The sequence below is a fragment of the Pseudomonas sp. PDM28 genome, assembly GCF_019219115.1.
In the GTDB taxonomy this organism is placed as follows: domain Bacteria; phylum Pseudomonadota; class Gammaproteobacteria; order Pseudomonadales; family Pseudomonadaceae; genus Aquipseudomonas; species Aquipseudomonas laurylsulfatiphila.
Window position 1 is genome coordinate 225,680 of record NZ_JAHUWG010000003.1, and the last position, 115,343, is coordinate 341,022.

A 115,343-nucleotide genomic window follows, 5' to 3' on the forward strand; every position below is an offset into this window, starting at 1 on the left:
GCCATGTCGACATTAGATGAAGAAGATCGCCGCGAATACTACCGTATCGAGGATACGATCGCACTGGAAATTCGGCCCCTGTCCGCTTCTGAAGCCGCAGGCCAGGAAGTGTTGCAGGATGCTTCCCCACTCTTCAACTTGCTCAGCGAACTGCACCTCAGTGAATTCGAGTCGCAGCACCTGTTGCGCCAGATCAATGAGCGCGACCGCAACATTGCGGCATTCTTGAAATCACAGAACAAACGCATCGATCTGCTGAGCCAGGTGATCGCCATCACCGTGCTCGGGCAGATTGGCGAACCACAGCCGGTGATCATCTCCGAAGGCGGCATCGACTTTCAGCACCCATCGCCCATCGCCGCCGGCGCACACCTGTCGGTCAAGCTGGTGCTGATGCCGCAAGCCCTGGGCCTGCTGCTGCGCGCCCGCGTCACCCATTGCGACCGCAAGGGCGATGGCTATGACGTCGGCACCGAGTTCGAACACCTGACCGACGCCCAGCGCCAACTGTTGGCCCGCCACATCTTGCAGAAGCAGGCCCAGGAACGACGCCTGGCCCGCGAACAACTCGAATCAGGCAATTAATTTAAGGAAGAACCGTGACCCTCATCTACGGCCATCGCGGCGCCAAGGGCGAAGCACCGGAAAACACCCTGACCAGCTTTCAGGAATGTCTCAAGCACGGCGTGCGTCGCTGCGAACTGGACCTGCACCTGTCCAGGGACGGCGAGTTGATGGTCATCCACGACCCGACCCTCAAGCGCACCACGGACCGTCGCGGCAAGGTCGTCGAACACACGGCGGCCGAGCTTGTGACCTATGACGCGCGCAAGGGTGGCCCGGGCTGGATCAAGCCGTGCCCGATTCCGACGCTGGAAGAGCTGTTCGAGAAGTGCGACTTCGATCACTGGCAGCTGGAAGTCAAGAGCGCATCACGGATGCGTGCCGCGACCACCGTGCTGGCGATTCGCGAAATGGCCCAGCGTCATGGCCTGATGGACAAGGTGACCATCACCTCGAGCTCCCGTGAAGTGCTCAAGGCTGCGCTGGAACTGGTGCCGGACGTGTCCCGCGGACTGGTGGCGGAGTACGCCTGGCTCGACCCGCTGAAGGTCGCGGCCAGTTATGGCTGTGAGATTCTGGCGCTGAACTGGACCCTGTGTACGCCGGAACGCCTGCAAAAGGCGCAGCGTCAGGGGTTGCATGTGTCGGTGTGGACCGTCAACGAGCCTGCGCTGATGCGCAGACTCGCCGACTTCGGCGTTGACAGCCTGATTACAGACTTTCCCGGTTTGGCCAGCGCCACGCTCGAGAATTGCTGAAATCGGTCTCCCCGGCCGGCTCAGGCCACCGGCCGGAGCCGCTCAAAAAAGCCGGTTGAGGCCGTCGTACGCCGCGACCCGATAGGCTTCGGCCATGGTCGGGTAGTTGAACGTGGTGTTGACGAAATACTTCAGCGTGTTCTGTTCGCCCGGCTGGTTCATGATCGCCTGACCGATGTGCACGATCTCCGACGCCTGATAACCGAAGCAGTGAACGCCCAGCACTTCCAGGGTTTCACGGTGGAACAGGATCTTCAGCATGCCTTGCGGCTCACCGGCAATCTGCGCCCGCGCCATGCTCTTGAAGAACGCCTTGCCGACTTCGTACGGCACCTTGGCCTGGGTCAGCTCCTGCTCGTTCTTGCCGATCGAGCTGATCTCCGGAATGGTGTAGATGCCGGTCGGCACGTCATTCACGAAACGCCAGCTGCCGTTGTCGACAATGCTGCCAGCGGCCGAACGGCCCTGGTCGTGGGCGGCACTGGCCAGGCTCGGCCAACCGATCACGTCACCGGCGCCATAGATGTTCGGCACGCAGGTGCGATACGCCTCGTCGACTTCGATCTGGCCACGGCTGTTGACCTTCACGCCGATGTTTTCCAGACCCAACTGATCGGTGTTGCCGGTACGGCCGTTGCACCAGAGCAAGGCGTCGGCCTTGATCTTCTTGCCGGACTTGAGGTGCAGGATCACGCCGTTGTCCACGCCTTCGACGCGGTCATACTCTTCGTTGTGGCGAACCGTGATGTTGTTGTTGCTGAAGTGATAGCTCAGGGCCTGGGAGATTTCCGAGTCCAGGAAGCTCAGCAACTGGCCACGGTTGTCCACCAGCTCGACCAGCACACCCAGGCCGCTGAAGATCGAGGCGTATTCGCACCCGATCACGCCTGCGCCGTAAACGATGAGCTTGCGCGGGGTGTGGCCGAGGCTGAGGATGGTGTCGCTATCGTAGATACGCGGGTGGTGGAAATCGATGTCCGCCGGGCGATACGGACGCGAACCGGTGGCGATGATGATGTGCTTGGCCACCAGTTTCTCGACCACGCCGTTGGCGCAGACCACTTCGATGGTTTGCTCGTCGGCGAAGCTGCCGGTGCCGAAGAACACGTCGACGCGGTTGCGGGCATAGTAGCCGGTACGCGAAGCGACTTGCTTGGAGATGACTTTCTCGGCGCTTTTCAGTACGTCCGGGAACGAGAACCAGCGCGGTTCACCAATGGCCCGGAACATCGGGTTGGTGTTGAACTGCATGATCTGCCGCACCGAGTGACGCAGTGCCTTGGAGGGGATGGTGCCCAAGTGAGTGCAGTTGCCGCCGACCTGGCGACGGCTATCGACCATCGCCACCTTGCGCCCTGCCTTGGCGGCGTTCATTGCCGCGCCTTCCCCCGCCGGGCCGGAACCCAACACCACCACGTCGTAGTTGTAGACAGCCATGCGTACTCCTCAGAACAGGCCGCGGCACCCTCGGCACCTGCGGCTAAATCACGCCAATCTGTGGCATGAAGGAACAATTTGGGGCCAGTACAGAACCCGGACACAGTCTATAGAAGCGTCAACGCCGGGCACATTAACCCTTGGTCGCGTCGTAGGCTACTTTTGCCTGCGCTACAACGCCAGTTTTCAATGCTCAAATCGCCGAAATCATTCGGTTTTTTTGCCACTGAGGCGCTCAAAAGCGTGACTACTGCGTGTGACGAAACCTGTATCGGCGCGAATCACAAAAAATGCGCCGATATCGTGTTTTTCCGCGTAGTCCCAACCGCGTTCCGGCCCAAGAATCAGCAACAGCGTCGACAAGCCATCGGCCATCAACGCTGAAGGATGAATCACCGTGACGGACGCCAGGGCGTGTGAGACGGGCGCACCGATGCGGGCATCGAAGGTGTGGGAAAAACGCTGCCCGCCTTGCTCGAAATAATTCCGGTAGTCGCCGGAAGTTGAAAGGCCATAACCGTCGACCGCAACGATGCGCTCGGCCACCTGTTGGTCATCGCGCGGCTCTTCCAGGGCAATGCGCCATGGCGAACCATCGGCTTTCTTACCGGCTGCCTTGAGCTCGCCCGTCGCCTCCACGAGGTAGTCGTGGATGCCCATCGCCTCGAGTTTTTCGGCAATCGTGTCCACCGCATAACCGGCGGCGATGCTGTTGAAATCGACCTCGACGGCGGCGTCCTTGCACAAATTGTCGCCATCGATGCGCAAGTGCTGATGGCCGACACGCCGGCGGGCTTCAGCGAGCGCTTCGGCGGCCGGGACCTTCTCCTCCCGGGCCTGCGGACCAAATCCCCAGAGGTTCAGCAACGGCTCCACCGTCAGATCGTAGGAACCCTCGCTTTGCACGGACAGTTGCTCGCCCACGCGGACCAACTCGAGGATCGACGCCGGCATTGCCTGACAGTCGTTGGCCGGCAATGCATTGAAGCGTTCGATGTCCGAGTCGCTGCGGTAAGTTGACATTTGCCGGTCCACGTCAGCGAGGATTTGCTCGACCTGGACACGGACTTCGCCAGGTGCCGGAAGGCCGGCATGGCGTACGTACTTGATCGAATAAGTGCTGCCCATGGTCGGGCCGCCGAAGCTTTCGAGGGCGTCGCTGTTGCCACAGCCTGATAGTGCGCCGAGCAGCAAAAATGCCACCCCCTGCCACCTGATCAACAATTCCCGAGCTCCCCAATACATACCCTGACACGCCGCCAGGGCCAGCCATTATGCGATAGAACTGTGGGAGCGGGCTTGCTCGCGAAGAGGCCGGCACATTCAACAGAGATGTCGACTGGTCCACCGCTTTCGCGAGCAAGCCCGCTCCCACAATTTTGATCTTCAGTGACCGCCAATCCCACGGTCGGCCACAATCCCTGTGGGAGCGGGCTTGGTCCGGGCGGCGATCCGACGAAGAGGCCGGCCGAACAACACCCCCCCTCAACGAACAAAAGCAGCCCAAACAAAAACGCCCCGACCAAAGTCGGGGCGTTTTCATGTGCAGCTAAGGCTTAACGCGGGAATGCTGGCGGGTTTACACCGGCCATGTCTTCCATCACGCGAACCACCTGGCAGCTGTAACCGAACTCGTTGTCGTACCAGACGTACAGAACAACGCGGTTATCCTGGGTGATGGTCGCTTCAGCGTCCACTACGCCTGCGTGGCGCGAGCCAACGAAGTCGGTGGAAACCACTTCCTGAGAGCTCACGTAGTCGATCTGCTTGTGCAGATCCGAGTGCATGGCCATCTGGCGCAGGTACTCGTTGATCTCTTCGCGAGTGGTGGCCTTTTCCAGGTTCAGGTTCAGGATGGCCATCGACACGTTCGGCGTAGGAACGCGAATCGCGTTGCCGGTCAGCTTGCCCTTGAGCACTGGCAGCGCCTTGGCGGCTGCGGTGGCGGCACCGGTCTCGGTGATCACCATGTTCAGCGGCGCGGCGCGGCCACGACGGCTGCCCTTGTGGAAGTTGTCGATCAGGTTCTGGTCGTTGGTGAACGAGTGAACGGTTTCGACGTGGCCGTTGACGATGCCGTACTTGTCGTTGACTGCCTTGAGCACCGGCACGATGGCGTTGGTGGTGCAGGACGCCGCCGAGATGATCTTGTCGTCAGGGGTGATGTCGCCGTGGTTGATGCCGTGCACGATGTTCTTCAGCGCGCCCTTGCCAGGTGCGGTGAGGATCACGCGGGCAGCGCCCGGGCAGGCCAGGTGCTGGCCCAGGCCGTCGGCGTCACGCCATACACCGGTGTTGTCGACGATCAGAGCGTTTTCGATGCCGTACTGGGTGTAGTCGACTTCGGCCGGGCTCTTGGCGTAGATAACTTGGATCAGGTTGCCGTTGGCGGTGATGGTGTTGTTGGCTTCATCGATGGTGATGGTGCCATCGAACGGACCATGCACCGAGTCACGACGCAGCAGGCTGGCGCGCTTGACCAGGTCGTTCTCGGCGCCCTTGCGGACAACGATGGCACGCAGGCGCAGGCCGTCGCCGCCACCGGTTTTCTCGATCAGGATGCGCGCCAGCAGACGGCCGATACGACCGAAGCCGTAGAGGACTACGTCGGTGCCTTTGCGGGCCGATGCGTTTTGCTGGCCAACCACGTCAGCCAGTTCTTCACGGACGAACTGCTCGGCAGTACGACCATTGCCTTCGGCCTTGAATTTGGCCGCCAGCTTGCCCAGGTCCACCGAAGCGGCGCCAAGCTTGAGTTCGCTCATCGCCTTGATCAGCGGGAATGTTTCGTGGACGGACAGCTCGCACTCGTCGGACTGACGGTGACGAGCAAAGCGGTGAGCTTTGAGAATCGCAATGACTGAACGATTGATCAGGCTGCGGCCATAGATCGAGCTCACCACGTTGTTATTGCGGTAGAGCTGACCGATAAGCGGAATCATCGCTTCTGCGAGTGCTTCACGGTCGATCCATTCACCAAGACACTGGTCGGGCTTCTGAGTCACGGGAACCTTCCACATGTAGGGGCAGAAAAAAGGGGCTACATTATGCCGCCGAGTGACAGCGGTAGCAATGCGCGCCCGTCGTGCTTTACGTAACAATTCGTCGTTCAAAAAAATTGCGCCTCGCGCAAACCCAATAAAACCGGGGCTTTCAGCGTAGTCAATTTTTTGGAGGTCACGCCTCGTTATCCGTAACCCTCCGTAACACTCGTTGCTTTTGCCACTACATATTCAATAATTTTTGGCAAAAAACCGTAGAATTTTGTCTTTACCACTACATTTCACCAAACCCGTGCTTTAGACGCAGTCAGCAACTGACAGGCGGCATCGTAGACCGCTACAATTACCGACTTTGTCGCAACGCTTGGAGCTCAACCTTCCGTGCCCGTTCTGCGTCTACCGCTTCTCCCTGCCGCGGCAGGTAAACAGCACTGGGGCAACCTGCCCGGTGCAGCCCTGAGCCTGGCCATCGCCGAGGCCGCCAGCGCTGCCAAGCGCTTTACCCTGCTGCTGACCGCCGACAGCCAAAGTGCCGAACGGCTGGAACAGGAGCTGGGTTTCTTCGCCCCGGATTTGCCCGTACTGCACTTTCCCGACTGGGAAACCCTGCCCTACGACCTGTTCTCGCCGCACCAGGACATCATTTCCCAGCGCATCGCCAGCCTGTACCGGTTGCCGGAACTGAGCCATGGCGTACTGGTGGTGCCGATCACCACCGCCCTGCATCGCCTGGCACCGACCAGATTCCTGCTCGGCAGCAGCCTGGTGCTGGACATCGGCCAGAAACTCGACGTCGAGCAGATGCGCACCCGGCTTGAAGCCACGGGTTATCGCTACGTCGATACGGTGTATGAACACGGCGAGTTCACGGTTCGCGGCTCGTTGATCGATCTGTTCCCGATGGGCAGCAAGCTGCCGTATCGCATCGACCTGTTCGACGACGAAATCGAAACCCTGCGCACCTTCGACCCGGAGAACCAGCGTTCCATCGACAAAGTCGACTCGGTCAAGCTGTTGCCGGCCAAGGAGTTCCCGCTACAGAAAGAAGCGGTCACCCGTTTCAAGGCGCGCTTCCGTGAGCGTTTTGACGTCGACTTCCGCCGCTGCCCGATCTTCCAGGACCTGAGCAGCGGGATTACCCCGGCCGGCATCGAGTACTACCTGCCGCTGTTCTTCGAAGAAACCTCGACGCTGTTCGATTACCTGCCCCAGGACACGCAAGTGTTTTCCCTGCCGGGCATCGAGCAAGCCGCGGAAAACTTCTGGAACGACGTGCGCAATCGCTATGAAGAACGCCGTGTCGACCCGTCCCGTCCTTTATTGCCGCCCGCCGAACTGTTCCTGCCGGTGGAAGATTGCTTCGCACGCCTGAAGAACTGGCCGCGCGTGGTGGCCAGTCAACAGGATGTGGAAAGCGGTGTCGGTCGCGAGCGCTTCCCGGCTCGCGAGTTGCCGAACCTGGCCATCGAAGCCAAGGCTACCCAGCCGTTGGCGGCATTGGCGGACTTCCTCGACCAGTTCCCCGGTCGCGTGCTGTTCACCGCCGAATCCGCAGGCCGTCGCGAAGTGCTGCTGGAGCTGCTGGAACGCCTGAAGCTGCGACCGAAAACCGTCGACAGCTGGCCGGATTTCGTCGCCGGCAAAGACCGCCTGGCGATCACCATCGCGCCGCTGGATGAAGGCCTGGTGCTGGACGATCCAGCCCTGGCCCTGGTTGCCGAAAGCCCGTTGTTCGGTCAGCGCGTGATGCAGCGCCGGCGCCGGGAAAAACGCGCCGATGCCAACAACGATGCCGTCATCAAGAACCTCACCGAGTTGCGCGAAGGTGCGCCGGTGGTGCACATCGACCACGGTGTCGGCCGTTACCTGGGCCTGGCAACCCTGGAAATCGACAACCAGACCGCCGAATTCCTTGCCCTGGAATATGCCGAAGGCGCCAAGCTCTACGTGCCGGTGGCCAACCTGCACCTGATCGCCCGCTACACCGGCAGCGATGACGCGCTGGCCCCGCTGCACCGCCTCGGTTCCGAGACCTGGCAGAAAGCCAAGCGCAAAGCCGCCGAACAGGTGCGCGACGTGGCCGCCGAGTTGCTCGACATCTATGCACGCCGCGCCGCCCGCGAAGGCTACGCTTTCGCCGATCCGAAAGCCGATTACGCCACCTTCAGCGCCGGTTTCCCGTTCGAAGAAACCCCGGACCAGCAGACCACCATTGAGGCGGTGCGCGAAGACATGCTCGCGCCCAAGCCGATGGATCGCCTGGTGTGCGGCGACGTCGGCTTCGGCAAGACCGAAGTGGCGATGCGCGCCGCGTTCATCGCCGTGCACGGTGGTCGCCAGGTGGCGATCCTGGTGCCGACCACCCTGCTCGCCCAGCAGCATTACAACAGCTTCCGCGACCGCTTCGCCGACTGGCCGGTGACCGTGGAAGTGATGAGCCGCTTCAAGTCGGCCAAGGAAGTGAATGCCGCCGTCGCCGATCTGGCCGAAGGCAAGATCGACATCGTCATCGGCACGCACAAGCTGCTGCAGGATGATGTGAAGATCAAAAACCTCGGCCTGGTGATCATCGACGAGGAACACCGTTTCGGCGTGCGCCAGAAAGAACAGCTCAAGGCCCTGCGCAGCGAAGTCGACATCCTGACACTGACCGCCACGCCGATTCCGCGCACGCTGAACATGGCGGTGTCGGGCATGCGCGACCTGTCGATCATCGCCACCCCGCCAGCCCGCCGCCTGTCGGTACGCACCTTCGTCATGGAGCAGAACAAGAGCACGGTCAAAGAGGCCTTGCTGCGTGAGTTGCTGCGTGGCGGCCAGGTCTATTACCTGCATAACGACGTGAAGACCATCGAGAAATGCGCCGCCGACCTCGCCGAGCTGGTACCGGAAGCACGGATCGCTATCGGTCACGGGCAGATGCGCGAGCGCGAACTCGAACAGGTGATGAGCGACTTCTACCACAAGCGCTTCAACGTGCTGATCGCCTCGACCATCATCGAGACCGGCATCGACGTACCGAGCGCCAACACCATCATCATCGAGCGTGCGGACAAGTTCGGCCTGGCCCAGTTGCACCAGCTGCGCGGCCGGGTCGGACGCAGTCACCACCAGGCCTATGCCTACCTGCTGACGCCACCGCGCCAGCAAATCACGCCGGACGCGGAAAAGCGCCTGGAAGCGATCGCCAACACCCAGGACCTCGGCGCGGGCTTCGTGCTCGCCACCAACGACCTGGAAATCCGTGGTGCCGGCGAACTGCTCGGTGACGGTCAGAGCGGGCAGATCCAGGCGGTCGGCTTTACGCTGTACATGGAAATGCTCGAGCGCGCGGTGAAGTCGATCCGCAAGGGCGAGCAGCCGAACCTCGATCAACCGCTCGGCGGTGGTCCTGAAGTCAACTTGCGGGTACCGGCGCTGATTCCGGAAGACTACCTGCCGGATGTCCACGCCCGCCTGATTCTCTACAAGCGCATTGCCTCGGCCACCGATGAGGACGGTCTCAAGGATTTGCAGGTGGAGATGATCGATCGTTTCGGCCTGTTGCCGGAACCGACCAAGAACCTGATCCGCATCACTGCATTGAAGTTGCAGGCCGAGCAACTGGGCATCAAGAAAGTCGACGGCGGCCCGCAAGGCGGTCGCGTCGAGTTCGCTACGCAGACGCCGGTCGACCCGCTGACCCTGATCAAGCTGATCCAGAGCCAGCCAAAACGCTACAAATTCGAAGGGGCCACGATGTTCAAGTTCATGGTTCCGATGGAGCGCCCGGAAGAGCGCTTTAATACTGTAGAGGCGCTGTTCGAGCGCCTCGTTCCGAAAACTGCTTGAAGGACGCCGCATGCGCCTGTTCCGCTCACTGACCCTGCTGACCCTTTTGATGCCAGCGCTGGCCGCCCCCACGGCATTTGCCGATGACCTGTATCAGGTCGAAATGATTCTGGTCCGGCAAAACGCCGTGCCGGCGATTGTCAGCCGCGCCGCACCGGAAGACTGGGCCGCTGGCGCCCAACCCGTCAGCCCCGACAGCCTGCGTACGCCAAGCCTGAATGGCGAGGTGGAAAAACTCACCAGCAGCGCCGACTACACGGTGTTGCTGCACAAGGCCTGGCAACAGACGCTCGGCGAAAACGCCAGCAAAGTGGCGATCAGCGACGGCAAGGAACAATATGGTCAGTTCCCGATCGAGGGCACGCTGAGCATGAAACTGGGACGCTTTACCGACGTCGACGCCGACTTCTGGGTCAATCAGATCGATGCCAATGGCATGGTGACTGCCAGCGAGCGCTTGAAACAGGAAAGCCACACCAAGAACGGCCAGCTGAACTTCCTCGACAACGGCCACCTCGGCCTGCTGATCAAGATCACTTCGCTGACCGCCCCCGCCCCCCGAGCAGCTCCCGAAGAAATTCCGGACTGATTCCCTATGTCCGCGACCCTGAGCAAACCCCTGGCACCATCCTGGGTCAGCCGATTCAAGGAACAGAGCCTGGAGCGTGGTCGCCGTTACGCGCTGGAGAATCGAGTCAGGATCGTCGAGGCCGGCGACGCAACCATCGTCGCCGCGTGCGAAGGCTCGGGCGGTAACGTTTACCGTCAGACCATTCGCCTGCGCGAGTCAGCCAAAGGCACGCTGCTGATGGTCGATGCCACCTGCTCCTGCCCGGTCCACAGCAACTGCAAACATTGCGCAGCGGTGCTCCTGCAAGTGCAGGAAACCCTCGACTACCCCGCTGCCGCCAAAGACGCCGAACTCCTGGAAAAACTCCAGGCTGTCCTGGAAAACCGCAGCCCGAAAGCCCCGCCGCAAGTGCTGGTGGACAATGTGCAACCGGTACCGCGCCTGTGGCTGGCCAGCATCGAGTTCAGCGCCTTCGAACCGCGCAACGGCCGAATGCAGCGTTACATCCAGCATCGGGCGGCGCTGTCTTTCAGCTATCTGGACGAATACGTTAGCGGACAGAAAAACACCGACATCCTGATTCGCCAGGAAACCCAGACACTGCGGATAAAACGCCACCCGGACGTGGAACAGTCCTACCGGGAACAGCTGCGAATCCTCGGTTTCAAAGTCGCCACCCGGCAAAGCAAGGCTTTGCCGGAAAGTGCTGGCGAGCTGTTCGAAATGGTCAATGACAGCGCCTGGCTGACCTTTACCCTCAATGAACTGCCGAAGTTGCGCACCCAGGGCTGGGAATTGCAGATCGACGAGGACTTCGGTTTCGACCTGACAGCGGTAGACGACTGGTACGCCACCGTCGAACAGGCACCGGAGCGCGACTGGTTCGACCTCGAACTGGGGATCATCGTCAACGGCGAGCGCCTGAGCCTGTTGCCGATCCTGCTCAACCTGATGCGCTCCCACACCGAAATCCTCAACCCGGAGCGCCTTGCCCGACGCCGCGACGACGAGTTGATCCTGGTCAACATCCCTCATCGCCCGAACTCCGAGCACGGCCCGCTGCAAGTCGCCCTGCCCTTCGGCCGCCTGAAACCGGTGCTGGCCACCCTCGGCGAGTTCTACCTGCAGGAGCCCGGCGACACCACGCTGCGCCTGAGCAAGGCCGATGCCACGCGCCTGAACCCGCTGGAAGACATGCCACTGCTCTGGGAGGGCGGCGAACAGATCCGCACCTTTGCCCAGCGCCTGCGCGACATCAAGGACCACACGGCTGCCGCCCCGGAAGGTTTGAATGCGACGCTGCGCCCGTATCAGCTTGAGGGCTTGAGCTGGATGCAATCACTGCGACAGCTGGAAGTGGGTGGCATTCTCGCGGACGACATGGGCCTGGGCAAAACCCTGCAGACACTGGCGCACGTGCTGAGCGAGAAAAACGCCGGCCGTCTCGATCGGCCGTGCATGGTCGTGATGCCGACCAGCCTGATCCCCAACTGGCTCGACGAAGCGGCGCACTTTACGCCACAGCTCAAGGTACTGGCGCTGTACGGCGCCAGCCGCAAAAAACACTTCGACAAGCTGGCCGACTACGACCTGATCCTGACCACCTACGCGCTGCTGCCCAAAGACGTCGAGCGCCTGGCGGCGCAGCCCTTGCACATTCTGGTGCTGGATGAAGCGCAGTACATCAAGAACCCGACCAGCAAGGCCGCCCAGGCTGCCCGCGAGCTCAATGCCCGGCAGCGCCTGTGCCTGAGCGGCACACCGCTGGAAAACCATCTTGGCGAACTCTGGTCACTGTTTCACTTCCTCTTGCCCGGCTGGCTCGGCGACGTCAAAAGCTTCAACCGCGATTACCGCGTACCGATTGAAAAACGCACCAGCGAGGTCAGGCTTCAGCACCTCAACGGCCGGATCAAGCCCTTCCTGCTGCGCCGCACCAAGGAACAGGTGGCCACCGAGTTGCCGCCGAAAACCGAGATCATCCACTGGGTCGAACTCAACGAGGCCCAGCGTGACGTTTACGAAACCATGCGCCTGGCCATGGACAAGAAAGTCCGCGACGAAATCACCCGCAAAGGCGTGGCCCGCAGCCAGATCATCATTCTCGAAGCGCTGCTGAAACTGCGCCAGGTGTGCTGCGATTTGCGCCTGGTCAATGAGGCGACCCTGCCAAGCCGTGGCAGCACCTCGGGCAAACTCGACAGCCTGATGGAAATGCTCGAGGAATTGTTCGAGGAGGGTCGGCGGATCCTGCTGTTCTCGCAGTTCACTTCAATGTTGTCGCTGATTGAGGATGAGCTGAACAAGCGTGGAATCGCCTACGCCCTGCTAACCGGCCAGACCCGCGACCGCCGCACACCGGTGAAGGAATTCCAGAGCGGCAAGCGTCAGATATTTCTGATCAGCCTGAAGGCCGGCGGCGTTGGCCTGAACCTGACCGAAGCGGACACGGTGATTCACTACGACCCGTGGTGGAACCCGGCGACGGAAAACCAGGCGACCGACCGGGCGTATCGCATCGGCCAGGAGAAGCCCGTGTTCGTTTACAAACTGATTGCGCGCGGCACGGTGGAAGAGAAGATCCAGCACCTGCAGAAGGAAAAGTCCGACCTCGCGGCCGGCGTGCTGGATGGGCGCAAGGCCGGGGACTGGAAACTGCAGAACGATGATATCGAGGCGTTGTTTGCGCCGTTGCCGGAAAATCTCGGAAAGCGCTGAGATTTGCGGTGCTTGAACCGGCCCCTTCGCTGGCAAGCCAGCTCCCACAGTGACCGCGCCGAACACAAATTCTGCGAACACCACTAAACCTGTGGGAGCGGGCTTGCCCGCGAAGGGAGCAACTCGGCACCAAGGCTGACTCAGCCCTTGAGCACCCGCGCCAACGTCGATTTCACCTTGCCCATGCCGTCATGCAACGCCTGCTCGATCTCGGCCATGGTAATCACCGCCGTCGACTTGCCCGCCGCCGGGTTCACCACCAGCGCCAGACAGGCGTAATCCAGTTCCAGCTCGCGGGCCAGGGCCGCTTCCGGCATACCGGTCATGCCGACGATGTCGCAACCATCACGCTCCAGCCGGGCGATTTCAGCCACCGTCTCCAGGCGCGGCCCTTGAGTGCAGGCATACACGCCATGACTGCTGTAGCCCACACCTTCCGCCGCCAGCGCCGCGATCAATTGCTGGCGCAACGGCTCGCTGTAGGGGTAGCTGAAGTCGATATGGGTAACGTGTTCCAGATCATCGGCAAAGTAGGTGTGCTCGCGACCGCTGGTGTAGTCGATCAACTGATGCGGCACGCAAAAGTGCCCGGTGCCCATGGCGGCGTGAATTCCGCCCACGGCATTGACCGCCAGAATGGCTTCGGCACCGGCCTGCTTAAGCGCCCAGAGGTTGGCGCGATAGTTGACCTGATGCGGCGGAAAACGATGGGGATGGCCATGACGTGCAAGGAACAGCACTTCCTTGCCGGCATACTCGCCGATCTGAACATCGGCCGAAGGTGCGCCATAAGGCGTATCCACTGCCAGTGACTGGCGAATGCTCAGGCCTTCGAGTTGAGTCAGGCCGGTGCCACCGATAATCGCGTAAACCGTCATAACGAACAGTCCTTAATCAATCAATTGAGCTTCTTTGAGCGCGTTGACAGCGGCCAGCCAGCGCGGATCTTGACGGTATTCGGTGCTGGCAAACGACTGGCCGCGCATCCGCGCAATGCGCCCGGAAGGCTTGACCTTCAGGCGTTGCGCAGCGCTCAGGGCCAGTTCGGCGGCAGCGCGATCGTTGCACACCAGGCCCATGTCGCAACCGGCCGTCAGCGCCGCTTCGATACGGCTGGCGGCATCGCCGACCACGTGGGCGCCTGCCATGGACAGGTCGTCACTGAAGATCACGCCATCGAACTGCAACTCGCCGCGCAGGATGTCCTGCAACCAGCGGCGGGAGAAGCCTGCGGGCTGGGAATCGACCTGTGGATAAATAACGTGGGCCGGCATGATCGCGGCCAGTTGCTTGCTCAACTTGGAAAACGGCACCAGGTCGTTGGCGCGGATCTCATCGAGACTGCGCTCATCATTCGGGATCGCGACGTGGGAATCGGCTTCGGCCCAGCCATGGCCAGGGAAATGCTTGCCGGTAGCGGCCATCCCGGCGCTGTTCATGCCGCGGATGAATGCACCCGCGAGCAAGGCAGCGCGCTCGGGATCACCTTCGAACGAACGGGTGCCGACAACGGCGCTGCGCTGGTAATCAAGGTCGAGCACCGGGGCGAAACTCAGGTCCAGGCCAACGGCCAGCACTTCGGTCGCCATGATCCAGCCGCACTGCTCGGCCAGGTATTCGGCGTTCGGGTTGTCGGCAATGGCGCGCATGGCGGGCAGGCGCACGAAACCCTGGCGCAGGCGCTGCACGCGGCCGCCCTCTTGGTCCACCGCCAACAGCAGATCGGGGCGAATGGCGCGAATCGCTGCACTCAGCTCACGCACCTGGCGTGGATGCTCAATGTTACGGGCAAAGATGATCAGGCCACCCACCTCGGGCTGGCGCAACAATTGGCGATCTTCAGCCGTCAGCCAGGTACCGGCGACGTCCACCATCAACGAGCCTTGCAAGCCAGCAGTCATAAAAATTCCTTGATAACAGAAAACCCGGCCCAAGCGAATTCGCCGCCAGGGGCAAGGCCTGGCAGATTGGCGAGTTCGATGGGAAGCGGGTTCAGAACGAGAGTCGGCATGGGCGGCTAGCTTAGCGGATGTCAGCTGCCGCGCCCACCCGTGTGCGGTTAAACCTTGGCGGCAACCGGTGTCGATTTGCTGCGCGGACGCAACTGGGCAGTGGCCATGGCGGTATCGGTCACACCGGATTCGGCACGCATGCCGGCGGCCAGGAACGGCACCATCAGGCGCATGACCTGCTCGATCGAGGTGTTCACGCCGAAGTCGGTTTCGGCAATCGCGCGCAAGGCCTTGATACCGGACATGCTGAACGCCGCGGCACCGAGCATGAAGTGCACGCGCCAGAACAGTTCGATAGGGGGAATACGCGGCGCCGCTTCGTTGACCAGCATCATGTAGCGGCGGAACACCTTGCCGTACATGTCCTCCAGATAACGACGCAAGTGCCCCTGGCTCTGACTGAACGCCAGCCCCAGCAAACGCATGAAGATGGACAGGTCGTTGCCGCTGCGCGGCTGCACCACAAGGGCCTGCTCGACGAGGATTTCCAGCAACTCTTCGAGGGTCGGCTTGATTTCAGGCTTGGCCTGACGCCGCTCCAGTTCTTTATCGAGGCTGATGCAGAACGGCCCGAGGAACCGCGAGAAAACCGCCTGGATCAACGCCTTCTTCGAACCGAAGTGATAGTTCACCGCCGCCAGGTTGACACCGGCCTTGCTGGTGATCAGGCGCAACGAGGTTTCGGCGAAACCTTTTTCCGCGAACAACTGCTCGGCTGCATCAAGAATGCGTTCAACGGTTTCCGACTGGGCCATGGCTACTCCGCCTGACAAACACTTGTTTGAAACATACGTTTCAGCCTGTGCCTTGTCAAGTCTGGCAGTTCGTTTCGGGAATGGTCGGTCAGATATTTAACCACACAACGGCGAAGCTTGAATCCACTGACTGATTGACCGTCTGGCGGCGACTGAAAAATGGAGCATTGCCAAGACCGACTTACTGTATATAATCCCAGTCACTGTATAAAAAAACAGAGCGATCAATATGCTAAAGCTGACGCCACGACAAGCAGAGATTCTGGCTTTCATCAAACGCTGCCTGGAAGACAACGGATACCCCCCCACCCGTGCGGAAATCGCTCAGGAACTGGGTTTCAAGTCACCCAATGCGGCGGAAGAGCACCTCAAGGCGCTGGCCCGCAAAGGTGCCATCGAGATGACGCCTGGCGCCTCCCGTGGCATTCGCATCCCCGGCTTCGAAGCCAAGGCCGACGATTCCACCCTGCCAATCATTGGCCGGGTCGCAGCCGGCGCCCCGATTCTAGCGCAGCAACACATCGAAGAGTCCTGCAACATCAATCCTGCCTTCTTCCATCCGCGCGCCGACTACCTGCTGCGCGTCCACGGGATGAGCATGAAGGATGTCGGCATTTTCGACGGCGACCTGCTGGCCGTCCACACTACCCGCGAAGCCCGTAACGGCCAGATCGTGGTTGCACGAATCGGCGACGAAGTGACCGTCAAGCGCTTCAAGCGTGACGGCAGCAAAGTCTGGCTGATCGCCGAGAACCCCGAGTTCGCCCCTATCGAAGTGAACCTTCAAGATCAGGAACTGGTGATCGAAGGCTTGAGTGTCGGCGTGATTCGCCGCTAAAGGAGGCTCCATGCAGTTCCCACAGCCATCACCACAGCAAACCCAACTGCCGTTGTTCGAAGCGTTCATGGCACAGCCATTGGCGCCGATCCTGAAAGACGTAGTCGAGTCCCCCTGGAGCGCCGAACCTGACGTTTTCAGCGAGCTGTCACTGCGTGGTGCAGCCGGGAACTGCCTGAACCTTCTGGCACCGATCCTCAGGGAATTGAGCCAGGAGCAGGACGCACGCTGGCTGACACTGATCGCGCCGCCCGCCAGCCTGACTCAAGCCTGGCTGCGAGATGCCGGCCTCAACCGCGAGCGCATTCTGTTGCTGCACCCCCGAGGCACCCAAAGTGCTCAGCAACTGACCTGCGAAGCCCTGCGTCTTGGGCGCAGCCATACGGTTGTCAGCTGGCTCAATCCGCTGAGCAGCCAATCCCGGCAACAGCTGATCAGCGCCGCCCGGACCGGGGACGCTCAGAGCCTGAACATTCGTTTGGGATAACTGACAGCCGGGGCGCGAGCTTAACCGCGCGAGGCTTCTCCAGGGAGAGAGAAGCCGATGTGTAGCAACATCAGGAAAACCGACGGACGGGGATCAATGAAGAACCCGTGGCCCCTCGTCCTTGTCGAATTCGCCTTCAACCAGGCGACCTGCCATCTGGACTCCCACGCTCAACATCGCCTTGGCGACTTCCACGTGTTGCCCTTGCAGGAACGCTTTGGCGTCCTCGGAGAAATCCAAAGTAACCAGAGAACCCTCGTCCTCGGCCCTGCGCAGCTCGATACGGCCGTCTGGTAACTCGACAATTTCTAGAAAGGACGTTGGCATAAAGGACTGTTCTCCACGAAAGGCGGGGATTATATAGGCATCGGCCAGGCTTCGCTCGGGATCTTGATCAGATGCCACCCCAAAACTGTTTCTGTCAGCACTCGTTCAGGCCTTCGCGAAAGCGGATCGCCAATCCTTTCAGATTCTGGCGCCAGCTCTCCAGCTCTTCCCGACTCAGTTCCTCTGGCTCATCCACTTCATCCAGATTGACAGCCTGAATCAGTGGCTGGGTCACGTCCCCTTTTGACTTGTGGGGCGCGCGCGGCGGCTGAAACAACGCAGCATGGGCAGCCAACAACTTGGCCAGCCAGGTCTCCGGGTTATTGGCCAGTTCGACCAGCTCAGCCATTTCCGGAATGGCGATGGTTTCCAGCACTTCGCGAGTCAGCAGCAGCTCCGCACGGGGTGCATTGGCCTGAGGCAGGCGATAGAAGCCGGCGATTTCATGACACAGGCCCAACAGCGCGCCGTACAGGTGAAACAGCGCTGATTCGCGTCCGGCCTGGATCAGCGCCAGCGAATTCATCGCCCGACCCTCTTCAGTGCGCGCCAGTGCTTCCAGCGACAAGCCGGCGAAGTAAATCTTCTGATTGGTGCGGGTATAAAGTTCGTGGGCCATGACGGCAGCCTCCACAACGAATTAATTGCTTCACGCAGGTCCTGTGTAGGAGCGAGCCTGCTCGCGATGGACGTCAACGATGACGCGGGAAGCCTGGCACCCCGCGGTGGTCTCCGGTTCATCGCGAGCAAGCTCGCTCCTACAAGGGTCTTGCGATTCTACGCCTTCGCAGTTCCCATGCGGCCTTTTGTAGGAGCAAGCTCGCTCCTACAGTTTCAAGCCTTCGCAGCCGGACGCTTGTCTTCAACCGTCCACTTGCCACCGTCGTAGAACGCTTTCCAGCCAGTCGGCTTACCGTCAACTTCGGTCTGCACGTACTGTTCCTTGGTCTTGCGGCTGTAACGAATCACAGCCGGGAGGCCGTCCGGATCTTTCTTTGGCGCTTCGCAGAGGAAGTGATACTTCGGATCGATCTCATCCTTGTGCGGCACGATCTCGATAACCAGCGGAGCACGCGTCTCACGGTTTTTCGGGAACTGGCTGGCCGCCAGGAACAGGCCGGATGCACCGTCGCGCAGGATATAGGTGTCGTTGACCTTTTCGCATTTCAGCTCAGGCATCTTCACCGGGTCCATCTTCGGCGGCGCCGCATCACCGCTCTTCAGCAGTTTGCGGGTATTCTTGCAGGTCGCGTTGGTGCAACCGAAGAACTTGCCGAAACGGCCGGTCTTGAGCTGCATCTCGCTGCCGCACTTGTCGCATTCCAGGCTCGGACCTTCATAGCCCTTGATGCGATAGGTGCCCTCTTCGATTTCGTAGCCGTCGCAATCCGGGTTGTTACCGCAAATGTGCAGCTTGCGCTTCTCGTCCAGCAGGTAGGCATCCATCGCCGTGCTGCAGATCGGGCAGCGATGCTTGCCACGCAATACCAGCGACTCCGACTCACCTTCGTCGTCCGCGGCGATTTCGTCGCCCGGCACCAGGTTGACGGTGGCCTTGCAGCGCTCTTTCGGCGGCAGGCTGTAACCTGAGCAACCGAGGAACACGCCGGTCGACGCGGTACGAATCTGCATCGGACGACCGCAGGTCGTGCACGGAATGTCGGTCATCACCGGCTGGTTGGCACGCATGCCGTTTTCCGGGCTTTCGGCTACTTCGAGCTTCTTCTTGAAGTCGCCGTAGAACTCGTCGAGCACGTTTTTCCAGTCGCGTTCGCCCTGGGCCACATCATCGAGATGCTCTTCCATGCCGGCGGTGAAACCGTAGTCCATCAGGTTCGAGAAGCTCTCGGCCAGGCGCTCGGTGACGATGTCGCCCATCTTTTCCGAGTAGAAGCGACGGTTGTGCAACGCCACGTAACCACGGTCCTGAATGGTCGAAATGATCGCTGCGTAGGTCGAAGGACGACCGATGCCGCGTTTTTCCATTTCCTTGACCAGGCTGGCTTCCGAGTAACGCGCCGGTGGCTTGGTGAAGTGCTGGGTCGGATCAAGCTTGATCAGCTTCATCGCATCGCCCTGGGCCATGTCCGGCAGCACATCGTCGTCGCCTGGCTTGGCGATTTGCGGCATGACACGGGTGTAACCGTCGAACTTCAGGATGCGGCCCTTGGCACGCAGCTCGAAGTCGCCAGCGCCCACAGTCACGGTCGTCGACAGGTATTGCGCCGGCAGCATCTGGCAAGCCAGGAACTGGCGCCAGATCAGCTCGTAGAGGCGCTCAGCGTCACGCTCCATGCCCGACAGCTTGCTTGGCTCAGTGTTGGCGTCGGACGGACGAATCGCTTCGTGAGCCTCTTGTGCGCCTTCCTTGCTGCTGTAGACGTTCGGGGTTTCCGGCAGGTACTTCTTGCCGAACTCGCCTTCAATATAAGTACGCGCCATCGCCACGGCATCAACCGAGAGGTTGGTCGAGTCGGTACGCATGTAAGTGATGTAGCCGGCTTCGTACAGACGCTGGGCCATCATCATGGTTTTCTTCACCCCGAAGCCCAGGCGGTTGCTCGCGGCCTGCTGCAGTGTGGAGGTGATGAACGGCGCCGACGGCTTGCTGCTGGTCGGTTTGTCTTCGCGCTTGACGATGCTGTAGCTGGAAGCCTTGAGCTTCTCCAGCGCGGCCATGGCCTGGGCTTCGTTGAGCGGCTTGAAGGCTTCGCCTTTCTCGCGGGCCACGTCGAAACGCACGGTCGCGCCTTTTGCGGTGCCGAGGTCGGCGTGGACTTCCCAGTACTCTTCCGGGATGAACGCACGGATTTCACGTTCGCGCTCAACCACCAGCTTCACGGCAACCGATTGCACGCGACCGGCGGACAGACCGCGCGCGATCTTGGCCCACAGCAGTGGCGACACCATGTAGCCCACGACGCGGTCGAGGAAGCGACGGGCCTGCTGGGCGTTGACGCGGTCGATATCCAGCTCGCCCGGCTGGGAGAAGGCTTCCTGGATCGCCTTCTTGGTGATTTCGTTGAACACCACGCGCTTGTAGCGGCTGTCGTCACCACCGATGGCTTCGCGCAGGTGCCAGGCAATGGCTTCCCCCTCGCGGTCCAAGTCGGTTGCGAGATAGATGGTGTCAGCATCCTTGGCGAGCCGGCGCAGCTCTTCGATGACTTTTTCCTTGCCCGGGAGGATCTCGTACTTGGCTTTCCAGCCATGATCCGGATCGACCCCCATGCGTGCGACCAGCTGCTTGCGCGCTTTTTCTTTAGGCGACAGTGCCGGCGCTTCACCCGCAGCAGCCTTGCCGCGCTTGGCGGCTGGCTCTTTGCTGGCGCTAGCCGAACCGCTGGTGGGCAGGTCTCGGATATGGCCGATACTCGACTTCACCACGTATTCGTTGCCCAAATACTTGTTGATGGTCTTGGCCTTAGCCGGGGATTCCACAATGACCAGCGATTTGCCCATGGATCAGAAAATTCCTGAATTCGAGAAGTGAAAGGCGATTGGCGCCTGACGCGGCACCGCTATATATAGTGGCTACAAGGTGAGGTCAAGCGCAGGGTATTGCGCGCACTCAGCTTATGGCTTGGTAAAAGGGCACTCTTCGGCCTGCACCAAAGCAAAGCGTGGCACCTGTTCGCCGTCAACCTCGACGGACTCCAGGAACATGCTCAAGGGACGCACCCAAAAGCCGTAATCGCCATACAGGGCTTGATAGAAGACCACTTCTTCTTCGGTTTCCGAATGCCGCGCAACACTGAACACGCGGTACTGCGGACCTTTGTAATGTTGGTAGAGCCCAGGTTGTATCGGCATGCTTTGGCCCTCACTCAAATTTTTTAAAAATAAAAACAAAATAAATCCGGAAAAACAAAAACCGGGGCACTTGGCCCCGGCTTCCATCAACGAAACGCTTAAACGCGTTCGAAGACGGTGGAGATGCCTTGGCCGAGACCAATGCACATGGTGGCTACCCCGAAGGTGCCGCCATTCTGCTTCATCACATTGAGCAAAGTGCCGGAGATACGCGCACCGGAGCAACCGAACGGGTGGCCCAGGGCGATCGCGCCGCCGTGCAGGTTAACCTTCTCGTTCATCTTGTCGAGCACTTTCAGATCTTTCAGCACTGGCAGGGCCTGTGCGGCGAAAGCTTCGTTGAGCTCGAAGAAGTCGATGTCGGAGATGCCCAGACCCGCGCGCTTCAGTGCTTTTTGTGTGGCCGGTACTGGACCATAGCCCATGATTGCCGGGTCCACACCTGCCACTGCCATCGAACGAATCACCGCCATAGGCTGGATGCCCAGGTCCTGTGCGCGCTGCGCCGACATCACGATCATGCACGAAGCACCATCGGTGATCTGCGACGAAGTACCCGCTGTCACGGTGCCGCCCTTCGGATTGAACGCCGGCTTGAGAGCCGCCAGGCTTTCCAGGGTGGTTTCCGGACGAATGGTTTCGTCGTAGTCGAAGGTTTTCAGGAAACCGTTCTCGTCGTAGCCCTGCATCGGGATGATTTCGTCTTTGAACTTGCCTTCCACGGTCGCCTTGTGGGCGAGTTGGTGGGAGCGCACGCCGAAAGCATCTTGCTGCTCGCGGGTAATGCCGTGCATTTTGCCCAGCATTTCCGCGGTCAGGCCCATCATGCCCGAGGCTTTTGCCGCGTACAGCGACATGTGCGGGTTCGGATCGACACCGTGCATCATGCTCACGTGGCCCATATGCTCGACGCCACCAACGACGAACACGTCACCGTTACCGGTCATGATCGCTTGCGCAGCAGTGTGCAAAGCGCTCATGGACGAGCCGCACAGACGGCTGACGGTCTGGCCGGCCGAGGTGTGCGGGATCTGGGTCATCAGCGACGCCATGCGCGCGATGTTCCAGCCCTGCTCCAGGGTCTGGTTCACACAGCCCCAGATCACGTCCTCGACTTCGCTCGGGTCGACCTTGACGTTGCGTTCCAGCAGTTTGCTGATCAGGTGCGCCGACATGTCTTCGGCGCGGGTGTTGCGGTGCATGCCGCCCTTGGAGCGGCCCATCGGAGTACGACCGAAGTCGACAATCACGACGTCTCTAGGATTCAAGCTCATAAGTTCACTCTCACTCTAGTTGGGGGCGCTTAACCGAAGAAGCTCTGGCCGTTCTTGGCCATTTCGCGCAGCTTCGCGGTCGGGTGGTACAGCGCGCCCAAATCAGCGTACTGGTCAGCCAGGGCAACGAACTCAGCCACACCGATCGAATCGATGTAACGCAGCGCACCGCCACGGAATGGAGGGAAACCAATGCCGTAGACCAGACCCATGTCGGCTTCGGCAGCGGTTTCGACGATGCCGTCTTCCAGGCAACGCACGGTTTCCAGGCACAGCGGGATCATCATCCAGTTGATGATGTCTTCGTCAGTGACTTCGCGCTGCTCGTAAACGATCGGCTTGAGCACTTCCAGTACCGACGGGTCGGCGACTTTCTTCTGCTTGCCCTTCTTGTCGGTCTCGTAGGCGTAGAAGCCCTTGCCGTTCTTCTGGCCCAGGCGCTTGGCTTCGTAGAGCACGTCGACGGCCGAGCGACGGTCGTCCTTCATGCGGTCCGGGAAGCCGTCAGCCATCACGTCACGGCCGTGGTGGCCGGTGTCGATGCCGACCACGTCCATCAGGTAGGCCGGGCCCATTGGCCAGCCGAATTTTTCCATGATCTTGTCGATACGGACGAAGTCCACACCGGCGCTGACCAGCTTGGCGAAACCGCCGAAGTACGGGAACAGTACGCGGTTGACCAGGAAGCCCGGGCAGTCGTTGACGACGATCGGGTTCTTGCCCATTTTCTTGGCGTAGGCAACGGTGGTGGCAACAGCCAGCTCGCTGGACTTCTCGCCACGGATCACTTCCACCAGCGGCATCATGTGCACCGGGTTAAAGAAGTGCATGCCGACGAAGTTTTCCGGACGCTTGAGGGCCTTGGCCAGCAAGGTGATGGAAATGGTCGAGGTGTTGGACGCGAGGATGGTGTCCTCTTTGACCTGACCTTCAACTTCAGCCAGTACGGCTTGCTTGACCTTCGGGTTCTCGACGACCGCTTCCACCACCAGGTCCACGTGACCGAAATCACCGTAGGACAAGGTCGGACGGATGCCGTTGAGCACTTCAGCCATTTTCGCGGCGGTCATGCGACCTTTTTCAACGCGGCCAACCAGCAGCTTGGCGGCTTCGGCCAGACCCTGCTCGATGCCGTGCTCGTTGATGTCCTTCATCAGGATCGGCGTGCCTTTGGAAGCCGACTGATAGGCGATACCGCCACCCATGATGCCGGCGCCCAGTACGGCGGCCTGCTTCACGTCCTTGGCGATTTCGTCATAGGCCTTGGCCTTTTTCTTCAGTTCCTGGTCATTCAGGAACAGACCGATCAGGCTCTGCGCGGCAGAGGTCTTGGCCAGTTTGACGAAACCTGCGGCTTCAATTTCCAGGGCCTTGTCGCGACCGAAGTTCGCGGCTTTCTGGATGGTCTTGATCGCTTCAACCGGCGCCGGATAGTTCGGGCCAGCCTGACCGGCCACGAAACCCTTGGCGGTTTCGAAAGCCATCATTTGCTCGATGGCGTTCAGCTTCAGCTTTTCCAGCTTCGGCTGGCGCTTGGCCTTGTAGTCGAACTCGCCGGAGATGGCGCGCTTGATCAGTTCCAGCGCGGCCTCTTGCAGCTTCTCTGGAGCAACCACGGCATCGACAGCGCCAACTTTCAGCGCGTCTTCAGGACGGTTTTCCTTGCCGGCGGCAATCCACTCGATGGCGTTGTCGGCACCGATCAGACGCGGCAGACGAACGGTACCGCCGAAGCCCGGGTAGATGCCCAGCTTGACTTCCGGCAGGCCGATCTTGGCCTTGGTGGACATGACGCGGTAGTCCGCCGCCAGGCACATTTCCAGACCGCCACCCAGCGCGATGCCATTGATCGCGGCAACGGTCGGAACGTTGAGGTCTTCGAAATCGCTGAAAATCTTGTTGGCTTCGAGGTTGCCAGCAACAAGCTCTGCATCCGGCAGCTTGAAGTTGTCGACAAATTCGGTGATGTCGGCGCCGACGATGAACACGTCCTTGCCACTGCTGACGATCACGCCCTTGATCGAAGCATCTGCCTTGATGGTGTCTACGGCCTGACGCAGTTCGTTCAGGGTTAGACGGTTGAACTTGTTGACGGACTCACCCTTGAGGTCGAACTTCAGTTCGACGATGCCACTTTCAAGAGCCTTAACCGTGATGGCTTTACCTTCGTAAATCATCAACTGATCTCCACGATATGGAAGCTGAACAGTACACGTCGGACGCAGGCGAATGGCTTGGCAGGGACGTTGATCGTCAATGCTACGCCCATTCCCCCGGCACACCCGCCAACGCGATAGTCGGGATTCTGTAGGAGCGGTCTGAAATACAAACGCTCAATTCATACGCCCGTTTGATTTGGGTACGTCACCTTCACGGAATTTCCGACAATTGTCAATCGCCCGAAACACGGGTTGAAACGCGACTTTCCGGTCATATCCGTACTGCGAAGACCTTAAACACGCCGCAGCATGCAGGGTCATTCATAGAATCAATTGTTAGAAAATGCGCCCTAATTCGCCGCAGCCCGTGTTTAACAAGCTACGCTGGCGGAACCAAGGGGAAAATTGTGAACGCTTTTGGCGAATGCCCAGCGTAAGATCAGCCAACACCGATTTACCGGCCTGCCTGGCCAACCCGCCCGATGATTTTGTCGGGCTTTTTATTGCCTGCGAAAAACATCTGCAGGAGCGAGCCTGCTCGCGATGGACGTCAACGATGGCGCTGGAAGCCTGGCACCCCACGGCGCTATCAGGTTCATCGCGAGCAGGCTCGCTCCTACAAAGGGACGGGGTTCAGGCGAGTGCTTTCAGGGTCGCATTGATGTGCTGCAACACCTCAGCCTCGCCCTTCTCGCCCCAATACAAGGCGATGATTTGCTTGTCGGCCTCAACCTTGTAGACATTACCCGGCAATTTTTCGAAATGATTGAGCAGCGCCTGATCTTCGCAGGCTTCCTGCCACTGATTGACCCAGACACCCGGTGATTTTTGCCAGTAACTCCAGCATGCTGGCTGACTGCCACGCCGTGGACGATGGTACTGGGCGCACGGGCTCGGCGGCTCCTGGCTGAGCCAGTGTGGCCACTCCTGGGGCGCCAGTTGCATGGCCAGCCCGATGCGCCGGGCCTCCATGCGCAGGGCGATGCGCCCGCTCTGGGCACGCGATGGGCGCAACCATGCCAGCGGGCTGAGTACCACCAGCAGGATTGACACCACTATCCACACCGTCATATCTGTACTCCCGATTCTTGATGAGCCCATTGTGTCACTTTGGAACCAATGCGCTTGAAACCAGCCATACTTACCAATATTGCAATCCTCAGGAGGAGCACCTCATGCCCTACAACCATATTCTGGTCGCTGTAGATCTGACCGAAGAGTGCGACCCTGTGATCCACCGCGCTCGCGAGCTGTCGGTGAGCAACGGCGCGAAATTGTCACTGGTGCACATTGTCGAACCGATGGCGATGGCCTTCGGCGGCGACGTGCCGATGGACCTGTCACAACTGCAACAGCAGCAGTTCGATCAGGCCAAGGAGCGCCTTGACCGGTTGATCCTCAAATACCCGGAGCTCTCCAGGGAATACAGCCACCTGACCTATGGCCAGCCACGCCAGGAAATCCACCACCTGGCCAAGGAGCAAACCTGCGACCTGATCGTGGTGGGCAGCCACGGCCGGCACGGCCTGGCACTGCTGCTCGGCTCCACCGCCAATGACGTGTTGCATGGCGCGCCTTGCGATGTGCTTGCGGTGCGCCTGCAAACCAAAAGCTGACAACACCTGCCCCTGTAGGAGCGAGCCTGCTCGCGATGAACCTGAGAGCGCCACGGGGTGTCAGGCTCCCCGTGTCATCGTTGACGACCATCGCGAGCGAGCTCCTACAGGGGATTGCATTGCATATGAAAAGCCCGGCGTTCACGTGTGTGAAGCCGGGCTTTTTTATTGCAGGATCAATCAGGCATCCAGTTCGGCCCAGCGCTCGACCATGACGTCGAGTTCAGCCTGCAACTGCGCCAGCTGAGCGATCACTGCAGCCGTCTCGGCAGCCGGGCGCAGGTAGAAACCCGCGTCGGCCATCTGCGCTTCAACGGCAACGATCTGCTGCTCCATGGCTTCGATCTCGCCGGGCAACGCTTCCAGCTCACGCTGCAGCTTGTAGCTGAGTTTCTTCTTCGCCACTGGCGCTTCGACTGCCGCCGCAACCGGTGCAGGCTCGGCCTTCACCACTGCAGAGTTCAGGTCGGCCTTGCCGGACTTGCTCTCGGTCACGCCCAGCAGACGCGGCGAGCCGCCCTGACGCAGCCAGTCCTGATAACCGCCGACGTATTCACGCACCTTGCCTTCACCTTCGAAGACCAGGGTGCTGGTCACCACGTTGTCGAGGAATGCCCGGTCGTGACTGACCATCAGTACGGTGCCGTTGAAGGTCAGCAGGACCTCTTCGAGCAATTCGAGGGTTTCGACGTCGAGGTCGTTGGTCGGTTCGTCGAGTACCAGCAGGTTCGCCGGCTTGCTGAACAGCTTGGCCAGCAACAGACGGGCACGTTCACCACCGGACAGCGCCTTGACCGGCGTGCGCGCACGCTGCGGGCTGAACAGGAAGTCGCCCAGGTAGCTCAGTACGTGGCGGCTCTGGCCGTCGATATCGATGAAGTCGCGACCTTCGGCGACGTTGTCGATCACGGTCTTTTCCAGATCCAGCTGATGGCGCAACTGGTCGAAGTAGGCCACATCGATCCTGGTGCCCTCTTCCACCTTGCCGCTGGTTGGCTGCAAGCCGCTGAGCATCAGCTTCAGCAGCGTGGTCTTGCCGGTACCGTTGGCGCCAAGCAGACCGATACGGTCGCCGCGCTGCAGCACCATGGAGAAGTCCTTGATCAGGAACGGACCGTCCGGGTGAGCAAAGCTCACGTTATCGAGGACCATGACCTGTTTGCCGGACTTGTCGGCGGTTTCCAGCTGGATGTTGGCCTTGCCGGTCCGCTCGCGACGTTCGCTGCGCTCGACGCGCAAGGCTTTGAGCGCGCGTACGCGGCCCTCGTTACGGGTGCGACGGGCCTTGATGCCCTGGCGAATCCACACTTCTTCCTGGGCCAGGCGCTTGTCGAACAGCGCGTTGGCGGTTTCTTCGGCCGCCAGCGCGGCTTCCTTGTGCACGAGGAAACTGGCGTAGTCGCCGTTCCAGTCGATCAGGCCACCACGATCCAGTTCGAGGATGCGGGTTGCCAGGTTCTGCAGGAAAGAACGGTCGTGCGTGATGAACAGCACGGCGCCCTGGAAATCCTTCAGCGCCTCTTCAAGCCAGGCGATGGCACCGATGTCCAGGTGGTTGGTCGGTTCGTCGAGCAGCAGCAGGTCCGGCTCGGACACCAGGGCCTGGGCCAGCAGGACGCGACGACGCCAGCCGCCGGACAATTCGGCGAGGGTCTTGTCGGCCGGCAGTTGCAGGCGACTCAGGGTGCTGTCGACCAGCGTCTGCAAGCGCCAGCCATCGCGGGCTTCGAGGTCGTGCTGGACGTGCATCAGCTTGTCCAGATCGGCATCGGTAACGATGTTCTGGCTCAGGTGGTGATACTCGGCGAGCAACGCACCGACGCCGTCCAGGCCTTCGGCCACCACGTCGAACACTGTCCGCTCGTCGGCCACCGGCAATTCTTGCGGCAATTCGCCGATCTTGAGGCCGGGTGCGCGCCAAACGGAACCGTCATCGGGCTTCTGGTCGCCCTTGACGAGCTTCATCATGCTGGACTTGCCAGTGCCGTTGCGGCCGATGATGCACACCCGCTCACCACGGGCGATCTGCCAGGACACCTTGTCCAACAACGGCATAGCGCCGAAAGCAAGGGACACATCGCTGAATTTGAGCAGGGTCATGAGCTTCTCCAAAAACCGGGCGCGCATTCTACCTGACTTGAGGCTTCAGAAGGCCGGCAATTTCACTCTCGTAGCACTCTGAACGACAAATGTTGCGAACTGATGCGGGAAGACCCGCAAAGCTTTCGCCGGCTGCTGGCAAAAGGCTAAGCTACAGACAATTCAGTGCGGGCCTGACCCGCACTTGTCATGTTTTCTCTGCCTGGACGTCTCATGCGCAGTCGCCTTTTCAATCTTTTGTCGTGCTTTTTACTTTCAGCCGCAGCGTTTCAATCCGCCCAGGCGGTGGACCTGTCCACCCAGCGCCAATATTACGATGAAGCCAAGCGCGCCCTGGCCAAGGGTGATACCGGTCCGTATTTCCGTTACAGCCAGGCCCTCGCCGATTATCCGCTGGAACCGTACCTGGCCTACGACGAACTGACCGCGCGCCTGAAAACCGCGAGCAACGCCGAAATCGAGAAATTCCTCGCCGAACACGGCGACCTGCCCCAGGCCAACTGGATGAAACTGCGCTGGTTGCGCTGGCTGGCGGACCGGGGCGACTGGGCGACCTTCGTCAAGTATTACGACCCGAAAATGAACTTCACCGAACTGGACTGCCTGAATGCGCAGTACCAGATCAGTCACAACCTCAAGGCCGAAGGTTACGCCAACACCGAAAAGCTCTGGCTGACCGGCAAATCCCAGCCCGAAGCCTGCGATGCCCTGTTCGGCATGTGGGCCGCCGATGGCCAGCTGACCGAGCAAAAACGCTGGGAACGCGCGAAACTCGCCGCCCAGGCGCGCAACTACCCGCTGGCCAACAGCCTGGTCAACGGCTTGACCACCCTCGCCCCGCGCGGTCGCTTGCTGGTGGACGTCGCGCAGAAACCGGAACTGCTCAACCAGCCGTCACGCTTCACCCCGGCCGATGAAGCCATGTCCGACGTGGTCAGCCTCGGCCTGCGCCGCCTGGCTCGCCAGGACCCGGACAGGGCCATGAACCTGCTCGATGGCTACGCCAGCAGCATGCACTTCTCCCGGGACGAAAAAGTCGCAATCGCCCGGGAAATCGGGTTGACCCTCGCCAAACGTTTCGACGGCCGAGCCCTGGACGTCATGACCAAATACGATCCGGAACTGCGCGACAACACGGTTTCCGAATGGCGCCTGCGCCTGCTCCTGCGCCTGGCGCGCTGGGACGATGCCTACCAGTTGACCCGCCGCCTGCCCCAGGACCTGGCCACCACCAACCGCTGGCGCTACTGGCAGGCCCGCAGTCTGGAACTGGCGCAACCGCAGAATCCGGAAGCGCAGACGCTCTATAAAAACCTGGCCCGCGAACGCGACTTCTATGGTTTCCTCGCCGCCGATCGCTCGCAGTCACCCTACTCGCTGAACAACAAGCCGCTGGTGATGAGCCAGGCGCTGATCAACAAAGTGCGCAATACCCCCGGCATACGTCGCGCCCTGGAGTTCCACGCTCGCGGGCAAATCGTCGACGGTCGCCGCGAGTGGTACCACGTCAGCCGTCACTTCAGCCGTGACGAGATGGTTGCCCAGGCCAAACTGGCCTACGACCTGAAATGGTACTTCCCGGCCATTCGTACCATCAGCCAGGCTCAGTATTGGGACGATCTGGATATCCGTTTCCCGATGGCCCACCGCAACACGCTGGTGCGTGAAGCGAAGAATCGCGGCCTGCATCCGAGCTGGGCGTTCGCCATCACTCGCCAGGAAAGCGCCTTCATGGAAGATGCCCGCTCCGGGGTCGGCGCCTCGGGCCTGATGCAACTGATGCCCGCCACTGCAAAGGAAACCGCACGCAAGTTCAGCATTCCCTATAGCTCGCCACAGCAACTGTTCGATCCGGACAAGAACATCCAGCTCGGCGCCGCTTACCTGAGCCAGGTGCACAGCCAGTTCAACGGCAACCGCGTCCTCGCCTCCGCCGCCTACAACGCCGGCCCGGGTCGCGTGCGCCAATGGTTGCGCGGTGCCGACCACCTGAGTTTCGATGTGTGGGTGGAAAGCATCCCGTTCGACGAAACCCGCCAGTACGTGCAAAACGTGCTGTCGTACTCAGTGATCTACGGCCAGAAGCTCAACTCGCCACAGCCGATCGTGGATTGGCATGAGCGGTATTTCGATGATCAATGACCGGTGATGCCGGTCATGTAGGAGCTGCCGCAGGCTGCGATCTTTTGATCCTGCTCTAAAAAATGCCCGCATCAAACGATGCGGGCATTTTTTTGTCAGGGGTCTTCAAGATCAAAAGATCGCAACCTGCGGCAGCTCCTACAGTTCGGCGGTAGCCTTGCCGTCACTGAACTGCAACGCCGCCAGGCGTGCATACAAGGCATTGCTGGCGATCAGTTCCTGGTGCGTCCCTACCGCCACCAGTTTCCCCTGATCCATCACCGCGATCCGGTCGGCGTTTTTAACCGTGGCCAGGCGATGGGCGATCACCAGAGTGGTTCGATTCTTCATCAAGCTCGGCAGCGCCTGCTGGATCAGGTGCTCACTCTGGGCATCGAGGGCGCTGGTGGCTTCGTCGAGGAGCAGGATCGGGGCGTCCACCAGCAACGCGCGGGCGATGGCCAGGCGTTGGCGCTGGCCGCCGGACAGGCCGAGACCGCCATCCCCCAGATGAGTCTGGTAACCGTTGGGCATGGCTTCGATAAAGTCATGGGCGTAAGCGATCTTTGCCGCTTCCTGTACCTCGGCCAGCGTCGCCTGCGGATTGCCGTAGCGAATGTTGTCTTCAATGCTGCCGAAAAACAGCGCCGGGGTCTGTGACACCAGGGCGAAGCAGCGGCGCAGATCCAGCGGATCGAGTTGAGTCAACGGCACGCCATCGAGCAGGATGCGCCCCTCGGCCGGGTCGTAGAAACGCAGAAGCAAGTCATACACCGTCGACTTGCCGGCCCCGGATGGCCCGACCAGCGCCAGCGTTTCACCGGCATTGACCGTCAGGCTCAAGTCGTCGACGGCATAGCTTTCCGGCCGCGACGGGTAGGAAAAACGCACATTTTGCAGTTGCAGGCGGCCGTCGACCCGTTCCGGCAGCGTCACCGCGCCTGCGACCGGTGGCAGGATGATGTTTTCCGAACGCAGCAACTCGGCAATCCGCTCCGCCGCGCCGGCTGCCCGCTGCAGCTCCCCGATCACCTCGCTCAAGGTGCCGAATGCACTGCCGACGATCAGACTGTAGAACACGAACGCCGCCAGCTCGCCGGCGGAAATTCGCCCGGCGATGACGTCCATCCCGCCGACCCAGAGCATCACCCCGACCGCACCCAGCACCAGCACGATCACCAGGGTAATCAGCCACGCCCGCTGGAAGATGCGCTTGCGTGCGGTGTTGAACGCCTCCTCCACGGTCACGGCAAACCGTTGCTCGTCCTGGACCTGATGGTTGTAGGCCTGCACGGTCTTGATCTGCCCCAGGGTTTCGGAAACATAGCTGCCGATGTCGGCAATCCGGTCCTGGCTCAGGCGCGAGAGGTTACGCACCCGGCGACCGAAGATCAGGATCGGCGCGATCACCAGGGGCAAGGCCACCACTACGATACTAGTGAGCTTGGGGTTGGTGATAAACAACAGGACGATCCCGCCGATCACCATCAACAGGTTGCGCAGGAACAACGACAGCGAAGACCCGATGACCGATTGCAGCAGCGTGGTGTCGGCGGTCAGGCGGGACTGGATTTCGGAGCTGCGATTGTCTTCGTAGAAACCCGGGTGCAGGTAAATCAAGTGATTGAACACATCACGCCGGATATCGGCGACGCAGCGCTCGCCGATCCACGACACCAGGTAAAACCGTGCAAAGGTTCCGATCGCCAGCCCCACGACCAGCAACATGAACAGGCCGATGGACTGATTGAGCAGGTGTGGCGACTGGGTCATGAACCCCTTGTCCACCAGCAGGCGGATACCCTGCCCCATGGACAAGGTGATGCCGGCGGTGGCGATCAACGCCAGCAAGGCGCCGAAGGCCTGCCAGCGATACGGCGCAATGAAACGACTGGCCAGGCGAACAGCACGGCGGTGACGGGCAGAGAGCATCGCAAACATCCGGGACAAGACAATCATTAGGGTCAGCCTACACCGCTCAATGGGGTGGCTCGCTGCAAATCACAATGAGTCAGGTTAATTATGTCCACCAACACTAGAGGCTAGACGCTATTGGTCTAAAGTTCGGCTAGCCACGCGAAGGCATTTCTGCTGCACTGGTTCTGCCCCCCCGGAAAGATCGCAGGGAGTTGTCATAGCCCGGTCACCTGGCGGTTCTAGAGTAAGCACACAACCTGAAGAGGAGACAGGCCATGTCCTTGCAACACAGCAGCGATGACAAGATTCAAGTGATCCGCACGCAACCAGACCAGTCTCTGGGCTGCTCGATTATCGACGAGCAGGGCCGCGAAGTACCGATCACTGAAGAAATGATCCAGAAAGCTTGCAGCGAACTGGAAAAGCGATTGGTCAAGCCTGCCGAACAAGAGTGATATAGCCACCGTCTTCTTGACCCGGCCCATTGTTGGCCGGGTTTTTTATGCCTGCTGATCCAATCCAGAACTGTGGCGCGCCCTTCGCGAGCAGGCTCGCTCCTACAGGGGATTTGCGGTGCATGAAGATCCAGTGTGGGAGCGGGCTTGCTCGCGAAGGGGCCGCTGCGGTCTATCAGATTGCCGCCGCCCCCAACGCCGCCACAATCCTCTGCAACTCAGGTGCATCCCCCTCGATCCGCACCTGCAACCCGTCGATCTCACGGCGCGAAGGATAATTCTTGCGCAGCACATCGAATGCCGCGCGCTGCTCGCTGACACTGCCGACAAGGCTGCGACGGAAATCCGCATCGTCACGACGCGGGTCATACACCCCGCGGCACAGCATCGCCAAGGCCCAGGCCGGATCGCTTTGCGCATTCAGGGTCACGTACGACAGCCAGGGTGCCGGCAGCAAATCGCTCAGGCTGACGCGGGCCGGTTGCCCGAGGAAATCGCAATAGGCCTGATAAACCTGCGCGGTGCCCCGCTGCTTGCCGTCGAGGCTGTAACCGGCAATGTGCGGCGTGGCCAGCACGCATAGTTCGGCCAGCGCCACGTCGACCTCAGGCTCGCCTTCCCAGACATCGAGCACTGCTTGCAGGTCTTCGCGCTCCAGCAGTACATCGCGCAGTGCCGCGTTGTTGACCACCGGTCCGCGGCTGGCATTGATCAGCCAGGTACCGGACCTGAGCTGGTTAAGGCGTTTTTCATCGAACAGATGCCAGGTCGATTGAGGCCCCTGCTTGGTCAGCGGCGTGTGCAGGCTGATGACGTCGCACTCGTCGATGATCCGCTCAAGGCTGACGTAGTCACCGCCTTCAGTCGCCTGCCGTGGTGGATCGCACACCAGCACCTTCCAGCCCAGGCCCTGCAGGACCTTGACCAGTCGGCCACCCACCTCGCCGGCGCCGACCACGCCGTAGGTACGCCGGGTCAGGTCGGCCCCTTCGATTTCGGCCAGGGTCAGCAAGCTGCCGAGCACATAGTCGACCACGCCGCGGGCATTGCAGCCCGGTGCGCTGGACCAGGTGATACCGGCCTGCTGAAAGTAATCCAGGTCCAGATGATCGGTGCCGATGGTGCACGTACCGACAAAGCGCACCTTGCTGCCTTCGAGCAGCGCGCGGTTGACGTTGGTCACCGAGCGCACCAGCAGCACATCGGCCTGCTCGACCGCGGCACGGTCGATGGCGCGACCCGGCACCCGGCGGATTTCACCGAAGCCTCCAAAGAAGGCATCGAGCAGGGGGATATTTTCGTCGGCAACAATCAGCATGGCAGGCTCCTTTGGCGGATCGGCAGTGTAGGCGTAGATGACGCATCGCGCCTAGACGCATCTCTCTGTAGGAGCGAGCTTGCTCGCGATGGACGCAAGGATGCCACGTTCATTCAGGCACCCCGCGTCATCGTTGACGCTCATCGCGAGCAAGCTCGCTCCTACAGAGGGGTGATTACAAATCGGTAACACGAGCCTTTTCCTGACTACCGCGTCAACGCGTAGAATGCGCGGCTGTGCATCAAAACCTCTTGGACGTTTCGCTATTGAATCCTGTTATTGAAAGTACCGTCGCCACTGCGCCCGCGCGGACGACACCCGTTCGCCTGGAACTCAAGGGCCTGCTCGGCCTGGCCCTGCCCATCATGATCGCGCAACTGGCCACCACGGCCATGGGCTTCGTCGATGCGGTGATGGCCGGCCGCGTCAGCCCACGGGACCTGGCCTCGGTGGCCCTGGGCAACTCGATCTGGATTCCGGTCTACCTGTTGATGTCCGGCGTTCTGCTGGCAACCACACCCAAGGTCGCGCAACGCTTTGGCGCCGCGCAGTTCGACGAGATCGGCCCGCTGGTGCGCCAGGCACTGTGGCTGGCCTTGTGTGTCGGCTTGATCGGTAGCGGCCTGCTGCTCGGCGCCGAGCCGATCCTGCACTGGATGAAAGTCGATCCGCAATTGATCGAGCCGAGCATGGGGTACCTGCACGGGATCGCTTTCGGGTTCCCCGGCATGGCGTTCTATTACGTATTGCGCTGCTACAGCGATGGCATGGGGCGTACCCGCCCGAGCATGGTCATCGGCTTGTGCGGCCTGCTGCTGAACATCCCGCTGAACTATGCGTTGATCTACGGCCATTTCGGCGCACCGGCCCTGGGCGGCGTCGGTTGCGGCTGGGCCAGCGGCATCGTGATGTGGTTCATGGCGTTGAGCATGGCCGGCTGGACTTTCTGGGCCCCCTTCTATGCCCGCACCCGGGTGCTGGTGCGCTTCGACCGCCCACAATGGGCCGTGATCAAGCGCCTGGTCGGCATTGGCCTGCCGATTGGTATCGCCGTCTTCGCCGAGTCCAGCATCTTCGCGGTCATCGCGCTGTTGATCGGCAGTCTCGGCTCGACCGTGGTGGCCGGGCATCAGATCGCCCTCAATATCAGCTCGTTGCTGTTCATGATTCCTTATTCGCTGGGCATGGCGGTGACCGTGCGCGTCGGTCAGGCACTGGGGGCCGGCAATCCCTGGCAGGCGCGCTTCGCGGCGAAAGTCGGGCTCGGCGCGGCACTGGTGTTCGCGGCGTTTTCGGCGGCCCTGATCCTGCTCCTGCGCGAACCGATTGCCTCGATCTACACGCCTGACAAGGCCGTGATCCAGATTGCGTCGATGTTGATTGTCTATGCTGCCCTGTACCAGTTTTCCGATGCCATCCAGGTGATTTGCGCGGGCGCGTTGCGTGGATACCAGGATACCCGGGTGACCATGATCCTGACCTTGTTCGCCTATTGGGGCATCGGCCTGCCGGTCGGCTACGTGTTGGGACTGACTGACTGGTTCGGTCCGGCCAGTGGCCCGAGCGGGCTGTGGGAAGGGCTGATTGCCGGCTTGAGCTGTGCGGCGCTGATGTTGTCGATCCGCCTGACGCTCAGTGCGCGCCGGCGAATTCGTAACAGCCGCTCGGCGGGCTGACTGCACAAACAAAAAGACCTGCGTTTGCAGGTCTTTTTTTGGGGAGTGCCGTCAGCCGGACTTCTTGCGAATCCAGTAGAGGTAGGTGCCCTCCTCCTCGTGCTGCGCCACCAGTTCGTGGTCGAGAAACACACAGAACTTGGGAATGTCACGACGGGTCGACGGGTCTGTGGCGATGACCTTGAGCAGGCCGCCGGGCACCAGGTCACGGATGTGCTGGTGCAGCATCATCACCGGCTCGGGGCAGTTGAGACCGGTGGCATCGAGGGTGCCGTCTACCGGCGTATCAAGCATTTCACTCATGATTCACTCCTGAAACTGACCGGCATTGTCGCGCATTGCCGGGTGTTCGGTCACCTGTGGCATTACGCCGCCCTTGTGGGATGACCACTGACCTGTGGGAGCGGGCTTGCTCGCGAAGGCGGTGTGTCAGCAGCGTTGACGTCGACTGACACGACGCCTTCGCGAGCAAGCCCGCTCCCACATTGGTCCCCGTATGTCAGCGGGACTTGGGCTTCTTCACATCAATCCGGCGCAAATGGCAGGTCACTTCCTCGCGGTCGTGGTACAGCTGCTTGCAGCCGATCTCGACCTTGATGCCCCGCGCCTTGAAACCATCGGCAATGCGCTCGAGCAGACGCTTCACTTCGGCATAGCGCTGTTTCATCGGCAGCTTGAGGTTGACCACTGCCTCGCGGCAATGGCCGTCACCGATCCACTCTTCCAGCATCGCCGCATTGCGCGCCGGCTTCTCGACGATGTCGCAGACCATCCAGTCCACCGGCTGCTTGGGCTTGAAGGTGAAACCGTCGGCCATCAGGTGTTGCACCAGACCGGTGTCCATCAGGCTTTCGGCCATCGGGCCGTTGTCGATGGCCGTCACCAGCATGCCGCGGTTGACCAGTTGCCAGGTCCAGCCACCCGGAGCGGCCCCGAGGTCGACGCCGGTCATGTCGCTGTGCAGGCGCTCGTCCCACTGGTCGCGCGGGATGAAGTGGTGCCAGGCCTCTTCCAGCTTCAGGGTCGAGCGGCTCGGCGCCTCCCGAGGAAACTTCAAACGGGGAATGCCCATTGGCCACATCGCCGAGTTGTTCGACTCGGCCAGCCCCATGAACACCTCACGACCACTTTTGAAGGTCAGCAACAGCCGCGGTTTGTGCGCGTCTTCCACCAGTTTGCCGGCGGCCATCAGCGCCTTGCGCAGGTGCACTTCGAACTTTTTGCAGAAGTTCGACAGTTCCTTGCCATCATTGGTGTCGACCATTTCCAGCCACAGGCTGCCGCACAGCGGAAAGTCCGCCATATGGGCGAGGATCACGCTGATGCGGTCGGTTTCCGGCAGATCGATGAAAATCCCCCGGGCCCACTGGCGCGGGAAGATCAGCTCGGCGAAACGCTGCCCGCGCATCAGGCGCTCGGCGCCGTCTTCTTCGGTGCAGACGAATTCGGCGCAAGCGGTGGCGGCTTTGGCCTTGGCGTAGCCGGCCACGTTCAAGCGCGCGGCGAGGTCGGAAATCTCGGAACAGACTTCGCCTTCGAAGCCCGGCCGGCAATGCATGAATAGGGTGTTCATTCTTACTCCTGGGCAATGGCGATGAATTTCGGCCACTGCACGATGCCCAGGCTTGCCCTGAAGCAAAGCCTGTCACGAAAACCGGCGCATGATAGCCGAGATCGGAACCCAGGGTCTGTTAACGCTTGCTGTCGACCGCGACGCCGCCCCATTTTCCGCTGGGCAAGGCGCGAGGAACGCAGTTTGGTTGCTCCAAATAAGTTCCGAGCAACGCCGCCCAGCGGTAAATGGGGCGCGTCCCTTCGGGTTGCGCGCCAAAGTGTGCGAGGCTGCGTTGCGGGATTTGCCAAGGGAACAACCATTGGCGGCATCCCGCGCCTTGCCTCGCACACTTTGGCATCGCAACGCGGTTCGACAGCAAGCGTTAACAGACCCTGGGTCTGTCCATAGAGTCCAGTTATTAGCCAGCTACCGAAAACAGGGCTAGGTTTAAGGCTCTGTCCGTCCCCTCAGTCCGTAGCCGTGCGGACTTCAAGGAGTGATCGCAATGCCGTCCCTCGATAGCCTGAAGACGTTGAAAACCCTGCAAGTCGGCAACAAGACCTACCACTACTTCAGCCTGCCCGACGCAGCCAGGAGCCTGGGCGAGCTGGACAGGTTGCCGATGTCGCTGAAAGTCCTGCTGGAAAACCTGCTGCGCTGGGAGGACGAAAAAACCGTCACCGGCGCCGACCTCAAGGCACTGGCCGCGTGGCTCAAGGAGCGCCGCTCCGACCGCGAAATCCAGTACCGCCCGGCGCGTGTGCTGATGCAGGACTTCACCGGCGTGCCCGCCGTGGTCGACCTGGCCGCCATGCGCGCGGCGATGGCCAAGGCCGGCGGCGATCCACAGCGCATCAACCCGCTGTCGCCGGTGGACCTGGTGATCGACCACTCGGTGATGGTCGACAAGTTCGCCAGCAGCAGCGCCTTCGAGCAGAACGTCGACATTGAAATGCAGCGCAATGGCGAGCGATATGCGTTCCTGCGCTGGGGCCAGAGTGCCTTCGACAACTTCAGTGTGGTGCCGCCGGGCACCGGGATCTGCCACCAGGTGAATCTTGAATACCTCGGTCGTACGGTCTGGACCAAGGACGAGGACGGCCGCACCTATGCCTTCCCCGACACCCTGGTGGGCACCGACTCCCACACCACCATGATCAACGGCCTCGGCGTGCTCGGCTGGGGCGTCGGTGGCATCGAGGCGGAAGCGGCGATGCTCGGGCAACCGGTGTCGATGCTGATTCCCGAAGTCATCGGTTTCAAACTCACCGGCAAGCTCAAGGAAGGCATCACCGCCACCGACCTGGTGCTGACCGTCACCCAGATGCTGCGCAAGAAAGGCGTGGTGGGCAAATTCGTCGAATTCTACGGCGACGGCCTTGCCGACCTGCCGCTGGCCGACCGCGCAACCATCGCCAACATGGCGCCGGAATACGGCGCTACCTGCGGTTTCTTCCCCGTGGACGACATCACGCTGGAGTACCTGCGCCTGTCCGGCCGTCCCCTTGAAACAGTGCAATTGGTCGAGGCATACAGCAAGGCCCAGGGCCTGTGGCGCCTGCCCGGCCAGGAGCCGGTGTTCACCGACACCCTGGCGCTGGACATGGGCAGCGTCGAGGCCAGCCTCGCGGGACCAAAACGCCCGCAGGACCGGGTGTCGCTGCCGGATGTCGCGCAAGCCTTCAGCGACTTCGTCGACCTGCAATTCAAACCTACCAGCAAGGAAGAAGGCCGCCTGGAAAGTGAGGGCGGCGGTGGCGTCGCCGTCGGCAACGCCGATCTCGCCGGAGAGGCGGATTACCATTACGAAGGCCAGACCTATCGCCTGAAAAATGGCGCCGTGGTCATCGCGGCCATCACCTCCTGCACCAATACCTCCAACCCGAGCGTGATGATGGCGGCCGGACTGGTGGCGAAGAAGGCCGTGGAAAAAGGCCTGAAACGCAAACCCTGGGTGAAGAGTTCGCTGGCCCCCGGCTCGAAGGTGGTCACCGACTATTACAAGGCAGCCGACCTGACCCGTTACCTCGATGAATTGGGCTTTGCCCTGGTCGGCTACGGCTGCACCACCTGCATCGGCAACTCCGGACCGCTGCCGGAGCCCATCGAGAAGGCCATCCAGCAAGCCGACCTCACCGTGGCATCGGTACTCTCGGGCAATCGCAACTTCGAAGGCCGGGTGCATCCGTTGGTGAAAACCAACTGGCTGGCTTCCCCCCCACTGGTGGTCGCCTATGCGTTGGCGGGCACGGTACGCACCGACCTCAGCCGCGAGCCGCTGGGCGAAGACAAGGACGGCAAACCGGTTTACCTGCGGGACATCTGGCCCAGCAGCAAAGAAATCGCCGATGCGGTGAGCCAGGTCAACACCGCCATGTTCCACAAGGAATACGCCGAAGTGTTTGCCGGAGACGAACAATGGCAGGCGATCGAGGTTCCGCAAGCGGCGACCTATGTCTGGCAGGACGACTCGACCTACATCCAGCACCCACCCTTCTTCGACGATATCGGCGGCCCGCCGCCCGTGGTCAAGGATGTCAGCGCAGCGAACATTCTCGCCCTGCTCGGCGACTCGGTGACCACTGATCACATCTCCCCCGCCGGCAACATCAAGGCGGACAGCCCGGCAGGGCAGTACCTGCGCGACAAAGGCGTGGAACCGCGGGACTTCAACTCCTACGGTTCGCGGCGCGGCAACCATGAAGTGATGATGCGCGGCACCTTTGCCAACATCCGCATACGCAACGAAATGCTTGGCGGCGAGGAAGGCGGTAACACCCGCTACATTCCCACCGGGGAAAAAATGCCGATCTACGACGCCGCCATGCGCTATCAGGCATCGGGCACACCGCTGGTGGTGATTGCCGGCCAGGAATACGGCACCGGATCGAGCCGCGACTGGGCGGCCAAAGGTACCAATCTGCTGGGCGTCAAAGCGGTCATCGCCGAAAGTTTCGAACGCATCCACCGCTCCAACCTGGTGGGCATGGGCGTGCTGCCGTTGCAGTTCAAGCTGGATCAGAACCGCAAGAGCCTGAACCTCAACGGCAGTGAAACCCTGGACATCCTCGGCTTGAGCGGTGTCGAGCTGACGCCACGGATGAACCTGACACTGGTCATCACTCGCGAAGACGGCAGCCGCGAGAAGGTCGAGGTGCTGTGCCGCATCGATACGCTCAATGAGGTGGAGTACTTCAAGTCCGGAGGGATTCTGCATTACGTGTTGCGGCAGTTGATTGCGTCCTAGCCATGCGCTGATACAAACACCGCCTTCGGGCGGTGTTTTTGTTTGTGACCACATCCTTATAATCTCGCACTGCTTGATGTTGGCCCGACACTAGTCCCTATGGGAGCGAGCTTGCTCGCGATAGCGTAGTGTCATTCAACATCATCTTTGAATGTTTCGCCGTCATCGCGAGCAAGCTCGCTCCCACAGGGGAATGGGGGAATCCACAGAGTTTTCGACACAAGGACTTTCAATGTTTGCCCTGCCATGGACGTTTCTGGCCCTGCTTTCCCTCGGTTACGCTCTGGCGCTGACCTACGGCCACCTCGGTTGGCTCTCGGCATTCTCAGTATTCCTGTTACTGGTAGCCGGTGCAGCGGTTCGCCAGCGTGAGATCCCTTTTGTCCGCTACCTGGGCCATGGCCTGTTCATCATTCTCGCGCTGGCCCTTGCGACGCATTGGTGGCCCGGCTTTCAAAGCGGTCAAGTCATAACCCCGCAGCGTTTCACCAACGACGCCGTGCCGTTCTCCATGTACCTGAACCTTGACAAGCCCCTGATCGGTTTCTGGCTGTTGTTGGTCTGCCCGTGGATTATCGGCCGGCGATCGCTGCGCCTGTTCCTGCCTGTCAGCGCCATTGCGCTGACTTTGAGTGCCGTGCTGGCGCTGGGCGGTGCACTGTTGCTGGGTGTCATCACTTGGGCACCGAAGTGGCCGGATTCTGCCTGGCTGTGGCTACTGAACAATCTGCTGCTGGTGACGCTGGTCGAGGAAGCGCTGTTCCGCGGCTATATCCAGGGTGGCCTGAACCGATGCCTGAAAAACCTGCGCCATGGCGAAAACCTTGCCCTGCTCCTGGCTTCGTTGATCTTCGGCCTGGCGCATGCCGGGGCAGGCTGGCAATGGGTCCTGTTGGCCAGCCTGGCCGGGATCGGCTATGGCCTGGCCTACCGATTCGGCGGGCTGGCGGCCGCCATCGCCACCCACTTCGGCTTGAACCTGCTGCACTTCGGCCTGTTCACCTATCCGATGCTCGCCGGCTGACGCAATGGTCATTTTGCGACGTATTGCCGATTATCAAAAAATAAACTCAACAATCCGCCGACCTTGCCGATACAGCACTTGAAAGCCTTGCGGATTAAAAAGCCATGCGTAACAACCAGCCAATTACACAACGCGAGCGGACCTTCCCGGCTCAGCAACGGTTGATTTCCACCACCGATGCCAAGGGCATGATCACCTACTGCAACGACGCCTTTGTCGAAATCAGCGGGTTTTCCCGAGAGGAGCTGATCCGTGCACCGCACAACCTGGTCCGTCACCCTGACGTCCCGGCCGCGGTGTTCGCACACATGTGGGGCACACTGAAACAAGGCTTGCCATGGATGGGCATTGTGAAGAATCGCTGCAAGAGCGGTGACCACTACTGGGTGAACGCCTATGTGACACCGATCTTCGAAGGCAATCAGGTGACCGGTTACGAGTCGGTGCGGGTCAAGCCCACCGCCGAACAGATCCGCCGTGCCGAAGCGCTCTACCAACGCATCAACCAGGGCAAGTCAGCCATTCCCTCCTCGGACAAATGGCTGCCGATCCTGCAGGACTGGCTGCCGTTCATCCTGGTCAGCCAGTTGAGCTTCATGATCGGTGCATCGCTGAACTCCCATTGGGGTTTTGCCCTGGCCGCCGGTCTTTCGGTGCCGCTGGGCCTGATGGGCCTCCAGTGGCAACAGCGCGGCCTCAAGCGTTTGCTGCGCCTGGCCGAGCAGACCACCTCCGATCCGTTGATCGCACAGATGTACACCGACAGTCGCGGTGCCCAGGCGCGGCTGGAGATGTCCATCCTCAGCCAGGAAGCCCGCTTGAAAACCTGCCTGACGCGACTGCAGGATACCGCCGAGCACTTGACCGACCAGGCCAGACAGTCCGATGCCCTGGCGCACAACAGCTCCAGCGGCCTGGAACGTCAACGGGTCGAGACCGAGCAAGTGGCCACGGCGGTCAACCAGATGGCCGCGACCACCCAGGAAGTCGCCAGCCACGTGCAACGCACCGCCGACGCCACCCAGGAAGCCAATCGGCTGACCGGTCGCGGTCGTGACATCGCCGGGGAAACCCGCGAAGCCATCCAGCGCCTGTCGGTGGTGGTGGGTGAAACCGGCGTCACCGTGACCCAGCTGGCCAAGGACAGCAACGAAATCGGTGGCGTGGTCGACGTGATCAAAGGCATCGCCGACCAGACCAACCTGCTGGCCCTGAACGCCGCCATCGAAGCGGCCCGTGCCGGTGAGATGGGTCGTGGTTTTGCGGTGGTGGCCGACGAAGTCCGTCAGCTGGCGCAACGCACCAGCGAGTCCACCGGGCAGATCCATGCGCTGATCGCCAAGCTCCAGCAAACCGCCGGCACTGCGGTGCAAACCATGGAAGCCGGGCATCGTCAGGCCGAAGAAGGCGTGGCGCGGGTGCTGGAAGCGGACCAGGCACTGGTGGGGATCAGCGAGGCGGTGGCCAACATCACCGACATGACCACCCAGATCGCCGCCGCGACCGAAGAGCAAAGTGCCGTGGCCGAAGAAATCAGCCGTAACATCAGCAACATCTCGGAGCTGGCGGACCAGACCTCGGAACAGGCGCAGAACTCGGCGTTGTTGAGTGAAGAGCTGACCAAGACTGCGAACACCCAGTATTCGTTGGTGGAGCGGTTTAACCGCTGATTGAGGCTGGAATGACAAAAAACCCGGACAGTGGAAGCTTCCGGGTTTTTTATTATCAATTTGAAAAGCATGTTGCCTGTGCGGCCGCCTTCGCGGGCAAGCCCGCTCCCACAGGGTTTTGCATTGATCACACGATCAAGCCACACCACAGATCACTGTGGGAGCGGGCTTGCCCGCGAAGAAGCCATTTGCCACACCACACCTTTCACTGAAGGTATGAAGCCACCCTCTCAGCCGCAGCCGCCAAATGCTGCTCATGGGTAAACCCGGAAGCCTTCAACGGCTTCAAGTCATGATCCCCCGCCGCCAGCCAGAACACCTCAATGCTCGGTGACAAGACGTAAGCCTCAACCGCCTCGTGATTGCCCAGAGCATCCCGCTCGCCCTGCACAATCAGGGTTCGGGTTTTCAAAGAAGCCAAATGCTCGACCCGCGGCTTCTCCGGCTTGCCCACCGCGTAAAACGGATACCCCAGACACACCAACGCATCCGCCCCCAACTCATCGGCCAGCAAACTGGCCATGCGCCCGCCCATGGACTTGCCGCCGATGGCCAGCGGCCCAGTGACATGGCGTCGCACCTGGGCATACACCTCGCGCCAGCATTCGAGCAGTTTCGGCGCCGGATTCGGTGGGCGCTTGCCGCCGTCGAGGCGCCGCTGCGCCATGTAGGGAAATTCAAAGCGCAACACGTTGACGCCTTGTGCGGCGAGGCGTGCAGCCATGTCGCTCATCCAGTCGCTGTCCATCGGTGCGCCGGCGCCGTGGGCGAGGATCAGCGTCGCCGCTGCCTTGCCAGTGGCGGCATTCCACAACCATCCATGATCCCGCACGCACTGCGCCCATTGATCCCCGTCAATACCGGCCTTGTGCCCTTTGTCCATGCTTGCCTCGCTTTTAGTCTGCCTATAACTCCGGCCGAAGGGTGCGCTGCCTTGCGCGAGTGCGCTCACTTCGGCTGAACCGTGGATGGGGAACCATGAACACTTCTATCAGTACCGCCTACAACTACAAGGTGGTCCGCCAATTCGCCATTATGACGGTGGTGTGGGGCATCGTCGGCATGGGGCTCGGGGTTTTTCTCGCTGCCCAGTTGGTCTGGCCCGAACTCAACCTCAATTTGCCCTGGACCAGCTTCGGCCGCTTGCGCCCGCTGCACACCAACGCGGTGATCTTCGCCTTCGGCGGCTGCGCGCTGTTCGCCAGCTCGTTCTATTCGGTGCAACGCACCTGCCAGACGCAATTGTTTGCGCCAAAAATCGCCGCGTTCTGCTTCTGGGGCTGGCAGCTTGTGATCCTGCTGGCAGCCATCAGCCTGCCGCTGGGCTACACCAGCTCCAAGGAATACGCCGAGCTGGAATGGCCGATCGACATCCTGATCACCATTGTCTGGGTCGCCTACGCCATCGTGTTCTTCGGCACGATCATGCAGCGCAAGACCAAACACATCTATGTCGGTAACTGGTTCTTCGGTGCGTTCATCATCACCGTGGCGATCCTGCACATCGTCAACAACATGGAACTGCCGGTCAGCTTCACCAAGTCCTACTCGCTGTACTCCGGTGCCACCGACGCGATGGTGCAATGGTGGTACGGCCACAACGCCGTGGGCTTTTTCCTCACCGCCGGGTTCCTCGGCATGATGTATTACTTCGTGCCGAAACAGGCCGAACGCCCGGTGTATTCCTATCGCTTGTCGATCGTGCACTTCTGGGCGCTGATCACCCTGTACATCTGGGCCGGTCCCCACCACCTGCACTACACCGCGCTGCCGGACTGGGCGCAGTCGCTGGGCATGGTGATGTCGCTGATCCTGCTCGCGCCGAGCTGGGGCGGCATGATCAACGGCATGATGACCCTCTCGGGCGCCTGGCATAAGTTGCGCAGCGACCCGATCCTGCGCTTCCTCGTGGTGTCCCTGGCGTTCTACGGCATGTCGACCTTCGAAGGGCCGATGATGGCGATCAAGACGGTCAACGCCCTCTCCCACTACACCGACTGGACCATCGGCCACGTACACGCCGGTGCCCTCGGCTGGGTGGCGATGATTTCCATCGGCGCGCTGTACCACATGATCCCGAAAGTCTTCGGACGCGAGCAGATGCACAGCATCGGCCTGATCAACGCGCACTTCTGGCTCGCCACTATCGGCACCGTGCTGTACATCGCCTCGATGTGGGTCAACGGCATCGCCCAGGGCCTGATGTGGCGTGCGGTGAACGAGGACGGCACGCTGACCTACTCCTTCGTCGAGACCCTGGTGGCCAGCCACCCTGGCTTCGTCGTGCGGCTGGTGGGCGGTGCGATCTTCCTCAGCGGCATGTTCCTGATGGCCTACAACACCTGGCGCACCGTGCGGGCCTCGCAGCCTGCCGAAGTCGCCGCTGCCGCGCAGATGGCCTGAGGAGTCCGCCATGAAACACGAAACTATCGAGAAAAACGTCGGCCTGTTGCTGCTGTTGATGATCCTGGCCGTGAGCATCGGCGGCCTGACCCAGATCGTCCCGCTGTTCTTCCAGGACGTGACCAACAAGCCGGTGGAAGGCATGAAGCCCTACACCGCGCTGCAACTGGAAGGCCGCGACATCTACATCCGCGAAGGCTGTGTCGGCTGTCACTCACAGATGATCCGTCCGTTCCGCGCCGAGACCGAACGCTACGGGCACTACTCGGTGGCCGGCGAAAGCGTTTGGGACCACCCGTTCCTGTGGGGTTCGAAACGTACCGGGCCGGACCTGGCGCGGGTCGGGGCGCGCTACTCGGATGACTGGCACCGCGCGCACTTGTACAACCCGCGCAACGTCGTGCCGGAGTCGAAGATGCCCGCCTACCCGTGGCTGGTGGCCAATCAACTCGACAGCAGCCACACCGAAACCAAGATCAAGGCCATGCGCACCCTGGGCGTGCCGTACACCGACGAAGACATCTCCGGCGCCGTTGCCTCGCTCAAGGGCAAGAGCGAAATGGATGCACTGGTCGCCTACCTGCAAGTGCTCGGCACTGCCATCAAGAGCAAGAGGTGAGCCATGGTTGTTGAACTCAGTACTGGAATGATCCGCGGCCTGGGCACAGTCGTCGTGTTCGTGGCCTTCGTCGGCCTGACGCTGTGGGTATTCAACAGCAAGCGCGGCCCGGAATTCGCCGAAGCGCGCCTGCTGCCGTTCGCCGACGAGCCACAACCCGACATCACCGAAGATTCAGCAACAAGGAGTACCCGGCCATGACCACCTTCTGGAGTACGTGGATCTGCGTACTGACCATCGGCAGCCTGATCGGCCTGACCTGGCTGCTGATCGGCACCCGCAAGGGCGAGACCAAGGGCAGCGTCGACCAGACCATGGGCCACAGTTTCGATGGCATCGAGGAGTACGACAACCCGCTGCCGCAATGGTGGTTCATGCTGTTCGCCGGCACGCTGGTGTTCGCCGTCGGCTACCTGATCCTTTATCCGGGCCTGGGCAACTGGAAAGGCGTCCTCCCCGGCTATGAGAACGGCTGGACCGGCGCCCACGAGTGGGAAAAGGAAATGGCCAGGGCGGACGCCAAGTTCGGACCGATCTTCGCCAAATTCGCGGCCATGCCAGTGGAAGAAGTCGCCAAAGACCCGCAAGCGCTGAAAATGGGCGGCCGCCTGTTTGCCTCCAACTGCTCGGTGTGCCACGGCTCGGATGCCAAGGGTGCATTCGGTTTCCCCAACCTGACCGACAGCGACTGGCGCTGGGGTGCCAGCGCAGAAACCATCAAGACCACCATCATGGGTGGCCGGATGGCGATGATGCCGGCCTGGGGTGAAGTGCTGGGGGAAGAAGGTGTGAAAAACGTCGCCGCTTATGTGCGTCATGATCTGGCCGGCCTGCCGTTGCCGGAAGGCAGCAAGGCGGACCTGCAGGCCGGACAGCAAGCCTTCGGCACCACCTGCGTCGCTTGCCATGGAGCAAACGGCCAGGGCACCGAAGCCATGGGCGCGCCGAACCTGACGCACCCGGCCGGCTTCATTTACGGCACTAGCCTGACGCAGCTTGAACAGACGATTCGGCATGGTCGCCAAGGCCATATGCCGGCGCAGAACGAACTGCTCGGCAACGACAAGGTGCAACTGCTGGCCGCGTATGTGTACAGCCTGTCCCACGGTTTGAATACCGAGCGCCTGCAGGCTGAAGACAACCGCGAATAAATCCCGACCGCTCTGCTGCCGCATTCTCCCGGATGCGGCAGTTCCCTGCCCCTTTGCGACGCATTGTCGCACCCTCTTTGACTCTTCCTTTCGGTTCCCCGGATTCAGGTCTAAGCTTCCCCCGATGCGGACTGGCCGGTGCCGGTTCCAGGTCGACCCTGAACGATGTGTTCGACGAATCTGCCCGATGACAGGCCGCAAAGGCTGGTAGATACCGGCTGTCGCGCCAGTTGCCTTCGGTCAGCCAAACGTTGCGTTTGAACACACCCCGTTACATCCGACCTGACCCCCTCGCCTGATCAGTCCGCCGGGACGTTTTGCCCGCGGGCAATTTTGTCCCTACGCGGCGCATGGAAAGGCCGCAGAATCAGCATTTGAAAGCATTGACCCAGGTCATGGCGCGTTGCAATGACCCCCTGCTTTCTCCATACTTGCGGCCGATTTTTAATCCTAATAAAACACCCAAACCGTGGAACCTTAGAATGAGCACAGCAATCAGTCCGACTGCTTATAACTATAAGGTAGTCCGCCAGTTCGCCATCATGACGGTGGTCTGGGGGATCCTTGGCATGGGGCTCGGTGTCTTCATCGCCTCGCAACTGGTCTGGCCGGAGTTGAACTTCGGTCTGGCATGGACGAGCTTTGGACGCCTGCGCCCGCTGCACACCAACCTGGTGATTTTCGCCTTCGGTGGATGTGCACTGTTTGCCACTTCTTATTACGTCGTGCAGCGAACCTGCCAAACGCGACTGATTTCCGACAGCCTCGCTGCCTTCACCTTCTGGGGATGGCAAGCGGTGATCGTCGGCGCGATCATTACCTTGCCGATGGGTTTCACCACCACCAAGGAATACGCGGAACTGGAATGGCCCCTGGCTATTCTGCTGGCCATTGTCTGGGTCACCTACGGTCTGGTGTTCTTCGGCACCATCGTCAAGCGCAAGACCAAGCACATCTATGTGGGTAACTGGTTCTACGGCGCCTTCATCGTCGTGACCGCGATGCTGCACATCGTCAACCACATGTCGCTGCCGGTCAGCCTGTTCAAGTCCTACTCGGCCTACTCGGGTGCGACGGACGCGATGATCCAGTGGTGGTACGGCCACAACGCCGTGGGCTTCTTCCTGACCACCGGCTTCCTGGGCATGATGTACTACTTCGTGCCGAAACAGGCCGAGCGTCCGATCTACTCCTATCGCCTGTCGATCGTGCACTTCTGGGCACTGATCACCCTGTACATCTGGGCCGGTCCGCACCACCTGCACTACACCGCACTGCCGGACTGGGCTCAGTCGCTGGGCATGGCGATGTCGATCATCCTGCTGGCACCGAGCTGGGGCGGCATGATCAACGGCATGATGACCCTGTCGGGCGCCTGGCATAAGCTGCGCACCGACCCGATCCTGCGTTTCCTCGTGGTGTCCCTGGCGTTCTACGGCATGTCGACGTTCGAAGGCCCGATGATGGCCATCAAGACCGTCAACTCGCTGTCCCACTACACCGACTGGACCATCGGCCACGTACACGCCGGTGCATTGGGCTGGGTAGCGATGATCTCGATCGGCGCCATCTACCACATGATTCCGAAACTGTTCGGTCGTGCGCAGATGCACAGCACCGGCCTGATCAACACGCACTTCTGGCTCGCAACCATCGGTACCGTGCTCTACATCGCCTCGATGTGGGTCAACGGCATCACCCAGGGCCTGATGTGGCGTGCAATCAACGACGACGGCACCCTCACCTACTCGTTCGTCGAAGCGCTGCAAGCCAGCCACCCGGGCTTCATCGTTCGCGCCCTGGGCGGTGCGTTCTTCGCCACCGGCATGCTGTTCATGGCCTACAACGTCTTCCGTACCGTACGTGCCTCGAACCCGGCTGAAGCCGAAGCCGCCGAACAGATCGTCGTAGTTGGAGCTCACTGATGAAGCATGAAGCAGTCGAGAAGAACATTGGCCTGCTGGCCTTCTTCATGGTCATCGCCGTCAGCGTCGGCGGCCTGACCCAGATCGTTCCGCTGTTTTTCCAGGACGTCACCAACAAGCCGGTCGAGGGCATGAAGCCCCGCACCGCCCTTGAACTGGAAGGCCGGGACGTTTATATCGCCAACGGTTGTGTCGGCTGCCACTCGCAGATGATCCGTCCGTTCCGTGCTGAAACCGAACGCTACGGCCACTACTCGGTCGCCGGTGAAAGCGTCTGGGACCACCCGTTCCTGTGGGGTTCCAAGCGTACCGGTCCGGACCTGGCCCGTGTCGGCGGTCGTTACTCCGATGACTGGCAGCGTGCGCACTTGTACAACCCGCGCAACGTCGTGCCCGAGTCGAAAATGCCGGCCTACCCGTTCCTCGTGGAAAACAAGCTCGACGGCAAAGACACCGCCAAGAAAATGGAAGTGTTGCGCACGCTCGGCGTCCCTTACACCGACGAAGACATCGCCGGCGCCAGGGATGCCGTGAAGGGCAAAACCGAAATGGACGCGCTGGTGGCCTATCTGCAAGGCCTGGGCACCATCATCAAAAGCAAACGGTGAATTAGATGGATATCGGGATGATTCGTGGCCTGGGCACCGTTGTCGTGATGGTGGCCTTCATCGGACTGGCACTGTGGGTGTTCAGTCCCAAGCGCAAGTCGGAGTTTGAAGACGCGACCTTGCTGCCTTTCGCGGATGATCCCGAAGCCATCAAGCACGTCGAGCAAGCTTCTAGGAGTAACAAAGAATGACTACATTCTGGAGTCTGTACGTCACAGTCCTCAGTCTCGGTACGATCTTTTCCCTGACCTGGCTGTTGCTGTCGACCCGCAAGGGCCAGCGCACCGAGCAGACAGACGAGACGGTCGGGCACTCCTTCGACGGGATCGAGGAGTACGACAACCCGCTGCCGAAATGGTGGTTCATGCTGTTCGTGGGCACCATCATCTTCGCACTGGGCTACCTGGCGCTGTATCCGGGCCTGGGTAACTGGAAAGGCCTGCTGCCGGGTTACGGCTACCTCGACAACGAGAAGCAGACCCCGTTCGCCAACGGCCAGACCGGCTGGACCGGCGTCCACGAGTGGGAAAAGGAAATGGCCAAGTCGGACGCCAAGTTCGGTCCGATCTTCGCCAAGTTCGCGGCCATGCCAATCGAAGAAGTGGCCAAGGACCCGCAAGCCCTGAAGATGGGTGGCCGTCTGTTCGCCTCCAACTGCTCGGTCTGCCACGGTTCCGACGCCAAGGGCGCCTATGGCTTCCCTAACCTGACCGACGCCGATTGGCGTTGGGGCGGCGAGCCGGAAACCATCAAGACCACCATCATGGGCGGCCGTCATGCAGTGATGCCTGCCTGGGCTGAAGTGATCGGCGAGCAAGGCGTGGCCGACGTGGCCGCGTTTGTCCTGACCAACCTCGATGGCCGCAAGCTGCCGGAAGGCGCCAAAGCCGACCCGGCTGCCGGGCAGAAACTGTTCGCCGCCAACTGCGTGGCGTGCCACGGTCCGGAAGGCAAAGGCACCCCAGCGATGGGCGCCCCCAACCTGACTCACCCGGCAGCGTTCATCTACGGTTCAAGCTTCGCTCAGCTGCAGCAGACCATCCGTTACGGCCGTCAGGGCCAGATGCCTGCGCAAGAGCAACTGCAAGGTAACGACAAGGTTCACCTGCTGGCCGCTTACGTCTACAGCCTGTCTCACGGTGAAAAAGCTCCGGAAGCCGAGTCTCAGTAAGACCTGCGCTTTCGGTAACAGGAAAGGCCGCGCCAGTCATCTGGCGCGGCCTTTTTTATGGTCAGCCGGCAAAAATCGATTTCACCGGCACCGTCCGGATCAACTGACGAGCCTGCCAGTCGTTGTTCTCCACCAGGCTGACATCCAGTTGCTTGCGATCCTCGGAAAAGCTGGCAATCAGATAAGTCTCCTGGGAAGCGCCACCACTGAGAAACATCGGCACTCCATTCAGGCTGGAGACCTGTCCTCCGTCCTGATGGTAGTGACCCGCAAAGATAGCCGTGACCTCATACTTGGCGACCATTTCCCGGAAACGTTTTACTTGCTCCCAATCCCCCATCATGCCGTCCGGCTTGTGCATGTTGATGATGATCGCGTAGCCCTGAGCCCGGGCAATCCTGAGATCTTTCTCCAGCCAGTCGAGCGAACTGGTGATTTCGAATGTCGTCGGGTTCAACGGACTAGAGATGCGGACACTGTAGGTCGGCTCATTATTGAGTTGTACCATATGAACCTCGCCTATATTTTTCGAGTAAGCGAGACTACCCGCATACAACCTGTTTAGAGCCCCACCAATTATATCCAGGTCAAACTCCTCGACCTTACCCTGGTGATGCTCTTTGAAGTCCACGATACTGCCTGCAGCGCAGCTATTACTAAAACAATCATCCACATTATTTTGATAGTCATGATTGCCCAGACCGTACAGGTAGTCATCACCAAAGTATTTATTCAATACCGAATTAATGTAGGAACGCTGCCACCCATGACCGAACGCCGTCATGTCGCCATTGATCATCAGGGGCACCTGCGACGGCGAGCCATGCTTCATGCGGAAGTCGGCAATGCTCGAGAACTGGCTATCCACCAGCCACTTGGAGCGTTTTTCAAAATCCGCAGCGGACTCAGGCTCGTCACTATCGGATTTTTCCGTCCATGGATATTGCGGATCAGACGCAAAAACCATATGACGAGGCATCCCTTCGACCGCATGCACAACAGTAGATACCGAGAACAACAGCAGACAGGTAAAAACCTTGATACTTTCATGAGAAAACATAGTAAAAACTTCCATCCATAGAATGAATAACGCACGAATAAAAAACTTACCCGCACCCACTTCTTAAACTATAAGACAGAAATCAAAACCTCAAACAATCAAACCGGAACAGTCAAGTTAAGATATTTCCCGCGCATCGACCCACTGATATCCGCGCCCCGCCGAAATGGACTGATTTTTTACACTAACCGCAACAACACAGGCCACGTCATCGTCAACGAATGCGCGCGGCCTTGCTGAAAACCGTCCATACTTCACAAGTCAATTGACTCAGATCACGTTTTGTTACATTCGCTACACCATTCATGATTTTTACCCAACGCGACCAAAGGTCGCACCCGCAGGCTAGAGCGACAGGCGTATCATTGCGCCACTGCAACACCCCTTTTTGACCGCGGTCGGCACGTACTGACCGAGGCACTTTTCCACTGCCGTGGGATGCAATGATGAGCAACCAGATTCCGGTACACGACGTCACTCCACCCACCAAGAACGCGAACAACAGCGTCGACCTCTACGCCTCCAGGGAAAAAATCTACACCCGCGCCTTCACCGGCCTGTTCCGCAACCTGCGGATGACCGGCGGTGCCCTGTTGTTCCTGCTGTATTTCGGTACGGTGTGGCTGGACTGGGGCGGTCATCAGGCAGTCTGGTGGAACCTGCCGGAGCGCAAGTTTTTCATTTTCGGCGCCACCTTCTGGCCCCAGGACTTCATCCTGCTCTCCGGCATGCTGATCATCGCCGCCTTCGGCCTGTTCTTCATCACGGTGTACGCCGGACGGGTCTGGTGCGGTTATACCTGCCCGCAAAGCGTGTGGACCTGGATCTTCATGTGGTGCGAAAAAGTCACCGAAGGTGATCGCAACCAGCGCATCAAGCTCGACAAGGCGCCGATGAGCGCCAACAAGTTCCTGCGCAAATTCAGCAAGCACAGCCTGTGGCTGTTGATCGGTTTCGTCACCGGCATGACCTTCGTCGGTTACTTTTCGCCGATCCGCGAACTGGTGTTCGACTTCTTCACCGGTGAGGCGGATGGCTGGTCTTACTTCTGGGTCGGTTTCTTCACCCTCGCCACTTACGGCAACGCCGGCTGGTTGCGCGAACAGGTGTGCATCTACATGTGCCCGTACGCGCGCTTCCAGAGCGTGATGTTCGACAAGGACACCCTGATCGTTTCCTACGACCCGCGCCGCGGTGAAAGCCGTGGCCCGCGCAAGAAAGGCATCGATTACAAGGCCCAGGGCCTGGGTGACTGCATCGACTGCACCATGTGCGTCCAAGTCTGCCCGACCGGTATCGACATCCGCGACGGCCTGCAAATCGAATGCATCGGCTGCGCTGCCTGCATCGATGCCTGCGACGCCATCATGGACAAAATGGAATACCCTCGCGGGCTGATCAGCTACACCACCGAGCACAACCTGTCCGGGCAGAAAACCCATAAACTGCGTCCACGCCTGATCGGTTATGCCGTGGTACTGCTGGCGATGATCAGTTTGCTGGTGACCGCGTTTTTCATGCGTGCGCTGGTGGGTTTCGATGTCAGCAAGGACCGCGTGCTGTACCGCGAGAACGCCGAAGGCCGGATCGAAAACGTCTACAGCCTGAAAATCATGAACAAGGACCAGCGCGACCATACCTATCTGCTCGAAGCCTCTGGCCTTCCGGATCTCAAATTGCAGGGCCGGCGCGAGATCAAGGTCGCGGCCGGCGAGATCGTCAGCCAGCCTGCCGAGCTGTCCGTCGCACCGGAAAAACTGCCGTCGAGCACCAACGACGTGAAATTCATCCTCAAGGATGCCGATGACGACAGCGTCCACATTGAAGCCAAGAGCCGGTTCATCGGCCCACACAATCGTTGAGAGAACTGAACATGCCCGCAGCAACTGCCGCAAGCCCCTGGTACAAGCACCTCTGGCCGTGGATCATCATCGGGATCCTGGCCTGCTCGGTGACGCTGACCTTGTCCATGGTGACCATCGCGGTGAAGAACCCGGACAACCTGGTCAACGACAACTACTACGAGGCCGGCAAAGGCATCAACCGCTCCCTCGACCGTGAGCTGCTGGCCCAGAACCTGAAAATGCGCGCGAGTATTCATCTCGATGACGTGACCGGCGAAGTTGACCTGCGCCTGAGCGGCGACAGCCATCCGAAAACCCTGGAGCTGAACCTGATCTCGCCGACCCAGCCGGAAAAGGATCGCAAGGTCACCCTGGCCCGCAGCGAAACCGAACAGGGTCGCTATATCGGCCAGTTGAGCGACAAGATCGAAGGCCGGCGCTTTGTCGAATTGCTCGGCACCCAGGACGACCATATCTGGCGAATGTTCGAAGAGGAACTGGTCAACCATGACAAGGATCTGCTGCTCGGTGATGAACCGTTGCAAGGTGCCGAAGACCTGAAGAAATAAAGCAGCGCTTCGCGCATCGCGAGCAAGCTCGCTCCCACAGTTGATCACCGTCGTGCTCAGAACCTGAGTACACCTATGATCCCTGTGGGAGCGAGCTTGCTCGCGATGAGGCCCTATCAGACGCCTGAGATTCAGCAGTACTAGTGAATACTCCATGACCACCACCCCACTCCCCTGCTACCACTGCGCCCTGCCCGTCCCGGCCGGCAGTCGCTTTACCGCCGTCGTACTCGGGGAGTCCCGCGAGTTCTGCTGCCCGGGTTGCCAGGCCGTGGCCGAGGCCATCGTCGCCGGCGGCCTGGATAGCTATTACCAGCACCGCAGCGAAGCCTCGGCCAACCCCGAGGCGCTACCGGTACAACTGGTCGACGAACTGGCGCTGTACGACCGCGCCGATGTGCAGCAGCCCTTTGTCCGCCACGAAGGCGAAATGGCCGAAACCACACTGCTGATGGAAGGCATCAGTTGCGCCGCCTGCGGCTGGTTGATCGAGAAACACCTGCGCACCTTGCCGGCGGTGGCCGAAGCGCGCCTGAACCTGTCCAACCACCGCCTGCACGTGCGCTGGAGCGACGCGCAATTACCCCTGAGCCGAGTCCTCAGCGAACTGCGCCACATCGGGTATGCCGCACACCCCTATCAGGCCGACCGCGCCAGCGAACAACTGGCCAGCGAAAACCGCCTGGCCCTGCGCCAGCTTGGCGTGGCCGGATTGCTGTGGTTCCAGGCGATGATGGCGACCATGGCCACCTGGCCAGAATTCAACATCGACCTCAGTCCCGAACTGCACACCATCCTGCGCTGGGTCGCGCTGTTCCTCACCACCCCGATCGTGTTCTACAGCTGCGCACCGTTTTTCAAAGGCGCCATGCGCGATCTGCGCACCCGCCACCTGACCATGGACGTTTCCGTGTCGCTGGCCATCGGCAGCGCCTACGTCGCCGGGATCTGGACCTCGATCAGCGGGGTCGGCGAACTGTATTTCGATGCCGTCGGCATGTTTGCCTTGTTCCTGCTGGCTGGGCGCTATCTGGAGCGGCGCGCCCGCGAGCGCACGGCCGCCGCCACCGCGCAGCTGGTGAATCTGCTGCCCGCCTCGTGCCTGCGCTTGACGCCTGAAGGCCAGAGCGAACGCATTCTGCTCAGCGAACTGCGCATCGGTGATCAGGTACTGGTTCATCCAGGCGCCATTCTCCCGGCCGACGGCAAGATCCTCGATGGCCAATCGAGTATCGATGAGTCGCTGCTGACCGGTGAATACCTGCCGCACCCTCGCACCCTCGGCGATGCGGTCACCGCCGGCACCCTGAACGTCGAAGGCGCACTGACCGTCGAGGTCCAGGCCCTGGGCCAGGACACGCGCCTCTCAGCCATCGTTCGCCTGCTCGAGCGTGCCCAGGCCGAAAAACCGCGCCTGGCGGAAATCGCCGACCGCGCCGCGCAATGGTTCCTGCTGTTTTCACTGATCGCGGCTGCGGCCATTGGCCTGTTGTGGTGGGAACTGGACTCATCGCGAGCCTTCTGGATCGTGCTGGCGATGCTCGTGGCGACCTGTCCGTGCGCCTTGTCGCTGGCAACGCCGACCGCCCTCACTGCGGCCACCGGCACCTTGCACAAACTTGGCCTGTTGCTGACCCGCGGCCATGTGCTGGAAGGCCTGAACCAGATCGACACGGTGATTTTCGACAAGACCGGCACCCTCACCGAAGGCCGACTGGCGTTGCGCTCGATCCGCCCCCTCGGCGCCCTCGACAGCGACCAATGCCTGGGCCTCGCCGCCGCCCTGGAAAACCGCTCCGAACACCCCATCGCCCGTGCATTCGGTCGTGCGCCGATGGCGGCCGAAGAAGTCCACAGCACCCCGGGTCTTGGCCTGGAGGGGCTGGTTGAAGGGCGGCGCCTGCGCATCGGTCAACCGGGATTCGTCTGCGAACTCAGTGGCGCCGCGGTGCCGCCGATACCCGATGAAGCCGGCCAATGGCTGCTGCTCGGCGACAGCGAAGGGCCGCTGGCCTGGCTGGTCCTCGATGATCGCTTGCGTGACGATGCGCCGGCCTTGCTGGCCGTGTGCAAGGCGCGGGGCTGGCGCACGCTGTTGTTGTCCGGCGACAGCTCGCCGATGGTCGCCAGCGTGGCGGCAGAACTGGGCATCGATGAAGCGCGCGGCGGCTTGCGCCCGGACGACAAACTGCAAGTTCTGCAACAACTGCACAAGGAAGGTCGCAAGGTGTTGATGCTGGGTGACGGCGTCAATGACGTGCCGGTGCTGGCGGCTGCGGATATCAGCGTCGCCATGGGTTCGGCCACTGATCTGGCGAAAACCAATGCCGATGCGGTGCTGCTGTCCAACCGCCTCGACGCGCTGGTGCAAGCCTTCAGTCTGGCGCGGCGCACCCGTCGGGTCATTATCGAGAACCTGTTGTGGGCCGGGTTGTACAATGGCCTCATGTTGCCCTTCGCCGCCCTCGGCTGGATCACTCCGGTCTGGGCGGCGGTAGGCATGTCGATCAGTTCGTTGACCGTGGTGCTGAACGCGCTGCGCCTGACTCGGATGCCGAGCGAGCGCGCCCTCGACACCCCGCCAGAAACCCGCCCGCTGCCGGCCTGAGCCGCGCGGGCATGGAGTCCAGATGCCAGCTCTTTACGTGATGATTCCCGCTGCGCTGCTGATCGTGGCCATCGCCGTCTATATCTTCTTCTGGGCGGTCGACAGTGGGCAGTACGACGACCTCGACGGCCCGGCCCACAGCATCCTGTTCGACGATCAGGACCCGAACCACACCGCCGCCGTCGACGAAGCCAGCGGCCAACCGGCCAAACCGCAAGACAAGGCCCCGCCCCATGCTTGAACTGGCACCACTGCTGGTATCGGCGCTGATCCTCGGCTTGCTCGGCGGCGGTCATTGCCTGGGCATGTGCGGCGGCTTGATGGGCGCGCTGACCCTGGCGATTCCCAAGGAGCAACGCAGTCGGCGCTTTCGCCTGCTGCTGGCCTACAACCTGGGGCGGATTCTGAGTTATGCCTGCGCCGGACTGCTGATCGGCCTGGCCGGATGGGCCGTGGCCAGCAGCCCGGCGGCGATGTTCCTGCGCATCCTCGCCGGCTTGCTGTTGATTGCCATGGGCCTGTACCTGGCCGGCTGGTGGAGCGGCCTGACCCGTATCGAAAGCCTCGGTCGAGGCTTGTGGCGGCACATCCAGCCCGTCGCCAACCGGTTGCTGCCGGTATCGAGCGTTCCGCGCGCACTGCTGCTGGGTGCGCTCTGGGGCTGGCTGCCGTGCGGCCTGGTTTACAGCACCCTGCTATGGTCTGCCAGCCAGGGCAACGCGCTGGACAGTGCACTGTTGATGCTTGCGTTCGGGCTTGGCACCTGGCCGGTATTGCTGGCGACCGGCCTGGCTGCCGAGCGCGTCACCGCGGTGTTGCGCAAGCGCAGTGTGCGCATGGCGGGTGGGATGCTGGTTATGCTGTTTGGCCTCTGGACACTGCCGGGGCCGCATCAGCATTGGCTCATGGGTCATTAAACCGGCGGCGCGCCCATCGCGAGCAAGCTCGCTCCCACAGGTTTTGTGTACACAGCGACTCCCCCTGTGGGAGCGAGCTTGCTCGCGATGAGGCCCTCACAAACGACAAAGATTCTGACCTTGATGCAAATCAAGATGCCCAATCCCGACCTCGCATAAGGTGGCCGACACTGCCAGCCTATCCGGGGAATGCCCGCATGATGCTCGACGCCATTCGTTGGGACACTGATCTGATCCGCCGTTATGACCTGGCGGGACCCCGCTACACCTCGTACCCGACCGCCGTGCAATTCAACAGCCAGGTCGGCACCTTCGACCTGTTCCATGCCCTGCGCGACAGCCGCAAAGCCCAACGTCCATTGTCCCTGTACGTACACGTGCCGTTCTGCGCGAACATTTGCTACTACTGCGCCTGCAACAAGGTCATCACCAAGGATCGCGGCCGGGCGCAGCCGTATTTGCAGCGCCTGGAGCAGGAAATCCAGCTGATCGCCTGCCACCTCGACCCCACGCAGAAAGTCGAGCAACTGCACTTCGGTGGCGGCACGCCGACCTTTCTCAGCCACGACGAACTGCGCCAGTTGATGGCGCACTTGCGCAAACACTTCAATTTGCTGGACGACGATTCCGGCGACTACGGCATCGAGATCGACCCCCGCGAGGCCGATTGGTCGACCATGGGACTGCTGCGCGAACTGGGCTTCAATCGGGTCAGCATCGGCCTGCAAGACCTCGACCCGGCGGTGCAGCGAGCGGTCAATCGCCTGCAAAGCCTGGAAGAAACCCGCGCCGTGATCGACGCCGCCCGCACCTTGCAGTTTCGCTCGATCAATATCGACCTGATCTACGGCCTGCCGAGACAGACACCGGATAACTTCGCCCGCACCGTCGAAGAGGTCATCAACCTGCAACCGGACAGATTATCGGTGTTCAACTACGCCCACCTGCCGGAACGCTTCATGCCGCAGCGGCGCATCAACAGCAATGAACTGCCGACTCCCGCGCAGAAACTGGAAATGCTGCAGCGCACCATCGAGCAACTGATCAGCGCCGGTTACCGCTACATCGGCATGGACCACTTCGCCCTGCCCGACGACGAGCTGGCGATCGCCCAGGAAGAATCGACCCTGCAACGCAACTTCCAGGGCTACACCACCCACGGTCATTGCGATCTGATCGGCCTCGGCGTCTCGGCAATCAGCCAGATCGGCGACCTCTACTGCCAGAACAGCAGCGACCTGAACCACTATCAGAACACCCTGGCCTCAATGCAACTGGCCACCAGCCGCGGCCTGCTGTGCAATGCCGATGACCGGCTGCGGCGCGCGGTCATTCAGCAATTGATCTGCAACTTCAGCCTGGAATTCTCCGACATCGAACAGGCCTTCAACATCGATTTTCAGGGCTACTTCGGCGAACTCTGGCCCCAACTGCAAGGCATGGCCAAAGACGGGCTGCTCGAACTCGATCGCGACAGGATCACTATCCTGCCCGCCGGGCGACTGTTGGTGCGTTCGGTGTGCATGGTGTTCGACGCGTACCTGGAACAACACAGCCGCCAGCGATTTTCACGGGTGATCTAATTCTGCAAGCTAGCGCCCCAGACTGGCCTCGATCTCCTATGGTGAGTTACCCTTACGTCTTATGTGTGATTTCCCACAAGGATTGAAGAAATGTCCGAGCCAGTAAAACAGCGCGCTCATAGTCAAGCCCATTGCAAGGATTGCAGCCTGGCCCCTCTTTGCCTGCCTCTTTCGCTGAATCTGGAAGACATGGACGCGCTGGACGAAATCGTCAAGCGCGGCCGGCCGCTGAAAAAGGGCGAGTTTCTGTTTCGCCAGGGCGATACCTTCGATTCTGTCTACGCCGTCCGTTCCGGCGCGCTCAAGACCTTCAGCCTGAGCGACGGCGGTGAAGAACAGCTCACCGGTTTCCACCTGCCCAGCGAACTGGTCGGCCTGTCGGGTATGGACACCGAAAAGCACCCGGTGTCGGCACAAGCTCTGGAAACCACCTCGGTGTGTGAAATTCCTTTCGAACGCCTCGACGAACTGGCCCTGCAACTGCCGCAGTTGCGCCGTCAGTTGATGCGGGTGATGAGCCGCGAAATCCGTGACGACCAGCAGATGATGCTGCTGTTGTCGAAAAAGACCGCCGACGAACGCATCGCCACCTTCCTGGTCAACCTGTCGGCACGTTTCCGCGCCCGGGGGTTTTCCGCCAATCAGTTCCGCCTGAGCATGTCGCGCAACGAAATCGGCAACTACCTGGGCCTGGCGGTGGAAACCGTGTCCCGGGTCTTTACCCGCTTCCAGCAAAACGAGCTGATTGCCGCAGAAGGCAAGGAAATCCGGATTATCGACCCGATCCAGCTGTGCGCCCTGGCCGGTGGCTCACTGGAAGGCTGAAACAAAACGATGCGGCTGAGCGAAACGGTTCAGCCGCCGTTATACTGCGTCGTTTGCAGCCCTGCCAGGACACCTAGACGATGGTCTTCGACTCCTTCGACATCAAATCCCTCATCCGCCCTGTCATCGACTTCCCGAAACCGGGTGTGATCTTTCGCGACATCACCCCGCTGTTCCAGTCCCCCAAGGCCCTGCGCCTGGTGATGGACAGCTTTGCCCACCGTTACGTCGAGGCTGACTTCACCCACATCGGCGCGATGGACGCCCGTGGCTTCCTGATCGGTTCGGTACTGGCCTATCAGTTGAACAAGCCGCTGGTGCTGTTTCGCAAGCAAGGCAAGCTGCCGGCTGACGTACTGGCCGAGGGTTATGCGACCGAATACGGCGAAGCCTTCCTGGAAGTGCACGCCGACAGCCTGTGCGAAGGGGATTCGGTGGTGATGTTCGATGACCTGATCGCGACCGGCGGCACCCTGATTGCTGCTGCCAACCTGATCCGCCGCATGGGTGCGCGGGTGCATGAAGCGGCGGCGATCATCGACCTGCCGGAGCTGGGTGGTTCGCAGCGCCTGGAGGACATGGGCATTCCGACGTTCTGCCTGACACAGTTTGCGTTGACTGACATGTAAGCGGCGCCTGTCCCGGCGCCATCGCGGGCAAGACCGCTCCCACAGTGATCTCTGTAGTAAACACAATGTGTGTCTACCCATGATCCCCTGTGGGAGCGGGCTTGCCCGCGATGGCGTCAGCGGCAACACCACTGAATTCAAGCTCGGCTCAGAGCCCCATCTGCTTGCTGATGATCTCGTTCATCACTTCCCGCGTCCCGCCGCCAATCGACAGGATCCGGTTGTCGCGGTACAGCCGCTCCACCAGGCTCTCGCGCATGTATCCCTGCCCACCGAGTATCTGCACCGCATCGGTCACGATCCGGTCTGCGGTATCCGTCGCAAAATTCTTGGCCATGGAAATTTCCTTGATCACGCTCTGCCCCGCCGCCATCTTTGCCGCCTGGCGGTAAGTGAATTCCCGGGATACCTCCAGCGCGGTCGCCATCTCGGCGAGGCGATGCTTGATCACCTGAAACTTGCCGATCGGTTTGCCAAAGGCCTCGCGCTGGCGCGCCCACTTCAGGCTCTCCTCCAGCGCCAGCTGTGCGGTCATGTTGGCCATCAGTGCCAGGGCCAGGCGTTCGCTCTGGAAATTGCCCATGATGCAGGCAAAGCCCATGTTCTCGGCGCCGATCAGGTTTCCCACGGGCACCGGGCAATCATCGAAGAACAGTTCGGCCGTGTCTGACGCCCACCAGCCCATTTTCTTCAGTTGCCGTCCTACGGTGAAACCGGGCGTGCCCTTTTCGATCAGCAACAGGCTGATGCCGGAGAACCCCGGCTCACCGGTACGCACCGCGACGGTATAAAAGTCCGCACGCACACCACTGGTGATAAAGGTTTTGCTGCCATTGACCCGGTAAAAGTCGCCATTGCGCACGGCGCGGGTTTGCAGGTTGGCGACATCGGAGCCGCCACCGGGCTCGGTGATGGCCAGGGCGCTGATTTTCTCTCCCGACAACACCTGGGGCAGCACACGATCCCGCACTTCGGGTCGTGCCCACTTGAGAATGGGCGGCAAGCCGATATCCAGCGACCCCAGGCCGGCAACCAGCCCGCCTGAGCCGCAGCGCATCAACTCTTCACTGGCGGCAACCTTGGCGAACAGATCCCCTTCGTGGCTGCCTCCGTAAGCCTCCGGGTACCCAATGCCGAGAATCCCCGCTGCGCCGGCCTTGAGGTAGAGCTCGCGAGGAAAGCTTTCGGCTTCTTCCCACTGCTCGATATCGGGAAGGATCTCGCGTTCGACGAAACGTCTGACGCTGTCACGGACCAATTGGTGGCTGGGGTCGAAGTACTCCTGAAAGGCAGACATCGGCGAGCTCCACTGAAGGGGTCAGTGAAGTTAACCGAGCGCTTGCTTGGTTTACAACAGGATTGTGTCATTCAGACGGACCGCGTCGCCTGCATCGCGAGCAAGCTCGCTCCCACATTGGCTTTATGTACGCCGCACTACCCTGTGGGAGCGAGCTTGCTCGCGATGGCGTCAGCGTGGACGCCACATGAACTCAGAGCGAAATCGGCTTCCGCCCGGCAAACGAATGCGCCAGAGTACCGCCATCCACCAACTCCAGCTCACCACCGAGCGGCACGCCGTGGGCGATACGCGAGGCGATCAGGCCTTTGCTGCTGAGCAACTGGGCGATGTAATGCGCTGTGGCTTCACCTTCCACGGTCGGGTTGGTCGCCAGGATGACTTCGGCGAACGTGCCAGCCTCTTCGATCCGCGCCATCAATTGCGGGATGCCGATGGCTTCCGGCCCCAGACCGTCGAGCGGCGACAGATGCCCCTTGAGCACGAAGTAGCGCCCGCGGAAACCGGTTTGCTCCACCGCATAGACATCCATTGGGCCTTCCACCACGCAGAGCAAGGTGTCGTCGCGACGGGTATCGGCGCATTGCGGGCACAGATCATCTTCGGTCAGCGTACGACACAAGCGGCAGTGACCGACCCCTTCCATGGCCTGGCTCAAGGCCAGCGCCAGGCGCGAGCCGCCGCTGCGGTCACGCTCGAGCAACTGCAACGCCATGCGCTGGGCGGTTTTCTGACCCACGCCAGGCAAAATTCGCAGGGCGTCGATCAGTTGGCGAATCAAAGGGCTGAAGCTCATGGTGGAAAAGTCCGACAAAACAACGAGACGCGGTTTATACCCGCGCCTCGGTTGAGCGTCAAATTGCAGCGTCAATTACTCAGTCCCGGGAAACCCGAACCACCACTTTGCCAAAGTTGCGCCCCTCCAGCATGCCGATGAACGCGTCGGGAGCCTGTTCCAGGCCATCGACCACGTCTTCGCGGAATTTCACTTTGCCATCGCGCACCCAGGGCGCCATGGCACTGAGAAATTCCGGCTGGCGATCACCATAGTCATCGAACACGATGAAGCCCTGGATGCGCACCCGCTTGGTCAACAGGGTGCGCTGCAACAGGGGCAGACGATCCGGCCCGCTCGGCGCTTCATGGGCGTTATAGGAGGCGATCAGGCCGCAGAGTGGAATCCGCGCCTTGGGATTGAGCAACGGCACCACGGCGTCGAAGACCTTGCCGCCGACGTTTTCATAGTAGATGTCGATGCCCTTGCCGCAGGCCTTGGCCAGCTCATCGACAAAATCCGGACTCTTGTGGTCGATGCAGGCGTCGAAGCCCAACTCGTCGACGACATAACGGCACTTGTCCGCTCCGCCGGCCACGCCGACCACGCGCAGTCCCTTGATCTTCGCCACCTGGCCGACCACCGACCCCACTGCGCCTGAGGCCGCTGCAACCACCAGGGTTTCGCCGGCCTGGGGCTGGCCGATGTCCATCAGGCCCATGTACGCGGTCATGCCCGGCATTCCCAGCACCCCAAGGGCCATCGACGCACTGGGCAATCCCGACGGCACCGGGATGATGCTGCGCCCGTCATTGATGCTGTGGCTTTGCCAACCAGTGGCACCGACCACCAGTTCACCTTCCTGAAACTTCGGATTGAGCGAGCGCTCGACCCGGCTGACCGCGCCCCCGGTCATGACTTCACCGATTTCCACCGGTGCGGCGTAGGACGGAGCGTCGCTCATGCGTCCGCGCATGTAGGGATCCAGCGACAGGAAAACGGTCTTGAGCAGCACCTGACCGTCGGCGAGTTCCGGCAACGCCACCCGCTCCATGCGGAAGTTTTCCGGCGTTGGCGCGCCGATCGGGCGTGAAGCCAGGACAATGCGTTGATTGAGGGTCATGGGGTCGGACATGGCAGCGTCTCCTGTGATCGATGGGGTTGGGTGATATAGGGAGCAGACCTTTGTGGCGGTATGGCGTTCGATGTTTATTCAGTTGCACCTAGGCGACTTCATCGCGGGCAAGCCCGCTCCCACAAGATTCGCGGCGTTCGCAATACCTGTGGGAGCTGGCTTGCCAGCGATGGCAATTTCACCGAAACCACACATCTGTCAGCCAAAAAAAATGCCAGGCGCAATGCCTGGCATTTTTTGTAGCTCATCTGCCGCCTGAAGGCGAATCAGAATGGCAGTTTCATGCCCGGCGGCAGTTGCATGCCGGCGGTCATGCTGCCCATCTTGTCCTGGCTGTTGGCTTCGATCTTGCGCACGGCATCGTTGACCGCGGAGGCGATGACCGCTTCCAGCATTTCCTTGTCGTCTTCGCTCATGCCTTCGACCAGGCTCGGGTCGATGGTCACGCTCTTGACGTCATGGCGACCGGTCATCACCACGGTGACCATATCGCCACCGGCCTTACCGGTGACTTCGGCGTTGGCCAGCTCTTCCTGCATCTTGGCCATTTTTTCCTGCATCTGCTGCGCCTGCTTCATCAGGCCGGCCATGCCACCTTTCATCATGGTAATCACCTCAAAAGTACTTGGATCAAAACAGCGCCCGGCGGAATGTAGCCGAGCGCCTTCAGTTATTAGCCCTGAGTGACCAGGGCGTCGACAGGTTCAATAGTATCGTTACGGACCACCGCACCGAACTGCTGCATCATTTGCTGGATGAACGGATCACCATGGATCGATTCCTCCGCCTCACGCTGACGGTTGGCGCGACGGCGCGAAGCCGCTTGTGCCGGGGTTTCCTGCTCGGGCTTGATCAGCTCGATGCTCAGGGTCAGCGTGCGCTGGTGATACTGGTTCAGCGCATCGTTGAGGCGACGCTGCTGAGTGGCGTTGAACAAGGCACTGTGGGCCGGGTCCAGGTGCATCAGCCAATTGTCGCCATCCACCGCGATCAGCGTGCAGTTGGCGGCGATGCTGCCGGTCATGCCGGAAATCGGCAATTTCGGGAACAGCTCCAGCCATTGCAGGGCCAGGCCGGTGGCCGGCATCGCCGCGGGCTCAGGCTCGGGTTCCGGCGCCGGGTCGGCGGCATGCTCGCTGGCCAGTTCGTCGAGGTAACTGTAGGCCGAATCCATGTCCGGCTCGATGTAATCCTCGTCCAGCGGCGGCTCGTCATCCAGGTCCATGCCCGGTGTCGCGGCATCGACCTCGGCCACCGAAGGCTCCGGTATCGGCGCGGCGGCCCACTCAGGAGCATCCGGCACCACGCTGTCCGGCGTCGGCAACGGCATCGGCGGTAATTCGGGTTGTTCGCTGGCGGTTTCCAGCACCGGCTCCACCGCCGGTTGCTGAACGGGAGCAGGCGCGACCGGGTCATTCCACGGCAGGTCGACCACCTCTTCGACCACGGCCGCTTCAACCACAGGCATAGGCGCAGGTTCTGGCACAACGACCGGCGCCACCGGTTCCGCTGCTGGCGCAGGAGCCGCCACTGGCGCAGCCGCTATCGGTGCAACGGCCGCAGCGGCTACCGGCGCAACGACCTGCGCGGCAGCCACTGAGTTTGCGGAATCAACTGTGGCCTGGCTGATCCCCACTGGCTTTAGCGGTTGCCTCGGGGCATCCGCGGTGTCTGCGGGCCGGAACGCCAGCATCCGCAGCAGCACCATTTCAAAACCGCCCCGGGGATCCGGCGCCAGCGGCAAGTCGCGGCGGCCGATCAGGCCCATCTGGTAGTAGAACTGCACGTCTTCGGCCGGCAAGGCCTGGGCCAGTGCCAGCACGCGATCACGGTCGCCGTGACCGTTATCGACACCTTCCGGCAAGGCCTGGGCAATGGCAACGCGGTGCAGCACATTGAGAATTTCCGAGAGCACGCCATTCCAGTCCGGGCCTTGTTCGGCCAGGTGGCGGACGGCTTCGAGCAACGCCTTGGCATCGCCTTCGATCAGCGCATGCAGGACGTCGTAGACCTGCCCGTGATCGAGGGTCCCGAGCATCGCCCGCACATCGGCGGCCAGGACCTTGCCTTCACCGAAGGCAATCGCCTGGTCGGTCAGGCTCATGGCATCACGCATCGAACCGTCGGCAGCACGGCCCAGCAACCACAGTGCATCGTCCTCGAACGGCACGTTCTCGACACCCAGCACGTGGGTCAAGTGCTCGACAACCCGTTCCGGCGTCATGTTCTTCAGGGAGAACTGCAGGCACCGCGACAGAATCGTTGCCGGAAGTTTCTGCGGATCGGTGGTCGCCAGGATGAACTTGACGTAGGGTGGCGGCTCCTCGAGGGTTTTGAGCAGCGCGTTGAAGGAATGGCTGGAGAGCATGTGCACTTCGTCGATCAGGTAGACCTTGAAGCGCCCACGGCTCGGGGCGTACTGCACGTTGTCGAGCAATTCGCGGGTATCTTCGACCTTGGTGCGGCTCGCGGCGTCGATCTCGATCAGGTCGACAAAGCGGCCTTCGTCGATTTCGCGACACACCGAACACTCGCCACAGGGGGTCGAAGTGATACCTGTCTCACAGTTAAGGCATTTGGCAATGATCCGCGCGATGGTGGTCTTGCCGACCCCACGGGTACCGGTGAAGAGGTAGGCGTGGTGCAGCCGCTGGCTGTCCAAGGCATTGATCAGAGCCTTGAGCACATGGGTCTGGCCGACCATTTCGCGGAACGAGCGCGGACGCCATTTACGTGCAAGAACCTGATAACTCATCGAAAACCGTCGCAGCGAAGGAAGCAGAAGCGGCTAATGCTAGCGGAGCAAGGCACAAATTGCATCCGGTGCGCTCGTGTATTGTGGCTAAGCTGCACATCGGAGGCATTTAACGGAGTGTTTATGCGGCTGGCCTTGGGGGCATTGCTGTTGATCAGCCTGGACGGCGCGGCGGCGCCAGCACCGCTGCGCTTCGTGATAACCGACAGCTGGAGCATGCCCATGGTGCAGCTTGAGCGGGGCAAACCGACCCAGGGCATCCTGTATGACATGATGCTCAGCCTCGCGACCCAGGTCGGCGTACCGGCAGAATTCCACGTATTGCCCCGCCGGCGCATACAAGGCGCCATGGAGCAAGGCGAGGTCGATGTCCGCTGTTATGCCGCGCAATCGTGGCTGCCTGAACAGCCTGGCGATTATCTCTGGAGCATCCCGCTCTTCACTCAACCTGACGTGTTGATCACCCGGGATGCAACGCCCGACGCAGCCAAACCCGCCGACTTGCCGCAACAGCCCATAGGCACCGTGCTGGGCTACAGCTACCCGACCCTGCAGCCACTGTTCGACAGCGGCCAACTGCAACGCGACGACGCGCGCAATCAGGAACAAGTGCTGGAAAAACTCCTGGCCGGCCGCAATCGCTATGCCGTCAGCAATCAATGGAGCCTGGACTGGTTCAATCACCGCCTGCTGCCGCAGCAACAACTGCAAAGCGTGGCAGTGCTGCAGGAAAACAGTCTGGGTTGCTATGTTCGCAACGACCCACAGGTTCCGGTGCAGAGCATTCTGCGCACCCTGGTGCGGATGAAGATGTCCGGGGAGATCGATGAAATTGTTCGGCTGTATATCGGTGGCGAGCCTGTGGCTGTGGATAAAGCGCAAACGACAAAAAACCGCCCCGGAGAAGATCCTGGCAGTTAGCGAAAGTCGGTATTCAAGAAGATAACGCGAGAGAGCACTCGCGTGGCGTTAAGGTGGTAACCCTACCAGCCACACCCCGGCACACAATGTCACCGCTGCGGCTGCTCCCTTCCAGTCAAATCCGGCTGGTATGCAAGCAAGCTCGTTGATCGTTGCAAGCCATGAAATACGGGGCGTCCAGCTTGGTTAACCATCTCTTCACCGTGTGAAAACACGTTGTACGATTGGTCAAAAAAACTCGGGGTGTAACCAGCATTGTTCCACTTTGCTGTTCCACTCTGGTGTTCCACTATGACCTATATCGTCCGTCGCCAATCGGTCTATTACCTAAACCTCCGATTGCCCAAGCACCTGTTCCCGAACCGTCATACCTTGCGCGTGTGCTTGAACATTCGCGAACGTCAGCCTGCATTGTTCCTCGCCAGTGCACTGGTCCAACAAGTACACAACCACCTGAACGAACACCCCATGGCAGACCTTCAGACCCTGCGTAGATTGTGTTCGGAGTGGCGAGATAAATGCCCTGCCCCACTCTCTATACATCGCTCACACCACCCCATAGCTAAGCCTGCGAAATCAGTCGCGAACGGCCCGGCTCTGTCTACTTTGTCCAAGCTCTATATAGAAGAAGGGAAACGCGGTGGCACGTGGCGTGAGGTCAGCACGCACGAAGTCGAACGATCATTACGAGATTTGTTCGAACTGATGGGCGACATGCCTATTGCCGAATTCGACGTGCACCAAGCCCGACTATTGAAAGATCGCCTGAGTCGCTGTCCGCAGTACTTCGGCCTACGCCCCGAATATGAAGGTAAGACCCTGAAGCAGGTCGTTGAGTCAGGCGCCACTTACAAGACCATCACCGCCGTGACCGTAAACAACCGCTTACGAAAGCTCTCGGCATTCATGAACTGGTGCAAATCGAATGGTTACGTTACCGACAACCCATTGGTGGGACTCAAGGTCATGACGGGATCAGCCAAGGAAGCACGGCTTTCATTTGAACAACACGACCTGAGCACCCTGCTCGATCTGGATGCACTCAAGGCAGAAGCCCGAAAACATCCGTGGCGTTACTGGCTACCTTTGCTTGGAAGGTTTACCGGCGCTCGTCTGGAAGAACTCTGCCAGTTACATGTTGCCGACTTCATCACGTTGCAAGGAATCGACTGCATACGCATCGACGATGGTAACGAATCTCAAAAGCTGAAGAACAGCAGCAGTCGCCGTACCTTACCAATCCATCCCGCATTGATTCGCCTCGGACTGCTCGACTATGTGAATCATCAGCGTACCCAAAGCTTAGACCGACTGTTTTCAGAACTTGAACCTGTTCGTGGAAAGCTTGGGCACGAACCGTCGAAATGGTTTAGTCGGTATCGGATCAAAATGGGCATCACTGATCCCAAGAAAACCTTTCACAGTTTCCGTCACACAATGATCGATGACCTTAGGGATGCTGGAGTACAAGACTCCCTGATCAAGCGTATCGCTGGTCACGAAGACTCTGCCGTGACGTTCGGTGTTTACGGTAGCCGCATACCAATCAAAGCGATGGTCGAAGCAATCCAACACCTCAACTACGACTTCAAAATCACTTGAAAATAAATGTTGACAAATCAGCTCAACACCTTGACATGCAAATGATTCTCATGTAGAATTGTGCATATATGGAGAGAGAACTCACATATCGCCTTTCATGCGTGCAGCCATTCGCTCAGTCCTCAAACTAACACCAGCCCTTCCTTCTGTTGTTAGTTTGTGAGTTCTCTCTCCTTCATACTCTAAGGCTCTAGGCCACAATCCCCACAGGTTGTGGCCTTTTGCTGCGCGTTAAACAACACATTAAACAACTCTTTATAACCAACTCTCAAATGGAGCAATCCCTTATGTCTGTAGAAAAGCAATGTGCGTCATGCGACAAACTATTCACCTGCAATCGGAGCCACGCCCTTACTTGCGGATCAACCTGCCGGGGCCGCCAGTGGCGTTTAAATAAAGCAACTGTGCCGATCAAACTATCTTTCAGTGTTGCCCACTTTGAAGCAATCAAGAATTCAGCTAATGCTGCTGGCAAGTCAATCAACGACTATGTGCATGATCATGTAATCAGTGAGTGTGCATGATGCGGATATCATTAAACGAAACTGCTGTACAACAACTTCAGCAGATCATGAATGCAACGGGATACACAAACTCTACGCATTGCATTCAGTCAATGCTGACCCAAGTGAACAGCAAGCTACAACTTGCAAACAAAAAAAAGAAAGCTTCAAGTATCTGACCAGTACGTCAGCAATACTAAAACACACACCCATTTCATCCAAATACTTTCAATAAAAAGTCAGAGGATCAACATATCAAATAAAGGAAAATAGAAAATGAATACATACATCGTACTGCATCGTGGTTCAAACTTGATTATCAATGTCAAGAATCAAGTTGAGCAACCAACCGACAACGCAACACACCGATACATTCCCGCCAATGACAAGTCACTTCAACACCTGCTTTCAATGTCACGTAAAAATTCCACACTCATTGACATCGGTGACTTGATGTCGCGTTCTGGTTACATCTCAGATCAAGTGAGTAATGGTAAGACTGGTAAAGTGAAACCAGTACCGGGTAAGAATATACCTACTAGCTACGACAATGAACGTACAACTATACCAACTACCCGGGAATCAACTATTCGTCACTGGGTAGAAAACAATCCAAACGCCGATCATCACGACCTGTCAGAAGTATTCTTTACCGGTTCGTTGGTTGCCAAGTCTTATTTAAGTAGATACCGCTAGAAGCTCCTACAACGCGATTACAGAGGCGGCAATGTGTACCCTGACTACCCTATGTCTCGTCGCTTTAGCAGCTCGGCAAGCCACGGTTTATAAGGGCTGAATTTACCAAAAACGGTATATGTCAGCCTACTTCAATACAAACAATCAAAAGGATACCAATAATGAATACCATCACTGGTGATTCTCTCACCACACCCATGCTTGAACGGCATCTTGCCGTTATTCAACTGAAGCACTTCTTACATCTTAAACACTCTGCTGAGAGTGTTGGTGATCTTCATGAATATCGTCGTGCTACTGACATCGTTGATCAGTTGACGACGATATACGGTGTTGAAGCTTTGCGTCAAGCGCAGGATGAATACATTCAGGAGAAACACCAAGATGTCTAACAAAGATCCTTTCAGTCGTGGACTGGAACGTGCATTCTCACGACGTAAAGAACAAACTAAACAGCAAGTACAACAAACTGTACAAGTGCAGAAGGTTACAGCTGATGTAGTTACCAGTTTGGTTAGAACCAGTGATGCAGTCATCACCGAACAAGATCATGATGAACTGTACAGAACAACCATCATTCAGAAAATGATCAACCACATTAAATCAAAAAGGAAGCCAGTATAATGACCAATAATCGCATTGCAGTATCAGGATCAGCACCACAGTTCGACGAACGAGAATTTAATCAGCATATTGCTGACCGCCGTGCCGAATACTATGCTTCTCAAGAAAGCCATGTACATGTACGCACTCAGTTTTTGTATGACATGATTACAAAGGTGGTTGAGTTAACCGCCGAAGGTTACACTCTCAGCAACAAGTACCCTCTGAATTGTGCTGAATTACAATACGACTGTTTCATGCGTAAACCAGACCAAATGATGGCCGAAGAACTTGCGATCATTGACGCTCAAACAAAGCAGTCATACGTTGCTTGGTTGGAATCAGAACGTGAAAGCTACAAGCAACAACTTACTGCCCAGTTGATCCAGACTGCACAAGAAAAAGAACGCAAACGTGAGGAAGCCAAACAAGCCAAGCTACTTGCCGACATTGCGGCAGAAGTTGATGCGACATTCGCCCCGCTTGTTATACCGGATTGAAACGTACAGGTTGACCAGTGACACACGGTGCAAGGCTCCACAAGCCATTCTGAGACCATTCCTCATGCAACTCACACCATCATGGCCCCGGCAGATTACCCAGTCTGTGCGGGGCTTTTGGTTGCTGAGATTTGCCACTGATGGCGAAAATCAAAAAAAAAGGTTTTAGAAAAGTCCGGATTGTCAAGCTTTTTCTTGACGAGTGGTGACTTTTCCTGTATAAAGCTGCCCTCAACAGACACGCTCAAACCCTCGATCTGATCATTAGTCGATCCCGACTCAGTGCATCATGCGAAGTTTTTGCGCCTGCGATTACCCACACCATCTGGCAATACCCGAGAGGAATGCCTATGACTTGAACTTGAAAAAAAGGAGAAACACCATGCAGCATGCTGTCGCCTCGAATTTTATCCACACCACCCATGCAGCCTTGAAAAAACCTGCCGCCAACTCTGTCAATGATGACTCAATCCGCCCGCCCTCCATGCTGCTCCCCCCTGCAAAATTGGAAGCACTGAATACACGAATCTCCGCGAATGCGGATCAGTGGCTGGTAGATAACGCACCGATAACTAAAGCCAAGCTCACAAGAACGCCGAAAGCTGCAAGTGGTCGAAAGCGCACGATTATTGAGAACCCATTCTTTGGCTTCATCGGCTGTATGAGTTATTGGGGGCGCTACCCTGAGTTTGCAATGGACATTATCGAAGGTGTGGCACGACTGGATTGGCATGATCGTCCTATCGGTAAAGGTGGAAAGTCCGTGCCATTGTCTGTACGCAATCTAGTAGTAGTTCTCGAATACCTCCAAATAGTGACCAACGAAGCCGTAGAAGACTTACTGCAACTGAAGGAAAGACACGCGAGACGTTACGTCAAGGCGATTGAAAAGATTATTCCGCGGATGATGGAGAGTCGCCCTCGTGCTCTTATTTACGAAATGGAAGGCATCAAATCTGAGCCGGAAGCCTGTAAGTGGAATGATTACGATGATCTGATCAAACCAAGTGCAGAAGAACTGGCTAAGCTGCACCATGACCTACGCACCTTTACCCAATTCAAGAGTGCAGAAGAATACGAAGAGGATTGTTTCGGTGAGTTGAGCGGCAAAGCTACGGACAATGTGGTTAGGTTTCCTGCTCGCAAGCAACACCCAAAGAGAGCGGAAGTGATGTCACTGTTGACGCAGGAAATGTCTAAGTCGGAGATCGAACGGACAACAGGCGTACCACGGAAGACCATCCGCAGATGGCAAGCCGAAATACTGGCACTGGCAGCGTAGCAGGGGTGGGTCATATTTCGGCCGCATGTATAAGAGAGCAAAGCGAACGTCTGTTAAAGCGCAAGCTTTGAATAGTATATTCTGTGCTAGTAAGCACAGTGATGTATTAGAGAATAGGTAGGAGAAAGGAGAACGAAGTGAAACAAAAAAGAAGTATAATACTTCCTGTGTGTAACACAGATTAGCCATCTCAAGATTATTTATATTCTGTGTTACACACAGGAATAAGATCAAGAGCTGAGAGGGCTTCGCTCATCCTCTCTTCTGAAAAGCATTCGCCTATCGGCTCACTGCGGACATGTCTTTGCATTTTAGAGTTGACAAACTCTTGAGAGCCATTCCTGATTGACAATCAGATGTCAGCAATCTCCTGTGTGAGAACACACAGAAATACATTTGAAGAACAGTCAGGAAAAGAGAGCAGCAGCGAACAAACCTTTCACACTCCCTTCCACCGTTGACGGCGAATACAACTATCTCCTCAATCATGCTTGATCATAACCTTGCAACAGGGATGAATCAGGTGAGTCAACACGGGTGACAACAGGCTCACCTTGGTCATTGGTGTGACGGTGTATTGCAGCAATAACTGCTACAAGCAGCATTTTCATTGGTGTCTGGTCATTTCAGGTCAAGCACAACCACCACTTTCTCCACAGATTCCCTACACACCAATTTAATTTGGTTGAAAACCGGAACAAATCCGGGAAAAACCAGCGATTGATGTTCACCCATCACAGTTCAGCAGCAATGTCGTCACAGGGTGTTGAACTCGGTTAAGCCTTCTTGGGGCGAAAGCCTCGATACACCCACCGAAGAGTCAAGCCGACCCCATACACAGCCAGACAAACAATCATCCACACTGCGAACAACAGCGCTGCCTGTTTGGCCTGTACCCATGGAAGATTTTTTACTTTCTCTTTGTAAGCATCATCGGCGTGTCGAATCGCTGACTTCACTTCGTCCACCGTGCGAAAATCGTCTGTCGGGTAGTCATAGATACTGTTGGGCACAGCAACTGTGCCGGGGTACTGGAGACTTCTCAGCTTGGTTTGATAAGTTGCTATCTGACTATCGTGCTCCCTGCTGTAATCATCCTCCCTGATGGCATTGCCGAATCCAAAGACAACCATGGCAATTGCTAGAATAACGCTGCCCACCACCCACAACCGTTGCCACCCATTCATACCGTTCTCCTTGTCCGTGTAGTTCAAACCATTATCCATGATGGCATCCAATCCTAGCATTGAGAACGGAAACCCTTACGGCCATTACACGGTCAACCTTGAGCGAACGCACTACGTCGAATGACATGGCTAGCTGACGACAGATGCCACTACACCGTCATTCAGTTGCATGTGAGCCGGATACGATTGATCAGTCATGCTGGTAACGACTCTCCCACTCTTTCAAATGAAACCCACCACACCAGTGACAACCACAGTCAGCCAGTCACTGGTGTGTCATTACGGGTGTACATCAAGCACCACAGATTGGCTGTACATAAAGTAACCACAACAACCCCTAAAAGATCATGAATACATTTATTGACACACCCTGCGTGACACGGCACGATGTGATACATCCTAAATGACACGCTGGGGCTTCAACATGTTTATCCGTGCATACCTTCGCGCTTCAACCTCAGAACAAGATGCCACCCGTGCCAAGTCTGCCCTTGTATCGTTCGCTACTGACCGTGGTCAAAAGATCGCAGCCTTCTACGTCGAGAACGAATCTGGCACAAAGCTGGAACGTCCTGAGTTGTTCCGTCTGCTGGAGGACAGTCATGAAGGCGACGTGCTGCTGATTGAACAAGTCGACAGGCTTTCTCGGTTGTCTCCTGACGATTGGGCAACACTGAAAGCTAAGATCGCATCCAAGAAAGTAACAGTGGTATCCCTCGACTTGTCCACCAGCCACGCAGCATTAAACCCAACCGAAGGTATGGATGACTTCACCAAGGGAATGATTTCAGCGGTCAATGGTATGTTGCTCGACATGCTGGCCGTGGTTGCCCGTAAGGACTATGAGGACCGCCGACGTCGTCAGGCTGAAGGTATTAAGAAGGCAAAGCAGGAAGGCACTTACAAAGGTCGTCAGGTTGACACAAACCTTCGCAAGCGCATCACCACACTGTTGAATGAAAGTAAGAGTATTCGTACAGTTGCTGGACTATTGGAGTGCAGCACAACCACAGTCCAAAAGGTGAAGGCTTCTCTCAATCCAGAGTTATAAGCAAAGCTCACGGGAACAACGACAAAGCCGGGTGGTGCAATGCGTTCCCACTCGGTTAAACCCTCCCATACGCGATCCTACGCAGCCTCATACGTCACCTCAGACACCCTCTCGGATTGCTACATTGTTGGACGGGGGTGGTCTGCCAAAAGAGCTAGGGTGTTAAACCCTTTAGACCTATCTCCAACAACCCATCACCGGATTCTGGTCACTCTACATATGGATTCAACTCTGAAAACCCAATTTCTGTAGAGGGAATTTTGGGTTTTTGGGAAAAAGTGTTGGCTGGCAGTCTGTCAATGTAAAGTCGATGCTAACTATGGACTTAACCACGAGTGGTTGGTGCTGGTTTTGAGCATAAGCAAGACTTTCGAGCGAGATGGATTTTTGTAAAGGGATTGAGTAAAGTGCATGAAGTTTTCGGATGTTGAAAATGAGTTATATAATTTTACTGGAGTAATGCTACGGTGTCGCAACAGTAATCATTTCTCAATAGAAAGGAGTTCGCTTCAATATGGATTTAGGACGCAACGAACCGTGCTGGTGTGGATCAAAGCTAAAATACAAGAAATGCCATCTTGACCGTGACAAGCAACCCGCCGTTAGCCTTGCTGATGCTTACAAGACTTTGAAAAAGTTTAACGTTTCGAAAACTTGCAGCGTGCCGTCAGCATTGCATTCAGAATGCACTAAAAAAATAATCAACGCACATACAGTGTCAAAGAGTTCCTCTCTGAAAGAAATATCAGTCGATGGGCATGTTTTGTCATTTTACTCCAGTGCAATGGAGAATATAAAAGCAGGAAAGCTTAGTCCAAACAAAATAGGGATAAACAAAGCTTCAACATTTTCTGGTTTTTGCTCTCATCACGACAAAACATTGTTTTCTCCTATTGAAGATAATCCTTTTAGTGTTAACTCTGAGCACTGTTTTCTTGTGGCTTATCGTGCCGTTTCAAGAGAGGTATATGTTAAAAATTCTGCGTCGAATGTCTTCCAAGATATTAAAAGCTTTGATAAAGGGTTACCGCTAAATCTGCAAATAGCCTTCCAGCAGTTTGCGGGGAGTGCCTACAACGGAAATGATCTGACAAAAAAAGACCTTGCTTATATAAAAGGCAAGCTAGACATGATGTTTATGGAAAAGACAGTCTCTCAACTCAAGCATGTGGTTTTCGAGCTTGAAAAACCACCATCTGTAATGGGGAGTGCTATTGTTGCACTGAAATTCGGGTTCGATGGGAAGTCGATACAGAGTTTCTCTCAAAACGCTCAAGATATACCAGACTATATAATCATCAATTTTTTTTCGAGTGCGGAGAAAGGTTATATAGTTCTTTCATGGCTACAAGAGCACGCCACTACTGCACAAAAGCTTATTAAGCAAATTGCAGAAAACAACATTACCTCAGATTACCTCGCAATTTTAATGATCAGCTTCATTGAAAATATATATATCGATCCTGCTTGGTGGGATACTTTGGAAAGCAAGCTACAAAATTATGTTTGTGACGTGTTTTCTGGCGGAGTTACTAGGCAATATACTGGCAATTCAATGGTCAACGTACCTGCCCTAAATATTGCCAAAATCACGAGTGTGGACAAATCATTGATGACCTGATTTTGTTGCAGGGATATATTGGAGTCTTGTTAGCATGAATTTTAGGACTGATGAGGTGCAGTATGGGTGATACGGATTCACCAGATTTCAATAAGGCGCGGGGGTATTTGATTGGTTTTTCAGTTACTGTGCTATTGCTTTGGTATTTTGGGGCTGACCTTTCTTCATTCAAGCTTTTAGGAAATGAAATCAAACTAAATGAGAATGTTGAGAATGTTTGGTTGGTTCTCGCGTCAATTAATGGTTATTTATGGTTCAGGTTTTGCCATAGAATGCCAGTTGGGGGTTTGAAGTTTGATATGGCGATGCATGAGCTATATGATAGGTCACTAATAAGTCTTTCTGCGCGCATCTATAAGAAACAAATGAGCGCGTTGGTGTTGGATGATGTGAAAGCTGGGGTGGAGGGTACTCCTGAGATAACAATGTTAAAAATTAGTGCTAGTGGGAGAATGACTTACTTAGACAATATTTCTAGGCAGGATCAGGGTTCAGAAGAAAGCCCTATTGTTAAAATTCGAGAAATGCCATATCCGTATAGAAACCAAATTCGCTTCGCGCTACATACCCAATGTTTAGTCAATGGTGCCGAACATCGTTTTATCGGAAAGCTATACACAAAAATTCCGTACCGAATGCTCGCGTATTTGGTAAAGGGCTATGTCTTTGTTAAGGGCGCACTGTTGTCGCCTTGGTTTGCCGACCATATTGTTCCCTTAATCTTGGGGGCGCTTGCTGTCTGTGTTGCATCTTATAAATGGTGGCAGATTAATCACGCAGTCCACGCCGTGCTTAAAAACTCGTTTAATCAGTTGCTTATTTCACTATAACCGGATTCAACTTACAGTCGCAGTTGTAATGTTTCACTGGAATAGGGTGCTTTATCAGAAGATGTTGACCCTATCGTGGACAAGCTCCTAACTGCCAACTCTGATTTCATGGGGGAAGTGGGAGTGCAACAAACAAGAACCCGCACTTTTGACACAACGAAACATAAGAACTGAAGCAGACTTATAATTTTAATCTTACAGATCGTCAGCACCAATTAAGTTATCCTCTACCACATATGATTCAGAAACTTTATAAAGTCTGGATCGCGTAACTTTTTCGAACCCAAACTTATTCTTGAAGTAAAACTCAAACGCGCTAACCAGCTCTTCTGGAGCTCTAGGGTCAAGAAGAATTCGTTCTATAAAATCATGCGGATCAACTTTGATGGTGATGCCACTCTTTTCAACTTCACGACTTGCTTCCGGCGTAAAGAAGGCAGCTCTCCACTCTGTCTCATGACTAAACGCATCTCGCTTCATATAAAGCACATCTGTTGCCCTACTGATATCAAAATTCTCTCTCAGCTCAACCGCCACTTTTCTTGTTAACTCATCAATCTCCTTCTGTGTTCTGTATTCAACCCTATTGAGCCTTCGTCTGTACCCGTGCAACTTACAGGCTGACTTCATAGCCTCGGTTAGTTTATCTACCGTAGTGGAGATTCTCACCCCCATTCCATGTTGAGAGTAAATCCTCCACATCGCATCTGAGATTGGCGTCTGCCCCCAACACTGAGCGAAAATCGCATGATCCTTAGCGTGCTTTATGCGTTGCTCATACGGGTCGTCCCACGTGCTAGGCTTGGCAAAGTATATTTCCCCTTTTTCGAAGATTTGCACAACGCGACTAAAGTCCATAATTCTATACAAGTATTTTATCTTCGATTTTGAAGTCATGATCCCTCCACGAAAACCGTTCTATTTACTCAAAGCCTTTCTTGAGAAAGTCAACCAGCTTATTAGCCCACTCATCATAGGTGTTATAGTCCACACTCCCCCGCCTCTCCCTTTTCATTGTTATAAGTATGCCTATATTTGCATCGTAGTTTAAAGCGGAGTTCTCATGCCCCACATACAATATTGTGCGTCCATCATTACCGGTTTGCGGATAAGCGACCGTCATAATGTTAGATACATCAACTGAGAACTCAATTCGGACAAATGGATTATCCAAGACAATCCTGTCACCTTCCATTGTCAATGATGTCTCTGGCGGGAGAGTTAATCCATTCCCCATCATGATGCTATTACTTAGTGAGAATCCCTTGGCAAAATTTCCTATTGTTTCATTTATCTCTTCTTTTGAGATAAATGAATCATTGCCGCGACTCTCCTTTGAATTCCTATAGCTTGTGTAGTACGCACCTTTAAAGCTCTTTGTCTCCATTCTCCAGTCTGGGTAACTTTCTAGCCAATGCCCGAAAAGACTATTAAACAAAAAGAACCTAGTAGACGCAGTCAAGGCATCATCATTTTGTTTTTCTGGTGTGCGCTCTGGAATTTGAACCTTGTTGCCATCGCTATATTTACTTAAAGTTTGTATGCAGGCTAAGCTTAACGCTTCACGATTAAATACTATGAAATTTGCCTTGTTTGTACCGGTCGAAAAAACGTCGATCACACAATCCCTGCCTATGACCATATGCATCTTTATCGATTCTTCCCTTTTTTTCTCCTCTAAACTCAAGCATATATTCAAGTAGAACATAACAAAAGCCGCAGCGAGCGCAGCAAATGAAAATGCAATATCTTTTGAACTCAAGTTCTTTATTACTATCTCATAGCACGCCCATACAACCCCTATAAAGATTGAAAGTAGTGGTAACAGAAATGGTGTTGGCGGCAGAAAAATACTCTTCATAATACGGGCTCCATCTGCATTTCTATTGTTTTTCAACTCCGAAAAAACCACTCTCTCACTACATCCTAGGGAACCGCTGGATATTTGCAACCCGTAGCTATCCTCCCGTATCAAAAGTGCTCGCACCATCCGAGAAACGCTTCGTCGTCATGCAGAAAGATGAAGGGCTTCCTATCGCTTTCATCATATTCGTTGATTGTAAGAGCATAGATACTTGAACCGACCCCAGCCCCCTGATCTTTTCGCATAGTTGCTATGACCTTGTAACTATTCTCCGCCGATCCGTAATCAATGACTTGTGGATCGGTGACGTAAGAATTTTTTAAAGCACCTGCCATCAATCCGGTCCGCTTTTCTACAGTGAATTGTTTACCGATGTAGATTCGATTTACCGGCTTTTCTTTTGCAGCTACAGTGTTTTCAATCGTGCAGCGGTAGTCTTCTCCCGCCCATGCATTTGTTGTCACCGCCAGTGTGATCAATACCGCTATCCCTGCCTTCATGGTTTCTCTCTTGGTATGTAATTTGGCGCTGCTAGTCGTCGCTATCACTTACTGCACTGGTATCCATCCTGTGCACTGGTAGGCAGCCCACACTTGGGTTGTGACGTAGCATAGGAGGCCAGCGAACAGAAGACGATTGCGAATGACGTAGTACCTGTGACCCGTTTTGTCGTCTTTAAGCTTATCCACGTAGAACTGCGTTGCCGCCGGATCAGCAAACCCTAACGCGATGGTATTGAGTCGGGCGGTCTTGATTGCCGACTCTAGGCGTTTGAAACCGAAGATCGCGCTAAAGGCGAACACGAACAAGGTTCCGAGTAGGAAAGTCTCCTTGTTCAAACCAATTTTTCCGTATGGGTTTGTCTGGGCGAGATACGCACAGATCGCCAGCGTCACACCAAGGATGAAGTAGTCCAGTTTGCTGGCCGCGTCATTGTGCTGCATCGTCAATTGGTCTATCCGACCTTGCCTGTCTACCACGCCCTGCCCCTTGAACTCACCTGATCGTGCCTAAGAGCTTATCGTCTGGCGTGGCATGCTTCCATCAAACAACCGCACAAATGGGCTGAGGTCGCAATTCAGAGTAGACAGGAAGATAGATAAGGAATGGCCTAGGCTAGGCTCGACTGCAAGCAGCAAAAAATCGACGAAGGCATGGCCCCCTTTCGCAAGAATGCTGAGCATGCGCATAGGAGTCTAAATAGGGTCGAGTGGAATAGCTGAAACAGACGCGCTAGCATGCCGCTTATGGTGCACCACTTAGGTGTCACTAAACGCTGGTCCACTTCGAGTTTTTTGACTGATAAATCCTTGTAGAATCAAGGACTTAGAGATAGGTGGTAACCCTACCAGCCACACCCCGGCACACAATGTCACCGCTGCGGCTGCTCCCTTCCAGGCCTGACCGGGTTCACGGCTGATCGTTGCGGGGGGACCGATAGGGTCACCATAACGATGCTCACCTGTCGGCGAGCCGCGCCATTGTACCTATCTGAGGCGAAGTTACAACCGTTGGTTTCGGATTAAAAACATGAGAGGCTTCAAGCACTTGCTATTGCGCCTCAAGCACCGCATCCGCCCTGCCGCCCGACTGTTGAATCACCAGGTGAATGAAATGCAACTTGGCAATGACAGTAGGCGACAGGACGAAGGGGTAGAAATCCGGCTGCCCCATGCTGCGTGACAGCTCGTTGAGCATACCGGCCAGTTCGATCCAGGCGTTGACGAACGACAGGAAAGCCGCGCCGCCGGGATGCTGCGGATCGTAGAGGGTTTGGGGTGGAAACGGCTGATAGTCGAAGTCCATTTCCCGGGCGCTCATGCCAAACCCCAGCGCGGTGTCCACGGCGTCCATCATGTGCAGGTAATGCGCCCAGGTTTCCGCCCAGTCTTCCCACGGGTGCATGGTCGCGTAGGCGCTGACGCAGTGCTGCTGCCAGTCGAGTGGCGCGCCTTGCTGATAATGCCGTTCGAGGGCATCGGCGTAGCTCGCGCGCTCATCGCCAAACAAGCCGCGAAAAGGCTCAAGCCAATGGCTGTGGGCGATCAATCGGTCCCAGTAGTAATGCCCGACTTCGTGACGAAAATGCCCGAGCAACGTGCGATAGGGCTCGTGCATTTGCACCCGCACCTGCTCGCGGTGCGCGTCGTCGGCCTCCTTGATATCCAGGGTGATCAGGCCATTGGCGTGGCCCGTGGTCGGCGGCTTGCCTTCAAGGTCGACACCGATGAAATCGAAGGCAAGGCCAGTCTCTTCATCGACTGCCTTGGGAATCACCTGCAACCCCAGGCTGACCAGTTGTGCGACCAGGCGCCGCTTGGCGGTTTCCACCTTGCGCCAGCGCTCGTGGTTTTCGGTGATCGACAGGTCGGGAATCGTGCGATTCAAGCTGCAGGCCATGCACAAGGTTTCGTGGGGATTGGCCGCAAGCAGCCAGTTGCACGCAGCCGGTGAATCGAGGTTGGCGCAGCGGCGGAACTCGCCCGCCTGCGGATCGGCGTCGAGCCACCAGGTGTCGGGGCGCTCGCCCGGTTGCAGGGAAGATAAACGACTTTGCTCAGGTTGATACCCAAGGGCCGCTGAACACGCCAGGCACTGGCTGTTGCGGAAAAACAGCGACTGCCCGCAACGACACGGCCACACCTTGCTGTTGCGCGAGCTTTCGCCCATGAACGGTGCGGCGATGCGCGAGCTGAGCTGTTCGAAGAACGGGTGCATGGTGATCTCTCCCTGGGGCTTGCCAAGACTAGATCATTTCCGAGAGTTGATTGTTCCCGCTTTCTGCCGGGGTGCTGAAATCGCCTTCGCGAGCAAGCCCGCTCCCACATTCGATCGGATTCTTACAGGAAGAACTCGGTCAAATGTGGGAGCGGGCTTGCTCGCGAATGGCTTTACACCGAAATATCGTGCTCGCGCAGAAACACGACAAAGGCCTCTTCATCCAGCACCTTCAACCCCAGTTCATTGGCCTTGGTCAACTTCGAACCGGCGCCCGGTCCTGCGACCACGCAATGGGTCTTGGCCGACACGGAGCCGGCGACCTTGGCCCCCAGGCTTTCGAGTTTGTCCTTGGCCACATCGCGGCTCATCAGCTCCAGCGAGCCGGTCAGCACCCAGGTCTGGCCGGCCAGCGGCAAGCCTTCGACGACCTTCTTCTCGCTCTGCCAGTGCATGCCGAAATCGACCAGTTGCTTCTCGGCCGCTTCGGCCAATTGGCGATTCTCTTCGAGTGCAAAAAACTCGCGCACCGAATTGGCCTGTTTCTCCGGCAGAGCCTGACGCATATCCAGCCAGTCAGCATCGATCACCGCCTGCAGCGAGCCGAACTTGTCCGCCAGTTTCTGCGCCCCGCCCGGACCGACCGATGGAATATGCAGCTTGTCGAGGAAACCGCCCAATGTCGTACTCGCGGCAAACTCGGCAGCCAACTCGCCCTGATCCTGGATCTGCAGGCCATGCCTGAGCAAATCAGCGATCACCTGCTGGTTATGTGCGTCTTCAAAGAAGCTGTGGATCTCGTGCGCGACTTCCAGCCCGACATCCGGCAAGTACGTCAGCACCTGGGGCAAAGCCTGCTGCACTCGTTCCAGCGAACCCAGGGAGCGTGCCAGCACCTTGGCCGTCTCTTCGCCGACATCGGGAATCCCGAGGGCGTAGATGAACCGCGCCAACCCCGGCTTCTTGCTGTCTTCGATGGCGCCGAGCAGGTTCTTGCTCGACAGTTCGGCAAAGCCTTCCAGATCGACGATCTGCTCGAACGTCAGGGCATACAGATCGGCCGGCGAGCTCACCAGGCCTTCGTCGACCAGTTGCTCGACGCTCTTCTCGCCCAGGCCTTCGATGTCCATGGCACGACGGGAGACGAAGTGAATGATGGCCTGCTTGAGTTGCGCGCCACAGGCCAGGCGGCCGACGCAGCGGTACACCGCGCCTTCGCTGACCGTCTCGCGGCCCTTGCTGCGCTTGATCAGTTGTGTGCGCTCGACATGGGAGCCACACACCGGACATTTCTCCGGGATCTGCACCGGCCGCGCATTGTCCGGACGACGCTCCATGACCACCTGCACCACCTGCGGAATCACGTCACCGGCACGGCGAATGATCACCGTATCGCCGATCATCAGGCCCAGGCGCGCCACTTCATCCATGTTGTGCAGCGTGGCATTGGCCACCGTGACACCCGCGACCTTCACCGGTTTCAGGCGTGCCACCGGCGTCACTGCACCGGTGCGGCCGACCTGGAATTCCACATCGAGCAGCTCGGTGAGCTCTTCCATCGCCGGGAATTTGTGGGCGATGGCCCAACGCGGCTCACGGGCGCGAAACCCCAGTTCGCGCTGGGAGGCGATGCTGTTGACCTTGAACACCACGCCGTCGATTTCATAGGGCAGTGCGTTGCGCCGCTCACCGATGTCGCGGTAGTAATCCAGGCACTCGGTGATCCCCTGCGCCAGTTTCAGCTCGTGGCTGATCGGCATGCCCCAGGCCTTGAGTTGCTGCAAATTACCGATGTGCGTATCGGCAATGTCCGCCGACACCTGGCCGATGCCGTAGCAGCAGAATTCCAGTGGACGATTGGCGGTGATCTTCGAATCCAGCTGGCGCAAACTGCCCGCCGCTGCGTTGCGCGGGTTGGCGAAAGTCTTGCCGCCGACTTCCAGTTGCGTGGCGTTGAGCCGTTCGAAACCGGCCTTGGACATGAACACTTCGCCGCGCACTTCCAGGGTGGCCGGCCAGCCAGTACCGTGCAGCTTGAGCGGAATGTTGCGCACGGTGCGCACGTTGACACTGATGTCTTCACCTGTCGTACCGTCGCCGCGGGTCGCGCCGCGTACCAGAACGCCATCCTGGTACAACAGGCTGACGGCCAGGCCGTCGAGCTTGGGCTCGCAGCTGTATTCGACTGTTGCGCCGCCACCGAACAGGTCGGCCGCCGGCAAATCCAGCCCCTCGGTCACCCGACGGTCGAACTCACGCATGTCGGTTTCTTCGAAGGCGTTGCCGAGGCTGAGCATCGGCACTTCGTGACGCACCTGGGTAAACGCCGACAGCGCCGCGCTGCCCACTCGCTGGGTAGGCGAGTCGCTGGTGATCAACTCAGGATTGGCCGCTTCCAGCGCCTTGAGCTCGTTGAACAAGCGGTCGTATTCGGCGTCCGGAATACTCGGCTCGTCGAGCACGTGATAGCGATAGTTGTGCTGATCCAGCTCAGCGCGCAGCTCTAAAATACGGTTCTTGGCGGCGGTCATGGGTGTTCTCTCATAAAGCAAAAGAGCAGCCGAGGCTGCTCAATCTTCTAATCACGATAGCCTGATGGCTTGCACTTTGTGGCGAGGGGGCTTGTCGGATCGCCGCATCGCCCCGTTCGGCTGCGAAGCAGTCGTAGATCCAGTGTTCGTATTTTATCTGACGCAACGGGTTGGCTGGTTTTGGGGCCGCTTCGCAGCCCAACGGGGGCAAGCCCCCTCGCCACAAAAGCTCTCCTGACATAGAGAGCTCCGTTTGATTTAGCGCTTCTGGGTCAGGGCGCGGCGTTCGAATTCGACGATGCGCTGACGGTAGTGCTCGATCGTCTGGGCCGTCAGTACGCTGCGCTGATCGTCCTTCAGTTCGCCGTTGAGCTCCTGGGACAACTTACGCGCCGCGGCCACCATCACGTCGAAGGCTTGCTTCGGATGGCGAGGGCCTGGCAGGCCCAGGAAGAAGCTCACCGCCGGGGTGCTGAAGTGGTCGATGTCGTCCAGGTCGAATACGCCCGGCTTGACGGCGTTGGCCATGGAGAACAGCACCTCGCCGTTGCCCGCCATGCTTTCGTGACGGTGGAAAATATCCATCTCGCCGAAACGCAGGCCGCTTTCCAGAATGTTCTGCAACAACGCCGGGCCCTTGAAGCCGGCAGCGTCGCGGCAGATCACGCTGATCACCAGCACTTCTTCAGCTTGCGGCTGATCTTTTTCGCTGTGCGCTGGCGAGGACTTGGTGTCATCCGGGAAATCGTCGTCACGACTGCTGAAGCTCGGGCCGCCATCCAGATCCAGGCTGAGGTTCATGTCGCCCTGGGAAGGCTCGCTGTGGCCACGCTTGCCGCGCTTGGAGCCCGATTCACGAGGCTCGCGGGCCGGCATGCTCACCGACGGCAGGTCCTGCTCGTCCAGTTGCGGCTCTTTATGCGTGTCCAGCACGCGCGGCGGGCCCAGCAGCTCGGCGCTGCTGTCCTCGTCCGGCAGGTTGGACAGACTTCGGTCAAGGCGGAATTTCAGTTTTCCCTTGCCGCCGCGCATACGGCGCCAGCCATCAAAAAGAATACCGGCAATGACAATAATGCCGATGACGATCAGCCACTCGCGCAGACCGATTTCCATGTAATCCCGTGCCTCTATAAAAAATGCTGAAAAATAAGGGGTTTACAACCTGTAAACCGCTTTAAAACGTGGCGCCAACTCTATGTTCTGACAGGCGTTTTGCCCACGTATACGAAAAATTGACATTAAACTAGCACGACCAAAGGCAACTTTACACCGTCTACTACCTTGGCTAGCGCGAATATGTCGATTGGCCAGCAAGTCGAAGCGAGGAAAAGAGTCCTACAACCCATAAACACGCCTTCCTGCAACCAAGACTCAGGCATCCACCATCGCCATCGCCTCCTCGACATCCACTGCCACCAGACGTGAACAACCGGGTTCGTGCATCGTCACCCCCATCAGTTGATCGGCCATTTCCATGGCGATCTTGTTGTGGGTGATATAGATGAACTGCACTGACTGCGACATCTCTTTAACCAATTTTGCGTAGCGTCCAACGTTAGCGTCATCCAGTGGCGCGTCAACTTCATCGAGCATGCAGAACGGCGCCGGATTCAACTTGAAGATCGCAAAAACCAGGGCCAATGCGGTCAGGGCTTTCTCGCCACCGGAGAGCAAATGGATGGTGCTGTTCTTCTTTCCAGGCGGCTGCGCCATGATTGTCACCCCTGTATCGAGTAGATCTTCGCCCGTCAGTTCCAAATACGCGCGGCCTCCACCGAAAACTTTTGGGAAAAGCGCCTGTAAACCGCCATTGATCTGATCAAAGGTATCCTTGAAGCGGTTGCGGGTTTCCTTGTCGATCTTGCGAATCACGTTCTCAAGGGTTTCAAGCGCTTCCACCAGATCGGCGTCCTGGGCATCCAGATAACGTTTACGCTCCGATTGTTGCTGGTACTCATCGATGGCCGCCAGGTTGATCGCGCCCAGGCGCTGAATTCGCGCGGCGATGCGCTCAAGCTCTTCCTCGGCTTCCTTCTCGCTGGCCTCGGCGGTCAATGTCGCGAGTACGCCGTGGAGATCGTAGCCGTCTTCCAGCAACTGGTCCTGCAAAGTCTTGCGGCGCACGGTCAGGGCTTGCCATTCCATGCGCTGGGTTTCGAGCTGGCTGCGAATCAATTGGGATTGCTGTTCGGCCTGGCTGCGGCGCTTTTCGGCGTCGCGCAATTCGCGGTCGGCGTCTTCAAGGGCGATCTGCGCAGTCTTGAGTTCTTCGTCGACCGTCATGCGCTTGTCGAGCAACTCCTCGAGCTTCAGGCGCAGCTCTTCCAGTGGTGCTTCGCCCTCCTCCAGGTTGAGGCTCAGTTGTTCGCGCTTTTCGGTCAGGCGCTCGGACTGCATCTCCAGACGCTCCAGGGCCTGGCGAGTCGAATCGTGCTGCGCCTTGAGCGAACCCAGGCGCACCGCCAACTGATGGGCATGATCCTTGTGTTGCCGCGCTTCCTGACGCACCCGATCCAGGCGCTCACGCAAACTGTCGCGCTGGGCCAACAACAACTCGCGCTGCTCGGTGTCCTGCGCCATGCTGTCGAGGGCTTCCTGCAGTTGCAGGCGCGCTTCACCGATGTTTTCGTGCTCCAGCGCGCGCTGTTCATCCAGCTCGGTGAGCTCTTCGTCGAGGCGAGTGCGGCGCAGGGTCAATTGCTCGGCCTTGGCTTTTCCGGCCGACAACTGGGCTTTCAATTCGCCTTGCTGGCGGGCTTCATCCTGCAGCAAGCGGCGCAAATGCTCGCGGCCATTTTCCTGCTGACGCTGCTGCGCCCGGAGATTCTGCAGTTGGGTTTCCAGGGTTTCGACGGCGGCTTCGCGCTCTTCGCGCTCAAGGCCCAATTGCTGGATTTCCTGGCCACGGGCGAGCACGCCGCTTTCCGCTTCACTGGCCCGACGCACGCGCAGGAAATGCCGACCGACCCAGTAGCCGTCACGGCTGATCAGGCTCTGCCCGGCAGCCAATTGCCCGCGCAAGGCCAGGGCCCGCTCAAGGCTGTCGACCGGCTTGACCTGCCCCAGCCATGGCGACAGATCGATCTGTGCCTCGACCTTGTCCAGCAGGCTGCCCGGTACCCGTACGCCATCGCCGGCCGGGCTGAGCAAGCGCAAGTCGCCCTGGGCAAAACCCGACAGATCGAAATCGTTGAAATCATCCACCAGCACCGCCTGCAGGTCAGCGCCGAGCACGGTTTCCACCGCCAGCTCCCAACCGGCCTCAACCTTCAGGCCTTCGGCCAGGCGCGGGCGATTCGCAAGATTCTGTTCGCGCAGCCATTCGGCTGTGCCGGTGCCCGGATCGAGCGCGGCTTGCTGCAAGGCTTCGAGCGAAGCCAGTCGACCGTTGAGCCGCTGCAAATCGCCCTGGGCCTGTTGCTGCGCCGTCAGCGTTTGCTGTAATTGCTGGCGCAGTTGCTCGAGCTTTTCGACCTGGGCCTCTTCACTGGTCTGCAAATCTTCGAGGGTCGCCTCGGACTCGGCGAGCTGCTCGCTGAGCTCCATGATCGCCGCGTCTTCCGGGTCCGCCGAGAGCAAGGCGCGCTCTTCGCCCAGGCGCTTCTGGCGATCGGCCAGGCGCTCCAGGCTGGTTTCCAGCTGCTGGATCCGCGATTGCTGCACTTCGGCCTGACGGCGCGGTTCGGCGGCGGTGAGGTTGAACGTATCCCACTGCTCCTGCCAGCCATGCATGGTGGTTTCGGAGTCTTCCAGCGCGGCGGCGGCCTCTTCGGCGGCGGCGCTGGTGACTTCCTGTTCCGGGGTCAGCATGTCCAGCTCTTCGCCCAGGGTCAGCAGCAGCGTGCGGTCATGGCCGAGGTGGGACTCGGTTTCGAGGCGCGCGCGCTCGGCTTCCTTCAGGTCGTCCTGCAATTGCCGCAAGCGTTGCTGGCCATGCTGGATGCTCTGCTCGACCCGGGCAATGTCACCGCCGACCGAGTAGAAGCGCCCCTGCACCAGATTGAAGCGTTCCGACAGGTCGTGGTGCCCGTCACGCAGGCGCTCGATGCTCGCGTCGGCGTTGCGCTGTTCGGCCACCAGGGCCTCGAAGGAAACCTCCTGGTTGCCGATGATCACTTCACGCTGGCCGACCTGATCGTTCAACGCCTGCCAGCGCAGGGCCGACAGTTGCGCCTTGAGTTGACGCTCCTCGCCCTTGTATTCCTGGTACTTCTTGGCGGCCTCGGCCTGGCGATGCAAGCGCTCGAGCTGACGCGTCAACTCTTCGCGCAGGTCGGTCAGGCGCTCCAGGTTCTCGTGGGTACGACGGATGCGGTTTTCGGTTTCGCGCCGGCGCTCCTTGTACTTGGAGATGCCCGCCGCTTCTTCGATGAAGTTGCGCAGGTCTTCGGGCTTGGACTCGATCAGCTTGGAGATCATCCCCTGCTCGATGATCGAGTAGCTGCGCGGGCCAAGGCCGGTGCCGAGGAAGATATCGGTGATGTCACGGCGCCGGCACTTGGTGCCGTTGAGGTAATAGGTGGTCTGGCTGTCGCGCGTCACTTTGCGGCGAATGGAAATTTCCGCGTAGGCGGCGTATTCGCCGAGCAGGGTGCCGTCGGAGTTATCGAACACCAGTTCGATGCTCGCCTGGCTCACCGGCTTGCGGCTGGTGGAGCCGTTGAAGATGACGTCGGTCATCGACTCGCCACGGAGGTTCTTCGCCGAACTCTCACCCATTACCCAGCGAACGGCGTCGATGATGTTCGATTTGCCGCAGCCATTGGGCCCGACCACCGCCGCCATGTTGCTGGGGAAGTTCACCGTGGTCGGGTCGACGAAGGACTTGAACCCCGCCAGCTTGATGCACTTGAGCCGCACGCTCAGGCGTCCGTCAGGGCGGAGATCACCAGATCGCAACTGCGCTGGCCATAGGCGGTCAGCACGGTGCGGATCTGCGCAAAGTCACGGGCGATCACGGCCGCGAGCAGGCGTTCGAACAGTTCCAGGTATTCGCTCATCGACGCCTTGCGCTGGTCCAGGGCAAGGAAATAGGCACGGCTCATGGCCGGCTGCAGATTCTCGACGGTTTCCTGCAGGTACGGGTTGTTGGCAAACCCGTAGGTGGCGCGCATCACATTGAAACTGTCGTCGACGAAGGTGTGGATGTCCTGGCGCTCGTAGCTGGCGGTCAGGCGCTGCTGGATTTGCACGAACGGCGCCAGGTCGGCCTGGACTTTCCAGCCGCTGGCCACGGCGTTGGCCAGCAGGATGTACATCTCGCTCATCAGCGTGCACAGGCTCTGCACCTTGTGCGGCGTGAGTTCGGTGACGTGGGCGCCACGTCGCGGCAGGATCGCGATCAGGTGGCGACGCTCGAGGATCAGCAAGGCCTCGCGGACCGAACCGCGACTGACATTGAGGGCCAGCGTGACCTTCTGTTCCTGGATGCGCTCCCCGGGCTTCATTTCGCCGCGAATGATGCGTTCGGCGAGGTGGTGAGCGATTTGCTCGGCGAGGCTGTCCGGCGCCTTGAACGTCATGGTTGTCCTTCAAACTCTTTGATCTGTACAAGCGGCGCAGTGTAGCGCAATTGCTGCGTCAGGGCGGAGTGCCCGCCCGGAGGTTTTTGGCACGATTCAAGCAAAAAAGCAGGCTATCGAACCAACGACAATAATTAAGGAACAAGGGGTTGATCGACAAAATGCAATTTCCTGACCTTTAAGTCAGAAAATCATTGACCGAAAAGTCAGACCTGCTAAATTCGGTTCCTATCGGTTAACAACAATAATGAGTCTGCGAGGCCTTCCGTGATCCAGTTTTTACTAAACCAGGAACTCCGTAGCGAGCACGCCCTGGACCCGAACCTGACCGTGCTCAATTATCTGCGCGACCATGTGGGCAAACCCGGCACCAAAGAAGGCTGCGCCAGCGGTGACTGTGGCGCCTGCACAGTGGTCGTCGGCGAATTGCAGACCGATGACGACGGCCGCGAACACATTCGCTATCGCAGCCTCAACTCATGCCTGACCTTCGTATCGTCCCTGCACGGCAAGCAACTGATCAGCGTTGAAGACCTCAAGCACAAGGGTGAGCTGCACAGCGTGCAGAAAGCCATGGTCGAGTGCCACGGCTCGCAATGCGGCTTCTGCACCCCCGGCTTCGTGATGTCGCTGTTTGCCCTGCAAAAGAACAGCGATGCACCGGATCATGCCAAGGCCCACGAAGCACTGGCTGGCAATCTTTGCCGCTGCACCGGTTACCGGCCGATCCTGGAAGCCGCCGAGCAGTCCTGCTGTGGCAAGCAACCGGACCAGTTCGACGCCCGCGAGGCCGACACCATCGCGCGCCTCAAAGCCATTGCCCCGACCGATATCGGCGAACTCAACAGCGGCGACAAACGCTGCCTGGTGCCGCTGACCGTGGCCGACCTGGCCGACCTCTACGACGCTTATCCACAGGCCCGCCTGCTGGCTGGCGGTACCGACCTGGCGCTGGAAGTCACGCAGTTCCACCGCACCCTGCCGGTGATGATCTACGTCGGCAACGTCGCCGAGATGAAACGCATCGAGCGCTTTGACGATCGCCTGGAAATCGGCGCCGCCACCGCCCTTTCCGATTGCTACGAAGCCCTGAACGCCGAGTACCCGGACTTCGGTGAATTGCTGCACCGCTTCGCCTCCCTGCAGATCCGCAACCAGGGCACCCTGGGCGGCAACATCGGCAACGCCTCGCCGATTGGTGACTCGCCGCCCCTGCTGATCGCCCTCGGCGCGCAAATCGTCCTGTGCAAAGGCGAAACCCGCCGCACCCTGGCGCTGGAAGACTACTTCATCGACTACCGCGTCACGGCACGCCAGGAAAGCGAGTTCATCGAAAAGATCATCGTGCCCCGCGCCAGCGTCGAAAAACTGTTCCGCGCCTACAAGGTTTCCAAGCGCCTGGACGATGACATCTCGGCAGTTTGTGCGGCCTTCAACATTCGCCTGGAAAACGGCGTGGTCGCTGAAGCCCGCGTCGCCTTCGGCGGCATGGCCGCGATCCCGAAACGTGCTGCCGCCTGCGAAGCCGCGTTGCTCGGCTCGCCATTCAATAACGCCACCGTTGAACGCGCCTGCGCTGCCCTGAGCGAAGACTTCACGCCGCTCTCGGACTTCCGCGCCAGCAAGGAATATCGCCTGCTCAGCGCGCAGAACCTGCTGCGCAAATACTTCATCGAACTGCAAACGCCGCACATCGAGACCCGGGTGACCGCTTATGTCTAATCATCACGCCGTAGAGAAGACCCAAGCCGAATTGGCTGAACTGTTCGCCAAGGACCTGACCACCGGTGTCGGTCGCAGCGTCAAGCACGACAGCGCCGCCAAGCATGTGGCCGGTGAAGCGCAGTACATCGACGATCGCCTGGAATTCCCCAACCAGTTGCACGTTTATGCATGCATGTCGGACCGCGCCCACGCCCGCATCATCAGCATCGACACCTCGCCCTGCTACGCCTTCGAAGGCGTGCGCATCGCCATCACCCACGAAGACGTGCCGGGCCTGAAGGACATCGGTCCGTTGCTGCCGGGCGATCCGCTGCTGGCGATCGACACCGTGCAGTTCGTCGGTCAACCGGTGGTCGCCGTGGCGGCGAAAGACCTGGAAACCGCGCGCAAGGCGGCCATGGCCGCGATCATCGAATACGAGGACCTTGAGCCTGTGCTGGACGTGGTCGAAGCCCTGCGCAAACGCCACTTCGTACTCGACAGCCACACCCACAAGCGCGGCGATTCGGCCACGGCGCTGGCCACTGCCGAGCACCGCATCCAGGGCACCCTGCACATCGGCGGCCAGGAGCATTTCTATCTGGAAACCCAGATCTCTTCGGTGATGCCGACCGAAGACGGCGGCATGATCGTCTACTGCTCCACGCAGAACCCCACCGAAGTGCAGAAACTGGTGGCCGAAGTACTGGACGTGTCGATGAACAAGATCGTCGTCGACATGCGCCGCATGGGCGGCGGTTTCGGCGGCAAGGAAACCCAGGCGGCCAGCCCGGCATGCCTGTGCGCGGTGATCGCGCACCTCACCGGCCAGCCGACCAAGATGCGCCTGCCGCGCGTCGAAGACATGCTGATGACCGGCAAGCGTCACCCCTTCTATGTCGAGTACGACGTCGGCTTCGACAGCACCGGTCGCCTGCACGGCATCAACCTGGAACTCGCCGGCAACTGCGGTTGCTCGCCTGACCTGTCGGCGTCGATCGTCGACCGCGCGATGTTCCACTCGGACAACTCGTATTACTTGGGCGACGCGACCATCAACGGTCACCGCTGCAAGACCAACACCGCGTCGAACACCGCCTACCGTGGTTTCGGCGGCCCGCAAGGCATGGTCGCCATCGAAGAAGTGATGGACGCCATCTCCCGCCATCTGGCCCTCGATCCTTTGGCCGTGCGCAAGGCCAACTACTACGGCAAGACCGAGCGCAACGTCACCCACTACTACCAGACCGTCGAGCACAACATGCTCGAGGAGATGACCGCCGAACTGGAAGAAAGCAGCCAGTACGCCGAGCGTCGCGAAGCGATCCGTCGTTACAACGCCAACAGCCCGATCCTGAAAAAAGGCCTGGCGCTGACCCCGGTGAAATTCGGCATTTCCTTCACCGCCAGCTTCCTCAACCAGGCCGGTGCCCTGGTGCACGTCTACACCGACGGCAGCATCCACCTGAACCACGGTGGCACCGAAATGGGCCAGGGCCTGAACACCAAGGTCGCGCAGGTCGTGGCCGAAGTGTTCCAGGTGGAAATGGACCGCGTGCAAATCACCGCGACCAACACCGACAAGGTGCCGAACACCTCGCCGACCGCTGCGTCCAGCGGTGCCGACCTGAACGGCAAGGCTGCGCAGAACGCCGCCGAAACCATCAAGAAGCGTCTGGTGGAATTTGCCGCGCGCCAGTACAAGGTCAGCGAAGAAGACGTGGAGTTCCACAACGGCCACGTGCGGGTCCGCGATCACATCCTGACGTTCGAAGCGTTGATCCAGCAGGCGTACTTCGCCCAGGTGTCGCTGTCGAGCACCGGCTTCTACAAGACCCCGAAAATCTACTACGACCGCAGCCAGGCCCGTGGCCGGCCGTTCTACTACTTCGCCTTTGGCGCGGCCTGCTGCGAAGTGCTGGTCGACACCCTGACCGGCGAATACAAGATGCTGCGCACCGACATCCTCCACGACGTCGGCGCCTCGCTGAACCCGGCCATCGACATCGGTCAGGTCGAGGGCGGCTTCATCCAGGGCATGGGCTGGCTGACCATGGAAGAGCTGGTGTGGAACAACAAGGGCAAGCTGATGACCAACGGCCCGGCCAGTTACAAGATCCCGGCCGTGGCGGACATGCCGCTGGACCTGCGGGTGAAGCTGGTGGAAAACCGCAAGAACCCGGAAGACACGGTGTTCCATTCCAAGGCCGTGGGCGAGCCGCCGTTCATGCTTGGCATCGCTTCGTGGTGTGCGATCAAGGACGCCGTGGCGAGCCTGGGCGACTACAAACATCAACCGAAGATCGACGCACCGGCGACTCCGGAGCGGGTGTTGTGGGGCTGTGAGCAGATGCGCCAGTTGAAGGCGGCCAAGGCTGTCGAGGCGGAGACCGAGTTGGCTTCGCTCTAAGACCGAGGTGCGGCCATCGCTGGCAAGCCAGCTCCCACAGTGTTTTGTGGTGTCCACAGAGTTTGGATTCAACTCAAATCCTGTGGGAGCTGGCTTGCCAGCGATGAGGCCCGAACTGACAACAGAGATGTTGAGGTGAAACATGTACAACTGGATCGACGCCCTCGCCGACCTGCAAAACCGGGGTGAACCCTGCGTGCTGGTGACCATCATCGAAGAGCTCGGCTCTACGCCGCGCAATGCCGGCTCGAAGATGGTCATCAGCGCGAACCAGGCCTTCGACACCATCGGTGGCGGGCACCTGGAATACAAGGCCATGAAGATCGCCCGCGAGATGCTCGTCAGCGGCAAGCAGGACACCCATCTGGAGCGTTTCAGCCTCGGTGCCAGCCTCGGCCAGTGCTGCGGCGGTGCCACCGTTCTGTTGTTCGAACCGATGGGCCAGGTGCAGGCGCAGATCGCCGTGTTCGGTGCCGGCCACGTCGGCCGCGCCCTGGTGCCGCTGCTGGCCAGCCTGCCTTGCCGGGTGCGCTGGATCGACTCGCGGGAAGAGGAATTCCCCGAGCAGATCCCCCACGGCGTGCGCAAGATCGTCAGCGAAGAGCCGGTGGATGAAATCGATGACCTGCCCGCCGGCAGCTATTGCATTGTGATGACCCACAACCACCAGCTCGACCTCGAACTGACCGCCGCGATCCTCAAGCGCAACGACTTCGCCTACTTCGGCCTGATCGGTTCGAAGACCAAGCGCGTGAAGTTCGAACATCGCCTGCGCGACCGCGGTTTCGACAACAGCGTCGTGCAACGCATGCGCTGCCCGATGGGCATCGGCGAAGTCAAAGGCAAGTTGCCTGTGGAAATCGCCATCTCCATCGCCGGCGAAATCATCGCCACCTATAACGCGAACTTCGGCCAGCAGACCTCCAGCGCCGAACCGATTGCCAAACTGCTGCCCGCGTCACGCCGCAGCCAAACCGCAAACTTGAAAGCCTCGAACTGAGAATCTCATGCCTCTGACTCGCAAAGCTTACCGCGCCGCCATCCTGCACAGCATCGCCGACCCAGCCGAAGTCGGTATCGAAGCCTCCTACGAGTATTTCGAAGACGGCTTGCTGGTTGTGGATAACGGACAGATCAGCGCCCTGGGCCACGCCAGCGAATTGCTGCCGACCCTGCCGGCGGATATCGAAATCACCCACTACCAGGACGCACTGATCACCCCCGGCTTCATCGACACCCACATCCACCTGCCGCAAACCGGCATGGTCGGCGCCTATGGCGAGCAATTACTGGACTGGCTCAACACCTACACCTTCCCGTGCGAAAGCCAGTTCGCCGACAAGGCCCACGCTGACCAGGTCGCGGACATTTTCATCAAGGAACTGCTGCGCAACGGCACCACCACCGCACTGGTGTTCGGCAGCGTGCACCCGCAATCGGTGAACTCGTTCTTTGAAGCGGCCAAGCAGCTCGACCTGCGGATGATCGCCGGCAAGGTGATGATGGACCGCAACGCCCCGGACTACCTGACCGACACCGCCGAATCCAGCTACGTCGACAGCAAGGCGCTGATCGAGCGCTGGCACGGCAAGGGTCGCCTGCACTACGCCGTCACCCCGCGCTTCGCACCGACCAGCACCCCGGAACAGCTGACCCTGGCCGGCCAGTTGCTGACCGAATACCCGGATCTGTACATGCAGACCCACATCAGCGAAAACCTCAAGGAAATCGAGTGGGTCAAGGAGCTGTTCCCCGAGCGCAAAGGCTACCTGGACGTCTACGATCACTACCAGTTGCTCGGCGAACGCTCGGTGTTCGCCCACGGTGTGCACCTGTGCGATGACGAGTGCGCGCGCCTGGCAGAAACCGGTTCGGCCATCTCGTTCTGCCCGACCTCGAACTTCTTCCTCGGCAGCGGCCTGTTCAACCTGCCGATGGCCGAGAAGCACAAACTCAATGTCGGCATCGGCACCGATGTCGGCGGCGGCACCAGTTTCTCGCTGCTGCAAACCCTTAACGAAGCCTACAAGGTGATGCAGCTGCAAGGTGCGCGCCTGAGCCCGTTCAAATCGCTGTACCTGGCCACCCTCGGCGGCGCCCGTGCGCTGCGTCTGGAAGACAGGATCGGCACCCTGCAACCGGGCACCGACGCCGACTTCCTGGTGCTGGACTACAACGCCACGCCGCTGCTGGGCTATCGCCTGAAGCAGGCCAATAACATCGCCGAGACGTTGTTTGTGTTGATGACGCTGGGGGATGACCGGACGGTGCTGCAGACCTATGCGGCAGGCAATCTGGTGCATCAGCGCTAAATTTCTTCGGGCATAAAAAATCCCCCGTTGCTTTTCAGCCCGGGGGATTTTTATTGCCTGTCCGATTGCTATCGCTGGCAAGCCAGCTCCCACAGTGATCTCAGTGTTTACACAATTTGCGATTCACATCGGTCCCTGTGGGAGCTGGCTTGCCAGCGATTGGGGCGACCCGGTCCAGCTTATAGCTTGGCGGTCGATCGACCCGGCTTCTTGGTCTGCAGCAAATGCGAGAACACCGCATGCAAATCATCCGACGCACTTTCTTCATCGAGGTTGAGTTTGCTGTCGATGTGATCCATGTGATGCATCATCAGGTTCACCGCCAGTTCAGCGTCGCGCTTCTCGATGGCGTCGATCAACTGGGTGTGCTCGTCGTAGGAACAGTGGGAGCGGTTGCCGCTTTCGTACTGGGCGATGATCAGCGACGTCTGGGACACCAGGCTGCGCTGGAAGCTGATCAACGGGGCGTTTTTCGCCGCTTCAGCCAGTTTCAGGTGGAATTCGCCCGACAGGCGGATGCCGGCCCCACGGTCGCCGCGGGAGAAGCTGTCGCGTTCGTCGTTGACCATCTGGCGCAATTCGGCAATCTGTTCGGCGGTGGCGTGCTGCACCGCCAACTCGGTGATCGCGCGCTCGACCAGACGCCGGGCCATGAACACCTGGCGCGCCTCTTCGACACTCGGGCTGGCAACCACGGCGCCGCGATTCGGACGCAACAGCACCACGCCTTCATGGGCCAGGCGCGACAGGGCGCGGCGAATGATGGTACGGCTGACCCCGAAAATTTCCCCCAGCGCTTCTTCGCTCAACTTGGTGCCGGGCGCCAGACGCTGCTCGAGGATGGCCTCGAAGATATGCGCGTAGACAATATCGTCCTGGGTACCGCTGCGGCCGGCTTTGCCTGCTCGCGGTTGTTTCTTTAGGGGTTGCAACTGTTCGTTCATGGGCACTCGAGTCGGAAGAACTGCGGCGAATTGACCGTGACTGTAATACGGCACAGTGGGTCGCTGGCAAGTATCGCGTAAAAAACACTGCGATTGTACACAATGGATGGTGGCAACACGACTGTACGGCTGAATGTTGCCTCGGCTGTATCGCAACACCTGATTACTTTTGAGTTTAGGCTTTAACCCAGAATCCGCCTTTTGTAATGCAATCCCTGTGGGAGCGAGCTCGCGATGACGGCGTCACATTCAGCATTCCTGTTGGCTGATCCACCGCTATCGCGAGCAAGCTCGCTCCCACAGGGCTCAGTGTTGCAGCGGACATCTTCATTTGTATAAGGAACACCACCGTCATGAACGACGCCACCCACACGCAAATCCGCCCGCTGGCCGACACCTCGCCCTCGGCCATCGTCGCCGGGTTCATCGCCATGATGACCGGCTACACCAGCTCACTGGTGCTGATGTTCCAGGCCGGGCAAGCGGCGGGCCTGAGCAGCGGGCAGATTTCTTCGTGGATCTGGGCGATCTCCATCGGCATGGCGGTGTGCTCCATCGGCCTGTCCCTGCGCTATCGCACGCCGATCACCATTGCCTGGTCGACCCCCGGTGCCGCGCTGCTGATCACCAGCCTGGGCGGCGTGAGTTACGGCGAAGCCATTGGTGCCTATATGACCTGCGCGGTGCTGGTGACGATTTGCGGGCTGACCGGCAGCTTCGAACGGCTGGTGAAAAAAATTCCGGCATCTCTGGCCGCCGCCCTGCTGGCAGGGATCCTGTTCAAGATCGGCAGCGAGATTTTCGTCGCCGCGCAACACCGCACGGCCCTGGTACTGGGGATGTTCGTCACTTATCTGCTGGTCAAGCGCCTGTCGCCGCGCTATGCGGTGCTGGCAGCCTTGCTGATCGGCACGGCATTGTCAGGTTTCATGGGGCTGCTGGACTTCAGCGGTTTCCACCTGGAGGTCGCCACGCCGGTCTGGACCACGCCGCAATTCTCCCTGGCCGCGACCATCAGCATCGGCATCCCGCTGTTTGTCGTTGCCATGACCTCACAGAACATGCCCGGCATCGCCGTATTGCGCGCCGATGGCTACACCGTGCCAGCCTCGCCGCTGATCACCACCACCGGCATCGCCAGTTTGCTGCTGGCACCCTTCGGTTCTCACGGGATCAACCTGGCGGCGATCAGCGCGGCGATCTGCACCGGTCCGCACGCTCATGAAGATCGCAACAAACGCTACACCGCCGCCGTCTGGTGCGGGATTTTCTACGGGATCGCCGGCGTGTTCGGCGCAACGCTCGCGGCATTGTTTGCCGCGCTGCCCAAGGAACTGGTGCTGTCGATTGCCGCACTGGCGCTGTTCGGCTCGATCATCAACGGCTTGAGCATCGCCATGAGCGAAGTGAAGGAGCGTGAAGCGGCGCTGATCACCTTCATGGTCACGGCATCGGGGCTGACGCTGTTTTCCATCGGTTCGGCGTTCTGGGGGATTGTCGCGGGGGTGGTGACGCTGCTGATTCTGAACTGTAGGAGCGAGCCTGCTCGCGATGGTCGTCAACGATAACGCTGGAAGCCTGACACCCCGCGGTGTTCTCAGGTTCATCGCGAGCAAGCTCGCTCCTACAAAAAAAAGCAAAAAAAAACGGCGACCCTTGGGTCGCCGTTTTTTTCAGAACATCAAGCTACCGGATTGATCGGCTTTTCCGGGTACCAGACGTCCAGCAGCGGGCTGACTTCAACGCTGGTCAGCTCGGTGCGGCCTTTGAGCCAGGCTTCAACGGCAGCGCGCTGTTCAGCGCTGACCGAGCCACGCTTCTGCAGGCACACCAGACCGTAGTCGTCGCCGCCAACATAACCCAGGCCGTTGGCTTCCATGGCTTCTTTGAGGAACGCATCGAGGAAAGCATCAATGGCTTCATCAGCCAAATCTTCTTTGAAATCCAGGTTCAGTTCGAAACCCAGCTCTTGAAATTCATCGACGCACAGTTTTTTGCGCAGACGCTGGGAACGGTTAGTCGCCATTGGAACAATCCTCTTAAGTAATAACGGGCGGCACTTTAGCAGTTTAAGCCGCCGATTGCCCGACTCTCTGGGCCACCATGCCTACCGTCGGTAAAAAAATAGCCGATCAGACAGCCCTCGCACGGCACAAGCCGTGACACCTTGGGGCATAATGCCGACACTTTCATGACCATTGAGGGAATTTATCTTCATGCCCTCATCTTTTTTCCCCTCGGCTGTAGGGTTTTATTTCAGATGATCAAATCTTTGCGTCCATTGCTGTTGGCCGGTTTTCTTCTCCCCCTGGCCCTCCCCGTTTCTGCAGCTCCGGTCAATACTGCGCTGTCGCCCAACGTTGAAAAAGCCCTGAAAGCCAGCAAGTTGCAGGACAACGCCCTGTCGCTGGTGATGATCCCGCTCACCGGCCCCGGCACCCCGACGGTGTTCAACGCCGACGTGTCGGTCAACCCGGCGTCGACCATGAAACTGGTCACCACCTACGCGGCCCTGGAAATGCTCGGCCCGAACCACCAGTGGAAAACCGAGTTCTACACCGACGGCACCCTCAGTGGCGGCATCCTCAACGGCAACCTCTACCTCAAGGGTGGCGGCGATCCGAAGCTGAACATGGAAAAACTCTGGCTGCTGATGCGCGACCTGCGTGCCAACGGTGTCACCCAGGTCACCGGCGACCTGGTGCTGGATAAAACCTTCTTCGTGCAACCGCAACTGCCGGAGTTCAATGACGACGGCAACGATGAGAACAAGCCGTTCCTGGTCAAACCCGATTCGCTGCTGGTCAACCTCAAGGCGCTGCGCTTCGTTGCGCGCAATGACTCGGGCAAGGTACTGGTCTCGGTAGAGCCGCCGATTGCGAGCATCCGCATCGACAACCAGGTCAAGGCCCTCAACTCCAAGCAATGCACCGGTGGCGTGCGTTACAACCCGGTGGCGCAAGCCGATGGAACCGTGACCGTTACCGTCGGCGGTCAACTGGGTGAAGGCTGCAGCTCGCAGACTTACCTGTCGCTGCTCGACCACGCGACCTACACCGCCGGCGCCGTCCGCGCGATCTGGAAGGAACTGGGTGGCAGCATCCAGGGCAGGGATGTGCTGGCGCCAACCCCTAAAGACGCCAAGGTTCTGGCCCGGGCGTTCTCGCCGGACCTGGCGGAAATCATCCGCGACATCAACAAGTACAGTAACAACACCATGGCACAGCAGTTGTTCCTGAGCCTGGGCCAACGTTTCCGCACCGATGCCGATGGTGACGACGCCAAGGCTGCCCAGCGTGTCGTGCGTCAGTGGCTGGCGAAAAAGGGCATCACCGCGCCGCACCTGGTGATGGAGAACGGCTCCGGCCTGTCCCGCGCCGAGCGCGTCAGCGCGCGGGAAATGGCCTCGATGCTCGAAGCGGCCTGGCACAGCCCGTATGCCGCCGAGTACATCAGTTCGATGCCGATTGCCGGCACCGACGGCACCATGCGCAAGCGCCTGAAGACCACGGCGATGCGCGGTGAAGCCCACGTCAAGACCGGCACGCTGAACACCGTACGGGCGATCGCCGGCTTCAGTCGCGACGTCAACGGCAACACCTGGGCGGTGGTGGCGATCCTCAACGACAAGGCCCCGTTCGGCGCCTCGTCGGTGCTCGATCAGGTGCTGCTCGACCTGTACCGCCAACCGAAAGCGCCGCAGACGGCTTCGGTGTTGTAACCGAATCGAGAAACTGCAGAGATCCACTGTGGGAGCGAGCTTGCTCGCGATGGCGGCCTGACAGTCAACAATGATGTTGAATGTTATGGCCTCATCGCGAGCAAGCTCGCTCCCACAGGAATTGCATGCCCCCCCTAGTTCATTTCCGCCTCAACCCTATCCCTTCCTGCCTGTTTCGCCGCATAAACCCCCGAGTCCGCGCGCAACAGCAAGGCATCGGCGCCCTCCCCGGCGCGCCAACTGGCAATCCCGAAACTGGCGGTGACTGTACCGACGCCTTCAATGGGTGAACTGCGCAGGCTGTGCCACAATTGCTGGGCCAGCACATAGGCATGTTCGCCGCCGATATCCGGGCACAGCACCATGAACTCCTCACCGCCCAGGCGGCAGAACACATCGGTGCGACGCAGCCGGTGGCCGATCCGCTCGCACACTGCCTGCAACACCCGGTCACCGATGGCGTGGCCATGCAGGTCATTGATGCGTTTGAAATGGTCGATATCGAGCATGATCACCGACAAATCCCCACCGCCACGCTCCACCCGGGCCATTTCGGTGGTCAGGCGCTCCTGGAAATAACGCCGGTTGTGGATACCGGTCAGCGAATCGGTGACCGACAACGCGCGCAATTCTTCTTCCACCCGCTTCATATCGGAAATGTCCGAGATGTAGCCGTGCCAGAGCACGCCGCCACCGGGCAACTCCTCCGGAGTGGCTTCGCCGCGCACCCAACGCACCCCGCGTAGCGGCAGTTGCACGCGGTACTCCTCGCGCCAGGGGCTGAGGGTTTCGGCCGAAGCGCGGATCGAGGCGCGAACACGGGTAGTGTCCTGGGGGTGGATCCGGGTGAAGATCGCTTCGGCATTGAGCAGCAGCACGTCGGGTTCCAGCTCGTAGATATCGCGAATGCCGTCGCTGGCATAGATCACGCTGAAGCGCCCGTCGAATTCCATCTTGAACTGGTAGATGCCACCGGGCACATGGGCGCTGAGTTTCTTCAACAGCAGGTCCCGCGCCGCGAGCGCTTCATGGACCCGCTTGCGCTCGGTGATGTCGATGCACACCGCCAGGTGCCCGACCCACAGGCCTTGCTCGTCGAGCACCGGCGTGGCGAGCATGTTGACCATCAGATGGCTGCCATCGCCGCGCACCAGGGTCCACTCCCGCGCCTCGTGACCGCCCTCCTCGTCGCCTTCGACCAGCATCGCCTGGCAGGTCGGCACCGGCTTGCCATAACGCGCGCTCAACTCGGCCGAACGACCGGCCAGCTCCCGGGGCAGGTGCAGGTTCTCCAGGGTCATATGGCCGACCACTTCGGCACTGGTATAGCCAAGCATCTGCTCGGCACCGGCGTTGAAGGTGCTGATGACGCCGCGCAGGTCGGTGGCGATGATCGCGACCTGGGTGGCGGCATTCAGCACGCCACGCAACTGACCATGGGTGCCACGCAGCTCCTGTTCCCGATCACGCAGCTCCTGGGTACGCTGCTCGACCAGTCTCAACGCCCGCTGCCGCTGACTGACCAGCACATAGAGCAAGGCACTGAGCATCAGGCTGAGCAATCCACCCAACACGACCAGACTGGTCACGGAGGAATGGTTGGCCTGCACAAACGCGTCGCTGGGCTGGATATCGACTTGATAGTCATGGTCGGCCATGCGCAACAGGCGCGTTGCCGACAGCTCGCTGACGGCCGGCGGGTTGGGCGACTCGAACAGCACTTCGTGCTGATCGTCGGTCGACAAATCGAGGATGCGTACCGAGAGATAGTCGCGACTCGCTTCCGGCAGTCCGTCCGCCAGCAATTGGCGCATGCTGATCACGGCCATCACATAACCGTAGGGCTTCGTGGCATTGTGGTCCTGTCCGGTGCGCTGCGTGACCGGCGCGACCAGCAGCACGCCGCGCGCATAGGCCGGTTCGATACTCACCAGATGCATCGGTTGCGACACCGCCATGCCGCCACGCCGATCGGCCCGAGCGAGCGTGGCACGCCGCAGCGGCTGGGCCAGCAAGTCATAACCGAGGGGAGCGCCGAGTTTGCTTTGCGTCTGGCTGTACAACACCGCCACGTACTCATCACGCTCACCGGCCAGTTGCAATTGGCCGTCGGCGTTGAGCTCTCTCAGGGTGAAGCCGTTCAAGCCCTCGTCTCGCACCCGTTGCTCGAACGCCGCCCGCTCGTCACGAGTGACCCGCTGGGCATAGGAATACGCCTGGGTTCGCAGCAGCAAAGGTTGGGTATAGCCGTCGAATTCCGCTCGGGACACTGAACCGGAATTGGCGAAAAACCGGCGCAGGCCATCGAGGCGCTGCTCCTGATCTTCGAAACGTTCTTCGATACGGCTGTAACGCTCACTGGCCAGCAGTTGAAAGCGTTGCCGCAATTGATGGTGAAACAGATTCAGCGTCGACCACGCCAGCAACCCGGTGAGCACCCCGCCGATCAACAAAACCAGCAGCGCGACCAGCCAGGCCGAGGCATCTTCGCTGATTAAACCCAGGATCTTGGGGCGCACGGCGTGCAACGACATAAAACGCAACTCAAAACAAACGCCAGGTGCGGGAAAGCCCTTTGGCCCTGAATGGAGTTATAGCTATTAGCCACTAATTTGACCAGCACCCTGTAGGTGCGAGCCTGCTCGCGATGGACTCAAGAACACCGCGTGCCTTCAGAAAGCTCGCGTTATCGTTGTCGACCATCGCGAGCAGGCTCGCTCCTACAGGGGGGCAACCATCAACGTGCCATGATTTTCCAGGCGCGATGGATCTTGGCGTTGCGCGCAAAATCCGGATCGAGGGTCTGGGCAGTGATGTCCTCGACCGCATAACGCTCGCCGAGATTGGCCTCCAGTTCGAACTTGCGGAAGTTGTTGGAGAAGTACAGCACGCCACCGGGTGCCAGGCGCGCCATGGCCAGGTCGATCAGTTGCACCTGGTCGCGCTGCACGTCGAACACGCCTTCCATGCGCTTGGAGTTGGAGAACGTCGGCGGGTCGATGAAGATCAGGTCGTACTCGTCACGACTGGCTTCGAGCCACGCCATCACATCGCCCTGCTCCAGGCGGTTCTTGTCGGAAAAACCGTTCAGCGACAGGTTGCGACGCGCCCAGTCCAGATAAGTCTTCGACAGGTCGACACTGGTGGTGCTGCGCGCGCCGCCCTTGGCCGCATGCACACTGGCCGTTGCGGTGTAGCAGAACAGATTGAGGAAGCGTTTGCCGGCTGCCTCTTTCTGGATACGCATGCGCATCGGCCGATGGTCGAGGAACAGACCGGTGTCGAGGTAGTCGGTGAGGTTCACCAGCAACTTCACACCGCCTTCATTGACCTCGACAAATTTGCCCTGCGCCGCCTGGCGCTCGTACTGTTTGGTGCCGCTCTGACGCTCGCGGCGCTTGACCACCACACGGTTCTTGTCGATGTTCAGCGCCTGCGGGATGGCTGCCAGGGCATCGAACATGCGGGCCGAGGCTTTTTCCGGATCGATGGATTTCGGCGCGGCGTACTCCTGAACATGGACCCAGTCGTGATACAGGTCGATGGCCATGGAATATTCCGGCATGTCGGCATCGTACACGCGGTAGCAGTCGATACCCTCACGCTTGACCCACTTGCCCAAGGCCTTGAGGTTCTTTTGCAGGCGGTTGGCGAACATCTGCCCGCCTTCGCTCAGGCGCGGCTGCTCGACCACCGGAGCCGGTGCCGGCGTCGGTTTGATCGGGTTGCCGTTTTTGTTGAACTTGCGCTCCTGCGGTTCGTTCGGCGTCTGATCGTAGGCGGCTTGCTCACGCTCGACCTGGCGCTGTTCCGGCGTACGACGCTCGCCGGTGACGAACTGATCGGGCAGCACCTTGATCAGCAGCAGCTTGCACGGCAAGGCGCCGTTCCAGAACGAATACTGCTTGTGGCTGCGGATGCCCATGCGCTTGCCCAGGTCCGGCGCGCCGGTGAACACCGCTGCTTCCCAGTTCAGGCAGGCCTGACGCAGGCGTTCGCCGAGGTTCTGGTAGAGGTAGAGCAGGCTCGCCTCGTCGCCCAGACGCTCGCCGTACGGAGGGTTGCAGATCACCAGGCCTTTCTGGTTCTGGTCCGGGCGCGGCTCGAACGTAGCAACTTCACCCTGGTAGATCTTGATCCACTCGCTCAGGCCGGCCCGCTCGACGTTGTTGCGACCCGGTTGAATCAGGCGCGGATCGGCTTCGTAGCCACGGATCCACAGCGGTGGCTTGGCCAGACCGGCCGCGGCACGTTCGGACGCTTCTTCGTGGAGTTTTTTCCACAACGCCGGGACGTGACCGAGCCAGGCAGTGAAGCCCCACTGCTCACGGCGCAGGTTCGGCGCGATGTCCGCGGCGATCATCGCCGCTTCCACCAGGAACGTACCGACACCGCACATCGGGTCGGCCAGCGCGCCGCCTTCGGCCGCGATACGTGGCCAGCCGGAACGGATGAGGATGGCGGCCGCGAGGTTTTCCTTCAGCGGTGCCGCACCCTGCTGCAGGCGATAGCCGCGCTGGTGCAGGCTGTGGCCGGACAGGTCGAGGGACAGAATGGCTTCGCCACGGTCCAGGCGCAGGTGAATGCGCAGGTCCGGATTGAGCTTGTCGATGGACGGACGGTCGCCTTGCGGGGTGCGCAGTTTGTCGACGATGGCGTCCTTGACCTTCAGCGCGCCGAAGTGGGTGTTGTCGATACCCGAGCCATGGCCGCTGAATTCGACGGCCAGGGTGCCGTCATTGAGCATGTGGTCTTGCCACTCGATATCCAGCACGCCGTGGTACAGGTCTTCGGCGTCCTTCATCGGGAAACGCTTGAGCACCAGCAGCACGCGGTTGGCCAGGCGTGACCACAGGCACAGGCGATAAGCGGTTTCCATGGTGGCCATGCCGCGCACGGCAGAGGTGTGCTCCCGCGCTTCCTCAAGGCCAAGCCCGACGGCTTCCTCGATGAGCAGGCCTTCAAGGCCTTTTGGGCAAGTGAGGAAGAGTTCGAAACGATCGGACATGGGAATTCCAGAACCTTTAGCTGAGTGACCGGGCAACGCATTGCCGGTCCGGTTTTCAATCAGGCGCTTTTCTCGAAGAGCGCCCGCGTGGCACGAAGGTGTGCCGTTCCACCCCTGCTGCTCGGGTTAAATGAGCTTAGATGCAAGGACAGATAAAAAAGTTGATGCAATGAAATGTCATAAGTCGACCCTTCGTCGAATAGTGCCTCCCGGGAACGGGAGCCATTCTCACTAAAGGATTAAGCCCATCATCCAGCGCAGAGCCGATCATACCGGGGTTTGGCTAATAAATACGCTACAAACACTCTGTTACTTATGGCCTTAACACATGAATGGTTACGTCCTTATGACAAAACGATCATTCCCTCGATGTGACGCATTGGTTAGAACTCAACTCAGGTTGGCGCCGCAATGACGCCAACACCTTGGCTCGTCACGCCGGCAACGAGCCCCCAACGGCAGAGTTTTTCTGCCAGACCTCAATAGAGGTCAACGCGATAAATACAGTCAACAAGTGAGGGCAACACCCTATGAGAAGACTTAAGCGTGATCCGTTGGAAAGAGCATTTTTGCGCGGATATCAATATGGCGTTGGTGGCAAATCCCGTGAGCTTTGCCCATTTACTCTACCGTCGGTACGCCAAGCCTGGATCAATGGCTGGCGAGAAGGACGCGGCGACAACTGGGACGGTATGACCGGCACTGCGGGAATCCACAGACTCAACGAACTTCACGCCGTCGGCTAATTACAGGGCACAACACTCCGACACGACAATCTGATTTTGTACTGAATTAACCACGCACGTCCCATCCGGACGGCGGGCTGCGGCCCAGGGGCTCCTTTAAAGGGGCCCTTTTTTATGCCTGCTCCAAACTCAGCGACGATACCCTCGTGGCGAGGGGGCTTGCCCCCGTTCGGCTGCGAAGCAGCCGTGTTTTTTCCTGGCACACCGAGTCGTTTGTTTTCGGGGCCGCTTCGCGACCCAACGGGGGCAAGCCCCCTCGCCACAAAAAGCCCCCAAGCAGGGTTCAGCGCAGGGCGGCGATGGCGTCTACGGACTCGCGAATCAGCGCCGGGCCCTTGTAGATGAAGCCCGAATAGATCTGCACCAGACTCGCGCCTGCGGTGATTTTCTCTGCGGCGTGCTTGCCTTCGGTAATACCGCCGGCCGCGATGATCGGCAGGCGACCACCCAGCTCCGATGCCAGCACCTTCACGGTGTGGGTGCTCTTGTCGCGAACCGGTGCGCCGGACAGACCACCGGCCTCGTCTCCATGTTCCATGCCTTCGACGCCGACGCGGCTCAGGGTGGTGTTGGTGGCGATGACCGCATCCATTCCGGTTTCGATCAGCGCTTGTGCAACCTGTGCGGTTTCTTCGTCGCTCATGTCCGGCGCGATCTTGATCGCCAGCGGTACATGCTTGCCATGACGCAAGGCCAGTTCCGCGCGGCGCTCGGCCAGATCGGCCAGCAACTGCTTGAGCGAGTCGCCGAATTGCAGGCTGCGCAGGCCCGGCGTATTCGGCGAACTGACGTTGACCGTCACATAGCTGGCGTGGGCGTACACTTTGTCCAGGCAGATCAGGTAGTCGTCCACGGCCCGCTCGACCGGCGTATCGAAGTTCTTGCCGATGTTGATGCCCAGCACGCCCTTGTATTTGGCCGCCGCCACGCGGGCCAGCAGGTGATCGACGCCGAGGTTGTTGAAGCCCATGCGATTGATGATCGCCTCGGCTTCCGGCAAACGGAACAGGCGAGGCTTGGGGTTGCCCGGCTGCGGACGCGGGGTGATGGTGCCGATTTCGACAAAGCCGAAACCCAGTTGGGCGAATCCATCGATGGCCGCGCCGTTCTTGTCCAGACCGGCGGCCAGGCCCACCGGGTTCGGGAAGTCCAGGCCCATGACATTCACCGGCTTCTTCGCCGGAGCCTTGCACAGCAAGCCGTTGAGTCCAAGACGCCCGCCCGCGCCGATCAGGTCCAGGGACAGATCGTGGGAGGTTTCCGGGGAGAGTTTGAACAACAGCTGACGGGCCAGGGTGTACATGGGCGGATTTGACTCGATTGGCGGCGAATTGAAGCGGCGATTATAGCCGGGCTACGGGGTGGCAAGCGAGGCGCGCGTTCAAATCAGCGGTTAATGGCATATGCCTTGCACCATTCCGGGCACCAGCACCCCTGCCAGCGTCGGAATGGGTGCAAAGACAATGGCGTCGTCCCCGGCCTGCCCCTGCACGGACCCGGGACGACGTTTTTTTTGCAAGGTGAACGCGCGATGAACGAACCGTCAGCCGGCCCTCTGGCCTGGGTCAATGGCAGCGATGCCCCGGAAAAAACCGAAATCAATCTCGGCTTCATGGCCCTGAGCGACTGCGCCTCGGTGGTGGTCGCCGCCACCCAGGGCTTCGCCCAACCCCACGGCTTGACCCTTAACCTCAAGCGCCAAACGTCCTGGGCCAACCTGCGGGACAAGCTGGTGAGCGGCGAACTCGATGCCGCGCACAGCCTCTACGGCCTGATTTACGCCGTCCACTTGGGCATCGGTGGCGTGGCCGCGACCGACATGGCGGTGTTGATGGGCCTGAATCAAAACGGCCAGAGCATCAATCTGTCCCGCGGCTTGCAGTCGCTTGGGGTGACCAGTCCTGAGGCATTGGATCGGCACGTGCACCAAACTCGCCCAAAACTCACCTTCGCCCAGACGTTTCCTACCGGCACCCACGCCATGTGGTTGTATTACTGGCTGGCCAGCCAGGGTATACACCCGCTGCTGGATGTCGACAGCGTCGTGGTGCCGCCGCCGCAAATGGTCGCCCACCTGCGGGCCGGGCGCATTGACGGGTTCTGTGTCGGCGAACCCTGGTCCGCCAGCGCCGTGCAACAGGACCTCGGTTTCACCCTGGCCACGACCCAGACCCTCTGGCCCGATCACCCGGAAAAGGTCCTCGGTTGCACCCGTGCGTTCGTCGAGCAATACCCCAATACCGCGCGGGTGTTGGTGATGGCGGTGCTGGAAGCCAGCCGCTTCATCGAAGAAAGCCGTGAAAATCGTCGCAGCACCGCGCAATTGCTCAGTGCCGCGCAATACCTCGATGCGCCGCTGGAATGCATCGAGCCGCGCCTGCTAGGCGACTATGTCGATGGCCTGGGCAATCGCTGGCAAGACCCGCATGCCCTGCGCTTCCATGGTGAAGGCGAGGTCAATCTGCCGTACCTGTCCGACGGCATGTGGTTCATGACCCAGTTCCGTCGCTGGGGCTTGTTGCGCGATGACCCGGATTACCTCGCCGTGGCCCGCCAAGTCCATCAACTAGACTTGTATCGTGAAGCGGCCGGCGCTGCAGGTGTCGCGGCACCGGGCAAGGAGATGCGCAGCAGTCAATTGATCGACGGCAAGATCTGGGACGGTTCGGACCCGGCCGGTTATGCCCGCAGTTTCAAACTGCACGCCATGAGCGACAGCTCCCACCGATCCGCCAGCCGCTGACAGGAGACGACGAACATGCTGCGTATCCTGCTGATCAACGACACCGCGAAAAAAGTCGGACGCCTGAAGGCCGCCTTGACCGAGGCCGGGTTCGAAGTAATCGATGAGTCCGGCCTGACCATCGACTTGCCCGAACGCGTCGAAACGGTGCGTCCGGACGTGATTCTGATCGATACTGAGTCACCAGGCCGCGATGTCATGGAACAAGTGGTGCTGGTCACTCGCGACCAGCCGCGACCGATTGTGATGTTCACCGACGAACATGACCCCGATGTGATGCGCCAGGCGATCAAGTCCGGGGTCAGTGCCTACATCGTCGAAGGCATTCACGCCCAGCGCCTGCAGCCGATTCTCGATGTGGCCATGGCACGCTTCGAAAGCGATCAGGCTTTACGTGCCCAGTTGCAGGCCCGCGACCAGCAACTGGCCGAGCGCAAGCGCATCGAGCTGGCCAAAGGGCTGCTGATGAAAATGAAGGACTGTAACGAAGAAGAGGCCTACACACTGATGCGCCGCCAGGCGATGAGCCGCCAGCAGAAGCTGATTCAAGTGGCGGAGCAGATTATTGCCATGAGTGAGTTGCTTGGCTGAAGTGCTGTGGTGCCTGTGAGGACGCCATCGCGAGCAAGCTCGCTCCCACAGGGGAATGGCGTCGAACACAAATCACCTGTGGGAGCGAGCTTGCTCGCGATGGCAGCGACTCGATTTCGAGTGTTGGCACAGATCTGGCAAAGCAATCACCACAGGTAACCAACGGCGGTTGCCCCACCTACGACAAAGACGTCGCTCACCTCATTTGCCCTTGGCGGATCGGGTGGCGGCGTTTTTTCGTTTTGGCCCCACAGCACGGGGCCGGTGGAGCGGCCGTAGCGGCGCCCCACCTGCAAGCTCATGACTCCTTTCGAGACTCTTCACAGCTGAGGTGCGCAATGAATTCAAGCTTCTGGAAATCCGGCCATACCCCCACATTGTTCGCAGCCTTCCTCTATTTCGACCTGAGCTTCATGGTCTGGTACCTGCTCGGCCCTCTGGCGGTGCAGATCGCCGCCGACCTGCACCTGACGACACAGCAACGCGGGCTGGTGGTCGCCACGCCGATTCTGGCCGGGGCGGTCTTGCGTTTTGTCATGGGGATGCTGGCTGATCGCCTGTCGCCCAAAACCGCCGGCCTGATCGGTCAGGTCATCGTGATCTGCGCGCTGTTCGGCGCCTGGAAACTCGGCATCCACAGCTACGAGCAAGCGCTGCTGCTGGGTCTGTTCCTCGGCATGGCCGGTGCGTCCTTTGCCGTTGCCCTGCCACTGGCCTCGCAATGGTATCCGCCGCAACATCAAGGCAAGGCCATGGGCATCGCCGGCGCCGGCAACTCGGGTACGGTATTCGCCGCACTTATCGCCCCGGTACTGGCGGCAGCGTTTGGCTGGAGCAACGTGTTCGGCTTCGCCCTGATTCCGCTGATCCTGACCCTGATCGTCTTTGCCTGGCTGGCGAAAAACGCCCCCGAGCGACCAAAAGCCAAATCCATGGCCGACTACTTCAAGGCCCTGGGCGATCGTGACAGCTGGTGGTTCATGTTTTTCTACAGTGTGACGTTCGGTGGCTTCATCGGCCTGGCCAGCGCCCTGCCCGGCTACTTCAACGACCAGTACGGCCTGAGCCCGGTAACGGCCGGTTACTACACGGCGGCCTGCGTGTTCGGCGGCAGCCTGATGCGCCCCTTGGGTGGCGCGCTGGCTGACCGGTTCGGTGGCATTCGGACCTTGTTGGCGATGTACACCGTCGCGGCGATCTGCATTACCGCGGTCGGTTTCAACCTGCCGAATTCTTACGCCGCACTCGCACTTTTCGTCTGCACCATGCTCGGCCTGGGCGCCGGCAATGGCGCGGTATTCCAGTTGGTGCCGCAGCGGTTTCGTCGGGAGATCGGTGTGATGACCGGCCTGATCGGCATGGCCGGCGGCATCGGTGGTTTTGCCCTCGCGGCCGGCATGGGTGCGATCAAGCAGAGCACCGGCAGCTATCAACTGGCGCTGTGGTTGTTCGCCAGCCTCGGCATTCTGGCCTGGTTCGGCCTGCACGGCGTGAAGCGGCGCTGGAGAACCACTTGGGGTTCGGCGGCCGTGACGGCTGCGCGGGTCTGACGCCTCGATGAGCCTGCAACTGAGTTTCGCCGACGCCAGCGCCATCGGTCCGCGCGAGGAGAACCAGGATGCCCTGCGCCTGGTCACGCCGGCCCCGGCGCTGGCGGCGAGCAAAGGTTATCTGTTCGCCATCGCCGACGGTGTCAGCCAGTGCGCCGATGGCGGCCTGGCGGCCCGTTCGACGCTGCAGGCCCTGGCGCTGGATTACTACGCCACGCCGGAAACCTGGAGCGTGGCGCAGGCACTCGATCGCCTGTTGCTGGCGCAAAACCGCTGGTTGCAGGCCAATGGCGGCGGACAACCGCTGCTGACCACCCTCAGTGCGCTGGTCCTGCGTGGCCGGCGTTTTACCCTGGCCCATGTCGGCGATTGCCGGGTGTACCGCTGGCACGCCGACCGATTGCAGCGAATCAGCGAGGATCACGTCTGGGACCAGCCGGGCATGCAGCATGTGCTGAAACGGGCGCTGGGGCTCGATCAGCACCTGGTGCTGGATTTTCTCGACGGTGAATTGCGCCTCGATGAAAGCTTCGTCCTGCTCAGCGACGGCATCTGGGCGGTCCTGGGCGATACCGCCATTGCGGCGATCCTGCGTGATCAACCGGACTTGCACAGCGCTGCGCAAACCCTGGTCAATGCCGCACACCTGGCAGGCAGCCAGGACAACGCCAGCGCCTTGCTGGTGCGGGTCGACGCCCTCGGCGAAGCGAGCATTGGCGATGCATTGATGCACTTGCAGCAATGGCCGCTGCCACCGGCCCTGAAACCGGGCCAGGTGTTCGAGGGCTGGCAGGTCGAAGGGATCGTCGCACAGAGCCAGCAATCGCTGCTTTATCGCGTGCGCGACACTCAGCAACGACCCTGGCTGCTGAAAACCCTGCCGGGGCGCCTGCACGACGATCATCAGGCCGGGCAAGCGTTGCTGTCGGAAGAGTGGTTTCTCAAACGCGTGGCCGGTCGGCATTTTCCTGAAGTGCATGCCGCCAGTCAGCGTCAGCATTTGTACTACGTGATGCGCGAATATTCGGGCGCTACCCTGGCGCAACGGCATGAGCAAAGCGGACCGTTGCCGCTGCCCCAGTGGCAAGACATCGCCGAACGCTTGCTGCGAGCGGTTGGCCTGTTGCATCGACGGCAGATTCTGCATCGCGATATCAAACCGGAAAACCTGTTGCTGGGGGACGACGGTGAACTGCGCCTGCTGGATTTCGGACTCGCCTACTGCCCCGGTCTCTCGCACGACCTGCCCTGGGCTTTGCCGGGCACACCCAGTTACATCGCGCCGGAAGCCTTTCGTGGCGAAGTGCCGACACCACAGCAGGACCTGTATGCCGTTGGTGTGACCTTGTATTTCCTGCTGACCGGGCACTATCCCTATGGTGAAATCGAAGCGTTCCAGCGCCCGAGATTTGGTCTCCCGGTCAACGCCAGCCGCTACCGGCCCGACCTGCCGGACTGGATCGCCCATCACCTGGAACGCGCCGTGGCGGCGGCCCCCGAACAGCGTTTCGAAACGGCGGAAGAATGGTTGCTGCTGATCGAGCAGGGGGAGCGCCGCAGTTTGAGCGTGCGCCCCAAACCCTTGCTGGAACGCGAGCCGCTGAAAGTCTGGCGGACATTGGCGCTGGTATCGCTGCTGCTCAACCTGGTGCTGCTGGTGGTGGCGCTCCATTAGCGGGCAACGCGCCTTGAATCGGTGCATCCCCTCGCGACCCTGCCCTTGCGAACGGGAGGAACGCCAACAAACACGGGACCTGAGCGACTTGGCACAACCAGTGCATTACCTCTTTCAACAGACATAAAGCGCAGGCTTCAACGACGAAGGCTGCACTTCCCGAGAGAACGGGACCAGGACAAAGGCGTCCTCGCTAGGCAACTAGCGGGACGCCTTTTTTTGTTTGCGCAAAATTTGTCGAGCATGGCCTGAGCCCTGATGAGGCAGGCCTGAGCTCCCCGGAGAACCTGATGAAAAAACTAAAACTGGTGATGATCGGCAACGGCATGGCCGGGGTCCGGACCCTGGAAGAACTGCTCAAGCTGAGCACAGAGCTGTACGACATCACGGTCTTCGGCGCCGAACCGCACACCAACTACAACCGCATTCTGTTGTCGCCGGTGCTGGCGGGCGAACAGACCTTCGAAGAGATCGTGCTCAACGACCTGGACTGGTACCTGGACAACAACATCAAACTGCTGCTCAACCGCAAAGTGGTGGAGATCGACCGGGTCAAGCGCCGGGTCATTGCCGAAGACGGCAGTGAAGCCGAATACGATCGCCTGCTGATCGCCACCGGCTCGACGCCTTTCATCCTGCCCATTCCCGGCAACACCCTTGAAGGCGTGATCGGCTACCGCGACATCGCCGATACCCAGGCCATGATCGACACCGCGAAAACCTACCGGCACGCCGTGGTGATCGGCGGCGGCCTGCTCGGCCTGGAGGCCGCCAACGGCCTGATGCTGCGGGGCATGCACGTCACCGTGGTGCATCTCGGCGAGTGGCTGCTGGAGCGGCAACTGGACAAGACCAGCGGCCAGTTGCTGCAAACCGCCCTGGAGTCTCGCGGCCTGCATTTCCGTCTGTGCGAGCAGACCCAGGCCTTGCACGACGCAGGCAACGGTCGGGTCGGGTCGGTGCAATTCAAGAATGGCGACATCATCCCCGCTGACCTGGTGGTGATGGCTGCCGGCATTCGCCCCAATACCGAACTGGCAGAGAAATCCGGCATTCCGTGCAACCGCGGGATTCTGGTCAACGACACCCTGCAAACCTATGACCCGCGGATCTACGCCATTGGCGAGTGCGCCAGCCACCGCGGCATCGCCTATGGCTTGGTGGCGCCACTGTTCGAACAGGCCAAAGTCTGCGCCAACCACCTCGCCCAACTGGGTTTTGCCACCTACAAGGGGTCGGTGACCTCGACCAAATTGAAGGTCACCGGCATCGACCTGTTTTCCGCCGGCGACTTCATGGGTGGTGAAGGCACCGAGACCATCACCCTCTCCGACCCGATTGGCGGGGTCTACAAGAAACTGGTGATCAAGGACGACGTGCTGGTCGGCG

General features: G+C 59.4%; 92 protein-coding genes and 1 other RNA gene (1 of these 93 cut by a window edge). 52 read left to right on the forward strand and 41 right to left on the reverse strand.

The annotated features are described in order from the left end of the window. Positions 1-3 precede the first annotated feature (3 nt). The gene (locus KW841_RS07505; protein ID WP_095965249.1) at positions 4-585 is read left to right on the forward strand and encodes a PilZ domain-containing protein; all 582 of its coding nucleotides are present in this window, start codon (positions 4-6) and stop codon (positions 583-585) included. A gap of 14 nt (positions 586-599) precedes the next feature. Next, complete coding sequence (locus KW841_RS07510) at positions 600-1,322, forward strand: glycerophosphodiester phosphodiesterase family protein (protein ID WP_116582099.1); 723 nt, start codon at positions 600-602, stop codon at positions 1,320-1,322. Between the two features lie 42 nt (positions 1,323-1,364). Here KW841_RS07510 and sthA read toward each other — a convergent pair whose 3' ends face one another. The 3 genes from sthA to KW841_RS07525 all read right to left on the reverse strand — a co-directional run bounded on the left by sthA (position 1,365) and on the right by KW841_RS07525 (position 5,779). Then, positions 1,365-2,759, reverse strand: coding sequence for a Si-specific NAD(P)(+) transhydrogenase (gene sthA, locus KW841_RS07515; protein ID WP_007972111.1), 1,395 nt, complete (start codon positions 2,757-2,759; stop codon positions 1,365-1,367). Between the two features lie 207 nt (positions 2,760-2,966). Beyond that, a complete protein-coding gene (locus KW841_RS07520; RefSeq protein ID WP_218474975.1) occupies positions 2,967-4,004 on the reverse strand; it encodes an FAD:protein FMN transferase in 1,038 nt (345 codons plus the stop codon). A gap of 311 nt (positions 4,005-4,315) precedes the next feature. Continuing rightward, on the reverse strand, positions 4,316-5,779 hold the full coding sequence (locus KW841_RS07525) for a glyceraldehyde-3-phosphate dehydrogenase (protein WP_104449718.1): 1,464 nt from the start codon (positions 5,777-5,779) through the stop codon (positions 4,316-4,318). 363 nt (positions 5,780-6,142) lie between these two features. Between KW841_RS07525 and mfd the strand changes: the two genes are divergently transcribed. From mfd to KW841_RS07540, 3 genes are read left to right on the forward strand one after another with little or no spacing between them, the layout of a single operon-like run. Then, a complete protein-coding gene (mfd, locus tag KW841_RS07530) occupies positions 6,143-9,592 on the forward strand; it encodes a transcription-repair coupling factor (RefSeq protein ID WP_218474977.1) in 3,450 nt (1,149 codons plus the stop codon). 10 nt (positions 9,593-9,602) lie between these two features. Continuing rightward, complete coding sequence (locus KW841_RS07535) at positions 9,603-10,181, forward strand: CsiV family protein (RefSeq protein ID WP_218474979.1); 579 nt, start codon at positions 9,603-9,605, stop codon at positions 10,179-10,181. Between the two features lie 6 nt (positions 10,182-10,187). Continuing rightward, the gene (locus tag KW841_RS07540; protein ID WP_218474981.1) at positions 10,188-12,881 is read left to right on the forward strand and encodes a DEAD/DEAH box helicase; all 2,694 of its coding nucleotides are present in this window, start codon (positions 10,188-10,190) and stop codon (positions 12,879-12,881) included. Positions 12,882-13,021: 140 nt separating this feature from the next. Here KW841_RS07540 and KW841_RS07545 read toward each other — a convergent pair whose 3' ends face one another. From KW841_RS07545 to KW841_RS07555, 3 genes are all read right to left on the reverse strand, one after another. Beyond that, complete coding sequence (locus KW841_RS07545) at positions 13,022-13,759, reverse strand: S-methyl-5'-thioinosine phosphorylase (RefSeq protein ID WP_007974037.1); 738 nt, start codon at positions 13,757-13,759, stop codon at positions 13,022-13,024. A gap of 12 nt (positions 13,760-13,771) precedes the next feature. Further along, entirely contained in the window at positions 13,772-14,782 is a 1,011-nt protein-coding gene (nagZ, locus tag KW841_RS07550; RefSeq protein WP_218474983.1) for a beta-N-acetylhexosaminidase, read from the reverse strand. A 158-nt stretch (positions 14,783-14,940) separates the two neighbouring features. Further along, positions 14,941-15,648 carry a TetR/AcrR family transcriptional regulator gene (locus KW841_RS07555; RefSeq protein WP_007974041.1) on the reverse strand — a complete coding sequence of 236 codons (708 nt, stop codon included), beginning with the start codon at positions 15,646-15,648 and terminating at the stop codon, positions 14,941-14,943. A 229-nt stretch (positions 15,649-15,877) separates the two neighbouring features. On the opposite strand from KW841_RS07555, the gene lexA reads away from it, so the two are divergent. Both lexA and sulA read left to right on the forward strand, forming a co-directional pair. After that, the gene (gene lexA, locus KW841_RS07560) at positions 15,878-16,486 is read left to right on the forward strand and encodes a transcriptional repressor LexA (RefSeq protein ID WP_007974043.1); all 609 of its coding nucleotides are present in this window, start codon (positions 15,878-15,880) and stop codon (positions 16,484-16,486) included. Between the two features lie 10 nt (positions 16,487-16,496). Next, on the forward strand, positions 16,497-16,973 hold the full coding sequence (gene sulA / locus KW841_RS07565) for an SOS-induced cell division inhibitor SulA (RefSeq protein WP_218474985.1): 477 nt from the start codon (positions 16,497-16,499) through the stop codon (positions 16,971-16,973). A 93-nt stretch (positions 16,974-17,066) separates the two neighbouring features. Here the strand turns inward: sulA and KW841_RS07570 are convergent, their stop codons facing one another. The 7 genes from KW841_RS07570 to KW841_RS07600 all read right to left on the reverse strand — a co-directional run bounded on the left by KW841_RS07570 (position 17,067) and on the right by KW841_RS07600 (position 25,617). Further along, positions 17,067-17,300 (reverse strand): hypothetical protein, encoded by a 234-nt coding sequence (locus tag KW841_RS07570; protein ID WP_007991404.1) that lies wholly within the window; start codon positions 17,298-17,300, stop codon positions 17,067-17,069. A 94-nt stretch (positions 17,301-17,394) separates the two neighbouring features. After that, entirely contained in the window at positions 17,395-17,919 is a 525-nt protein-coding gene (locus KW841_RS07575; protein WP_218474988.1) for a DUF6586 family protein, read from the reverse strand. A 215-nt stretch (positions 17,920-18,134) separates the two neighbouring features. Further along, on the reverse strand, positions 18,135-20,762 hold the full coding sequence (topA, locus tag KW841_RS07580; protein WP_015095955.1) for a type I DNA topoisomerase: 2,628 nt from the start codon (positions 20,760-20,762) through the stop codon (positions 18,135-18,137). Between the two features lie 114 nt (positions 20,763-20,876). Continuing rightward, positions 20,877-21,113: a DUF1653 domain-containing protein gene (locus KW841_RS07585; protein WP_218474991.1), complete on the reverse strand. Its 237-nt coding sequence runs from the start codon at positions 21,111-21,113 to the stop codon at positions 20,877-20,879. A gap of 98 nt (positions 21,114-21,211) precedes the next feature. Then, a complete protein-coding gene (fadA, locus tag KW841_RS07590) occupies positions 21,212-22,387 on the reverse strand; it encodes an acetyl-CoA C-acyltransferase FadA (protein WP_007974051.1) in 1,176 nt (391 codons plus the stop codon). A 29-nt stretch (positions 22,388-22,416) separates the two neighbouring features. After that, complete coding sequence (fadB, locus tag KW841_RS07595) at positions 22,417-24,564, reverse strand: fatty acid oxidation complex subunit alpha FadB (protein WP_218474993.1); 2,148 nt, start codon at positions 24,562-24,564, stop codon at positions 22,417-22,419. 615 nt (positions 24,565-25,179) lie between these two features. Beyond that, entirely contained in the window at positions 25,180-25,617 is a 438-nt protein-coding gene (locus tag KW841_RS07600) for a hypothetical protein (RefSeq protein WP_218474995.1), read from the reverse strand. A 104-nt stretch (positions 25,618-25,721) separates the two neighbouring features. Between KW841_RS07600 and KW841_RS07605 the strand changes: the two genes are divergently transcribed. Then, complete coding sequence (locus tag KW841_RS07605; RefSeq protein ID WP_007974054.1) at positions 25,722-26,162, forward strand: universal stress protein; 441 nt, start codon at positions 25,722-25,724, stop codon at positions 26,160-26,162. A gap of 180 nt (positions 26,163-26,342) precedes the next feature. Here KW841_RS07605 and KW841_RS07610 read toward each other — a convergent pair whose 3' ends face one another. Next, positions 26,343-28,262, reverse strand: a complete 1,920-nt coding sequence (locus KW841_RS07610) for an ATP-binding cassette domain-containing protein (RefSeq protein ID WP_218474998.1) — start codon at positions 28,260-28,262, stop codon at positions 26,343-26,345. 213 nt (positions 28,263-28,475) lie between these two features. On the opposite strand from KW841_RS07610, the gene KW841_RS07615 reads away from it, so the two are divergent. Continuing rightward, positions 28,476-30,404 (forward strand): transglycosylase SLT domain-containing protein, encoded by a 1,929-nt coding sequence (locus tag KW841_RS07615; RefSeq protein ID WP_218475000.1) that lies wholly within the window; start codon positions 28,476-28,478, stop codon positions 30,402-30,404. A gap of 138 nt (positions 30,405-30,542) precedes the next feature. Here the strand turns inward: KW841_RS07615 and KW841_RS07620 are convergent, their stop codons facing one another. Then, entirely contained in the window at positions 30,543-32,324 is a 1,782-nt protein-coding gene (locus tag KW841_RS07620; RefSeq protein ID WP_218475463.1) for an ABC transporter transmembrane domain-containing protein, read from the reverse strand. A gap of 251 nt (positions 32,325-32,575) precedes the next feature. Here KW841_RS07620 and KW841_RS07625 point away from each other — a divergent pair, with 251 nt between their 5' ends. Then, positions 32,576-32,755: a PA1571 family protein gene (locus tag KW841_RS07625; protein WP_007974065.1), complete on the forward strand. Its 180-nt coding sequence runs from the start codon at positions 32,576-32,578 to the stop codon at positions 32,753-32,755. A gap of 175 nt (positions 32,756-32,930) precedes the next feature. Here the strand turns inward: KW841_RS07625 and pdxB are convergent, their stop codons facing one another. Further along, positions 32,931-34,073 carry a 4-phosphoerythronate dehydrogenase PdxB gene (gene pdxB, locus KW841_RS07630; RefSeq protein ID WP_218475003.1) on the reverse strand — a complete coding sequence of 381 codons (1,143 nt, stop codon included), beginning with the start codon at positions 34,071-34,073 and terminating at the stop codon, positions 32,931-32,933. Positions 34,074-34,339: 266 nt separating this feature from the next. Between pdxB and KW841_RS07635 the strand changes: the two genes are divergently transcribed. Then, on the forward strand, positions 34,340-35,749 hold the full coding sequence (locus tag KW841_RS07635) for an MATE family efflux transporter (protein WP_102698745.1): 1,410 nt from the start codon (positions 34,340-34,342) through the stop codon (positions 35,747-35,749). A gap of 51 nt (positions 35,750-35,800) precedes the next feature. Here KW841_RS07635 and tusA read toward each other — a convergent pair whose 3' ends face one another. Continuing rightward, positions 35,801-36,052 carry a sulfurtransferase TusA gene (gene tusA / locus KW841_RS07640; RefSeq protein WP_007974070.1) on the reverse strand — a complete coding sequence of 84 codons (252 nt, stop codon included), beginning with the start codon at positions 36,050-36,052 and terminating at the stop codon, positions 35,801-35,803. A 196-nt stretch (positions 36,053-36,248) separates the two neighbouring features. Continuing rightward, positions 36,249-37,322, reverse strand: a complete 1,074-nt coding sequence (gene rlmM / locus KW841_RS07645) for a 23S rRNA (cytidine(2498)-2'-O)-methyltransferase RlmM (RefSeq protein ID WP_218475006.1) — start codon at positions 37,320-37,322, stop codon at positions 36,249-36,251. 487 nt (positions 37,323-37,809) lie between these two features. Here rlmM and acnA point away from each other — a divergent pair, with 487 nt between their 5' ends. From acnA to KW841_RS07660, 3 genes are all read left to right on the forward strand, one after another. Beyond that, complete coding sequence (acnA, locus tag KW841_RS07650; RefSeq protein ID WP_218475009.1) at positions 37,810-40,551, forward strand: aconitate hydratase AcnA; 2,742 nt, start codon at positions 37,810-37,812, stop codon at positions 40,549-40,551. 232 nt (positions 40,552-40,783) lie between these two features. Further along, the gene (locus tag KW841_RS07655) at positions 40,784-41,575 is read left to right on the forward strand and encodes a CPBP family intramembrane glutamic endopeptidase (RefSeq protein ID WP_218475012.1); all 792 of its coding nucleotides are present in this window, start codon (positions 40,784-40,786) and stop codon (positions 41,573-41,575) included. Between the two features lie 104 nt (positions 41,576-41,679). Continuing rightward, positions 41,680-43,245 carry a PAS domain-containing methyl-accepting chemotaxis protein gene (locus KW841_RS07660; protein ID WP_126046451.1) on the forward strand — a complete coding sequence of 522 codons (1,566 nt, stop codon included), beginning with the start codon at positions 41,680-41,682 and terminating at the stop codon, positions 43,243-43,245. 205 nt (positions 43,246-43,450) lie between these two features. On the opposite strand, the gene KW841_RS07665 is transcribed toward KW841_RS07660, so the two are convergent. Beyond that, complete coding sequence (locus tag KW841_RS07665; RefSeq protein WP_218475014.1) at positions 43,451-44,128, reverse strand: alpha/beta fold hydrolase; 678 nt, start codon at positions 44,126-44,128, stop codon at positions 43,451-43,453. A 95-nt stretch (positions 44,129-44,223) separates the two neighbouring features. Here KW841_RS07665 and ccoN (KW841_RS07670) point away from each other — a divergent pair, with 95 nt between their 5' ends. From ccoN (KW841_RS07670) to ccoP (KW841_RS07705), 8 genes are all read left to right on the forward strand, one after another. After that, positions 44,224-45,648: a cytochrome-c oxidase, cbb3-type subunit I gene (gene ccoN, locus KW841_RS07670; RefSeq protein WP_218475016.1), complete on the forward strand. Its 1,425-nt coding sequence runs from the start codon at positions 44,224-44,226 to the stop codon at positions 45,646-45,648. A 10-nt stretch (positions 45,649-45,658) separates the two neighbouring features. After that, positions 45,659-46,267 (forward strand): cytochrome-c oxidase, cbb3-type subunit II, encoded by a 609-nt coding sequence (ccoO, locus tag KW841_RS07675; protein WP_007974128.1) that lies wholly within the window; start codon positions 45,659-45,661, stop codon positions 46,265-46,267. Between the two features lie 3 nt (positions 46,268-46,270). Further along, a complete protein-coding gene (locus tag KW841_RS07680) occupies positions 46,271-46,468 on the forward strand; it encodes a cbb3-type cytochrome c oxidase subunit 3 (RefSeq protein ID WP_218475019.1) in 198 nt (65 codons plus the stop codon). After that, positions 46,465-47,418, forward strand: a complete 954-nt coding sequence (ccoP, locus tag KW841_RS07685) for a cytochrome-c oxidase, cbb3-type subunit III (RefSeq protein WP_218475021.1) — start codon at positions 46,465-46,467, stop codon at positions 47,416-47,418. Before KW841_RS07680 ends, ccoP (KW841_RS07685) begins: the two co-directional genes overlap by 4 nt. 482 nt (positions 47,419-47,900) lie before the next feature. After that, on the forward strand, positions 47,901-49,343 hold the full coding sequence (gene ccoN / locus KW841_RS07690; RefSeq protein ID WP_102698755.1) for a cytochrome-c oxidase, cbb3-type subunit I: 1,443 nt from the start codon (positions 47,901-47,903) through the stop codon (positions 49,341-49,343). Next, positions 49,343-49,951: a cytochrome-c oxidase, cbb3-type subunit II gene (ccoO, locus tag KW841_RS07695; protein WP_011333287.1), complete on the forward strand. Its 609-nt coding sequence runs from the start codon at positions 49,343-49,345 to the stop codon at positions 49,949-49,951. The genes ccoN (KW841_RS07690) and ccoO (KW841_RS07695) overlap by 1 nt, the downstream gene beginning before the upstream one ends. Before the next feature lie 5 nt (positions 49,952-49,956). Next, positions 49,957-50,142, forward strand: a complete 186-nt coding sequence (locus tag KW841_RS07700; protein WP_003175465.1) for a CcoQ/FixQ family Cbb3-type cytochrome c oxidase assembly chaperone — start codon at positions 49,957-49,959, stop codon at positions 50,140-50,142. Continuing rightward, positions 50,139-51,122 (forward strand): cytochrome-c oxidase, cbb3-type subunit III, encoded by a 984-nt coding sequence (gene ccoP / locus KW841_RS07705; protein ID WP_104449740.1) that lies wholly within the window; start codon positions 50,139-50,141, stop codon positions 51,120-51,122. Before KW841_RS07700 ends, ccoP (KW841_RS07705) begins: the two co-directional genes overlap by 4 nt. A gap of 61 nt (positions 51,123-51,183) precedes the next feature. On the opposite strand, the gene KW841_RS07710 is transcribed toward ccoP (KW841_RS07705), so the two are convergent. Further along, positions 51,184-52,182, reverse strand: a complete 999-nt coding sequence (locus tag KW841_RS07710; RefSeq protein WP_218475023.1) for a metallophosphoesterase — start codon at positions 52,180-52,182, stop codon at positions 51,184-51,186. Between the two features lie 446 nt (positions 52,183-52,628). On the opposite strand from KW841_RS07710, the gene ccoG reads away from it, so the two are divergent. From ccoG to KW841_RS07750, 8 genes are all read left to right on the forward strand, one after another. Next, a complete protein-coding gene (gene ccoG, locus KW841_RS07715) occupies positions 52,629-54,044 on the forward strand; it encodes a cytochrome c oxidase accessory protein CcoG (RefSeq protein ID WP_218475025.1) in 1,416 nt (471 codons plus the stop codon). Positions 54,045-54,055: 11 nt separating this feature from the next. Next, positions 54,056-54,595 (forward strand): FixH family protein, encoded by a 540-nt coding sequence (locus tag KW841_RS07720; RefSeq protein ID WP_218475028.1) that lies wholly within the window; start codon positions 54,056-54,058, stop codon positions 54,593-54,595. Between the two features lie 154 nt (positions 54,596-54,749). Further along, on the forward strand, positions 54,750-57,203 hold the full coding sequence (locus tag KW841_RS07725; protein ID WP_218475030.1) for a heavy metal translocating P-type ATPase: 2,454 nt from the start codon (positions 54,750-54,752) through the stop codon (positions 57,201-57,203). 22 nt (positions 57,204-57,225) lie between these two features. Continuing rightward, entirely contained in the window at positions 57,226-57,444 is a 219-nt protein-coding gene (gene ccoS, locus KW841_RS07730; protein ID WP_007971444.1) for a cbb3-type cytochrome oxidase assembly protein CcoS, read from the forward strand. After that, complete coding sequence (locus tag KW841_RS07735) at positions 57,437-58,120, forward strand: sulfite exporter TauE/SafE family protein (protein WP_218475032.1); 684 nt, start codon at positions 57,437-57,439, stop codon at positions 58,118-58,120. The genes ccoS and KW841_RS07735 overlap by 8 nt, the downstream gene beginning before the upstream one ends. 200 nt (positions 58,121-58,320) lie before the next feature. Further along, the gene (gene hemN, locus KW841_RS07740; RefSeq protein ID WP_104449967.1) at positions 58,321-59,703 is read left to right on the forward strand and encodes an oxygen-independent coproporphyrinogen III oxidase; all 1,383 of its coding nucleotides are present in this window, start codon (positions 58,321-58,323) and stop codon (positions 59,701-59,703) included. 90 nt (positions 59,704-59,793) lie between these two features. Beyond that, positions 59,794-60,528 (forward strand): fumarate/nitrate reduction transcriptional regulator Fnr, encoded by a 735-nt coding sequence (gene fnr, locus KW841_RS07745; RefSeq protein ID WP_007971448.1) that lies wholly within the window; start codon positions 59,794-59,796, stop codon positions 60,526-60,528. An 80-nt stretch (positions 60,529-60,608) separates the two neighbouring features. Then, on the forward strand, positions 60,609-61,157 hold the full coding sequence (locus KW841_RS07750) for an adenine phosphoribosyltransferase (protein ID WP_015095998.1): 549 nt from the start codon (positions 60,609-60,611) through the stop codon (positions 61,155-61,157). A 148-nt stretch (positions 61,158-61,305) separates the two neighbouring features. Here the strand turns inward: KW841_RS07750 and KW841_RS07755 are convergent, their stop codons facing one another. The 5 genes from KW841_RS07755 to dnaX all read right to left on the reverse strand — a co-directional run bounded on the left by KW841_RS07755 (position 61,306) and on the right by dnaX (position 67,119). Continuing rightward, complete coding sequence (locus KW841_RS07755) at positions 61,306-62,454, reverse strand: acyl-CoA dehydrogenase family protein (protein WP_218475034.1); 1,149 nt, start codon at positions 62,452-62,454, stop codon at positions 61,306-61,308. A 193-nt stretch (positions 62,455-62,647) separates the two neighbouring features. Further along, positions 62,648-63,250, reverse strand: a complete 603-nt coding sequence (gene recR / locus KW841_RS07760) for a recombination mediator RecR (protein WP_008050204.1) — start codon at positions 63,248-63,250, stop codon at positions 62,648-62,650. Positions 63,251-63,329: 79 nt separating this feature from the next. After that, the gene (locus KW841_RS07765) at positions 63,330-64,364 is read right to left on the reverse strand and encodes an NADP-dependent oxidoreductase (RefSeq protein WP_218475036.1); all 1,035 of its coding nucleotides are present in this window, start codon (positions 64,362-64,364) and stop codon (positions 63,330-63,332) included. A gap of 266 nt (positions 64,365-64,630) precedes the next feature. After that, the gene (locus KW841_RS07770) at positions 64,631-64,969 is read right to left on the reverse strand and encodes a YbaB/EbfC family nucleoid-associated protein (protein WP_007971455.1); all 339 of its coding nucleotides are present in this window, start codon (positions 64,967-64,969) and stop codon (positions 64,631-64,633) included. Between the two features lie 68 nt (positions 64,970-65,037). Further along, positions 65,038-67,119 carry a DNA polymerase III subunit gamma/tau gene (gene dnaX, locus KW841_RS07775; protein WP_218475038.1) on the reverse strand — a complete coding sequence of 694 codons (2,082 nt, stop codon included), beginning with the start codon at positions 67,117-67,119 and terminating at the stop codon, positions 65,038-65,040. Positions 67,120-67,242: 123 nt separating this feature from the next. On the opposite strand from dnaX, the gene KW841_RS07780 reads away from it, so the two are divergent. The 7 genes from KW841_RS07780 (at position 67,243) to KW841_RS07810 (ending at position 73,226) form a co-directional block, all read left to right on the forward strand. Then, complete coding sequence (locus KW841_RS07780; protein WP_218475041.1) at positions 67,243-68,040, forward strand: ABC transporter substrate-binding protein; 798 nt, start codon at positions 67,243-67,245, stop codon at positions 68,038-68,040. Between the two features lie 291 nt (positions 68,041-68,331). Next, positions 68,332-69,642 carry a site-specific integrase gene (locus tag KW841_RS07785; RefSeq protein WP_218475043.1) on the forward strand — a complete coding sequence of 437 codons (1,311 nt, stop codon included), beginning with the start codon at positions 68,332-68,334 and terminating at the stop codon, positions 69,640-69,642. Between the two features lie 779 nt (positions 69,643-70,421). Continuing rightward, on the forward strand, positions 70,422-70,841 hold the full coding sequence (locus tag KW841_RS07790; RefSeq protein WP_218475045.1) for a hypothetical protein: 420 nt from the start codon (positions 70,422-70,424) through the stop codon (positions 70,839-70,841). Positions 70,842-71,002: 161 nt separating this feature from the next. Next, positions 71,003-71,233 carry a hypothetical protein gene (locus KW841_RS07795; RefSeq protein WP_218475047.1) on the forward strand — a complete coding sequence of 77 codons (231 nt, stop codon included), beginning with the start codon at positions 71,003-71,005 and terminating at the stop codon, positions 71,231-71,233. Further along, positions 71,226-71,465 carry a hypothetical protein gene (locus KW841_RS07800; RefSeq protein ID WP_218475049.1) on the forward strand — a complete coding sequence of 80 codons (240 nt, stop codon included), beginning with the start codon at positions 71,226-71,228 and terminating at the stop codon, positions 71,463-71,465. Before KW841_RS07795 ends, KW841_RS07800 begins: the two co-directional genes overlap by 8 nt. Continuing rightward, positions 71,465-71,944: a hypothetical protein gene (locus tag KW841_RS07805; RefSeq protein ID WP_218475051.1), complete on the forward strand. Its 480-nt coding sequence runs from the start codon at positions 71,465-71,467 to the stop codon at positions 71,942-71,944. Before KW841_RS07800 ends, KW841_RS07805 begins: the two co-directional genes overlap by 1 nt. A gap of 382 nt (positions 71,945-72,326) precedes the next feature. Next, entirely contained in the window at positions 72,327-73,226 is a 900-nt protein-coding gene (locus tag KW841_RS07810) for a helix-turn-helix domain-containing protein (protein WP_256357735.1), read from the forward strand. 776 nt (positions 73,227-74,002) lie between these two features. On the opposite strand, the gene KW841_RS07815 is transcribed toward KW841_RS07810, so the two are convergent. Continuing rightward, on the reverse strand, positions 74,003-74,452 hold the full coding sequence (locus tag KW841_RS07815; protein WP_218475053.1) for a hypothetical protein: 450 nt from the start codon (positions 74,450-74,452) through the stop codon (positions 74,003-74,005). Between the two features lie 385 nt (positions 74,453-74,837). Here KW841_RS07815 and KW841_RS07820 point away from each other — a divergent pair, with 385 nt between their 5' ends. The 3 genes from KW841_RS07820 to KW841_RS07830 all read left to right on the forward strand — a co-directional run bounded on the left by KW841_RS07820 (position 74,838) and on the right by KW841_RS07830 (position 77,915). Further along, on the forward strand, positions 74,838-75,464 hold the full coding sequence (locus tag KW841_RS07820; protein WP_218475055.1) for a recombinase family protein: 627 nt from the start codon (positions 74,838-74,840) through the stop codon (positions 75,462-75,464). A 514-nt stretch (positions 75,465-75,978) separates the two neighbouring features. Then, on the forward strand, positions 75,979-77,085 hold the full coding sequence (locus KW841_RS07825; protein WP_218475057.1) for an SEC-C domain-containing protein: 1,107 nt from the start codon (positions 75,979-75,981) through the stop codon (positions 77,083-77,085). 62 nt (positions 77,086-77,147) lie between these two features. Further along, positions 77,148-77,915, forward strand: coding sequence for a hypothetical protein (locus KW841_RS07830; RefSeq protein WP_218475060.1), 768 nt, complete (start codon positions 77,148-77,150; stop codon positions 77,913-77,915). Between the two features lie 195 nt (positions 77,916-78,110). Here the strand turns inward: KW841_RS07830 and KW841_RS07835 are convergent, their stop codons facing one another. The 10 genes from KW841_RS07835 to KW841_RS07880 form a co-directional block, all read right to left on the reverse strand. After that, on the reverse strand, positions 78,111-78,812 hold the full coding sequence (locus KW841_RS07835) for a DUF2971 domain-containing protein (protein ID WP_218475062.1): 702 nt from the start codon (positions 78,810-78,812) through the stop codon (positions 78,111-78,113). A gap of 25 nt (positions 78,813-78,837) precedes the next feature. After that, positions 78,838-79,776, reverse strand: a complete 939-nt coding sequence (locus KW841_RS07840; protein WP_218475065.1) for a hypothetical protein — start codon at positions 79,774-79,776, stop codon at positions 78,838-78,840. Between the two features lie 110 nt (positions 79,777-79,886). Next, positions 79,887-80,279 (reverse strand): hypothetical protein, encoded by a 393-nt coding sequence (locus KW841_RS07845; RefSeq protein WP_218475067.1) that lies wholly within the window; start codon positions 80,277-80,279, stop codon positions 79,887-79,889. 48 nt (positions 80,280-80,327) lie between these two features. Continuing rightward, positions 80,328-80,723: a hypothetical protein gene (locus KW841_RS07850; RefSeq protein WP_218475468.1), complete on the reverse strand. Its 396-nt coding sequence runs from the start codon at positions 80,721-80,723 to the stop codon at positions 80,328-80,330. A 399-nt stretch (positions 80,724-81,122) separates the two neighbouring features. Further along, an RNA gene (gene ffs / locus KW841_RS07855) (signal recognition particle sRNA small type) lies at positions 81,123-81,219 on the reverse strand. Positions 81,220-81,330: 111 nt separating this feature from the next. Beyond that, complete coding sequence (locus tag KW841_RS07860; protein WP_218475070.1) at positions 81,331-82,497, reverse strand: putative zinc-binding metallopeptidase; 1,167 nt, start codon at positions 82,495-82,497, stop codon at positions 81,331-81,333. 173 nt (positions 82,498-82,670) lie between these two features. After that, positions 82,671-85,028: an NAD-dependent DNA ligase LigA gene (gene ligA, locus KW841_RS07865; RefSeq protein WP_218475073.1), complete on the reverse strand. Its 2,358-nt coding sequence runs from the start codon at positions 85,026-85,028 to the stop codon at positions 82,671-82,673. 258 nt (positions 85,029-85,286) lie between these two features. Then, a complete protein-coding gene (zipA, locus tag KW841_RS07870; RefSeq protein ID WP_007971469.1) occupies positions 85,287-86,141 on the reverse strand; it encodes a cell division protein ZipA in 855 nt (284 codons plus the stop codon). A 258-nt stretch (positions 86,142-86,399) separates the two neighbouring features. Then, positions 86,400-89,888 carry a chromosome segregation protein SMC gene (gene smc / locus KW841_RS07875; protein ID WP_218475076.1) on the reverse strand — a complete coding sequence of 1,163 codons (3,489 nt, stop codon included), beginning with the start codon at positions 89,886-89,888 and terminating at the stop codon, positions 86,400-86,402. A 2-nt stretch (positions 89,889-89,890) separates the two neighbouring features. Continuing rightward, positions 89,891-90,550 (reverse strand): GntR family transcriptional regulator, encoded by a 660-nt coding sequence (locus tag KW841_RS07880; protein ID WP_015096020.1) that lies wholly within the window; start codon positions 90,548-90,550, stop codon positions 89,891-89,893. Positions 90,551-90,817: 267 nt separating this feature from the next. On the opposite strand from KW841_RS07880, the gene xdhA reads away from it, so the two are divergent. The 4 genes from xdhA (at position 90,818) to guaD (ending at position 96,976) form a co-directional block, all read left to right on the forward strand. After that, positions 90,818-92,272 (forward strand): xanthine dehydrogenase small subunit, encoded by a 1,455-nt coding sequence (gene xdhA, locus KW841_RS07885; protein ID WP_007971473.1) that lies wholly within the window; start codon positions 90,818-90,820, stop codon positions 92,270-92,272. Continuing rightward, positions 92,265-94,664, forward strand: a complete 2,400-nt coding sequence (xdhB, locus tag KW841_RS07890; RefSeq protein WP_218475078.1) for a xanthine dehydrogenase molybdopterin binding subunit — start codon at positions 92,265-92,267, stop codon at positions 94,662-94,664. The genes xdhA and xdhB overlap by 8 nt, the downstream gene beginning before the upstream one ends. 142 nt (positions 94,665-94,806) lie before the next feature. Then, positions 94,807-95,664: a xanthine dehydrogenase accessory protein XdhC gene (xdhC, locus tag KW841_RS07895; RefSeq protein ID WP_015096023.1), complete on the forward strand. Its 858-nt coding sequence runs from the start codon at positions 94,807-94,809 to the stop codon at positions 95,662-95,664. A gap of 7 nt (positions 95,665-95,671) precedes the next feature. Next, positions 95,672-96,976 carry a guanine deaminase gene (guaD, locus tag KW841_RS07900; protein WP_218475080.1) on the forward strand — a complete coding sequence of 435 codons (1,305 nt, stop codon included), beginning with the start codon at positions 95,672-95,674 and terminating at the stop codon, positions 96,974-96,976. A gap of 179 nt (positions 96,977-97,155) precedes the next feature. Here the strand turns inward: guaD and KW841_RS07905 are convergent, their stop codons facing one another. Then, positions 97,156-97,920 (reverse strand): GntR family transcriptional regulator, encoded by a 765-nt coding sequence (locus KW841_RS07905; RefSeq protein WP_008050187.1) that lies wholly within the window; start codon positions 97,918-97,920, stop codon positions 97,156-97,158. Between the two features lie 353 nt (positions 97,921-98,273). On the opposite strand from KW841_RS07905, the gene KW841_RS07910 reads away from it, so the two are divergent. Then, positions 98,274-99,488, forward strand: a complete 1,215-nt coding sequence (locus KW841_RS07910; protein WP_218475083.1) for a benzoate/H(+) symporter BenE family transporter — start codon at positions 98,274-98,276, stop codon at positions 99,486-99,488. A gap of 113 nt (positions 99,489-99,601) precedes the next feature. On the opposite strand, the gene KW841_RS07915 is transcribed toward KW841_RS07910, so the two are convergent. Further along, the gene (locus KW841_RS07915) at positions 99,602-99,946 is read right to left on the reverse strand and encodes a YggL family protein (protein ID WP_007971486.1); all 345 of its coding nucleotides are present in this window, start codon (positions 99,944-99,946) and stop codon (positions 99,602-99,604) included. 234 nt (positions 99,947-100,180) lie between these two features. On the opposite strand from KW841_RS07915, the gene dacB reads away from it, so the two are divergent. Next, complete coding sequence (dacB, locus tag KW841_RS07920) at positions 100,181-101,641, forward strand: D-alanyl-D-alanine carboxypeptidase/D-alanyl-D-alanine-endopeptidase (RefSeq protein WP_007971488.1); 1,461 nt, start codon at positions 100,181-100,183, stop codon at positions 101,639-101,641. A 134-nt stretch (positions 101,642-101,775) separates the two neighbouring features. On the opposite strand, the gene KW841_RS07925 is transcribed toward dacB, so the two are convergent. Together KW841_RS07925 and rlmKL are read right to left on the reverse strand one after the other, a co-directional pair. Beyond that, the gene (locus KW841_RS07925; RefSeq protein WP_218475085.1) at positions 101,776-104,175 is read right to left on the reverse strand and encodes a GGDEF domain-containing protein; all 2,400 of its coding nucleotides are present in this window, start codon (positions 104,173-104,175) and stop codon (positions 101,776-101,778) included. Between the two features lie 203 nt (positions 104,176-104,378). Beyond that, positions 104,379-106,649: a bifunctional 23S rRNA (guanine(2069)-N(7))-methyltransferase RlmK/23S rRNA (guanine(2445)-N(2))-methyltransferase RlmL gene (gene rlmKL, locus KW841_RS07930; protein ID WP_218475087.1), complete on the reverse strand. Its 2,271-nt coding sequence runs from the start codon at positions 106,647-106,649 to the stop codon at positions 104,379-104,381. A gap of 530 nt (positions 106,650-107,179) precedes the next feature. On the opposite strand from rlmKL, the gene rmf reads away from it, so the two are divergent. Beyond that, complete coding sequence (gene rmf / locus KW841_RS07935; RefSeq protein WP_003223300.1) at positions 107,180-107,395, forward strand: ribosome modulation factor; 216 nt, start codon at positions 107,180-107,182, stop codon at positions 107,393-107,395. 283 nt (positions 107,396-107,678) lie between these two features. On the opposite strand, the gene KW841_RS07940 is transcribed toward rmf, so the two are convergent. Further along, a complete protein-coding gene (locus KW841_RS07940) occupies positions 107,679-108,698 on the reverse strand; it encodes a quinone-dependent dihydroorotate dehydrogenase (protein WP_007971491.1) in 1,020 nt (339 codons plus the stop codon). A gap of 228 nt (positions 108,699-108,926) precedes the next feature. Here KW841_RS07940 and KW841_RS07945 point away from each other — a divergent pair, with 228 nt between their 5' ends. The 5 genes from KW841_RS07945 to nirB form a co-directional block, all read left to right on the forward strand. After that, positions 108,927-110,138, forward strand: coding sequence for a CmpA/NrtA family ABC transporter substrate-binding protein (locus tag KW841_RS07945; protein ID WP_218475090.1), 1,212 nt, complete (start codon positions 108,927-108,929; stop codon positions 110,136-110,138). Between the two features lie 15 nt (positions 110,139-110,153). Next, entirely contained in the window at positions 110,154-110,729 is a 576-nt protein-coding gene (locus tag KW841_RS07950) for an ANTAR domain-containing response regulator (protein ID WP_015096057.1), read from the forward strand. 338 nt (positions 110,730-111,067) lie between these two features. Continuing rightward, the gene (locus KW841_RS07955; protein ID WP_095965153.1) at positions 111,068-112,279 is read left to right on the forward strand and encodes a NarK/NasA family nitrate transporter; all 1,212 of its coding nucleotides are present in this window, start codon (positions 111,068-111,070) and stop codon (positions 112,277-112,279) included. Between the two features lie 7 nt (positions 112,280-112,286). After that, positions 112,287-113,954, forward strand: coding sequence for a bifunctional protein-serine/threonine kinase/phosphatase (locus KW841_RS07960; RefSeq protein ID WP_218475093.1), 1,668 nt, complete (start codon positions 112,287-112,289; stop codon positions 113,952-113,954). 290 nt (positions 113,955-114,244) lie between these two features. Beyond that, positions 114,245-115,343, forward strand: the 5' end (the start) of a protein-coding gene (nirB, locus tag KW841_RS07965; protein WP_007971499.1) for a nitrite reductase large subunit NirB. The gene runs 1,355 nt beyond the window's last position; the window shows 1,099 of its 2,454 coding nt (coding positions 1-1,099); the start codon lies at positions 114,245-114,247; its stop codon lies off the right edge, out of view.

What these genes read in the sequence shown, in the direction of transcription:
- KW841_RS07520 (WP_218474975.1), bottom strand. Translation starts at nt 4,004, where the DNA reads ATGTATTGGGGAGCTCGGGAATTGTTGATCAGGTGGCAGGGGGTGGCA.
- KW841_RS07615 (WP_218475000.1), top strand. Translation starts at nt 28,476, where the DNA reads ATGCGCAGTCGCCTTTTCAATCTTTTGTCGTGCTTTTTACTTTCAGCC.
- KW841_RS07665 (WP_218475014.1), bottom strand. Translation starts at nt 44,128, where the DNA reads ATGGACAAAGGGCACAAGGCCGGTATTGACGGGGATCAATGGGCGCAG.
- recR (WP_008050204.1), bottom strand. Translation starts at nt 63,250, where the DNA reads ATGAGCTTCAGCCCTTTGATTCGCCAACTGATCGACGCCCTGCGAATT.
- pdxB (WP_218475003.1), bottom strand. Translation starts at nt 34,073, where the DNA reads ATGCTGATTGTTGCCGACGAAAATATCCCCCTGCTCGATGCCTTCTTT.
- xdhC (WP_015096023.1), top strand. Translation starts at nt 94,807, where the DNA reads ATGTACAACTGGATCGACGCCCTCGCCGACCTGCAAAACCGGGGTGAA.
- dnaX (WP_218475038.1), bottom strand. Translation starts at nt 67,119, where the DNA reads ATGAGTTATCAGGTTCTTGCACGTAAATGGCGTCCGCGCTCGTTCCGC.
- tusA (WP_007974070.1), bottom strand. Translation starts at nt 36,052, where the DNA reads ATGAGTGAAATGCTTGATACGCCGGTAGACGGCACCCTCGATGCCACC.
- rlmM (WP_218475006.1), bottom strand. Translation starts at nt 37,322, where the DNA reads ATGAACACCCTATTCATGCATTGCCGGCCGGGCTTCGAAGGCGAAGTC.
- KW841_RS07525 (WP_104449718.1), bottom strand. Translation starts at nt 5,779, where the DNA reads ATGTGGAAGGTTCCCGTGACTCAGAAGCCCGACCAGTGTCTTGGTGAA.
- KW841_RS07545 (WP_007974037.1), bottom strand. Translation starts at nt 13,759, where the DNA reads ATGACGGTTTACGCGATTATCGGTGGCACCGGCCTGACTCAACTCGAA.
- KW841_RS07780 (WP_218475041.1), top strand. Translation starts at nt 67,243, where the DNA reads ATGCGGCTGGCCTTGGGGGCATTGCTGTTGATCAGCCTGGACGGCGCG.
- KW841_RS07680 (WP_218475019.1), top strand. Translation starts at nt 46,271, where the DNA reads ATGGTTGTTGAACTCAGTACTGGAATGATCCGCGGCCTGGGCACAGTC.
- sulA (WP_218474985.1), top strand. Translation starts at nt 16,497, where the DNA reads ATGCAGTTCCCACAGCCATCACCACAGCAAACCCAACTGCCGTTGTTC.
- KW841_RS07770 (WP_007971455.1), bottom strand. Translation starts at nt 64,969, where the DNA reads ATGATGAAAGGTGGCATGGCCGGCCTGATGAAGCAGGCGCAGCAGATG.
- ligA (WP_218475073.1), bottom strand. Translation starts at nt 85,028, where the DNA reads ATGACCGCCGCCAAGAACCGTATTTTAGAGCTGCGCGCTGAGCTGGAT.
- KW841_RS07940 (WP_007971491.1), bottom strand. Translation starts at nt 108,698, where the DNA reads ATGTACACCCTGGCCCGTCAGCTGTTGTTCAAACTCTCCCCGGAAACC.
- fnr (WP_007971448.1), top strand. Translation starts at nt 59,794, where the DNA reads ATGTCCGAGCCAGTAAAACAGCGCGCTCATAGTCAAGCCCATTGCAAG.
- KW841_RS07830 (WP_218475060.1), top strand. Translation starts at nt 77,148, where the DNA reads ATGGGTGATACGGATTCACCAGATTTCAATAAGGCGCGGGGGTATTTG.
- sthA (WP_007972111.1), bottom strand. Translation starts at nt 2,759, where the DNA reads ATGGCTGTCTACAACTACGACGTGGTGGTGTTGGGTTCCGGCCCGGCG.
- KW841_RS07625 (WP_007974065.1), top strand. Translation starts at nt 32,576, where the DNA reads ATGTCCTTGCAACACAGCAGCGATGACAAGATTCAAGTGATCCGCACG.
- KW841_RS07960 (WP_218475093.1), top strand. Translation starts at nt 112,287, where the DNA reads ATGAGCCTGCAACTGAGTTTCGCCGACGCCAGCGCCATCGGTCCGCGC.
- KW841_RS07655 (WP_218475012.1), top strand. Translation starts at nt 40,784, where the DNA reads ATGTTTGCCCTGCCATGGACGTTTCTGGCCCTGCTTTCCCTCGGTTAC.
- nagZ (WP_218474983.1), bottom strand. Translation starts at nt 14,782, where the DNA reads ATGACTGCTGGCTTGCAAGGCTCGTTGATGGTGGACGTCGCCGGTACC.
- ccoO (WP_007974128.1), top strand. Translation starts at nt 45,659, where the DNA reads ATGAAACACGAAACTATCGAGAAAAACGTCGGCCTGTTGCTGCTGTTG.
- KW841_RS07880 (WP_015096020.1), bottom strand. Translation starts at nt 90,550, where the DNA reads ATGACGTTCAAGGCGCCGGACAGCCTCGCCGAGCAAATCGCTCACCAC.
- KW841_RS07825 (WP_218475057.1), top strand. Translation starts at nt 75,979, where the DNA reads ATGGATTTAGGACGCAACGAACCGTGCTGGTGTGGATCAAAGCTAAAA.
- KW841_RS07835 (WP_218475062.1), bottom strand. Translation starts at nt 78,812, where the DNA reads ATGACTTCAAAATCGAAGATAAAATACTTGTATAGAATTATGGACTTT.
- KW841_RS07795 (WP_218475047.1), top strand. Translation starts at nt 71,003, where the DNA reads ATGAATACCATCACTGGTGATTCTCTCACCACACCCATGCTTGAACGG.
- KW841_RS07605 (WP_007974054.1), top strand. Translation starts at nt 25,722, where the DNA reads ATGCCCTACAACCATATTCTGGTCGCTGTAGATCTGACCGAAGAGTGC.
- KW841_RS07535 (WP_218474979.1), top strand. Translation starts at nt 9,603, where the DNA reads ATGCGCCTGTTCCGCTCACTGACCCTGCTGACCCTTTTGATGCCAGCG.
- KW841_RS07725 (WP_218475030.1), top strand. Translation starts at nt 54,750, where the DNA reads ATGACCACCACCCCACTCCCCTGCTACCACTGCGCCCTGCCCGTCCCG.
- lexA (WP_007974043.1), top strand. Translation starts at nt 15,878, where the DNA reads ATGCTAAAGCTGACGCCACGACAAGCAGAGATTCTGGCTTTCATCAAA.
- KW841_RS07790 (WP_218475045.1), top strand. Translation starts at nt 70,422, where the DNA reads ATGAATACATACATCGTACTGCATCGTGGTTCAAACTTGATTATCAAT.
- ccoN (WP_218475016.1), top strand. Translation starts at nt 44,224, where the DNA reads ATGAACACTTCTATCAGTACCGCCTACAACTACAAGGTGGTCCGCCAA.
- ccoN (WP_102698755.1), top strand. Translation starts at nt 47,901, where the DNA reads ATGAGCACAGCAATCAGTCCGACTGCTTATAACTATAAGGTAGTCCGC.
- KW841_RS07820 (WP_218475055.1), top strand. Translation starts at nt 74,838, where the DNA reads ATGTTTATCCGTGCATACCTTCGCGCTTCAACCTCAGAACAAGATGCC.
- KW841_RS07845 (WP_218475067.1), bottom strand. Translation starts at nt 80,279, where the DNA reads ATGAAGGCAGGGATAGCGGTATTGATCACACTGGCGGTGACAACAAAT.
- KW841_RS07750 (WP_015095998.1), top strand. Translation starts at nt 60,609, where the DNA reads ATGGTCTTCGACTCCTTCGACATCAAATCCCTCATCCGCCCTGTCATC.
- xdhB (WP_218475078.1), top strand. Translation starts at nt 92,265, where the DNA reads ATGTCTAATCATCACGCCGTAGAGAAGACCCAAGCCGAATTGGCTGAA.
- ccoO (WP_011333287.1), top strand. Translation starts at nt 49,343, where the DNA reads ATGAAGCATGAAGCAGTCGAGAAGAACATTGGCCTGCTGGCCTTCTTC.
- ccoP (WP_218475021.1), top strand. Translation starts at nt 46,465, where the DNA reads ATGACCACCTTCTGGAGTACGTGGATCTGCGTACTGACCATCGGCAGC.
- KW841_RS07710 (WP_218475023.1), bottom strand. Translation starts at nt 52,182, where the DNA reads ATGTTTTCTCATGAAAGTATCAAGGTTTTTACCTGTCTGCTGTTGTTC.
- KW841_RS07570 (WP_007991404.1), bottom strand. Translation starts at nt 17,300, where the DNA reads ATGCCAACGTCCTTTCTAGAAATTGTCGAGTTACCAGACGGCCGTATC.
- KW841_RS07925 (WP_218475085.1), bottom strand. Translation starts at nt 104,175, where the DNA reads ATGTCGTTGCACGCCGTGCGCCCCAAGATCCTGGGTTTAATCAGCGAA.
- fadA (WP_007974051.1), bottom strand. Translation starts at nt 22,387, where the DNA reads ATGAGCTTGAATCCTAGAGACGTCGTGATTGTCGACTTCGGTCGTACT.
- ccoS (WP_007971444.1), top strand. Translation starts at nt 57,226, where the DNA reads ATGCCAGCTCTTTACGTGATGATTCCCGCTGCGCTGCTGATCGTGGCC.
- KW841_RS07765 (WP_218475036.1), bottom strand. Translation starts at nt 64,364, where the DNA reads ATGTCCGACCCCATGACCCTCAATCAACGCATTGTCCTGGCTTCACGC.
- ccoG (WP_218475025.1), top strand. Translation starts at nt 52,629, where the DNA reads ATGAGCAACCAGATTCCGGTACACGACGTCACTCCACCCACCAAGAAC.
- KW841_RS07620 (WP_218475463.1), bottom strand. Translation starts at nt 32,324, where the DNA reads ATGTTTGCGATGCTCTCTGCCCGTCACCGCCGTGCTGTTCGCCTGGCC.
- KW841_RS07610 (WP_218474998.1), bottom strand. Translation starts at nt 28,262, where the DNA reads ATGACCCTGCTCAAATTCAGCGATGTGTCCCTTGCTTTCGGCGCTATG.
- guaD (WP_218475080.1), top strand. Translation starts at nt 95,672, where the DNA reads ATGCCTCTGACTCGCAAAGCTTACCGCGCCGCCATCCTGCACAGCATC.
- KW841_RS07555 (WP_007974041.1), bottom strand. Translation starts at nt 15,648, where the DNA reads ATGGCCCAGTCGGAAACCGTTGAACGCATTCTTGATGCAGCCGAGCAG.
- KW841_RS07910 (WP_218475083.1), top strand. Translation starts at nt 98,274, where the DNA reads ATGAACGACGCCACCCACACGCAAATCCGCCCGCTGGCCGACACCTCG.
- KW841_RS07850 (WP_218475468.1), bottom strand. Translation starts at nt 80,723, where the DNA reads ATGCAGCACAATGACGCGGCCAGCAAACTGGACTACTTCATCCTTGGT.
- KW841_RS07660 (WP_126046451.1), top strand. Translation starts at nt 41,680, where the DNA reads ATGCGTAACAACCAGCCAATTACACAACGCGAGCGGACCTTCCCGGCT.
- topA (WP_015095955.1), bottom strand. Translation starts at nt 20,762, where the DNA reads ATGGGCAAATCGCTGGTCATTGTGGAATCCCCGGCTAAGGCCAAGACC.
- KW841_RS07735 (WP_218475032.1), top strand. Translation starts at nt 57,437, where the DNA reads ATGCTTGAACTGGCACCACTGCTGGTATCGGCGCTGATCCTCGGCTTG.
- dacB (WP_007971488.1), top strand. Translation starts at nt 100,181, where the DNA reads ATGATCAAATCTTTGCGTCCATTGCTGTTGGCCGGTTTTCTTCTCCCC.
- KW841_RS07815 (WP_218475053.1), bottom strand. Translation starts at nt 74,452, where the DNA reads ATGGATAATGGTTTGAACTACACGGACAAGGAGAACGGTATGAATGGG.
- zipA (WP_007971469.1), bottom strand. Translation starts at nt 86,141, where the DNA reads ATGGAAATCGGTCTGCGCGAGTGGCTGATCGTCATCGGCATTATTGTC.
- KW841_RS07540 (WP_218474981.1), top strand. Translation starts at nt 10,188, where the DNA reads ATGTCCGCGACCCTGAGCAAACCCCTGGCACCATCCTGGGTCAGCCGA.
- acnA (WP_218475009.1), top strand. Translation starts at nt 37,810, where the DNA reads ATGCCGTCCCTCGATAGCCTGAAGACGTTGAAAACCCTGCAAGTCGGC.
- rlmKL (WP_218475087.1), bottom strand. Translation starts at nt 106,649, where the DNA reads ATGTCCGATCGTTTCGAACTCTTCCTCACTTGCCCAAAAGGCCTTGAA.
- KW841_RS07810 (WP_256357735.1), top strand. Translation starts at nt 72,327, where the DNA reads ATGCAGCATGCTGTCGCCTCGAATTTTATCCACACCACCCATGCAGCC.
- KW841_RS07955 (WP_095965153.1), top strand. Translation starts at nt 111,068, where the DNA reads ATGAATTCAAGCTTCTGGAAATCCGGCCATACCCCCACATTGTTCGCA.
- KW841_RS07505 (WP_095965249.1), top strand. Translation starts at nt 4, where the DNA reads ATGTCGACATTAGATGAAGAAGATCGCCGCGAATACTACCGTATCGAG.
- KW841_RS07860 (WP_218475070.1), bottom strand. Translation starts at nt 82,497, where the DNA reads ATGCACCCGTTCTTCGAACAGCTCAGCTCGCGCATCGCCGCACCGTTC.
- KW841_RS07805 (WP_218475051.1), top strand. Translation starts at nt 71,465, where the DNA reads ATGACCAATAATCGCATTGCAGTATCAGGATCAGCACCACAGTTCGAC.
- KW841_RS07840 (WP_218475065.1), bottom strand. Translation starts at nt 79,776, where the DNA reads ATGAAGAGTATTTTTCTGCCGCCAACACCATTTCTGTTACCACTACTT.
- ccoP (WP_104449740.1), top strand. Translation starts at nt 50,139, where the DNA reads ATGACTACATTCTGGAGTCTGTACGTCACAGTCCTCAGTCTCGGTACG.
- hemN (WP_104449967.1), top strand. Translation starts at nt 58,321, where the DNA reads ATGCTCGACGCCATTCGTTGGGACACTGATCTGATCCGCCGTTATGAC.
- KW841_RS07785 (WP_218475043.1), top strand. Translation starts at nt 68,332, where the DNA reads ATGACCTATATCGTCCGTCGCCAATCGGTCTATTACCTAAACCTCCGA.
- KW841_RS07585 (WP_218474991.1), bottom strand. Translation starts at nt 21,113, where the DNA reads ATGCCGATACAACCTGGGCTCTACCAACATTACAAAGGTCCGCAGTAC.
- KW841_RS07945 (WP_218475090.1), top strand. Translation starts at nt 108,927, where the DNA reads ATGAACGAACCGTCAGCCGGCCCTCTGGCCTGGGTCAATGGCAGCGAT.
- KW841_RS07800 (WP_218475049.1), top strand. Translation starts at nt 71,226, where the DNA reads ATGTCTAACAAAGATCCTTTCAGTCGTGGACTGGAACGTGCATTCTCA.
- KW841_RS07905 (WP_008050187.1), bottom strand. Translation starts at nt 97,920, where the DNA reads ATGAACGAACAGTTGCAACCCCTAAAGAAACAACCGCGAGCAGGCAAA.
- fadB (WP_218474993.1), bottom strand. Translation starts at nt 24,564, where the DNA reads ATGATTTACGAAGGTAAAGCCATCACGGTTAAGGCTCTTGAAAGTGGC.
- KW841_RS07950 (WP_015096057.1), top strand. Translation starts at nt 110,154, where the DNA reads ATGCTGCGTATCCTGCTGATCAACGACACCGCGAAAAAAGTCGGACGC.
- KW841_RS07720 (WP_218475028.1), top strand. Translation starts at nt 54,056, where the DNA reads ATGCCCGCAGCAACTGCCGCAAGCCCCTGGTACAAGCACCTCTGGCCG.
- KW841_RS07915 (WP_007971486.1), bottom strand. Translation starts at nt 99,946, where the DNA reads ATGGCGACTAACCGTTCCCAGCGTCTGCGCAAAAAACTGTGCGTCGAT.
- KW841_RS07755 (WP_218475034.1), bottom strand. Translation starts at nt 62,454, where the DNA reads ATGTCTGCCTTTCAGGAGTACTTCGACCCCAGCCACCAATTGGTCCGT.
- KW841_RS07600 (WP_218474995.1), bottom strand. Translation starts at nt 25,617, where the DNA reads ATGACGGTGTGGATAGTGGTGTCAATCCTGCTGGTGGTACTCAGCCCG.
- KW841_RS07575 (WP_218474988.1), bottom strand. Translation starts at nt 17,919, where the DNA reads ATGGCCCACGAACTTTATACCCGCACCAATCAGAAGATTTACTTCGCC.
- rmf (WP_003223300.1), top strand. Translation starts at nt 107,180, where the DNA reads ATGAGAAGACTTAAGCGTGATCCGTTGGAAAGAGCATTTTTGCGCGGA.
- KW841_RS07700 (WP_003175465.1), top strand. Translation starts at nt 49,957, where the DNA reads ATGGATATCGGGATGATTCGTGGCCTGGGCACCGTTGTCGTGATGGTG.